86 protein-coding genes (1 of these 86 only partly in view) are annotated in these 106,105 nt (G+C 49.5%); 38 read left to right on the top strand and 48 right to left on the bottom strand.

The features are described from left to right. Positions 1-174: 174 nt before the first annotated feature. From EKO24_RS22235 to EKO24_RS22175, 12 genes are all read right to left on the bottom strand, one after another. Positions 175-1,344: a nickel-dependent hydrogenase large subunit gene (locus EKO24_RS22235; protein ID WP_127026639.1), complete on the bottom strand. Its 1,170-nt coding sequence runs from the start codon at positions 1,342-1,344 to the stop codon at positions 175-177. Further along, complete coding sequence (gene hybE / locus EKO24_RS22230) at positions 1,345-1,806, bottom strand: [NiFe]-hydrogenase assembly chaperone HybE (protein WP_127026640.1); 462 nt, start codon at positions 1,804-1,806, stop codon at positions 1,345-1,347. A gap of 230 nt (positions 1,807-2,036) precedes the next feature. Next, positions 2,037-2,258: a rubredoxin gene (locus EKO24_RS22220; RefSeq protein ID WP_127026641.1), complete on the bottom strand. Its 222-nt coding sequence runs from the start codon at positions 2,256-2,258 to the stop codon at positions 2,037-2,039. Continuing rightward, complete coding sequence (locus EKO24_RS22215) at positions 2,255-3,103, bottom strand: hydrogenase expression/formation protein (RefSeq protein ID WP_127026642.1); 849 nt, start codon at positions 3,101-3,103, stop codon at positions 2,255-2,257. The genes EKO24_RS22220 and EKO24_RS22215 overlap by 4 nt, the downstream gene beginning before the upstream one ends. Positions 3,104-3,189: 86 nt before the next feature. Continuing rightward, complete coding sequence (locus EKO24_RS22210; RefSeq protein WP_127026643.1) at positions 3,190-3,609, bottom strand: thioredoxin domain-containing protein; 420 nt, start codon at positions 3,607-3,609, stop codon at positions 3,190-3,192. Further along, positions 3,606-3,902, bottom strand: coding sequence for a HypC/HybG/HupF family hydrogenase formation chaperone (locus EKO24_RS22205; RefSeq protein WP_127026644.1), 297 nt, complete (start codon positions 3,900-3,902; stop codon positions 3,606-3,608). The genes EKO24_RS22210 and EKO24_RS22205 overlap by 4 nt, the downstream gene beginning before the upstream one ends. Beyond that, positions 3,902-4,573, bottom strand: coding sequence for a HyaD/HybD family hydrogenase maturation endopeptidase (locus EKO24_RS22200; RefSeq protein WP_127026645.1), 672 nt, complete (start codon positions 4,571-4,573; stop codon positions 3,902-3,904). The genes EKO24_RS22205 and EKO24_RS22200 overlap by 1 nt, the downstream gene beginning before the upstream one ends. A 317-nt stretch (positions 4,574-4,890) precedes the next feature. Beyond that, positions 4,891-5,589: a Ni/Fe-hydrogenase, b-type cytochrome subunit gene (cybH, locus tag EKO24_RS22195; protein ID WP_127026646.1), complete on the bottom strand. Its 699-nt coding sequence runs from the start codon at positions 5,587-5,589 to the stop codon at positions 4,891-4,893. Between the two features lie 9 nt (positions 5,590-5,598). Next, positions 5,599-6,288: a HupE/UreJ family protein gene (locus tag EKO24_RS22190; RefSeq protein ID WP_127026647.1), complete on the bottom strand. Its 690-nt coding sequence runs from the start codon at positions 6,286-6,288 to the stop codon at positions 5,599-5,601. Positions 6,289-6,299: 11 nt separating this feature from the next. Further along, positions 6,300-8,096: a nickel-dependent hydrogenase large subunit gene (locus EKO24_RS22185; RefSeq protein WP_127026648.1), complete on the bottom strand. Its 1,797-nt coding sequence runs from the start codon at positions 8,094-8,096 to the stop codon at positions 6,300-6,302. Further along, on the bottom strand, positions 8,093-9,187 hold the full coding sequence (locus EKO24_RS22180; protein ID WP_127026649.1) for a hydrogenase small subunit: 1,095 nt from the start codon (positions 9,185-9,187) through the stop codon (positions 8,093-8,095). The genes EKO24_RS22185 and EKO24_RS22180 overlap by 4 nt, the downstream gene beginning before the upstream one ends. Before the next feature lie 312 nt (positions 9,188-9,499). After that, entirely contained in the window at positions 9,500-9,799 is a 300-nt protein-coding gene (locus EKO24_RS22175) for a hypothetical protein (RefSeq protein ID WP_127026650.1), read from the bottom strand. A 462-nt stretch (positions 9,800-10,261) separates the two neighbouring features. Between EKO24_RS22175 and EKO24_RS22170 the strand changes: the two genes are divergently transcribed. Then, positions 10,262-11,419, top strand: a complete 1,158-nt coding sequence (locus tag EKO24_RS22170; RefSeq protein WP_127026651.1) for a J domain-containing protein — start codon at positions 10,262-10,264, stop codon at positions 11,417-11,419. Between the two features lie 102 nt (positions 11,420-11,521). Here the strand turns inward: EKO24_RS22170 and EKO24_RS22165 are convergent, their stop codons facing one another. Next, positions 11,522-12,697 carry a hypothetical protein gene (locus tag EKO24_RS22165; RefSeq protein ID WP_127026652.1) on the bottom strand — a complete coding sequence of 392 codons (1,176 nt, stop codon included), beginning with the start codon at positions 12,695-12,697 and terminating at the stop codon, positions 11,522-11,524. Positions 12,698-12,788: 91 nt separating this feature from the next. Beyond that, positions 12,789-14,696 carry a sensor histidine kinase gene (locus tag EKO24_RS22160; RefSeq protein ID WP_136949080.1) on the bottom strand — a complete coding sequence of 636 codons (1,908 nt, stop codon included), beginning with the start codon at positions 14,694-14,696 and terminating at the stop codon, positions 12,789-12,791. Positions 14,697-14,722: 26 nt separating this feature from the next. Here EKO24_RS22160 and EKO24_RS22155 point away from each other — a divergent pair, with 26 nt between their 5' ends. From EKO24_RS22155 to EKO24_RS22130, 5 genes are all read left to right on the top strand, one after another. After that, entirely contained in the window at positions 14,723-15,337 is a 615-nt protein-coding gene (locus EKO24_RS22155; protein ID WP_127026654.1) for a LuxR C-terminal-related transcriptional regulator, read from the top strand. Positions 15,338-15,771: 434 nt separating this feature from the next. Further along, positions 15,772-16,674 carry a GNAT family N-acetyltransferase gene (locus EKO24_RS22145; RefSeq protein WP_127026655.1) on the top strand — a complete coding sequence of 301 codons (903 nt, stop codon included), beginning with the start codon at positions 15,772-15,774 and terminating at the stop codon, positions 16,672-16,674. Positions 16,675-16,682: 8 nt separating this feature from the next. After that, positions 16,683-17,528, top strand: a complete 846-nt coding sequence (locus EKO24_RS22140) for a lysophospholipid acyltransferase family protein (RefSeq protein WP_127026656.1) — start codon at positions 16,683-16,685, stop codon at positions 17,526-17,528. Between the two features lie 180 nt (positions 17,529-17,708). After that, a complete protein-coding gene (locus tag EKO24_RS22135) occupies positions 17,709-18,725 on the top strand; it encodes a M14 family zinc carboxypeptidase (RefSeq protein WP_127026657.1) in 1,017 nt (338 codons plus the stop codon). Further along, positions 18,718-19,485, top strand: coding sequence for an alpha/beta fold hydrolase (locus EKO24_RS22130; RefSeq protein WP_127026658.1), 768 nt, complete (start codon positions 18,718-18,720; stop codon positions 19,483-19,485). The genes EKO24_RS22135 and EKO24_RS22130 overlap by 8 nt, the downstream gene beginning before the upstream one ends. Positions 19,486-19,613: 128 nt before the next feature. Here the strand turns inward: EKO24_RS22130 and EKO24_RS22125 are convergent, their stop codons facing one another. From EKO24_RS22125 to EKO24_RS22460, 4 genes are all read right to left on the bottom strand, one after another. Continuing rightward, positions 19,614-24,890 carry a DUF4011 domain-containing protein gene (locus EKO24_RS22125; protein ID WP_127026659.1) on the bottom strand — a complete coding sequence of 1,759 codons (5,277 nt, stop codon included), beginning with the start codon at positions 24,888-24,890 and terminating at the stop codon, positions 19,614-19,616. A 265-nt stretch (positions 24,891-25,155) separates the two neighbouring features. Beyond that, positions 25,156-26,130, bottom strand: coding sequence for a glucokinase (gene glk / locus EKO24_RS22120; protein WP_127026660.1), 975 nt, complete (start codon positions 26,128-26,130; stop codon positions 25,156-25,158). Beyond that, positions 26,127-29,345 (bottom strand): phosphorylase b kinase regulatory subunit alpha/beta, encoded by a 3,219-nt coding sequence (locus tag EKO24_RS22115; RefSeq protein WP_127026661.1) that lies wholly within the window; start codon positions 29,343-29,345, stop codon positions 26,127-26,129. The genes glk and EKO24_RS22115 overlap by 4 nt, the downstream gene beginning before the upstream one ends. A 769-nt stretch (positions 29,346-30,114) precedes the next feature. Next, positions 30,115-30,255, bottom strand: a complete 141-nt coding sequence (locus tag EKO24_RS22460; protein WP_154671607.1) for a hypothetical protein — start codon at positions 30,253-30,255, stop codon at positions 30,115-30,117. A 510-nt stretch (positions 30,256-30,765) separates the two neighbouring features. Here EKO24_RS22460 and EKO24_RS22110 point away from each other — a divergent pair. The 3 genes from EKO24_RS22110 (at position 30,766) to EKO24_RS22100 (ending at position 34,327) form a co-directional block, all read left to right on the top strand. Further along, positions 30,766-31,560: a UDP-2,3-diacylglucosamine diphosphatase gene (locus EKO24_RS22110; protein ID WP_127026662.1), complete on the top strand. Its 795-nt coding sequence runs from the start codon at positions 30,766-30,768 to the stop codon at positions 31,558-31,560. 341 nt (positions 31,561-31,901) lie between these two features. Next, positions 31,902-33,128 carry a lysophospholipid transporter LplT gene (lplT, locus tag EKO24_RS22105; protein ID WP_127026663.1) on the top strand — a complete coding sequence of 409 codons (1,227 nt, stop codon included), beginning with the start codon at positions 31,902-31,904 and terminating at the stop codon, positions 33,126-33,128. Between the two features lie 20 nt (positions 33,129-33,148). After that, complete coding sequence (locus tag EKO24_RS22100) at positions 33,149-34,327, top strand: MGDG synthase family glycosyltransferase (RefSeq protein ID WP_127026664.1); 1,179 nt, start codon at positions 33,149-33,151, stop codon at positions 34,325-34,327. Between the two features lie 107 nt (positions 34,328-34,434). On the opposite strand, the gene EKO24_RS22095 is transcribed toward EKO24_RS22100, so the two are convergent. The 9 genes from EKO24_RS22095 to EKO24_RS22055 all read right to left on the bottom strand — a co-directional run bounded on the left by EKO24_RS22095 (position 34,435) and on the right by EKO24_RS22055 (position 44,785). Continuing rightward, entirely contained in the window at positions 34,435-35,109 is a 675-nt protein-coding gene (locus EKO24_RS22095; protein WP_127026665.1) for a hypothetical protein, read from the bottom strand. Positions 35,110-35,133: 24 nt separating this feature from the next. Further along, a complete protein-coding gene (locus EKO24_RS22090; protein WP_136949081.1) occupies positions 35,134-35,655 on the bottom strand; it encodes a hypothetical protein in 522 nt (173 codons plus the stop codon). 262 nt (positions 35,656-35,917) lie between these two features. Next, positions 35,918-36,163, bottom strand: coding sequence for an ABC transporter permease (locus EKO24_RS22085; RefSeq protein ID WP_338324041.1), 246 nt, complete (start codon positions 36,161-36,163; stop codon positions 35,918-35,920). A 49-nt stretch (positions 36,164-36,212) separates the two neighbouring features. After that, entirely contained in the window at positions 36,213-39,599 is a 3,387-nt protein-coding gene (locus EKO24_RS22080) for an EAL domain-containing protein (protein ID WP_127026667.1), read from the bottom strand. 290 nt (positions 39,600-39,889) lie between these two features. Beyond that, complete coding sequence (locus EKO24_RS22075; RefSeq protein ID WP_127026668.1) at positions 39,890-41,083, bottom strand: ABC transporter permease; 1,194 nt, start codon at positions 41,081-41,083, stop codon at positions 39,890-39,892. 200 nt (positions 41,084-41,283) lie between these two features. Beyond that, complete coding sequence (locus EKO24_RS22070; RefSeq protein WP_127026669.1) at positions 41,284-42,489, bottom strand: ABC transporter permease; 1,206 nt, start codon at positions 42,487-42,489, stop codon at positions 41,284-41,286. A 41-nt stretch (positions 42,490-42,530) separates the two neighbouring features. Beyond that, on the bottom strand, positions 42,531-42,911 hold the full coding sequence (locus tag EKO24_RS22065; protein ID WP_127026670.1) for a GxxExxY protein: 381 nt from the start codon (positions 42,909-42,911) through the stop codon (positions 42,531-42,533). A gap of 72 nt (positions 42,912-42,983) precedes the next feature. Then, positions 42,984-43,643, bottom strand: a complete 660-nt coding sequence (locus tag EKO24_RS22060) for an ABC transporter ATP-binding protein (RefSeq protein ID WP_127026671.1) — start codon at positions 43,641-43,643, stop codon at positions 42,984-42,986. Beyond that, positions 43,640-44,785: an efflux RND transporter periplasmic adaptor subunit gene (locus tag EKO24_RS22055; RefSeq protein ID WP_127026672.1), complete on the bottom strand. Its 1,146-nt coding sequence runs from the start codon at positions 44,783-44,785 to the stop codon at positions 43,640-43,642. The genes EKO24_RS22060 and EKO24_RS22055 overlap by 4 nt, the downstream gene beginning before the upstream one ends. Positions 44,786-45,355: 570 nt before the next feature. On the opposite strand from EKO24_RS22055, the gene EKO24_RS22050 reads away from it, so the two are divergent. Then, positions 45,356-46,144, top strand: coding sequence for a hypothetical protein (locus tag EKO24_RS22050; RefSeq protein ID WP_127026673.1), 789 nt, complete (start codon positions 45,356-45,358; stop codon positions 46,142-46,144). 168 nt (positions 46,145-46,312) lie between these two features. Next, positions 46,313-46,654, top strand: a complete 342-nt coding sequence (locus EKO24_RS22045) for a zinc ribbon domain-containing protein YjdM (protein ID WP_127026674.1) — start codon at positions 46,313-46,315, stop codon at positions 46,652-46,654. Between the two features lie 83 nt (positions 46,655-46,737). Here the strand turns inward: EKO24_RS22045 and moeA are convergent, their stop codons facing one another. Both moeA and mobB read right to left on the bottom strand, forming a co-directional pair. Further along, positions 46,738-47,982 carry a molybdopterin molybdotransferase MoeA gene (gene moeA / locus EKO24_RS22040; protein ID WP_127026675.1) on the bottom strand — a complete coding sequence of 415 codons (1,245 nt, stop codon included), beginning with the start codon at positions 47,980-47,982 and terminating at the stop codon, positions 46,738-46,740. Further along, positions 47,975-48,502, bottom strand: coding sequence for a molybdopterin-guanine dinucleotide biosynthesis protein B (gene mobB / locus EKO24_RS22035; protein ID WP_127026676.1), 528 nt, complete (start codon positions 48,500-48,502; stop codon positions 47,975-47,977). Before mobB ends, moeA begins: the two co-directional genes overlap by 8 nt. A 387-nt stretch (positions 48,503-48,889) precedes the next feature. Between mobB and EKO24_RS22030 the strand changes: the two genes are divergently transcribed. Genes EKO24_RS22030 through rpoS form a run of 3 tightly spaced genes read left to right on the top strand, consistent with a single transcriptional unit; the run spans position 48,890 to position 51,291 of the window. After that, on the top strand, positions 48,890-49,354 hold the full coding sequence (locus EKO24_RS22030; protein ID WP_127026677.1) for a DnaJ domain-containing protein: 465 nt from the start codon (positions 48,890-48,892) through the stop codon (positions 49,352-49,354). Positions 49,355-49,402: 48 nt separating this feature from the next. Continuing rightward, positions 49,403-50,266 carry a peptidoglycan DD-metalloendopeptidase family protein gene (locus EKO24_RS22025; protein WP_161990645.1) on the top strand — a complete coding sequence of 288 codons (864 nt, stop codon included), beginning with the start codon at positions 49,403-49,405 and terminating at the stop codon, positions 50,264-50,266. A 41-nt stretch (positions 50,267-50,307) separates the two neighbouring features. Next, positions 50,308-51,291 carry an RNA polymerase sigma factor RpoS gene (gene rpoS, locus EKO24_RS22020; protein ID WP_127026679.1) on the top strand — a complete coding sequence of 328 codons (984 nt, stop codon included), beginning with the start codon at positions 50,308-50,310 and terminating at the stop codon, positions 51,289-51,291. A 165-nt stretch (positions 51,292-51,456) separates the two neighbouring features. Here the strand turns inward: rpoS and EKO24_RS22015 are convergent, their stop codons facing one another. Next, positions 51,457-52,329, bottom strand: a complete 873-nt coding sequence (locus EKO24_RS22015; RefSeq protein ID WP_127026680.1) for a carbon-nitrogen hydrolase family protein — start codon at positions 52,327-52,329, stop codon at positions 51,457-51,459. Beyond that, positions 52,319-52,918: a GNAT family N-acetyltransferase gene (locus EKO24_RS22010; RefSeq protein ID WP_127026681.1), complete on the bottom strand. Its 600-nt coding sequence runs from the start codon at positions 52,916-52,918 to the stop codon at positions 52,319-52,321. Before EKO24_RS22010 ends, EKO24_RS22015 begins: the two co-directional genes overlap by 11 nt. Positions 52,919-53,130: 212 nt before the next feature. Between EKO24_RS22010 and EKO24_RS22005 the strand changes: the two genes are divergently transcribed. The 3 genes from EKO24_RS22005 (at position 53,131) to EKO24_RS21995 (ending at position 57,958) form a co-directional block, all read left to right on the top strand. After that, entirely contained in the window at positions 53,131-54,825 is a 1,695-nt protein-coding gene (locus tag EKO24_RS22005) for a glycoside hydrolase family 17 protein (RefSeq protein WP_127026682.1), read from the top strand. A 173-nt stretch (positions 54,826-54,998) separates the two neighbouring features. Further along, positions 54,999-55,769 (top strand): oxygen-binding di-iron domain-containing protein, encoded by a 771-nt coding sequence (locus tag EKO24_RS22000; RefSeq protein WP_127026683.1) that lies wholly within the window; start codon positions 54,999-55,001, stop codon positions 55,767-55,769. 2 nt (positions 55,770-55,771) lie between these two features. Next, complete coding sequence (locus EKO24_RS21995) at positions 55,772-57,958, top strand: putative bifunctional diguanylate cyclase/phosphodiesterase (RefSeq protein ID WP_127026684.1); 2,187 nt, start codon at positions 55,772-55,774, stop codon at positions 57,956-57,958. A gap of 64 nt (positions 57,959-58,022) precedes the next feature. Here EKO24_RS21995 and EKO24_RS21990 read toward each other — a convergent pair whose 3' ends face one another. The 4 genes from EKO24_RS21990 to rapA all read right to left on the bottom strand — a co-directional run bounded on the left by EKO24_RS21990 (position 58,023) and on the right by rapA (position 63,979). Continuing rightward, on the bottom strand, positions 58,023-59,129 hold the full coding sequence (locus EKO24_RS21990) for a J domain-containing protein (RefSeq protein WP_143733404.1): 1,107 nt from the start codon (positions 59,127-59,129) through the stop codon (positions 58,023-58,025). 152 nt (positions 59,130-59,281) lie between these two features. Next, positions 59,282-59,968, bottom strand: a complete 687-nt coding sequence (locus EKO24_RS21985; protein ID WP_127026685.1) for a hypothetical protein — start codon at positions 59,966-59,968, stop codon at positions 59,282-59,284. A gap of 193 nt (positions 59,969-60,161) precedes the next feature. Beyond that, positions 60,162-61,007, bottom strand: a complete 846-nt coding sequence (locus EKO24_RS21980; protein WP_127026686.1) for a CvfB family protein — start codon at positions 61,005-61,007, stop codon at positions 60,162-60,164. A gap of 158 nt (positions 61,008-61,165) precedes the next feature. After that, complete coding sequence (gene rapA, locus EKO24_RS21975; protein ID WP_127026687.1) at positions 61,166-63,979, bottom strand: RNA polymerase-associated protein RapA; 2,814 nt, start codon at positions 63,977-63,979, stop codon at positions 61,166-61,168. Between the two features lie 325 nt (positions 63,980-64,304). Here rapA and EKO24_RS21970 point away from each other — a divergent pair, with 325 nt between their 5' ends. From EKO24_RS21970 to nosR, 6 genes are all read left to right on the top strand, one after another. Beyond that, positions 64,305-64,619 carry a glycine zipper 2TM domain-containing protein gene (locus EKO24_RS21970; protein ID WP_127026688.1) on the top strand — a complete coding sequence of 105 codons (315 nt, stop codon included), beginning with the start codon at positions 64,305-64,307 and terminating at the stop codon, positions 64,617-64,619. A 146-nt stretch (positions 64,620-64,765) separates the two neighbouring features. Next, complete coding sequence (locus tag EKO24_RS21965; RefSeq protein WP_127026689.1) at positions 64,766-65,167, top strand: glycine zipper 2TM domain-containing protein; 402 nt, start codon at positions 64,766-64,768, stop codon at positions 65,165-65,167. Between the two features lie 688 nt (positions 65,168-65,855). After that, entirely contained in the window at positions 65,856-66,704 is an 849-nt protein-coding gene (locus EKO24_RS21960; RefSeq protein WP_127026690.1) for a response regulator, read from the top strand. A 1-nt stretch (position 66,705) separates the two neighbouring features. Continuing rightward, positions 66,706-67,509 carry an HDOD domain-containing protein gene (locus tag EKO24_RS21955; RefSeq protein WP_127026691.1) on the top strand — a complete coding sequence of 268 codons (804 nt, stop codon included), beginning with the start codon at positions 66,706-66,708 and terminating at the stop codon, positions 67,507-67,509. Positions 67,510-67,582: 73 nt separating this feature from the next. Further along, positions 67,583-69,394 (top strand): bacteriohemerythrin, encoded by a 1,812-nt coding sequence (locus tag EKO24_RS21950; RefSeq protein WP_127026692.1) that lies wholly within the window; start codon positions 67,583-67,585, stop codon positions 69,392-69,394. An 18-nt stretch (positions 69,395-69,412) separates the two neighbouring features. Continuing rightward, positions 69,413-70,810, top strand: a complete 1,398-nt coding sequence (gene nosR / locus EKO24_RS21945) for a response regulator c-di-GMP phosphodiesterase, NosR family (RefSeq protein ID WP_127026693.1) — start codon at positions 69,413-69,415, stop codon at positions 70,808-70,810. Between the two features lie 41 nt (positions 70,811-70,851). Here the strand turns inward: nosR and EKO24_RS21940 are convergent, their stop codons facing one another. The 13 genes from EKO24_RS21940 to dapA form a co-directional block, all read right to left on the bottom strand. Next, complete coding sequence (locus EKO24_RS21940) at positions 70,852-71,778, bottom strand: GNAT family N-acetyltransferase (protein ID WP_127026694.1); 927 nt, start codon at positions 71,776-71,778, stop codon at positions 70,852-70,854. A 136-nt stretch (positions 71,779-71,914) separates the two neighbouring features. Beyond that, complete coding sequence (locus EKO24_RS21935) at positions 71,915-72,142, bottom strand: hypothetical protein (protein WP_127026695.1); 228 nt, start codon at positions 72,140-72,142, stop codon at positions 71,915-71,917. A 91-nt stretch (positions 72,143-72,233) separates the two neighbouring features. Continuing rightward, a complete protein-coding gene (locus EKO24_RS21930) occupies positions 72,234-72,851 on the bottom strand; it encodes a DUF1638 domain-containing protein (protein ID WP_127026696.1) in 618 nt (205 codons plus the stop codon). Then, entirely contained in the window at positions 72,848-73,513 is a 666-nt protein-coding gene (locus EKO24_RS21925; protein WP_127026697.1) for a cobalamin B12-binding domain-containing protein, read from the bottom strand. Before EKO24_RS21925 ends, EKO24_RS21930 begins: the two co-directional genes overlap by 4 nt. Before the next feature lie 44 nt (positions 73,514-73,557). Continuing rightward, complete coding sequence (locus EKO24_RS21920) at positions 73,558-75,177, bottom strand: ASKHA domain-containing protein (protein ID WP_127026698.1); 1,620 nt, start codon at positions 75,175-75,177, stop codon at positions 73,558-73,560. A gap of 41 nt (positions 75,178-75,218) precedes the next feature. After that, the gene (locus EKO24_RS21915) at positions 75,219-78,185 is read right to left on the bottom strand and encodes an ATP-binding protein (protein ID WP_127026699.1); all 2,967 of its coding nucleotides are present in this window, start codon (positions 78,183-78,185) and stop codon (positions 75,219-75,221) included. Then, positions 78,182-79,405 carry an urea ABC transporter substrate-binding protein gene (locus tag EKO24_RS21910; protein ID WP_127026700.1) on the bottom strand — a complete coding sequence of 408 codons (1,224 nt, stop codon included), beginning with the start codon at positions 79,403-79,405 and terminating at the stop codon, positions 78,182-78,184. Before EKO24_RS21910 ends, EKO24_RS21915 begins: the two co-directional genes overlap by 4 nt. A 29-nt stretch (positions 79,406-79,434) precedes the next feature. Then, complete coding sequence (locus EKO24_RS21905) at positions 79,435-83,259, bottom strand: PAS domain S-box protein (protein WP_143733402.1); 3,825 nt, start codon at positions 83,257-83,259, stop codon at positions 79,435-79,437. Positions 83,260-83,350: 91 nt separating this feature from the next. Then, positions 83,351-84,415 carry an HD domain-containing phosphohydrolase gene (locus tag EKO24_RS21900; protein WP_143733401.1) on the bottom strand — a complete coding sequence of 355 codons (1,065 nt, stop codon included), beginning with the start codon at positions 84,413-84,415 and terminating at the stop codon, positions 83,351-83,353. Between the two features lie 122 nt (positions 84,416-84,537). Beyond that, on the bottom strand, positions 84,538-85,398 hold the full coding sequence (locus EKO24_RS21895) for a PilZ domain-containing protein (protein ID WP_241674779.1): 861 nt from the start codon (positions 85,396-85,398) through the stop codon (positions 84,538-84,540). Between the two features lie 141 nt (positions 85,399-85,539). After that, entirely contained in the window at positions 85,540-89,406 is a 3,867-nt protein-coding gene (gene purL / locus EKO24_RS21890; RefSeq protein WP_143733398.1) for a phosphoribosylformylglycinamidine synthase, read from the bottom strand. 96 nt (positions 89,407-89,502) lie between these two features. Then, entirely contained in the window at positions 89,503-90,165 is a 663-nt protein-coding gene (bamC, locus tag EKO24_RS21885) for an outer membrane protein assembly factor BamC (protein WP_143733397.1), read from the bottom strand. Between the two features lie 8 nt (positions 90,166-90,173). Continuing rightward, a complete protein-coding gene (gene dapA / locus EKO24_RS21880; protein ID WP_143733395.1) occupies positions 90,174-91,049 on the bottom strand; it encodes a 4-hydroxy-tetrahydrodipicolinate synthase in 876 nt (291 codons plus the stop codon). Between the two features lie 861 nt (positions 91,050-91,910). On the opposite strand from dapA, the gene EKO24_RS21875 reads away from it, so the two are divergent. From EKO24_RS21875 to EKO24_RS21805, 15 genes are all read left to right on the top strand, one after another. Then, positions 91,911-92,093 carry a Flp family type IVb pilin gene (locus EKO24_RS21875; RefSeq protein ID WP_143733393.1) on the top strand — a complete coding sequence of 61 codons (183 nt, stop codon included), beginning with the start codon at positions 91,911-91,913 and terminating at the stop codon, positions 92,091-92,093. Between the two features lie 281 nt (positions 92,094-92,374). Further along, a complete protein-coding gene (locus EKO24_RS21870; protein ID WP_143733391.1) occupies positions 92,375-92,557 on the top strand; it encodes a Flp family type IVb pilin in 183 nt (60 codons plus the stop codon). An 859-nt stretch (positions 92,558-93,416) separates the two neighbouring features. After that, positions 93,417-93,986 carry an A24 family peptidase gene (locus tag EKO24_RS21865; protein WP_143733389.1) on the top strand — a complete coding sequence of 190 codons (570 nt, stop codon included), beginning with the start codon at positions 93,417-93,419 and terminating at the stop codon, positions 93,984-93,986. Next, positions 93,979-95,364 (top strand): ATP-binding protein, encoded by a 1,386-nt coding sequence (locus EKO24_RS21860; protein ID WP_196240046.1) that lies wholly within the window; start codon positions 93,979-93,981, stop codon positions 95,362-95,364. The genes EKO24_RS21865 and EKO24_RS21860 overlap by 8 nt, the downstream gene beginning before the upstream one ends. After that, a complete protein-coding gene (gene cpaB / locus EKO24_RS21855; RefSeq protein ID WP_143733387.1) occupies positions 95,351-96,166 on the top strand; it encodes a Flp pilus assembly protein CpaB in 816 nt (271 codons plus the stop codon). Before EKO24_RS21860 ends, cpaB begins: the two co-directional genes overlap by 14 nt. Positions 96,167-96,418: 252 nt before the next feature. Beyond that, positions 96,419-97,972 (top strand): type II and III secretion system protein family protein, encoded by a 1,554-nt coding sequence (locus EKO24_RS21850; RefSeq protein ID WP_161990644.1) that lies wholly within the window; start codon positions 96,419-96,421, stop codon positions 97,970-97,972. 13 nt (positions 97,973-97,985) lie between these two features. Beyond that, positions 97,986-98,540, top strand: coding sequence for a lipoprotein (locus EKO24_RS21845; protein ID WP_143733383.1), 555 nt, complete (start codon positions 97,986-97,988; stop codon positions 98,538-98,540). 25 nt (positions 98,541-98,565) lie between these two features. Then, positions 98,566-99,807 carry a TadE/TadG family type IV pilus assembly protein gene (locus EKO24_RS21840; RefSeq protein WP_143733381.1) on the top strand — a complete coding sequence of 414 codons (1,242 nt, stop codon included), beginning with the start codon at positions 98,566-98,568 and terminating at the stop codon, positions 99,805-99,807. Next, on the top strand, positions 99,804-100,256 hold the full coding sequence (locus EKO24_RS21835; protein ID WP_143733380.1) for a TadE/TadG family type IV pilus assembly protein: 453 nt from the start codon (positions 99,804-99,806) through the stop codon (positions 100,254-100,256). Before EKO24_RS21840 ends, EKO24_RS21835 begins: the two co-directional genes overlap by 4 nt. Beyond that, positions 100,253-100,735: a TadE/TadG family type IV pilus assembly protein gene (locus EKO24_RS21830; RefSeq protein WP_143733378.1), complete on the top strand. Its 483-nt coding sequence runs from the start codon at positions 100,253-100,255 to the stop codon at positions 100,733-100,735. The genes EKO24_RS21835 and EKO24_RS21830 overlap by 4 nt, the downstream gene beginning before the upstream one ends. Before the next feature lie 619 nt (positions 100,736-101,354). Beyond that, the gene (locus EKO24_RS21825; RefSeq protein ID WP_143733376.1) at positions 101,355-102,545 is read left to right on the top strand and encodes a CpaE/TadZ family protein; all 1,191 of its coding nucleotides are present in this window, start codon (positions 101,355-101,357) and stop codon (positions 102,543-102,545) included. Positions 102,546-102,547: 2 nt separating this feature from the next. Then, positions 102,548-103,954, top strand: a complete 1,407-nt coding sequence (locus tag EKO24_RS21820; RefSeq protein ID WP_143733374.1) for a TadA family conjugal transfer-associated ATPase — start codon at positions 102,548-102,550, stop codon at positions 103,952-103,954. Positions 103,955-103,959: 5 nt separating this feature from the next. Continuing rightward, entirely contained in the window at positions 103,960-104,937 is a 978-nt protein-coding gene (locus tag EKO24_RS21815; RefSeq protein ID WP_143733372.1) for a type II secretion system F family protein, read from the top strand. Between the two features lie 6 nt (positions 104,938-104,943). After that, positions 104,944-105,909: a type II secretion system F family protein gene (locus EKO24_RS21810; RefSeq protein ID WP_143733370.1), complete on the top strand. Its 966-nt coding sequence runs from the start codon at positions 104,944-104,946 to the stop codon at positions 105,907-105,909. A 75-nt stretch (positions 105,910-105,984) separates the two neighbouring features. After that, positions 105,985-106,105, top strand: the beginning of a protein-coding gene (locus EKO24_RS21805; protein ID WP_143733368.1) for a methyltransferase family protein. 491 nt of this gene lie beyond the right edge of the window; 121 of the gene's 612 nt are visible here — the first part of the coding sequence; the start codon lies at positions 105,985-105,987; the stop codon falls past the right edge of the window.

Genomic DNA, 106,105 nt, shown 5'->3' with positions numbered 1-106,105 from the left:
GTGCAAATCCGCTCCCGACGGATTTGTCATGATGGCAATCCCTGCCATGCACCCTGCGGGCAAGTGCAAATCCGCTCCCGACGGATTTGTCGTGCATGGCTATCCCTGACATGCATCTTTCGACGAGAGCAAATTTGTTCCAAACAGATTTGTTATGCATGGATTTCTATCCCGTTATGGCTGTGGCCTTAAGTGTAACGCGTATTGCACGCAAGGGTCCACCGCGTTGATTAACAATTCCGCTTGCCGTTGCAGGTCGTTTGGGTTCCCGGCTTGCAATTGTTTCAAGCCTTGAACGACGACGCCTTCGGGATGGAAATTCCATTCGGTCGGCGCGACGATGCAGTAATCGCATACGCGTCCCTGGCGCAGTTCCAGACGATGAATCAACAGCCCTCTTGCCGCTTGGACTTGAGCCAAGCCGATGCCGTCGCTAGCTGTATTCATTTCCGGCAATTTCGTCTGCGTCAAAAGCTGTCTTAGCCGGGATGGGATTAAGGCGACTTCCAGCAAACGCGCCAGCATTCGGACAATCAGGCCGTTGCCGTAACAACCCTGCAAAGCGGCGATTAACGGCTGCGATAGCTGGCGATTTAACAGCGTTGCTTCAAAGCAGCGGCCTTGCCACTGCGGCATACGGCTGAAAGCGGCTAAATCTTGTCGCAGTTGCCGGTCCAACGTGTCGCCGTCAAGACCGGGCAGACAGGCAATATCGTTCTGCCCGATTGCAATCCAATTCAAATGATATAAATGCTTCAACATATTGGCGGCCAACGCATTATTCTGCGTTAGCCAATCCTTCAATTGCGCTTCATCGTTTAATAACCGGAAAGCGGCAAGCCGTCCGTTAAAAATCGAGACGTCGATTAGCGTTTCCAAGTCGTCGATTAGTTTTAATAGCTGTGCGACGTCGATGTCGAGGCAACTGTCGAATTTGAACGCCTCGCCGTGGCGGAATAAATTCCGCTTGAACAAGCCATCGAATTTCAGCAGCTCGGCCAGGCTTTTTTTATGCTGCGCAAGACCTATAAAAACCGGCCAATCCAGCAAAATACGCCAGGCATGTTCGCGCAAGGTTTCCAGTTGCACCAGCATGTCGCGGGCCGAATCAAGTTCCGGCTCGGCTGTCATGCCCAACGCCACGCGGCAGGCCTGCAAAGCGGCATAAGCCTGGGCATTGCCGCACAGAGAAAACAACAGAGGAACGGTATCGAGTACCTGTTCCGGGGTTTTGCCGGTCAATACTTGCGCTATCGTATCCGGGCGGCTGGAAGCGATATTTACCCCAGTTGCATTGCCGGAACAGTGATACAGATCGATAGTGATGAAACCGGCCGGCGTCATTTAACGTTTTCCGATAATGCCGAGCAATAAGTCGCGACGGCTGACGCCGCGCGGCTGAACTTCGGCCAACAAGCCTTGTAGCGCGGCTTCAGCAGCGGCAAGCGCGGCTGCTTGATTCTCGAACTGCAACATCGGCGAGAATAGCGAACAAAGCGCGTAAACGCCTATTCGGGCTTCACTGGCCAATGTGAATTCGAATACGCCGTACGGAAAGTGCTTGTCTATTTTCGTGCCGGGTTGTTGGTCGCGCCAAATGCTGTCAGGTCCCGGCAACAACAGCAGGTTCATGAACCAGGGAGTAATCAGCGCGCCGAGCCAGTCTTCGTCGAAACGGTTAAATCCGACTGCCTGCACCGAAAGCGCTGCGTTAATTATCGGCAACCCGCGCATGCGTTTAGCCGATATGTCATTGAATGTTGTTTCCAGCGTATCGCTGATTTGCTCGCTATTTTTCCAGATCATTACTCGTGTAGAGTGTAGAGACTTTCCAGGTTTTTACTGGAGCCGCTCCCGGCGGCTCCTGCACTTCTGACCTCCATGAACAGAGGAAATGCCGAGGACTGCCGGGAGCAGTTTCGGCCGCCATCCCTGGCAGTCGGTCGCATCGGTTCCCTACCGATTGCGACACTCCCGCCATCCCTGGCAGTCGTAAAACCCGGAAGGTCTTAGTTTTAGAACAAAAGCATTCATAATCAATCGTCCAACACCAAAAAATCCTGCTTTCTGCCGTCGCACTCGGGGCAACTCCAGTGATCCGGCAAATCGGAAAAAGCCGTACCAGGCGGCATTTGCCAAACTTCATCACCCACCGCCGGATCGTATACATACCAACAAATCTTGCATTCCAAGCGGGTTTGCGGCGGCAGCTTCGACATATCGCCGCCGAAGACTCCGGCAAAAAAAGAGCCGTTCATAGATACACCTTAAGTATCTCCTGCAAACGCTCGCAACTGTCGACAATGTCTTCCGGCGAGGCGCAGGCTACGCTGGGCACGTCGCTGACTTCCAGCGTATTGAGGATCAAACTGTCCTCCGAATTGAAATACTGTACCCACCAGACAAAATTAGTACCTGTGGCCGTAATCCGGCAGTTGCCGTAACCACGCGACAATATCGTCACCGAACCGCCGCCCAAACGTTGCGCCAAAAACTCCAGATCCTTCTCTGTCTGCGGCAACAGGCTCAAATTGATCGTGTGGGCTTCCGCACCCGGCCGGTATTCGGCGATTTTGGCGTTCAATTCGGTCAGCAGCGGCGGTGCATTCATGACTCCCGGCGGTACAGTCGTCCAGTAAGTAGCGATTTGTTCGGATGCGCCGTTAAAAGCCCATTCAAATAGCCGCTGAGGAATAATGCCGACTTCCAGCGTATCGTTGATGATTTGGCGCTGGGCGTTCAATGATTGTAAGCGCCAAACGCCGGCCAGCACCGACTCCTGGATGCGGATATTTTGCTTGCCGGAACAGATCGCGCTGACTTCGCCTTCGCCGAGCAGTTCGTCGATAAATCGCCGGTTGCCTGCATCCAATTGCGTCAATTCGATCGGCGCTGAAATCGCCGGAAACGCAGCCAGATTTTGCTGCAATTGCTGCAAGACGCTTTTTACTTGCGTCAACTGTTGCGTGTTTAAATCCGCAGAAACCCTCGGCATGGAATAGGTCGTCATTTCCTGCGGCATTTGCAGGTATTCCAATACGGCGCCGTCTTGTTCAGCCGGTTGACTGCCTTGTCCGAAAATGGGGAGTGAGATAGAGGTCATAATAATCGTGGATTATCCGCTAGGGCGCGCCGTGCGCGCCTTTTGCGAAGGTTAAAGGTTTCCGCGCACGGCGCGCCCTACTTTATTCAATGCGCACCGCCGCATACTTTATCCAAATCGAAGCCGGGCGGTTGGCTAGGGACAGCAGCCAAGATTGCGGCTGTTTCCTGTTTATACTCCTGCCAATTGCGAATGCCGGTGATAACGCCTAAATACTCGCCGTTACGCAAAAACACCAGCGACGGCCAGCCAGTGAAGCGAAACCTGGCCTGCAATTCGCGCTCGACAGACTTTGCGATAACCGCCGCTTGCAGCCGGCCGTTAAACGCTTTGACCAATTCCGGCAAGATCACCGCAACATCACTGCTTTCAGGAAACAGGACCGGATCGTTGCAGAAAAACAGCACGGCATTTTCATTGCCGTAAACGAAATGGTCGTAACTGTCCGCATCCAGCAATGGATAAGCGTATCGGGTTTGCAGTTGTTCTAGCAGCGGCGAGCTCATGATTTTAAAAACTCCGGCAATTGCGGTTCCCTGCCGACAAGGTCGGGAAATAAATGATCGATTCGATTATCGCCTTGCATCGCCAAGCGCATGGCTTCCAGCGCATCGGTAATTTGCAGGGCTTTTTGCTCGCTGAGCACTTCGCGGGCCGTATCCAGAAAAACCAGCAGCCAAGTACCGGCCGGCTGCGGGCCGACCAGCATCATATCGACTACGCTTTCCCGGCCCCGGTAGATGCAACGCGCCGACTCGCCGTGCTGTTCGACAACTTGCATCGGGATGCCGATGCACATCAGTATTTACCCCGGTAATCGACATCGACTTGCATTGTGTTTTCGCCGGCAGGTTGCGGCGGGCGCAACTGAAAACCTTCAAGCATCAAGACCCGGTCATCCCCGGTTCGGCAAGCTTCGGAAGCCGTTGGCCGTTCCTGTTCATAGCGCTGTATGTTCAACACCGGATCGGCCAAATCGCCATCGCTACTGACTGTTTCCGCTTCAATGCCGAAAGCTTGCAGATGAGTTAAGGCCATGTCTATCGCCGGTTGGATCTGCGCCCTGACTATTGGCCGCAAGCTACCGCCGTAGTCGTCCAGCTCCTCGGGTTGTACGCCGATCAACAACAAATGTTGCGGATAACAGCCCAGCATTTGCGCCATCGCCAACACTTCCTGGAACCCGGTTTGATGCAGGCTCATTTTTTTTGCGCCGAGAAAATTCGGCACGTCATCGTTTTCGATCCGTTTTAGTGTGCCGGGCCTTAGGCCGTAATCGACCGCATCGAATACGAGCAATACATCAGCCGTTTGGACATGTTCGACCAGATAAACGCCTTGGGTGCCGCCGTCCATAACCTTAACGTTATCCGGAAAACGGTAGCTTTTTTGCAGGCGTTCAATCACGCGAACGCCGAAACCTTCGTCGGCCCAAAGTACGTTGCCTATGCCCAGCAGTAAAATATTCATCGTTAATCCTGGATAAGTTATTTGTCCACGAAAGACACGAAAAGCACGAAAAATAGTGGACCGGCAGTATCGCCCCGTTTAAATAGGCTTGCTTCAACGGGAGTGCAGGCTTGCGCTTGCAGGCGAAGCCTGCACTCCGGCTATCAGTAATTTTATGCTGGTTCCCAAGCTGGAGCTTGGGAATGAGCGAAACGAGCGGACGTTTCAGACCGGGCAACATGCCCCATTCGACTTCTGCGAATATCCGTTTAAATCCGTCTAATCCGTGCCATTCGTTTTCTATTTTTTCGTGTCTTTCGTGCTTTTCGTGGATAAAATCAATGCATGTCATCCACCGGTTTATCGTCTTTAAACGTGCGCCAACCGGTTACTATCGTCGACAACATGCTCTGCCGCGATAATTTATCCTCCCGCACTGCGACATAAACATGGATCAGCACAAAGCAAACGATCAGCCACATGACCAGATGATGCCAGCTGTGCAGGTTTTGGCTGTCGCCGAAAATCGGCAACACCCAGGAGCTGAACAATAGATGCTGCCAACTGCCCTGCCCTGTGCCTTCTCCGTATAGCGCAAAACCGGTGACAATCATAAACAGCGTGCCCCAGACGAACACAAAATGCATGAACAGTATCGCCAGGGGATTATGGCCGACGTATTTTTTCGGCTCTTTGACCAGGAAGGCATACCACAATATTTCATGGAAGACGCCCTGCCAAAAATCGCGCGACAACAGCGGCGGCATGAAGATTTGCCGGGCGTGTTCATTGCCGGCATAAGCCCAATAGGCGCGAAAAATCAGACCTATCGCCAACAAATAACCGGCGGCGAAATGCAGGAACCGGATAGTGCCCATCACAAAATGGTCCGACGCTTCACCGTCGACCGTTGCAAGCGGCGAGGCGATTAAATAACCGGTTACTGTCAACGCGACAATAATCAAGGCATTCAAGCTGTGCCATAGCCGTACTGGTTTTTCGTAGACGTAAACAGATTGGGAGGTTGAATCAGTCATGGCCGTTCCTTATGCAAGCAACAACCAAGCACCGGTCAAGCCGGTCAGGGTTCCGTAAATATGAATCAAACCGGCTGCGTTGATGCGTTGCGCAGTCCAACCCAAAACCAGTCCGGAAACATGCAAAACCGCCGTAGCCGATACAAATCCACCGATATACGCGTATGCCGAAGCGTTAACCGGCATTTCACTGCCGTGCGCCAGTCCGTGCATTGATGCAAAGGCAGCAATCGATGTCAAAATAATCGCCTTGTCGTAAAAACTCACCTCGTTCCCACGCGCTGCGTGGGAATGCAGTATCGGCGCGCTGCGCCGCGAGTCACGACCAACGTCTTGCTGCGAATTCGGGACGCAGCGCGTGGGAACTATTAGAGTCGTGCCGAAACTAAGCGCTACGCCGACCAACAACAACGAAATCAATATAGCCGTTTCAACATAAGCAAAACCAAATCCGGCCAAGCCGAACAGCGCGCCGACCATCATGAACGACAAAAACGCGCCAATCGCCTGCCGGGCAAGCAATCGGCTTTGACTACTCGCCCATAGGCCCAAGCCCAGCATCGCCAAAAAATGATCCAGACCCAAAAACGGATGCTGGAAACCCTGGCTAAAACCGCCACCGCTAGGCAATAAGCCGGTATGCGCCAATGCCGCGTCGGAAAACGCGATAAGACCGGCCGCTGCTATAATTTTTTTCATAACCATGCTCCTCAGCGAACTTTGACTTGGGTTAATTCGGTGCCGTCCGGGCTGATGATATGCGTCGAACAAGCCAAACAAGGGTCGAAACTGTGCAACGTGCGCAGTATTTCGACCGGTTCATCCGGGCGTTCCACTTTGGTATTCATCAAGGCGGCCTCGAACGCGCCGATATTGCCTTGCTCGTCGCGCGGCGAGCCGTTCCAGGTGGTCGGCACCACGCATTGATAGTTGGCAATTTTGGTATTTTCTATTTTCAGCCAATGGCCCAATGCGCCGCGCGGCGCTTCGGTAAAGCCAACGCCTTTGACGCTGCTCGGCCAGGTTTCCGGGTCCCAAAGGGCAACGTTCGCGGTTGCCAAGTCGCCGGACTTGATATTGGCGACCATTTTGTCCATGAAATAGCGCATTTTGCCTGCCGCCCATTGCGCTTCGAGGCCGCGAGCAGCCGTCCTGCCCAGGGTCGAGAACAACGCGGTAACCGGTACATCCAGCGTCTTCAACACGAAATTGATTTGCTCGGTGATTTCCTTGTTACCTTGCGCGTAGCCGATCACGTAACGCGCCAACGGGCCGACTTCCATCGCATGGCCGCGCCAACGCGGGGCCTTGATCCATGAATATTTGGCCGCTTCGTCCAGCTCTTTGATATGCGTGCGGTCGCCTTTAGTGTTCGGCCCCAACTTATAGTTAGGTTCGGTAACGCCGTCCCAAGGATGCAAGCCCAATGAGTCGTCCGGGTATTTGTACCAGGAGTGCGGAATGAACTCCTTGATTTGCTCGGGATCGGTCAGATCGACTTCATGAACTTTGCTCAAATCGCCGTTGATGATTGCGCCGCGCGGCATCAACAGGTTGGCCGCCGAATAGTCGTTGGCTTTGTCCGGAATATCGCCGTATGACAACAGGCTTTGCCCGGAAATGCCGCCGCCGTACATCCAACCTTTGTAAAATCCGGCGATAGCCAGTAAATCGGGGATGTAGACTTGGTCGATAAAATCAATCGTGCGGTCGATAATCGACGACACCAGATTCAGCCGCTCCATGTTGATCGCGCCGTTAGCGCCGACGCCGTCGATATTGATCGCGCACGGTACGCCGCCGACCAGCCAGTTCGGATGAGGGTCTTTGCCGCCGAAAACGGTACGGATTTTCATGATGTCCTTTTGAAAATCCAGCGCTTCCAGATAATGCGTCACGGCCATTAAATCGGCTTCCGGCGGCAGTAAATAAGCCGGATTAGTCCAGTAGCCGTTCTTGAACGGGCCTAATTGGCCGGATTCGACAAACTTCAACAGACGGTTTTGCGTGTCGCGAAAATAGCCGGGCGACGATTTGGGATTATGCGGCGAAATCTTTTGCTGCAAGGCCGAAGTCGCTGCCGGATCGGCTTTCAGCGCATTGACCGGATTAACCCAGTCCAACGCATGCAGATGATAAAAATGCACCAGATGATCCTGCACCTGCAAGCTGAGTTGCATCAGGTTACGTATCGAATTGGCGTTTTCGGGAATCTTGATTTTTAACGCATCCTCAACCGCGCGTACCGAAGTCAACGCATGAGTACCGGTGCAGACGCCGCAGATGCGCTGTACAAAGGCCCAGGCGTCGCGCGGGTCGCGGCCTTTCAGAATCACTTCCAGGCCGCGCCACATCGTGCCGCTGGAAACCGCGTTGCGGATGATATTGTCGTCGTCGATGTTGACTTCGCAACGCATGTGGCCTTCGATACGGGTGACCGGGTCGACGATCACGCGGCGTCCGGCATCGTTCAAGTTAAAACCGTTGGGGGTGTGGGTGACTGTCATTGTTGCTCTGCTCCTGTTTGATTAGCGCCGGTTTTTCTGGAACGGTTCAGCGCGGTCAATCCGGCATGCACGGCAATACCGGCGCCAACGACAGCAGCGGCCGTGCCGCCGACCGCGTCGGCGTTGGCTTCGATACTAAAATCGTTAATATCGCTCAGGCGTTCGTAAAAGCCGCCTTTATCCCAGAAACCGTCCTCGGAGCAGCCGATACAGCCGTGACCGGCCTGGATCGGGAACGATACGCCTTCATTCCAACGTACTGTCGAGCAAGCGTTATAAGTGGTAGGTCCCTTGCAACCCATTTTGTACAAACAATGGCCCTGGCGCGCGGCCTCGTCGTCCCAATGCTCGACGAATTGCCCGGCATCGAAATGCGGACGCCGGTAACATTTATCGTGAATGCGTTGGCTGTAAAACATTTGCGGGCGGCCTTGCTTATCCAAGGCCGGCAGTTTTTCAAAGGTCAGCAAATAAGCGACCACGGCCGTCATCACTTCGGCAATCGGCGGGCAACCGGGCACTTTGATGATCGGCTTGTCGGCTAATCCTGGGATTTTATGCGTCGGCGTGGCGCGGGTCGGATTCGGTTTGGCGGCCTGAACGCAGCCCCAGGATGCGCAGGAACCCCAGGAAATAATCGCCTTGCAGCTTTCGGCCGCGTATTTAAGCTGCTCAACGAACGGCTTGCCGCCGATGATGCAATACATGCCGTCTTCGGCCAACGGCGCGTTGCCTTCGACGGCCAGGATGTAATTGCCTTTGTATTTTTCGACGATTTCATCGACGATGGCTTCGGCGTTGTGGCCTGCTGCTGCCATGATGGTGTCGTCGTAATCCAGCGACAGCATCGACAAGATCACGTCCTTGGCTAAAGGATGGCCTGAGCGGATAAAAGACTCGGAACAACACGTGCATTCCAGGCCATGCAACCACAGCACCGGAATACGCGGCTTGGTTTCCATCGCATGAGCGATTTTCGGAACGAAAGCGGGAGAAAGCCCTAACGAGGCAGCGGTCAGGCTGCAAAATTTCAGAAAACTGCGGCGGGTGATGCCTTGCCTGCGCATGACATCGTAAAAGGTCTCAATCATTCAGGAACTCCTGGCGTTATTGGCTACTTGAAGAATGCATCGGCAAACTTCAGTGCCGCGTTTCCTTGCTACCGCTTATAGGCTTGGAAGCGCATATTGTTATTATCTCTAACGCAGTGCCCCGCACTGTTCTTCATGCCGACGCTGCTCCGCATGTTTTGAGCAACATCTATGCCGGATTAGCGTCGGCCAAGAAACCTTTATAATTGTGGGAGAAATAATTACAAAAGGAGATCGCCAATGTCTGTTAAACAACAAATGCAACAAAATGAGGGGGATATTGCAGGAAAGCCGACATTGGCGATTAACCTGTTAAGAATCAGGCATTGCGGCCAGACGATTCTCCAATTCGGCATTCACCAAAGCATCGTAATGGCGCTGCAGAATAGAATCGGTAGGACGCGGAAAAAGAGCGGCTTCGATTTCGCTTTGAAGATGGGCCAGAAAAGTCTGCTTAGACGTCGCATCCTCTTGGACTTCCAATCCCGGAACGCAAGCTACATCGGTTTGTTGGGAAGACTTTCCGGAAAACAGTTTGCTGAAAACCGTTGGCAAAAAAGCAAACGCTGCAATTAAAAGCATGGTTAGTAACAATAAAGTAACTTCAAACATATCAATACCTCACTATTAATGAAAACAACAAGTACAGGCCGGATCGATGCCGTACTCTCAATTGCACTAGCAAGCAAATAAAATGCCACGCTGCTTTGATAGCCAATAAGTTGATTATTAATACTAATTTATGCTTTTAAGATTCCCGGCTTGATATTTTTGGAACAATTTGTCAGCAATACTGCAGCACGCTTGCTCGTTGACAAACAATTCATAGAGAGACCTGCGTTTAAATCAATTTATGGCGGCAGTCCTGATTGAAATTGTCATTACGACTTGTTTTTTCAACCGAACCTGCCCATAGACTTACCAATCTCCGGCACAATTTTGGTAGAATATTATTTGTGAATCCCCCTCTTTCGCCACTCCTCTGCTTTGCAGTTTTCCTAAGTACAGACGAGCATCCGAAGCTTTTTCACAAAGCATTCCTTTATTTGCCTGCTTAATTATGAGGTTAACGCTATGGCTCAATCCAACAGCAAAACAGTTCGCATTACTCCGAAAACGGCCGAAAAAAAACCTTTATCGACTGCCCAAAAACAATTCAATAGCCTGACTAAAAAAATCGATCTGCAAAAAAAGCTGCTGGTCGAGTGGAAAGAAACGATTCCTTTGTATCATCAACAAGTCGAGCAAGAATACGAACCGTTGCAAGACGCTTTAACCGAGCATAAATCGCAATGGACGCAGTTATTGGACCGGTTCTACGGCATGCCGCTGTTCAAAAAAACCGATAAGCAGAAGATCAAGCATCTTATTTGCGAAATATCCGGCGATTTAATTGCCGAGTTCAACAAGGAAGAACTGAAACCCTTGTTCAATAAATATAGCGATGAAGACTACGACACTATTGACCAGGAAACTAACGCCGCCGCCGGCGATATGATGAAAATGATCGCGGAAAATATGTTTAATGTGGATTTGGATGATGACGTTGATTTAAGTTCTCCCGAGAAACTCCATGCTCATTTACAGCAAAAACTGAGTGAGCAGCATGAAACTCAAGCGAAAGCGCCTGTCAAAGAGCGTAAAAAAACCAAGAAGCAACTGGAAAAAGAGGCCCGCCAGCAAGAAGAAGAGGCATTGGCGAGCAAATCCGTTCAAGAGGTTTACCGTAAATTAGTCGCCGTACTACATCCCGACCGCGAACCGGACGAACAACAGCGCGAACGCAAAACGGAGTTAATGCAACGCGTCAATACCGCTTACGGCAAAAAGGACTTATTGCAGCTTCTGGAATTGCAGTTGGAAATTGAGCAGATCGACCCGACGCATTTAAGCCAAATTGCCGACAGCCGACTGAAATATTTCAACAAGATACTCAAAGAACAACTCGCTGAATTGGAACAAGAAAATGATCAAATCGCGAGTGTGTTCAAGATGGATTTGAACATGCCCTTTTATATTCCTTTATCGCCCAAGCAATTAATGCTGATGCTGAAAAACGATATTCGGGCATTGCAGGAGAATATAAAGGCCGTTCAAAGCGAGCTGGAAGTATTTGAAAACCCGGCAGAATTTAAAGCTTGGCTGAAAAACTACAAAATCCCGAAAAGAACCGCTCGCGATGATTTGGATGATTTGCTCTTTGGCGGCATGATGCCGTTTGATTTCAGATAACTCGATGCAGGAATAACCTTACGAAACATTAAGAAAAGTACAATTTCCTTTCAATAGGACGCGATAAATTTGCAGAGTCAGTTCCCCTCGATTTGGAATGATTCAAGTGTTGACTCTAACCAACCTTGGCGATTTCGTAAGCTTTGCTTGTTCGCAATATTCCAGCGTGAATGAACTAACCGCTTTGTTAAAACAGACCGGCTTGGGGCTGGTGATTGAAACCGACGCAAAAGCATCGGCGATTAACGCGCGATTAGCCGGATTTACCTGAAACCAATCCTGATTCAGCAATACATGGTTATGTTCATGATAAATGGCGTGATACAAAGCCAACGATTCGGCGAAACAACCGAACGCCACATTCGGCAATAAATTCAACATGCCCGAGGAAATGCCGCCCAACACATAACTCAGGAACGGCGAGTAAGCATTACCGGCATCCTGGCGAATAACCCGATCCCGGCAAAGCCGATAGGATTGTTCATCCAGATTGGCCGGCTCGGCGACATCGATAACCAACAATTTGCGATTGTGTTTTCTTAAACGTTCAATGCTGTCGCTATTTAAGCGGGCATTGGCGTTATGAGTGCAGGTAATCGCCACATCGACTTTGCCAATATCGTCAATATCGGTCGCAATTGTCATTTTGTAATTTTCCGCCATTTGCGCGAGTGCTTTTTGATTCGCGCCAAAGCCTACTAACTCAAACTGCTTGGCTAATAAATGTTCTGTTACCGCAGTGCCTAAAATACCGTAAGGACCCAATACTAAAATTCTGGGATTGCCAAGACTCAAGCGGGTGTTCGCCAAGGCTCTGTCGATGTCTTCGCATAGCAGCGCCGCCGTGCCGTTATCGCCGATAGTAAACAACAGGTCCGGGAATAATTGTTTTAATTCGTGTCCGTCGCGGCCGAATAAACGCTTGGTTGATGCTGCCAGCAGTACGACTTTAGCACCGCGCTTTTGCGCCCAATGAACTGCGTCGATAAAGTGTTTTTTGGCGCGCACTCGGCCGCTTTTCGTCATCAGTTCTTCGGCGGTAATACAAATACCCCGAACTTGGCCCGATACGCCGTTCAGATAAATGCGCGCACCATTGGAATGCCCCGATTTCGGCCGTTTGTTGCCCCAAAATACGTTGCCTTCTGCTTCATCGCGAATGTTGGTAATAATCGCCACATCAATTCGCGGTCGGCCCGATAACCAGCGATACCAGCCGCGATAATCACACAGCACCATTGCTATACGCCATAAAGTTGCTAACCAGCTTGCTACCATCCTTAACCCCCATATTATTCAGAATCATCAGGGTTTCAGTGTAAAAGCCGGTACAGCGTGCAACAATAAGGTGATCTCCGTAATTTAGCGATTAGCCTTGCCGGGTAAGTTTTACTGGGATTCTAATCCCAAACACACTGCCTTTGCCCAATGTCGAAGCAACTTGCAACTGATACCCGCATTGATCGCATAAGGTTCTCACAATAAAAAGCCCCAGGCCGTAGCCGGTGCTGTCGCCGTGCCGGCCTTGCTGGAAAGGGATTGTTAACAGTCGGCAATCGTCTTCAAATAAACCGGCGCCGGTATCGAGCACTTGTATTTCGATATACTGCGAACGGCGTCGTACGCCGAATACGACGCGGCCTTTATGAGTGTAACGAATTGCATTGGTTAGTAAGTTGCTGAGTACCCGGTGCAACATTAAAGCAGAACCTTTTAATTCAATGTTGCTGTCGATATGGCTGAGCCTTAAGCCTTTTTTGGCAGCAGCCGCTTCAAACTCGCTTTGGAGTTGGTCAAACAGCTCAAACAATATAATGCTGTCGGATTGATTGCCTCCTTGCTGGCGAGCCTGACGAATTAAACCTTTAATTAAACTTTGCGCATAATCCAGTGTGGTATTGATATGTTGCGAGACGGGATTGTGCTCTTCCATAGCTTTTAACGCTTCGATTGCGAGACGGATAGAAGCCAACGGTTGCGATAAATCATGGCTTGCCGAAGCTAATAACAGTTGCTGGTTTTTGGCTTCTTCTATCGCCGCCAAACGGTCTTGCTCGGCTTTTATCAACAACTCGGTTTCGGCTTGCCGTTTAACGCGGAGTTCGGCTTTTTGTTCGTTCAAGCGCTTCAGTTGATTGACGACCGCGATAATGAAGAAGATAGATTCCAAAATATAAGCAATCTTTGGATAAGTAAAAATCGACAGTTCAGGGAAAGGATTGCGCCAGAAAATACTCAGCGACATTAAAACGATATTAAAAACGATCAAGGAAACGCCGCCCAGTAAATACAACAATGCCGCAGGTACTTGTTGGCGCAACGCAAAAACGCCTGCAATTAGCGCAAACACCGCATAGATGGCGGCAAGTATAAAGTTCCATTCGGTAAAATAAGAATAAGCGACAAACGGCAAGCTAAGAACAGCCAGCCATATGATGATGACGAAAATATAAAAAAACCGCCGAAACCGCTGCCGCATTTGTAAAAGGCTGATGCTGAACAGTCCATGAGTAATCAACAAACCGATGCTGATTATGTTGGGGGCGTGCATATTCCAAACCGCTTGTTCAGGCCATAAAAACTGGAAATTGTAGCCCTGCGTTTGACAGAGAAATAATAAGCAAAAAATGATTAACAGCGCGTAATTGCGGTTGTCGGCATGACGTATTCCTTGCGGATTAAAGAATACAATCACGGCTAAAATCATTAACATGCCAAAAATAGCGCCGTTAAGCACATCGTTTTGAGTATCCAGTTGCGCCAGTTCTTTTGCGGTTAACAGCCTGGGTTGTAGCGGCGTTTTGCCGTGTGTGCGGTAGTAAATATAAAAAGTCGTCGTACTTTTTGCGGCTAGCTGAACGTCGGCACATATGAAACGGTTAGGCACAGGGCGTTGCGTGAACGACGTCTGCCGGTCCAAGCTCAACAACGTTTCCAAGCGCTTATCCTGGGCTTTAAACAAATACAGAAAAAAGGCATCCGGAATACCCAAGGCCAATAAGCGGCTAACAGTAGTTTCGCCGGCATTATTGATTGAAATTTTTACCCACTGCCCCGCATTATCAGTCAGCGTAGCGATGTTGACTATGGAATCCGCTGGAGGCTGAACCAGTTCTTGCATGCAGCCGCGTAGAGCCAATTGTTCAGCTTGCAGCTGACAGACGCCGTCGTCATGAGCCATAATAGGCCGGCTGATAAGCAAGAATCCTATCAACAACACATTAACCGCAACTCTGAACACTGCTCCCGCTAGGCAGTTAAATGCATTATTTTTCAAACTATTCCTGATTTTAAGTAAGCTCAATGCGTATTATTTTGGCAGACGACCATGCTATTTTTCGTGAAGGTTTAAAACTGTTGTTACAGAGCCAACACGATAAAAACGTTATTGCTGAAGTTGAAAATTTAGAGAATCTCAAAGCCGAAATACATAAACAACAGGCAGATCTGCTGATATTAGACTATCACATGCCGGGCGGCGACGCGGTAGCTGTGCTCAGCTATTGTAAAAAACGTTATCCCGAACTCAAAATCATCGCTCTGACCGGGGCTCAATCCGGTCGAATACTAAAACAGCTGGTTGCAGCAAAAGCGGATGCGGTACTATTAAAAGATGGCGCCTCGGCTGAATTATTACTTGCCATTCAACAAGTCATGATAGGCAAAAGCTACTTTTCCGAGACGGTTAAAAATTATATTGCCGATGTAAATTTCGAATTAAGCGCGCGCGAATTACAAGTACTGAAACTGATTTTCTCAGGTTTGGTAAATAGAGAAATCGCCGATAAACTCGCTCTGTCGCCTAAAACCGTCGATAAACACCGGGAAAATATCATGCGTAAACTTCACGTTAATAATCTGGTCGAATTGATCAATAAAGTACATCAATTGAAATTGTTTAGTGAAGTTTACGATTAATCTTCGCTGAGTTTATAGCCTTCCTCTATCAAGACTCGCCTTACCATAGCACGCTCAAGCATCAACCGGTAATATCTTAAACAATTTTCCGGCAGCATAATTCCGGTCTTGCAGGCCCAAAACCCAACATAAAACAAAGCCGCATCGGAGATGCTGAAAGTGGCATAGCCTTCAGCCGGCAACCGTCATTAACGACAGCCAATCCGCGTTTAACGATGTCCATGCCCTGCCCCCTGACTGCACTCGGTAAAATAACGACGATTTGCCTCGATCTTCAAGCCATTTATCCCTGCAACGCAAAGGCAAGACCCGGTCATAATCCGTCTGTCATCAAAACTTAACGATTCTGTCATTCGATGTTCATCAACTCGACACGAAACTGACACCTGAATTCTTTAAGTTATCCGCAGTTCTATTTACCGATGTGGATAACGATGAAAAAATCAGACGCAGCAATACAGCTTAAACCCGCCAAACGTTTGGAAAGCTTTGTTATCGCCAGGGATGGTGTGTATGCCGGGAACCTGTCGGGAACAGGTTCGGCAGCAATCGCCAGGGATGATGTGTATGCCGCAGGCCAGCGGGTAACTGGTACAGCAGCAGAAGCGGAAGCCCTGATAAAGGAAGCCCAAGCCTTGCGTTTCCGCGTATTTGCGAAAGAGATGGGCGCCAAGCTTAAAACCGAATCGGAAGGCCTGGATTATGACGAGGTGGACAGCTATTGCGACCACTTGATTGTCTATGACAACGTCAATAAGAAAATAGTCGGTTACACGCGCTTGCTGAATCAGGATCAGGCTGAACGTCTCGGCCGCTTTTATTCTCAAAGCGAATTCAACCTGGACCAGGTGTTGACATTACCCGGCCGCTTCCTGGAAATAGGCCGGACTTGCGTTGACCCCGATTATCGCGGCAGCGCGGTACTGACAACGCTTTGGTCGGCACTGGTTCAATACGCGCTCGAAGGACAGTTTAACTATTTACTCGGTTGCGCCAGTATCACTCCCGGCCCCAGCGGTTTTGCGATCGATGCGGTTTACCGGAATATCGATGCCAAAAATATTGCGCCCTCCTCCATTCAAGTCAATCCCAGCATTCAAGTGCCCGCTGAACTAAGATGCGAACGGGACGAATCGGGTATTCCTCCTTTGCTTAAAGCTTATTTTCGTTTCGGCGCGATGGTGTGCGGCGAACCTTACTGGGATGAAGACTTTAACTGCATGGATTTATTCATGCTGTTACCGCTCGACCAATTGCAGGAGCGCTACAGCAAACACTATATGAGAGACTATTGCAAGGATCAAAAAGCCCCGTTATCAACCGTCGCAGCCCTGTAAGACCGGCGATGAAATCGAAAATACGCCTGTACTATAAACTCCTGCAAATCGTTATCCTGTTTATTCATGGACTGATACTCGCGGCAGGTGTTTTTCCGGCACTGAGTTTTTTATATTCGGCCCGCGATGCCAAAATCAAAAAGGACGCGATCAAAACGCGCTGGCTGCAAAGATTCGGCGCTATTGTTAACCTGCATGTCATCAAAGACGGTGAGTTGCCGGAGCGCCGGGCGATGCTGATCAGCAACCATATCTCCTGGCTCGACATCATCGTCATCGGCCAATATTTACCGGCTTATTTTGTCGCCAAGAGCGATATTTCAAGCTGGCCTGTGATCGGTTATCTAGCCAGACAAGGCGGCACTGTTTTTATCCGTCGCGGCGATAAACAGCATATCCGCGCTACGGCCGAAAAAATGGCATGGTTGTTAAAACAGAACGGCAACATTGTCGCTTTTCCTGAAGGAACCACGACTAAAGGCGACGAAGTTTTACACTTCCATTCCTCATTATTCCAGCCGGCCCTGTTAACCAAATCGGCCATTCAGCCTATCGTCCTTCAATATCGAGGTGCGGCCAAAGAAACTGCGCCTTTTGTCGGCGACGACGCTTTCGTTACGCATTTAATCAAAATACTGGCGATGGATAAAATCGAGGTACGGCTTAATTTTCTTCCGGCCATTAATAGTGCAGGAAAAAGCCGTCATGCAATCAGTGTCGAAACCAGGGATATGATATGGAAAAAATTGTCGGAAAATTTGCCGATGGATAAAGCTGAGTTAAGCAGCTTGCCTGCTCAAACCCTACTTATGCCCTTGGCTATAAGCCAGCTTCACGCACGTCCGAGACTGTGAAAGTATTATTCCAATCGACTTAAAAACCTATGCACCACGAAGAGCACAGAGAAAATAAATTCAATGCATTGAAAAACTTCGTGTCCTTCGTGGTGAAATCTTTCATTTTGTTCTAAATCGAATACTTTCACAGCCTCGTCCGCACACTGACGAAACTCCGGCTACAGCCTCTTCTCTTTTATGACTGGTATAAAATTCCCTGAACTCGAACAGCTTGAACGCATTATTGAACAATTAGGAGACCGGGCCCAAATCGAGGTCGTGGAACGGATTCAATACCAGGACCATGAATTCCCGATTCATTGCATCACGCTGGGCTCTGATCGCACCGACGTCCCCGTATTGGCTTTTTTCGGCGGCGTACATGGGCTGGAAAAGATCGGTTCCGAAGTCATCCTGTCTTATATGGAAACCATCAGCCAGTTGTTGGATTGGGATCGGGAATTCCTGGCCCGGCTGGAAAAATCCAAACTGGTCTTCATGCCTATCGTCAACCCGGTCGGCGTTTACATCGGTACACGCTGTAACGGCAACGGCGTCGACCTGATGCGCAATTCGCCGGTCGAAGGCGTTGGCGCAACCCGCATTTTCAGCGGCCACCGCATCACTCCTCGCCTGCCCTGGTATCGCGGCGACGAATCCAGAATGGAAAAAGAAGCGCAAGCTTTATGCAGCATTGTGCAACAACATCTATTTAATGCGCCGTTGTCGATCGCTCTGGATTTGCATTCGGGATTCGGCATTCAGGACCGCTTATGGTTTCCGTATGCGTCGCGCCTTACCCCGTTTGCTTTTCTTCCGGAAACCTTGGCTTTAAAAGAACTATTCGATCGCTGCTATCGACACCATATTTACCGGATTGAACCGACCTGTCAGGAATATATGATTAACGGCGACCTGTGGGATTATCTGCTCGACGATTTTGTGCAACGCTTTGAGGCCGAACATTTATTCCTGCCGCTGACGTTGGAGATGGGCTCATGGCTTTGGCTGCGTAAAAGTCCCATGCATTTATTCTCGCGGCACGGCTTGTTTCACCCGCTGTTGCCCCACCGCCAACAACGGATTTTCCGGCGGCATTTCATGCTGTTCGATTTTTTACACCGCAGCCTGTTGTATCCGCAAAAATGGACGCAGCTTAAGCCCAAGCAAAGAGCCGCTTATGAAAAAAAGGCTTTAGGTTTTTGGTATGAATAAAGCACTGGGAAAAAACTGGATTCTGCTTCGCGGCTTGGCGCGCGAATCGGGCCATTGGGGCGCTTTCGTGCCGCTGTTGCAAGCGGCATTCCCGGATGCGCAAATAACGCTGCTGGATTTGCCGGGCACCGGTTGTTTTCATCGGGAAACCACTCCAACCACGATCAACGCGATAACCGGCAGCGTACGCGACTGCGCAATGGACCAAGGCGCCTTACAACGGCCGGCAACGATACTGGCGCTTTCGCTGGGAGCGATGGTTGCCTGGGAATGGATGCGCAGCTATCCCGGAGACATTTGCGGCGCAGTGCTGATGAACACCAGCTTTGCCGACGTCAGCCCGTTTTACCGGCGGCTACGTTGGCAAAGTTATATAGATTTTATCGCACTGGCGACGATGCGCGATGTGCATGAGCGAGAATCGGGAATTCTGCGATTGACCAGCAATCGCCGGAGTCAGCGTAAACAGACCCTTCGCGCTTGGGAAAACATACAAAATAAACACCCGATAAGCCTTAAAAACAGCTTCCGCCAGATTATAGCGGCGGCAACTTATCGCCCCGGCAACATAAAACCCGAGCAACCGGTTTTATTATTGAACGGCTTAGGCGACCGCTTGGTAGCTCCGGCCTGCTCCGAGGCGATACATAAAAAATGGGACTTGGAACTTCGGAAGCATCTCTGGGCCGGCCACGACCTGACATTGGACGATGGGGCTTGGGTGGTGATGCAATTGAAGAATTGGTTAAATCAGGAATAACTGATTAGCGCTAGCTACCAGCCAAGCCCTCCAACGGCTAGTTCAAGGTATGGCGCTCGACGCGCCATACCTAAAGTAAATACAAAGCCAAGCGGCAAAATCTTCTCCGAATAGCTATACAATAAAGATCATCCAATCTCTGCTTGATTCGCTACGCATCCATTTAAGGCTGCCTCCAGCTTTTCAATTTCTCGCTGTGGATCAGTCCACCAGTCTGACGACCAAATACGATGCAACTTCCAGCCCAAGCCATTCAGAACCATCTCTCTCAACCTGTCTCTATCCCTCGCCGTGGGCAACGAATGATAAGTAGCACCATCGCATTCAATGCCAAGAATATATTTGCCGGAATTTTTCGGGTCGACGACAGCCATATCGATTCGATACCCGGAGCATCCCACCTGAGGATGAACGATCCAGCCTTTATTGCGTAAACTACGGATCACCTCAACCTCGAACGGGCTGTCCGGCTCTCGTCCGGTGGATACCGACTGCTCAGCCAGAGCACGCGGCCCTCTTTCTGCAAACTCCAGGTAATGTTTCAAATCGGTAACGCCGGCAGAGCGAGACCTGGACAGATCAATTTCATCAGGCCGGATCGAACTGTAAATAGTAACGCCCATCCGGGCGCGAGTAATCGCAACGTTTAGCCGCCGTTCTCCCCCTTCCTGATTGAGCGGCCCAAAATTCATCGGCATCCTGCCTGCGGCGTCCTTTCCATAAGTCACAGAGAACATGATGAAGTCCCGCTCGTCGCCTTGCACATTTTCCAAATTTTTAATGAAAAGACGTTCGGAGCCATGTTCCTGAATACGGCTTTCAAGCAGCGGTGCTTTACGCAGCTCTTCATCCAGCAGTTTTTCGATCAGGCGCTGCTGGGTTTGATTAAATGTGACCACGCCCAAGGTGAATCGGCACAATGCGTCATCGCTAAAGTGAGATACGATAGCGCCGACTATCGCCTCGGCTTCGGTCCGGTTGGTCCGGGTCGCGCCACGGTCGTAAATTCCTTGCACAACTTCAAGCTTCACCGCGACATCATCGGTAACCGGCGAAGGAAATGTGATCAGCCTGGAATCATAATACCGGTGATTCGAAAAATTAATGAGACTCTCGTGGCGGCTGCGGTAGTGCCATTCCAAGCGAAGCGTCGGCATTCCTGCCCCTAAACATTCGTCAAGAATACTTTCCAAATCTTTTACCGGCTGATTTTCGCTGTCGCCGTCTATCTCACTATCGTGATCGGAGCGCCCGAAGAAGTTAGTGGGCGGTAATTGTTTCGGATCGCCAACCACGATTAATTGACGACCGCGCGCTATAGCACCTACCGCATCCCATGTCGGAATCTGCGAGGCCTCGTCGAAAACCACAATATCGAAGTTTGCGTGAGATGCATCCAGGTATTGCGCCACGGAGAGCGGCGACATTAACAGGCAAGGCTTCAGTTTAGGAAGCAGCGTTGGCACGCCTTGTACGAGCTTCCGCACCGGAAGGTGGGCTTTTTGTTTGGCCAGTTCCCTGAGCAATAAGGCCATTTCGGCATCGGGTTTCCGCCCGTCTTGGTTACGTGGAATTTTCCCCGCCAGGACAGCGGTAATATATTGTTCGGTAAGATTCTGGAAGCGCTCGTCAAGCTGTTGGAACTCCTTGATTTTCCGTTCGTGATCGGCGCTTGAAAAGTTGCGGAGCAATGGCTCTCGATCAATAACGCCTTTTAGCCACCAATTCCGGTAGGAGTATTCGCTAAAATCTTCCAAGTCGGCCGCTTCGATGTCGCCGCTTTCCAAAGCTTCAATAACGCCTGCCAAACCCGATGCAATAGCTTGGTTACGTAGTGAACGCCAGCGACACCAACCTTGTAAGCGATGACGATGTGAACTCCAATCGAAGAGCGTGGCCAAAATCCGACTCGTCAATCCAGCAGCGCGGCTGTCACCGCCGGCCAACTGCTCGTTTGAGTCGGCAAGTTCGATAACGGATTCAAGTTGCTGTTGAAAATCTCTCCACGCATCTCTAAATGCGCTCAACTGAGCAGCCAATAGACTGGCTGAGCCGAGCAGCCCCCGCTGCTCACCGCCAAGCTTACAAAATCGTTCCCTCACCCCCTCATATTTTGCCGCATCGAGCATACCGGAAAACGATACCAGTGCCTGATTGGCGCTATCGCACCAAGATTCATGCTTACGAACATCCTCCCAATTTGTCTCGTGCGCCTTATACTCGACGTCCAGCAATTCGGTTGCGATAGGCTCGAGTTTTTCTAGCGCCTTATCTTCCTTATTTAATCTTCTCAGTGCCTCCAAAATAAAGGCTACATTCGTTTCTTTCGGCCGTTTACGATTCAGTGAATAAAAACGCAAACGGCTGCGAACGGAACGCTTGGCGAACCAGCGCTTTGGCCACCAGGCAAGTAAAGCCGACTGCCAATCTTCGGCCAGCCGTTCGCCGTCGGCCTTAGCTATGCCTGGATTGAATAACGAAGATAGTTTATCCCAATGCAACTGACGTTGTTCGCCATGTCTGCGTATTAACTGGAGCTGGGTCAGCGCCGTATTATCATTGCCGCGACGGGCCAAACCGGCCGGCACTTGCGGTACTTGCAACAGAACACCTGCCAGGCGGTCAATTGATCGGTATAAATCCGCCGATGCAGCCCCCAAATTCAGGCCGAAAATTTGTTCAATCGGAACTGCGCCATTTTGCAACGCCACCGTCCGTTTTTGGAGCTGCTGGCAGTGCTGAAACAACTTGTCTGCCCAAGCATTGGTCCAATCGCTGTAGCTGATCGCGGACAACGGATTGTCCCTCACTGAATCTAACTCGCCGGCAACCGCCTGCATTGAACGGGAAAGTTCTCTCAACTGCTCCAATTCGTCAATCGAGTGGATTTCCGGATCGGACCAAGGCATTGGCGCTGCGTTCCAGTGTTTAAACTCAATGGCGGTCCCGATGGCTGATTGTACCGTCAGCCCGTTGCGATGCTCTTTGTGCAGAACGCGAACAAAGTCATTAAGATTAGCCCTCAGCCCCGACAGGCGTTGAGCCTCGCGTTTCCAACCTTCTTCAGTAAATCGGTTGGAGACATCCAAAGATGCCCTTAACTGCTCCAACACCTCGGTTTTACGGGCTTTTGCCGAATGGAGTTGAAGACAAAACGGCCCAAGGCCTATCGACACCAAACGACGGTGCACAACATCGAGCGCAGCCATCTTCTCCGAAACAAACAGTACAGTTCTACCTGTACCTAAAAAATGGGCAATCAAATTTGTGATAGTTTGCGACTTGCCGGTACCGGGAGGTCCTTCAAGGGCAAAATCGAATCCTGAACAAGCCCGGCTAATCGCATTCAATTGCGATGAATCGGCCAGCATCGGCGTCAGTAAGCTTTCGGGCGGATGACGTTCATCCATATCGTGCCGTTCCAACAAAGAATCGCCCGTCCCCATCGATTCGCGCGGCCGCTCAATCAGGTGATTCACCACCTTGTTTCTTTTCAGTTGTTCGGAACGGTCTTGCAGATCCTTCCACATCAAATACTTGGTGAAGGAAAAAATTCCCAGATAGACTTGGTCTTCCAGGACCTCCCAACGAGGAATTTCTTTTACTGCCAATCGGAATATTTGCCAAATAGCCGCTACGTCCACGCCGCTGTTGTCGGTCGGCAAAGGCTCAAGTCCTTTTAAGGAAAGTTGAAAATTTTGACGCAACAATTCCATTAACGTGGGATTGACAATGGCTTCATCGTCGTGGCGTTTAATCGCATAACCTGAACGCACGGACTGACGCGTCAAGGTCACAGGAATCAATAGAATCGGCGCCATATGGGTTTTCTCCGAGCGCTCGTCCTCCGCCCAGCGAAGAAATCCCAAAGCCAGGTACAGGGTATTCGCTCCACCTTCTTCAAGCCCCAATCTAGTAGCGCTGTAAATTTCGTAAAGACGCCCATCGAGCGTTTTGGGATCGACATCGGCCAGTAATTCCATTTCACGCATAGCCTGAATAGCGGCGGCCCGGAGCGGATCTTCGCCCGTTCGTTGCCGTGCAAGCTCTGACACACGCGGGTCACTGCCCTGCATGATTTGCGGCAGGGCGTGGAATTTCCATTCTTGGCCGTCCGACAGCGCATCTTCGAGTTGACACGGGTCGGCCACCCGCAACGGCAGTGCAACTTTGGTAGGCTTAAAGTTGATGAGTCTATTGCGTAAGGTCAAATCAAGCAGCTTGGCTTTCCATCGCGCCAATCGGCCTTCGGGACTTTCCGGGATAATATCCTCATCCAGAAGAACGGTTTCACCGTCCAAAGATGGAAGAGCGGGCGGCGGTTCGATCTCAGGTTCTCCGCTAATCGGTTCCGGCGACGTATCAACCGGCAGTTGTCCTCGACTCGGTAACGGCAGCACTTGCTCGATTCGAGCGCGACGCACATCAATCGCAAACAGGAATTCAGACTCATCCTGAAGATGGTTCAACCCAATCTCGCATGCTCCACGCAATGATCCGGTAGGCCGATGAGTCAATATAGTAGTTTCGAAAGCAATCAGTTCTCCGCTGGTAATCCGTTTGCGGATAGCTTGGGCATCGTCAAATACAGGTGTCGGGAAACTGGTATTGATGAGCCAGCAGCCAACCCAAGCATGGCCGTTTTTTAATAATATGATGGGATTGAGGCCGGCTTGTTCCATACAGGACGCCAGCAACATCGCAATGTCCAGGCAAGTGGCCACTCCGCCCGACAGAATGCGATCCGGGGTCCGGATTTTTTGCCCGTCCGTACCGAACGATGCGGGAGGAGAAATGTAGTGAATATTAAGAGCACCGATAGAATTATAGATCGCTGAAACTTGAGCCCAACACGCTTCGCGATTTTTACTCTGGTAACCATTCATCGACGGCCCTTTTCCCGCCTTGGTCAATAACTCTCCAGCGCTATGGATTAAACGGTCCACTACCGGATTATTCGGCAATGAAAAAGCCGCCAGCAACTCCGGCAATGAACGGGTGCCGGCCCATTGATCGTATGCCAAAATTTCGACCGGTTGATCCGACTGAAAAATTTCGCTGTCCTCGGACAATACTTGCACGATCAAACGGCCATATTCCCGTTCCGTTAATTCAGCCAAGTAGGTGTGATTGAACTTCAGGTCCAGCGGGCTGATTTTGCGCGTTTCGCCGGCCCCCAACAACTCGAACCGGAAGCGAACAACATCGGCAAAAGACGGTTCCGTCCGAACAATAACCTCAATATTTCGGTAATCGTGGGAATTGCTGTCTTCGCCGTCATTAACAAGAGTCAGGCTGCGCAACAACGGAACATGATTTTGATAGGATGCATAGCTAACTGTTGGGGCAACGTTGATTTCGACAGTTAGACGTTGTTTGTTCATTTCTTCAGTGTGATTGGGCACAGCGCTATTCCTTCGGCTTTAAGATATAGAGATGTTTGAGTCTTAATAATTTCGAGTCAGGGAAGTAGTATAAACCGCACAATGTGACTACGCCCAATTATGAGTGGCTACAATAAAGTTTATTGAACCTTACAGGCAATACTACTCGGCTGTCGAAACCGGCAATCCAGCCTAATTTCAAAATACGTTCACAGCCTCGTACCTTTCAAAATAATCATTGCAATTAATCGAAAGGTACAGACAACCTGCCTGCAATTAACAATCTTCAAAGATCGAAATAATTAATCGCGCCAATCAACGGCGTACGCGGGTTTAACGACAATTTCACCGACACCTTATCGAGCAAAGGATCGAACCGGCCTTTAGCTTTAAATGCCCGGATAAAGTTGCCGTCCTGCATCGCCGGCAATATTTTTGGCGCTATGCCGCCACCGATAAATACGCCGCCGACAGCCAACGACTTTAACGCCAAGTTGCCTGCTTCGGCCCCGTAGAGCTCTACAAAAAGCCTGACGGCTTCGGCGCATAAAGGATCTTTGCCGGAAATGCCCAATTCCGAAATCACCGCATTCCTGTCAATATCGCTGTTTATATCCGGAATCTCGGGGCAAGACGGCGCAAAGCCCTGCTCACACAAAAAATCGTATAAATGGCTAAAACCGATGCCCGACAGCAGGCGTTCGTAACTGACATGCTCGGGATAGATTTTCCTAAGATAAGCCAGCAATCGGTCCTGCTGGGTATTTTGAGCCGCAAAGTCGCTGTGGCCGCCTTCGGTCGCCATCGGATAATGCTTGTTGCCGTCCCAATAGAGAATGGCTTCGCCCAAGCCTGTTCCGGCGGCAATAACGGCGATATTGCCCGCTTGCGTGCCGGCATTCGGATTCAACTCGACCAGATCCTGTTCGGGCAGGTACAACATGCCCAACGCCATCGCTTCCAGGTCGTTCAGGAGCCTTACTTTAAAAGTGCCCAGTTTTATTTTCAGCGCTTCCGCATCCAATATCCACGGCAAATTAGTCGTGTGGCAACGTTGGTTGACGACCGGTCCGGCAACGCCGAAACAGGCCGACGTGATCTCCGCGTCGGCGGGTAAGAAAGCTGACAAAATGTCGTCAAACTCAGGGAATCGCCGGCTTGAGTAGATTTCCTCCTTTAAACATGCCAGCGAACCGTTTGCGTCCCTGGTAAAAATCGATAATACCGTTTTCGTTCCGCCTATATCTCCGGCCAGTATCATAATGTTTCTCTCTCGTTATTCTTCAGCAGATGGATTAATGCATCGAGGATGCCGTTGGCGACTTTGTGCGGCGGTAAGCGATAGATCTCCTGCCATGCCGACGATACATATTCGTCGTAATTATCTTTATTTTCAGGGTGATCCTGCAGCCAGATGATTCTTACGGCGTGACCGATAATAATATCCGTTAACAAGGTATCGTCAATACGTAACGATGCGTTTTCGCGAAAAATGGCTGCGATGGCTTTTAACGCCTCAACGGTTAATTGCCGGTAAACAGGAGCTTGTATTTTATTCAGCAAATGGCTGACATGGTTCTTGAAACTTTGCTCTCCGGCTGTTGATTCCGACAAGATATTTTCGCTATCCAGGCGGTTTTTGCTGTTCAGTTTGTCGCCTATCGTCAAGCCTTTGCAATGATGCAGCGTCTCCCAGACACCGGCAAAAAAAGCATCGTTTTCGCGGCCGACGCTGCCTTGCTGCTCGCGCCATTGATACCAATCGACAGTTTCGCCCGGTTTTACCGGGTCCATGTTTGTAGGGAAACGCGCGCCGGTAAATTCATGGCGTTCACCTTCATAGTGCAGCGTTTCAGCCTGCCCCAGTTGATTTTCGGTATCGCCGTAATCCTGCAACGTTTCTTTTAATTTCCCGAATAATCGATAAGGCGATAAAGAAAGAAGCTCGTTAAAAGCCTGATCCAATGAACCGCAGCCTGACTCGCGCTTTTGCCGGGCGACCAGCAATTGCATGATATGCCCGACGCGCACAGTGTGCATATCGGTAAACCATTCAGGATTCGACTTGATCAGCATACCCAGATAAATAGTTAATTCCTGGATAATAATGGGCTCGCTCGCATCGCTATTATTGTAGGTACGGATAATGCCCAGGATGACCGACGAATCGGCCGGACGCGTCAACGTTGCCCTGCCGCTGTACGCACGGCCCAAAGTCAATGCATGTTGACGAACCAATATATCGGTGGCCGATTGTTCCAGGTTGATGTCGTATTTGCCCAGTAAGCCGGCACAACGCCTGACAATGTACCAGGCATGCAGGTCTCCTGCGCATTGATAAACGTCCTCCAGCAAGTCGCGTACGCAGCAGGCCACCTCATCGACCACCGGCAAACCGGTGTTGTAATCCAGGCCGTGGCGAAGACTCAGTAAACTTAAAAGTTCAAGTTGCGCGTAAAGATTGGTATTGGTTTTTAATTGCTCGATCAATATTTCATCGCCGCTGATTTCCCATTCCGTCACCGTGTAAGTGTCCAACGGCAATGAAGAATTTGTATCTATCGGCAACACCATGAAAAAAGGTCGGTAGGCTTCTTCCCAGGAGGCTTTGGAAAATTCAAAATCATGCAGATAATTAATCTTTTCATGGCTTGATGATTCCGCGAAATCGGCAAGCGTACCCAACTGCACCGGAATGCCAGACATGGAACCTTGCTGCAGTTCTTTGATAAATTCAATCAGCACTTCACGGTTATGGCTACCCAGCATATTCTGTTTTATCGATATAACCACCAACGGATTCCCTGCCCTGTCCCAATGGTTATGGATATAAGCCAGCTCCAGCCGCAGTCGTTGAATCAGCATGCGGTTGTCCATCGCCAGATAGAAGCCTTTTTGACTGAGACACTGCGGCAAGAACAGCAAACGCTCGCCGGCCAGGATATACATTTTGGACGTTGCCAAAGTCCGCAACTGCCGCAACGGCCTGCCGGTCAAGCCGATGCGGTCGTTTCTGCCGACATGCGTATAGGCGTCGGCAAGTTCGTTGGCTTCCCTGATCTGGATAGGCGCTATGGAGGCCAGTGTTTGAGTGCGAATGCCGTATTTTATTAAGCTGTTTTGTACGGATTCATCCTGGGCAAGTATCTGAATTTGCAGACTGCAATCCTGAATTTTTTTAACGGCTTTGTGACGCCCTAACGGATCGACATCCTCAATCTCAAGCAGACCATCCTGAATCAAGCTGCCGAGTATAAAAAGGCTTTGCGCCCAAACCAGCGGAATATTTTCATTCGGCAACCGTTGCTGGCTGTGTGCGTTAGCTTTTTCGGCTGCAATTAAGTCTTTCGGGACGATATAAAGTTCCGGCAATAATTGCCGGCCATCCTGTTCAACCAGCAGATTTTCCAATTTAGCGCGATAACGCAAAGCCGTGTCGTTATCGCCGCTAAACAACTTGTTGAGCAATAAATAAGTAAAAAACAACGGCCATTCGCATTCAATATCCATGAATTGTTTTAATTCGTGCGGATCGTAATGAAGACGCTGGCTGTCTTCTATGACGGTTTGATGGCCGTCCAATAAAAAGCGCTTGCAGCCGTATCGGCCTTCCAGTTTCTCGCAAATAATCGCTTCGGTTTTTGCCCGCAGAATTTGATTATCGACAGCGAATGCCGGAAATCCGGTAATGCTAAGCACGGCGGAATCCGTCTCTTTGGAAATCGATTCGCGGGGCAGCAGCGATTCCAGAGTAATCCTGGTGCGGGCGATGTCGTCGCTAATCACATGCACGACCGATGCTTGCCCGCCCTCCTTGCCGAACAGGTTAAAGCCGGACAATGCTTCCAGCGCCGCTTTGGCCATGCCGATTGAACTGGCGTTCAGCTCGGCAATGCCATGATTGGTTTTGTGGCCGCGCTCCCAGATACCGTAGTCAGGCGTCCGGTAAGTCCGGCTGACGTAGTGCACCAAGTTCTGCACAAAATTGACTTCATCGATTGTGAACACGATGCGCAAGCCGGACGCTGTCATTTGCGCAAGCATTAACAAAAATAAAGACGTAGCGTCCAGTTGCAAATGCCCCCATTCATGATCGCCGACTACGATGGTGCCGGATTTGGTATCGTATTTTGCGTGCAAGGCATCGAGCGGATTTTGGGTATGTTTGAATTTCTCGACTTTGGCCGCTTGCCGCATCATCGCGGTCAGCAGCCCGCGCATCAGCTTGACGACGCTTTGCTCCAGCAAATAAGCGCGTCCACTGTTTTTTTCAGCCCGCCGGTAAGCCAACGCCAGCCCCCACGCCGAAAGAATGCTGTAAACATTATCCCTGACCCAGGCGTCGGTATAATTGCCGTGCACATTGACCGCGGTGCTGGCCGGCAACAAACCGGTCACCCAATCCTGCCGGCTCAAAATAATGTCTTGTACTTGCCGGAAATAACTGTCTAGTTTGTCGTCTTGAGTCGGGTTCATATTTAATTAATCCATTATTTTAAAGATTGACGCTTAGGATAGCCGATCGGTCTCGCCGAGGCGCGGCTATAATCCTTTGGAAACCATAATAAACTGCAATTAACGCGCCATAACTGAACAGGCGGCAGACAGGATTATACCGGCCGACACGGCTTACGCCGCTGTTTAAAAGCAATAACGATCTAATACTGGGAGTTTGGAATGGATTTGCACCAATTTGAGATATAAACCGGTTTCGTGCACTAAAAAAGCCCAGAAATATTCGCGGTCGATTGATAACAAACTTGCTGTTCAAATAGCGAACCATACTAAACAGCACTTATCGCAAGCAGACTTTCCAGATTTTACGACTGCCAGGGATGGCGGAAGTGTCGCAATCGGTACGACTGCCAGAGACGCAGGAGGTAGGCAAAAAACCGCTCCTGCGTTTTCTGCATTCGCCACATCCCTGTGGTTTAGCAACGCAGGAGCAGTTGCCGAGGGAACCGATGCGGCCGACTGCCAGTCGTGCCTTTCGTGCTTTTCGTGGACGCTACATAACGCCGGATACTTAATATAAAGGCCTGAACGTCTATTCAAAGATAACGTAGTGATTGTTGCCGAGGGATAGGATGCCGCCGATGTTTCAGTTCGGCATGGGGGGGTAACGGTAGGAATATGCAGGTTAATTTACTGGGCAAGCCGCTTTAACTCGCTTGGCTTTGAACGGCTTGCGTTCAAGGCGGGATGCCCGGCACCGGATAATGCAACCGAACGCCCCACCTTGAACTTAACCTCGCCGGAAGATATGACGATTGTAATTGTGGTGAAAAAACAGACTGCTTGCCAATAAAACAAACAGCTGGAAAAAAGCGGTTCCCGCTATCGCGAAAAGAGCCGCCAACAAAACCAATACAGTGATAATTTTCATTGTCAGTTCTCCAATATTTGCTTAATTCGAGCGCAAATAATCCTCCGTTTATGTGAGTAAAACAAGCGATTTGATGTTTAATTGAGTCCGTGTTTCAGCCCCCTACCCCGCGTCCTGCCTGACAGTTGTTAATTTGCAACAGCCTATTGGGAACGGCCTTAGCCTTTAAAAAAAGAGTTTATTCATAACATCGGATACCGTTAAACAAAGCGCCCGCTGCTGACGGGCAGCTATGATTTTTTGTATAAAAGCAACAGAACAACAGCAGCTGTCCGGCAGAAATAATTGCTTTAATTCAGTCAAGGAAGCGCAACCGCTGCCAAGACTCCGGGGCTTGTAACATAACTTTCATATACGTTTGTTAACATTTGAATCCTGTCAATTTCTATTGGACGCTTTTCGGAATGAATGACCGATGCCGATGATCACGGAAAAACTAATCGCAAAAAACTCAACATATACCGTTCAAACGGTTATCGCCCTTCTTACTTTGCGAGCCAAAGTTTGATTATGAATCACACGACTTACCGAACCATCTGGATTTCCGACCTGCATCTTGGCTCTACTCAATGCCGGGCCGACGTTTTACTCGACTTTCTAAAGTACAACGACAGCGAAAAACTGTACCTGGTCGGCGACATTATCGATTTTTGGTCGCTTTCGAAAAAAATGTATTGGCCCAGAGACCACAACACAGTCATTCAAAAAGTCCTGCGTAAAGCCCGGCACGGCACACAGGTCATTTACGTACCCGGCAATCACGACGAAAACGTCAGGCATTACGACAGCTATGTCTTTGGCGACATTACGGTTAAAAACTCGGATGTGCATCTGACGTCGGCCGGGAAACAGTTCCTGGTTGTTCATGGCGACGAATACGACAGCATCGCCAAATGCCATAAGTGGCTCGCCAAAATCGGCAGCGACGGCTACGATTTTTTGATTGAAATTAACCGCTTGCTGCGCATCGTCAGGCGTTGGTTCGGTTTGCAGTCGAACTTCTCGCTGGCCGCCTTTGTTAAATTCAAGGTCAAAAACGTGGTCCAATTTATTTCCGATTATGAAGAAAGCATCGTCAGCACACTCAGGGATCAAAAGCTCGAAGGTGTTATTTGCGGACACATACACCACGCTGAAATCAAGGACATCGACGGCTTCTTATATATCAATACCGGCGACTTCGTGGAGAGTTGTACCGCAATAGTGGAACACTTCAACGGCACGTTGGAATTGATACGGTGGAATAAGGTTGAAGTCGCTATCGCCGATGATGAAAGAGATGAAAGACTCGAAGCCGAAATGTAATAGCCGGTCCCGAGTCAGCACTCTTGCTGCGCAACACGCTCTTCGGCATGACTCAGGACAAGCCTTGACTGCATTCCAGCAGGGCCCGCCCGTCGTAAAACACAAGTTTGTTCAAGACCGTCATTTAGGCATGAAGGTTGAAATCGCGGCCGACCTCTGTATTCTCACGGAACCCGTGAAAACGAGAGAAAAGTCCTTCTCACCTTAATCCACCTTAGACTAAGCAATTAAACCTAATCGCATATCCCGATTTGAGCTTGTAGCTGATAAAATAATCCAATTTAACCATCTTATAGTGCAAAGGTTCTGCTTTCCACAGAGTCGCACAGGGCAAATATTCTATGAATCGCGGTTTTAGCACCATTCTTGCAGCACAGTTCTTTTCATCACTGGGGGATAATGCTCTTCTTTTCGCAGCTATCGCTCTACTTAAAAGCATGGACGCTCCCTCCTGGCAAACGCCGGTATTACAGCAATTCTTTGTAATCGCCTTTATCGTACTCGCTCCGTTCGTCGGCGCATTTTCCGATGCGTTACCGAAAGGACGGGTCATGTTCATCAGCAACGGTGTGAAGATAGTCGGTTGCGCGACGATGTTATTAGGCATGCATCCGCTGCTCGCCTACGGTTTTGTCGGCATCGGCGCGGCTTTATATTCCCCGGCTAAATACGGCATTCTGACCGAATATCTTCCCAGCAGTAGATTGGTATGGGCGAACGGCTGGATGGAAGGCCTGACCGTTGCCTCGATTATTTTAGGCGCCGTATTCGGCGGCTTATTGATCGGTCATCGCGTTGAGGACCAAATCGTTCAGCAACTGGGAGCGCTTGAATTCAACGGCGGCATCGATACGGCTCCGGAATTCGCGATTCTCGTGATCCTCGGCCTTTATTTCATAGCGGCAATACTTAACTATTTCATTCCCAAGTTAGCCATTGAACACAGCCTGCCTAACCGCTCGCCGAAATTCCTGCTGCTGGACTTTTGGCATGGTTTTAAGCTGTTATGGAAAGACCCGTTGGGCCAAGTATCCCTGGCGGTAACCTCGCTGTTCTGGGGAATCGGAACCAGCCTGCGTCTAATCGTTCTCGCCTGGGCTGCGGTCGCATTAAAGCTCGATCTGGAGCAAGCCACGCAACTAACGGCCTTGGTTGCAATCGGCCTTGCGATCGGTTCTGTCGTGGCGTCTAAAACAGTGGAGCTGGAACATGCCGTGAAGGTATTACCGTTGGGCATAGTGATGGGCTTTGTGATTCTAAGCATGGCATTAGTAAGCGACGTGAAGCTTGCGGCGGTGATACTGGTAGTGATCGGCACCTTGGCCGGCAGTTTTGTAATCCCGATGAATGCCTTGTTACAGCACCGGGGCCATCAACTGATGGGTTCCGGGCATTCCATCGCCGTGCAAAACTTCAACGAAAACCTCAGCATTTTATTGATGCTTGGCGCTTATGCGTTAATGATCGATGCCGGGCTTTCAGCGCATACGGTTGTGGTCGTGTTCGGACTGTTTTTATCCGCGACAATGGGTTGGATATACAAAAAACATACTCACGATCAGGATTAATATTCATCGCTGACAGACCGATGAAAAAGCGGGTTTTAATTATGTCGGCCGGGGCCGGAACCGGCCACATTAAAGCCGCCGAAGCCTTGGAAAAGTCTTTTGCCGCCGACGGCAGGGTTGCCGAAGTCGTCAATAACGACGCGCTGCAATACACCAACAAACTGTTCCGGGATTTTTATTCCAGCTTTTATACCTCGCTGGTGCGCTCCGCGCCGAACTTTCTCGGCTGGTGGTACAAAACCACCGACGAACCCTGGCATACCGACCGGATGCGGCACATGATAGACCGGCTGAACACCAAGCCGCTGGTTCGCTTCATCCGCGACTTCGCCCCGGACATCACCGTCTGCACGCACTTCATGCCCGCCGGCATCATCTCCCACCTGATTGCGACCCAACAATTGCAAGCGCGTTTATCGATTGTAGTGACGGATTTGGATTTTCATGCGATGTGGCTGTCGCGTTCGTTTCATCGCTATTTTGTCGCTATCGACGAAACCAAGGCGCATCTGCAAATGCTCGGCATTCCGAGCGACAGAATCACCGTGTCCGGCATACCGATCGATCCGGTATTTCAACAACCCGTCAACCGCATCGAAGAACGGATTCAACGCGGATTGAATCCCGAAAAGCCGGTCCTGCTGCTGTCGGCCGGCGCTTTAGGCGTAGGCCCGACCGAGTACATGGTCGAACGCTTGCTGAGCCTGAACAGCGACGCGCAAACGATAGTCGTCTGCGGACGCAACCACGAACTGCAACAACGCATTGTGCGGTTAACCGAGAAACGAAACGATAAATTTAAGGTGCTGGGTTACACCGACGAAATGCACAAACTGATGAAAACCGCCGATATTTTTATCGGCAAACCCGGCGGCATAACAACCGCCGAAGCCGTCGCCTGCGGACTGCCGATGTGCGTGGTATCGCCGATTCCCGGCCAGGAGGAAAGAAACAGCGATCATCTGTTGGAAGAAGGTATTGCAGTCAAATGCAACGACTTGACCACCCTGCCGTTTAAGCTGGAGCGCTTGCTGGAAGATCCGGACAGGTTGGCCCGGATGAGGTTCAACGCCTTGCGTTTCGCCAAACCCAATGCCTCGGCGACCATTGTCGATACCTTGCTTGAAGATCGGCTTCCGCCGTTATCGTTTAATAAAAATCAGCGGGAGGCGATGGTGTTGGCGGCTGGGATGGAGTGAGGGTTAGTGAAAACAAACGTGCTTAATGGTGGGCATGGTATTGATGCAAGGAACCTGCTGGCGCTGCTTACAGATGGCCCAGTTGACTGAAAGATTAGCCATTGTTATCAGTTGCGGAGTAGATTTCTGAGAATCTCATATCCTTCCATAATCAGCTCTGGATGGTCTCTTTCAAGAGCAAATTCTGCGTAACTTCCATCACTCAATGGAATCTGAAAAGCTAGGAAGTGTGTCAAGTGAGTTGCCGTTTCAATATTGTCGATACTCAGACTAGGACGCGGAACCCATAATGTTCTGCTGTGCCTCTCAAATGCTAGGGCCTGAAATTCCTGGAGGTAGGACGAATCCTCTTTTTTCGGGGAATCAATGGAACGATGGGCGGTGTGTTTCATGCGAAAAGGAAGTATTTTGTCAATCCTTGGTGTTTGAATATTTGGCAAATGCTCATTGACAAACCTTGATTGAGAGAAGTAGTAGAACTGGCCGATCCGATTGACCCACGCGACTGCCTCATGCTGTAAATCTTCTATGCAACCCCGAGGTTGTGCGTTGTCGCTTTGAATCAATTTTACAAAGTTCCGGTAATGGTAGTCCATACCCGACAACATCACCACGGCCCCATTTAACTGGACGAAGTCGGATCGAACAAGATTCGAGGTAGACCTTACTAGCATTGCCTTAGCACGTAACGAAACAGTTTCAATATCAGAGAGGTCACAATCAGGAGCCGGATCATCCGAGCACCAACGGTCTCTGTCGTTATTTCTTGATTTAACATTCATGGGCAGTTGATTGCCATACGGACTTCACAAATAGAAGCAAGCAAACATTGCCGCCTCAACATCTGCCGCCAGCCATGATTGCGTTGTTCTTGCTGGATTAGCGATTTTTGCAGCATTTAGCAATCTTGCTATTTCTTGGCAATCAACAGAAAACTCAGAGTACCCTGTTGGGCTAAATGAGTAAGGGAGCTTATCGGTAAGGATACTGTCATAGACGGGGCAAATATCTGGATTTAGAAAACGAAGATGTTTAGATGCAAACGAAGGAGTACCAAGTCCATGAAGTTGATTTAAACTCGATAAAGCAGCGGATACATTTGGCGAACTGGTATTTAAATGTGCATAAGCATCAACAAAAGCGTTTTGTATTTGTTTTCTTGTATTATTTTTTATGACACGTCCACCGACGCCAGCAAAATTGCCCCAGCGGCAAACGGATCTGATGTAGTTTTCCATCTCAGGAAATGAAAATCCTTTAAGAATCAGAGCAGTTGCCATGTCTTCCAATTTAGAAACTCCCGGAAACTTTATGAGATGCTTATTCATCAAACTCGGAAAGTCTGTGAAAACGAATTTTGAGCCTATAGTTATTTCTGTGGATGCTTTATGTAGATACATGAAAATATCAAGTAGTTGTATGTTTTATTAAGAGGGGATAGCGCCGTAGGATTCGGTGAGGCACGCCGCATCCTACAGCAACATTAAACCAATTTGCGGTCATTAGGCTATTTTAGAGCGATAGTCGCTGATGAGTCGAATACAAACCTAAACTCTAGAAATATACCTCAGTATATTACGCCCCCTCCAATCACTCCGCCCTTAAAGCCTTCAGCGGCTCCAACCGCGCTGCCTTCATAGCCGGCGCCACGCCGGCGGCCATGCCGATCAGCAACGAAACGATAAACGCCGCAACGATATAATCCCAGGCCAGTTCAACCGGCAACGCAGGCAGCGCGGTATCCGGGATTTGGACTATCGCAATGCCCAACAACACGCCGCAAAGCCCGCCTGCCCCGCTTAACGCCAAGGTCAGAATATTCAGAATAGAATCCATGCGCTTTTGGAAATTTTAAAAATACCGGACAAGCCACACATTAAAATCTCTATGCCGTTTTCTCGCCTTTTTGCAAAGCATGTAAAGATTCTATCAATGTATCCTTCAGCCTATGAAGCTCCGCTAATTGTATATCTGGATTCCTGTCTTTCTTGGCATAACTTTCTAAAAAAACCTTGGCTAGCTCATGAATCCGATGATGAAGCAGTGTTATGCGTTGAAAGTTTGTCTCCTCGCCATAATTCGCTAATCCGGCGTTCTTTAACCAGCTTCCTAGCCGGCATTCGTCTTCGCTCAGCGTTGGCGGTATTTCGCAAAGACCGTTAACGTAATTTTCGATGCCTAGAATCCACGCTCGATGTTCGACTCTTGCGAAAATTAAAGGCAGATCTTCTCGGCTGACAGCAAAAACGTTTATCCAGGTTGGATCAATACGCCAGTTAGCAGACCAAGCAGGCATTGCATCGGCAGGCATTGGCCGGGCTATGCCATAACCCTGGGCTAGTTCACAACCTAACTCTAGCAACATTTGCCCATGCTTGGCTGTTTCGACGCCTTCCGCAATGACTTGGCGCCGGAAGGCGCAAGACATACCCAACACGCCTTCAAGAATTGCGAGATCATCGGGGTCATCCAGCATGTCCCGAACAAAACTCTGGTCTATCTTAAGCAAGGTAACAGGCAGTTTTTTAAGGTATGTCAAAGATGAATAGCCGGTACCGAAGTCGTCCAGTGCAAACGTCACCCCAAGCTCCCGGCAAGCCTCCATAATTTGGGTAATTTGGGCAATGTCCTCTAATGCGCTGGTTTCAAGTACTTCCAATTCCAGGCGGCTAGGGCTAATCCGGGGATGTTGCTCAAGTATTTCGCACAGGCGCTCAACAAAATTTGAATTTTGTAACTGATACGCGCCGACATTGACGCTTACCGGTATATCCAAGCCATCGAGACGCCAAAACTCCATTTGGGTCAGAGCTGCATCGATCACCCATTCGCCGATTTCGACGGCTAAAGGATGATCTTCGATTAACGGTAAAAAATCCGCTGGCGGCACAAGTCCTAGTTCCGGATGTTGCCAGCGGATCAGTGCTTCGGCTCCGATAATTTCACCTGTCCGCATGTTTACTTTGGGTTGGTAATACAATACGAATTCACGATTAATTAATGAGAGTCGAAGACGCTCAATTTTTTCATGATAGCCGCGAATATCGTTATCTTGTTCGGTATCAAAAACGTGGTAACGGTTCTTGCCTTTCAATTTAGCGTGATACATGGCCTGATCCGCTTGCCTCAATAGCAAATCCGCATCGACCTCATGAGATTGGGGATAAAAAGTAACCCCAAGGCTGCCGGAAACCTGGAGCTTAAGATTATTGACCGTCACCGGATGAGCGGCGGCTTCCAACAAGCGGTTGATGATCGGCAGGCAAACTTCTATGCAATCCAAGTCAAGCAGCACGGCAACGAATTCATCGCCGCCGAGACGGGCAAGAGTATCGCCTTCTCGTAGCGATTCTTTCATTTTTGCCGCCACGGAAATCAACAATTGATCCCCAACATCATGCCCGTGTTTATCGTTGATGAGTTTAAAACCGTCAAGATCAAGATAGATAACGGCTAAAGATTGTTCATGCCGAAGCGCATGATGCATGGATTGGAAAATGCGGTCTGCCAGTAGTACGCGATTAGGCAATTGCGTCAATGCGTCATAATGGGCGATATATTCAAGCTGTTTCTCGTGTTCTTTGAAATCCGTAATATCGGAAAATAATGCAACGTATTGTTGGGTAATGCCCTGATCGTCCTTAATGCTGTTGATTGTCAACATTTCAGCATAAATTTCGCCGTTTTTACGGCGATTCCATATTTCGCCGCCCCAACAACCTTGTTCGCGCAGAGCATGCCAAAAAACGGCATAGAACTCTTTTTCATGCCGGCCGGAACTTAGCATGCGTGGATTTTTCCCCAAAACCTCATCCCGGCTAAAACCGGTAATACGGCTAAAAGCATCGTTAACGTCAATAATTGTCCCTTCTGCTTCCGTAATCATAATACCTTCTCGGGCATGGGAAAAAACATTGGCGGCAAGCTGGAGTTTCTTTTCGGCACGCTTACGTTCGGAAATATTTTCCGAGATGATGGTTATTTTATCGGTAGCGGTGGCAAAAATATAAAAAGAGAACCATCGATCCAGTTCGGCTAAATAATGCTCCCATCTCGCCGGTTCGGCGGTTAAAGCAACACGACCGAAAACCTCAAGCGACTCCCGGTTATTCTCGCAATAGCCTGGTATCAACTCGCTGATCCGACGCTCCACGGGATTCTCACGAATGCCTGAGACTTCGGCAAAAGCCGGGTTAACGGAAATATACTCTAAGTCAACCGGTATATTTTGTTCAAAGATTACACGACAATGAGCAACACTATTCGTTATATTGTCGTATAGCGACCGATAAGTTGCCGCGGCTTGTTTCCGTTCGGTTATATCCCGATTAATACCAAACAGCCCGACTGCCTGGCCAGCCTGATTGAAGACAGGTCCCTTAATGACCGAGAAGTCGAATTCCTTGCCATCACAAGTGACAATATGCTCCTCATAGGATTGTTCAAAAGACCCAGACAATATCTCCAGGTCTCTAGCCATCAATTCTTTGGCGATCGCTTCCGGAAATAGAAAATAATCGTCACGCCCCAAGATGGATTCCGGAGTTTTGCCAACGATGGCAGCAGCCCCAGCATTGATAAGTTGATAGCGTCCCTGAATGTCCTTCACAAAAATGGCATCGGAAGTGCCGGACACAACCACATTCAGCAAGCGCTGATTGAACTCCGCCTTAGTCAGCGAGCGGCGCAAAACTTCACTCAACAAACTGACCGCTACGCCGTTGATTATCAGAAACAACCATTGAAGCAGGTCATGTTTAGCAGAGATAACGAAAGTATGGAGGGGGGGAATGGCAAAGTAATTAACGCCCCAAGCCGCGATAAAGGACGAAACCAGACCAGGTCCAAAACCACCTAGCAATGCGCTAAGAATAATTGGGAACATGAATAAAATCAGCAAAGACCTATTTTCGAATTGAACAGCGAGGCTTTCGCGCACGGCGAGCATGGCTACCGTGATGACAATAGCGAATAGATACATTAACCAGTGGGTTCGGCTTTCGGGAACTAGAGCATGGGTTACCGCATCCCAACAAGTGGATGAACTATTCTCTTGAGCGGGAGGAACTGCACGTAAAGCCAGAAAGAACATTGCCGCTGATGTGATGACGAAAAAAACCCCTTTTGCGGTCGATAACCAAAATAACGAGTCTATATCAACAAAGACCTTTAACAATTCATCCGTTAAAAAAATCCATGCCAGGGCCAGTATCGAATAGCTGGCTGTTGCCATCGCGATGAAACTACTACGTTTGTTGATCGTAAACTTCATTTAAAATTTTTCATTACAAGTTTTATTTGGTTTCTTCGACCGGCTTGTTTGGCAAAGAAGGCTAAAAGCGAAAAGCATCGCGTTTTATGAATTTCATCAGAAACGCTTTTATCAGGTTATCAGGGAAATTTTAACTATATTAATTTCTACTGGAAAGCATATAGCCTATTGCGTTAATAGTCAGCTATCTGGGAGGGCCTCAGATAATTGATTACATTTTCCCCAAGGATTGTTTAGCTAGGCTATTGCTCTCGCCTTTTGAAATATACTTCATCTATAAAAAAACCCAATCATTCCGTGCGTAAAGCCTCCAACGGCTCCAACCTCGCAGCCTTCATAGCCGGCGCTACGCCGGCGGCCATGCCTATCAGCAATGAGACGATGAACGCCGCAACGATATAGCCCCAAGCAAGTTCCACCGGCAACGCGGGTAGCGCGGCGTCCAGGATTCGGACTATCGCGATGCCCAACAACACGCCGCAAAGCCCGCCTGCCCCGCTTAACGCCAAGGCTTCACACAGGAACAGCTGGAAAATGGTTTGCCGTTCCGCGCCGACGGCCCGCAATAAACCGATTTCCGAAACCCGCTCCGAAACGGCAATCGTCATGATCGTCAAGATACCGACCGAGCCGACCAGCAGAGAAATGCTGCCCAAGGCCGCGACCGCCAGCGTCAGGATATTCAGGATGGAATCCATGCTTTTCAGCATCTGGTTCTGGGTGACGATGGTAAAGTCTTCGCTGCCGTGCCGGGCAATCAGGTTTCGCTTGATCGCCTTTTCCACTTCGGCAACTGCGGCGTTGCTGTTATAGAGCAGGTGAATCTCCATCAGGCTTTCCCGGTTAAACAGCTCCAGCGCCTTCGCGGCCGGGATATAGATCGTATCGTCCATGTCGAAGCCGACCACCTGGCCTTTCTTTTCCATCACGCCGATAACCCGGAAACGGTCGCTGCCGATCCTGATGCGCCGGCCTAGCGGGCTGGCCGTGCCGAACAATTCGGCCGCCAATTTATTGCCCAACACCGCGAAAGCGCGCGGATTGCTTTCTTCGGGAAGGAATCGCCCGCTACTGACTTTGATTTTCCAAATCTCCGGCACTGCGGAACCGACGCCCAATACATTCGTGCGCCGCTGCTTTTCGCCGGCTTCGATACGGGCGTTGCCTTGGACCGAAGGCGATGCGGCAATAATATTTTCCACTTTGCTCAAGCTAACCACGTCGGCCATGACCAATGGCCTGACCGTGCTGATCGTTGCGCCGGATACGCCAAAGGTCGTGGTTTTGCCGGGACGCACGCCGATCAGGTTGGTGCCGAACTGGGTAAATTCGGACAGCACAAAGGTATGAATGCCCCGCCCTATCGACGTTAATACGACCACTGCCGCAATGCCGATAATCAAGCCCAACGCGGTCAGCGCCGAGCGCAGTTTATGGCTGGTCACTGTCCGGTAAGATAATGAGATGAGATCGGAGTAGCGCATGAAAATATATAAATTCGTTTAGTCAAAACTAATGGAACACGGATGACACGGATTTGACAGATAAGCACGGATAAAAAGTAATGTAGAGTCCAGGGTCAGTAAAGCGACGTTTCCCCCCTCTGGAGAAGGCTTTCCATCACCGCACCAACCTCGGGTTCTATAAGAAAAAATCCGTCCAATCCGCGTCATCCGCGTTTCGTCTACCGCTTCGCCAGGGCCGCAACAGGATCGAGCTTGGCCGCTTTCCTGGCCGGCAAGACGCCGAACAACAAACCGGTCATCAACGCTACCGCCAATGCGGCAAGCAGGGCCCAAGGCGGCAATTGCAGCGGAAAATCCGGGTATAAAGCCTGCAACACGCCCAAGGTGATATAGCCCAACATCACGCCCAGCACCGCGCCGGCCAGCGACAACATCGCCGCTTCGGACAAAAACAGCCACAACAGCTGCCGCTTGGTCGCGCCCAATGCTTTCAGCAAGCCGATCTCGGCCGTGCGTTGCGTAACGCTGACCAGCATCACGTTCATCACCAACACGCCGGCCACCGACAAGCTGATTCCGGCGATGCCGGCCACGGTCAGCGTCAGCGCGGTCAATATCTTGTCGAACGTGCTGACCACGCTGTCCTGGGTAATCAGCGTAACGTCGTCTTCGCCTTCGTGGCGTGCCTTGACGATGGCCCTGATTTCATCGGCCGCTTTGTACATATCCGGCTTGGATTTGGTTTCAACCAATATCCTGAATAATGAGTAGGTATCGAACAAGGCCTGTGCGGACGCCACCGGAATAATCACGATCTCGTCAAAATCGATGCCGACCGATTGCCCTTCCGAGGCCAGTACGCCGATCACCCGGAAACGCCGGTCATTGATCCGCAGCCATTGTCCCAGCGCCGCTTGCTTCGCAAACAATTCGTTGCGTATGGTCTGGCCGATCACGCAAACCGGCAAGGCTTTATCAGCCTCGGTTTCGGGCAGGAAACTACCTTGCGCCACGGTTAAACGGCGCACTCGTCTCAAAGCGTGCGTCGAACCCACAACATTCGTTTCGCGCTCCAAACCGAGCGAAGAAACCGGCGCGGAACCGATAGTCAGCGGTGCGATGGCGGCAATATGACGGCTTCGAAACAGGGCCTGGGCATCGTCCAGCGTTAAATCGCGGGGCGTTTCGCCGAACAGCGGCGGCTGGCCGCCGGTGGTTTCGGTGCGGCCGGGCAGAACGATAACCAGGTTCGTGCCCAATGCTTCAAACTCATTAACCACATAGCGCCGGGCGCTGTCGCCCAAGGCCGTCAGCACCGAAACCGAAGCAATGCCGATGCTCATCGCCAGGATAATCAAGCCGGCGCGTAAACGCTGGGTGCCGATTGCGGCTAAGGATTGGGTTAGAGTGTCTTTGATGAGCATGATTTATTGTCCACGAAAAGCACGAAAGACACGAAAAACCTTCATAATACAATCCGCTCGACTGTTGCTTTCGGATGGCAACCAAAGTTAACCAACAACCCCAGACGCATCCCTGTTGCTTTCAAGTAATTGAGTACCTGCGCCTTATGAACTCCGGTTATGGTAGAAAGCGCTTTAATTTCAACAATAATAGAATCATGGCAAATAAAATCGGGGATATAAGTTTGTCGTAACATCTCACCTTTGTAGAAAAGTTTCAGCTCCTGATGTTCGATAAAGGGAATCTTGCGTTTTGATACTTCCTTTCCCAAGCATTCTTGATAGACAGCCTCAAGAAAGCCACAGCCCATTTCACGATACACGTCAAACACGGCGCCTTGTATCTGATAACACTCTTCTCTATAGCAAATATCCTCATCCATTTTCGTGCCTTTCGTGCTTTTCGTGGACAAAAATAAAACTATGCCCGTAGCGATTGTTCTGCTGCTTGCCCATCACCCTATCCGCCCATCGACAATACGGATTTTCCGGCTCGCCCTGTCGCCCAAATTCTGGTCGTGGGTAATAATCATCAGCGTCACGCCCTGCCGGTTAAGCCCTTCCAGTAACTCGATAATTTCCTTGCCGGATTTGCTGTCTAGGTTGCCGGTCGGCTCGTCGGCCAATAATATTTCCGGCCGCATGATCATCGCCCTCGCAATCGCGACGCGTTGCAGTTGGCCGCCGGAAAGCTGGTCAGGTTTGTGGTCGGCGCGGTCTTGCAGGCTGACCGAGGCCAACGCTTCTTGCACCCGTTGCTTACGCTCCTTCGCCGCCACGCCCGCCAGTATCATCGGCATTTCAATGTTTTCCGCCGCCGATAAACGCGGAATCAGGTGAAAAAACTGGAATACAAAACCGATGTTTTCACGGCGGATTTTAGCGAGCTCATCATCGTCGAGCTGCGTAACCGGCTGATCGTTTAACAAATACCGGCCCGAACTCGGCTGGTCAAGCAGGGCTATTACGTTTAATAACGTCGATTTGCCGGAACCCGACGGCCCCATCACCGACACGTATTCACCTTTTTCGATAGTGATGTTAATGTCGTTCAACGCATGAACGACCTGCTCGCCGACCTGGAAGTAGCGATGGATATGTTCCAGCCGTATCATTTTTTTACGCGGGCACGAGCGCCGGCAACGACGCCTTCCCGGCCGACCGACAGCACGACTTTATCGCCGGCATTCAGGCCCGACAGCACTTCGACGGTATTCCAGTTAACCAAGCCCGGCTTGAAGCTGCGCTCTTCCAACACGCCGTCCGGCCGCATGACCAAAACCCGGTTATTCTCCAATACCGCTTCGGCGGGCACCCTGAGCGCTTGGGGTTTGCTGGCCAGCAAGACTTCAATATCGGCGCTGTAGCCGGGCAGCAAACCGTTAAGATCTTTCGGATCGGTTAGTTTGACTTCCACTTCGACGGTGCGCGCCTGTTTTTCTTTTTCCAACACATACGGCGCGATACGGCTTACGGTGCCGGAACAGCGTTTGTCGGCAAAAGCATCCAGCGATACGCAGGCGCTCATACCGGTTTTGATCTGCGGCGCATCGACTTCGTCAATCGGCGCGGACACGTACAAGCAACTGACGCCCAGCAAGTCAATGGCGGGCAAGGTCGGAATGCCGGGCGGCGACGGCGTGATGAACTCGCCCAGCTCGGCGTTGATTTCGGCCACCGTACCGTCGAACGGCGCTACGACCAAGGTACGCTCAACGGCAGCTTGAGCCGCATCGCGACTGGCCTGGCTGACGGCAACGGCTTCAAGGGCCGCATTGCAGGATGCCCGCTTGGCGCGGGCGCCGGTCGCTTTAATATCGACCTGTTCTTCGGAAATAATATGATTGAATTTTTGCAGGCGTAACGCGCGGTCCGCCTCGCGCTCGGCGCCCGCGCCAAGCTGGCAGGCTTGTTCGGCGTTAGCCCGGTTGGCCTTGATTTGAGCGTCCTGCAACGCGACTTGCGCTTTCAGGTCCTTGTTCCAGATCTCCATCAATAGCTGGTTTTGCTTCACCTTGTCGCCTTCCTTGACATGCAACTCGGCCACCTGCCCGCCTGTTGCCGGAGCCAGGTAGGCGCGCCGGCAGGCTTTAACCGTACCAACGCGGGTATTCGACACTGTTGCCCTCACTTCGCCTTGCTCAAGAGTCACGACTTCAACATCGACCGGTTTCGGCTGCTTGGTAAACAAGTAAACGGCAATAATCAGCGCAATGCCGATCAGGATAATCAGTGTTTTTTTGCCCGCTGCAATCATAAGTAAGTTTGGGTCGTCGAAAATAGTGAGGTTGAAACGCTTATTTAATTTGGCCGCCAGGATTCAGAAAATTCACGAATCAACAGGACAAACACGCCTGTTCATTCTACCCAAATCCTGCTGTTTGTTATATTCCATCGCTAATGAATTTAAAGATGGAACACGGAAGACACGGATTTTTACGCGGCTAACTTCTTAAGCAATTTCGCTAAAGTTTTCCAGCATTTTGGAGTGCAAGCAGCTCTGCTTGCAAAGCAGGCAAAGCCTGCACTCCGACTTTGAACACGACTTGAAAACTGATACCCGGGTACTTGCCGTGTCAACCCGTAAAATCCGTGGCATCAGGACAGGAAATGATCCAGTCATTTCCCTGCATTCCCCGCATCCCTGTGGGGAATGCAGGAGCAATTGCCGACTTCTCTTTTTAGTTGCCTATCAATGTATCTTAACGAATTACAGCGACTGTAGTATTTGTATTAATGCTCTGGATAAGCATCTTAAAAAGAATTTCGGGTAGTCCTAATAACGTTATACCATAGCGATTAATGGTTACCGTACCGGAGCATCGCCTTGAACAAACTTTTCGCATTGATTTTACTCGCCCTGCTCGCCAGCCGTGCTGTTGCAGAAACGGTTATCGAAGTGGTCCCGTTAAATAATCGGCCCGCATTCGAGATAGTGCCCTTGCTCGCGCCGTTGCTTGGCAACACCGCTCAGCTTGTCGATAACGGTTCCAATCTACTGGTCAAGACGACGCCGGACAAGCTAGACGAAATCAAGGCCATCATCAGCCAGTTGGATGTACGCCAGAGCAATCTGCTGATCACCGTCATCCAAAGCAGGCAAACCACCGCCGATGAACTTAACGCGGTCGCCAGGGCTCAAATGAACGTCCGGACTAATGATTCGTCTGTATCCGTCGGCGGCAGGATGATCGGCCATTTGTATCAAACGCAAGATAAAGGCGATAATGAAAGCACTCAAACCGTTAGAACGATGGAAGGCGTCCCGGCCCAGATTAGAATCGGCAATATGTATCCGAGACAGAACTTTTCAGGCTACGGTTACCCTACGACAACGGAATATTCAGAAGCAACAACCGGTTTTACGGTCACGCCCAGATTGACAGGACAGCAAGTCATTCTTAGCGTTTCACCGTGGTCGGACAGAATGAACGGGCTCGGGCAAATCGAGACCCAGAATGCTCAATCGACAATCAGGATTAATTTGGGCGAATGGGTAGAACTCGGGGCAGCCGGCGAGAGCATTAACCACAACGCCAACGGTGCGTTGGTCAATACCCGCCAATCCGATAAAAGCCAGATGCATATTTCGGTTAAGGTAGACAAGGCGGATTAACCTTAAATATAAATTCATTTCCGGCTTTCGTTGCCGGTCAGCCATACACTGATGATTTATAAAGGATTTATTGGGCAAGATGGAAAAAAAAGCCAAAATCTGGCATTATGCCGATTTTAATCGACCTTGTGTTCATCAAGGTTGAAACAACTTTTATTAAGGAAAGCAATGACTAGTCTCCCCAAATGTCCCAAATGTAGCTCGGAATTCACTTACGAAGATAACGATATGTATATCTGCCCCGAGTGCGCACATGAATGGTCAAAAAATGCCCCATCCGAAGATACTTCCGATGTTCGTATCGTTAAAGATGCAAACGGCAATGTATTACAAGACGGCGATACCGTCACCGTCATCAAAGATCTGAAAGTTAAAGGATCGTCATCGGTTGTAAAAGTCGGCACCAAAGTCAAAATCCTCCGTCTGGTCGACGGCGATCACGACATCGATTGCAAAATCGACGGTATCGGCGCGATGAAGCTTAAATCAGAGTTTGTCAAGAAAGCTTAAATAGACAAAAAACGAGCTCATTCAGGAATTGGCGTTTTACGCCACCCGAATGAGCTCGTTTTTTTATTCAATATTCGAGTCCGTTATAGCAACAAGCTAAACGGTTCGACGGTTACCTTATCCCCCGCCTGAACGCCTTTAGATTCTTCCGGCAAAACGATATAACAATTGCTCCGGCTCATCGAGCTAAGAATATGCGAGCCTTGTTGCCCCGCTGAAGCGACGAAAAATTCGCCGTTTTTATCTTGGCTAAGAATGCCGCGCTGATACTCCTTCCTTCCGGCAGATTTTTTTAATGCCGAGGTACAAATCGCAGTCAGCCTTAAGGCTGTTAAACAAGCAACGCCGGAAAGCTGCCTTAACGCCGGAGCGACAACCTGTTGAAAGGTTACGGCCACGGCAACCGGATTACCGGGCAGTCCAAAAAAGCAACACTGCCCTATCCTGCCGAAAGCCAGCGGTTTACCGGGTTTTATCGCAATTTTCCAGAAATTGACTTCGCCGCAGCTTTGCAGGGTTTCCTTGACGTAATCGGCCTCGCCGACTGAAGCACCGCCGGTCGTGATGATCACATCGTAATCCTTTGAGGCTTTAATAAAACTATCTTCAAGCAACTGTCTATTGTCGGCAATAACGCCCAAATCGGTCAGGCTGTAGCTTTGGTCCGCCAATAACCCACCCAGCATGGCGCGATTGCTGTCGTAAATTTTTCCGGGCTCCAGCGGTTTGCCCAGTGCGGTCAATTCGTCGCCGGTGGAAAAATAGGCGATTTTCAAACGGCGCTTAACGATAACTTGCTCAACTCCGGCTGAAGCCAGTAACCCCAGATCGACCGCCGTCAGCTGTTTAGGCTCGGCTATTAAGCAGGCGCCTTGTTTTACGTCTTCGCCGATTTTCCTGACATTTTGCCGGACTTGCGTATTGGCTGGAAAATGTACCGCTTGCCCGTCAGCCTGAACGTGTTCCTGCATGATGACTGAATCGGCTTGCTCCGGCACCACCGCTCCGGTAAAAATCCTGACGCACTGGCCGGGTTGCAATCGCCCTGCAAACGGCCGGCCGGCCCAGGAAACGCCGGCCAAAGTCAGCGTAAATGCTTGTCCGTCAATTATGTCCCTGCTTGCAAATGCATAGCCGTCCATAGCCGCATTCCGGTCATGGGGAATATTGATCGGGGAAAGAACCGGCTCTGCCAGTATCCGTCCCAGGGCTTCGTTCAACATCACTTTTTCGGTACCGTCGACAGGTTTTATCGCGGCTTTAATTTTGTCCAGGGCGTCGTCAATAGACTGCAATGGCTTGAATTCCTGGCTGCATGCGTCAATCATGGCTTTTCATCAGATGGTTTCGAATAAAGTCGGCAATCATTTGCGGCCGGTTGAGTTCCAGTTGCACCAAATAGTCCGGCGTGTTGAGTTCGGCATCCGCCGCTATCGCGATAATGTCCGGATCGTTAGGGTAAAGCAAGGGCTTTTCAAGCGAGGAGCGATGCAATTCAATTTTAGGAAACTGCTCTGTCTTAAAACCTTCAACCAAAATCAGGTCCAGCTCGGATTGATCGAATTGTTTTAACTGATCGTCCAGTCGAGGCTCATTTTCCGGGCTGAACTCGGTAATCATCGCGCGCCGATACCGGGAAACCAGCATGACCGGCGAGGCGCCGGCCTTGCGCAAACGGTAACTGTCTTTTCCCGGTTGATCGATTTCAAAATCATGGTGGCTGTGCTTGATCAGGCCGATACGCAAGCCGTTTTGTTTCAAAATCGGGATCAATTCAGCCAGTAACGTCGTTTTGCCGGTTCCGCTTGCGGCAACAAAACCTAAAACCGGAATTTGTGCATTCTTCATTTCAACCAAATTATTAGATTGTTATCATAAGATGTCATATTCTAAGGTATTATTTATTCAAATACCATGAACACCGGAACGGGCGTAATACCACGGCTATTGCCGCTTTAACTATAATTTAAGCGTAAGAAAGAATGGTAGCTTTCAAAACGATCTTAAACAAATCGTAACTATTCAGCGTGTTCCCAATAGAACACGGATGAGACGGATAAAGCGGAATTGGGCAGCTTGCCTGCTCAAACGAAACTTATGCCCTTTGGGTATGGAGCGGATTTACACGGATTTTTAACCCAAGCCAAATTTAAACCCGTGATTATCCGTTTAATCCGTGTTCAATTTCTCTATATGTTGAATAGTTACAACAGCTCATAAGTCCAGGAGTAAACCTTGATTCGAATTTTTCTAATTTTGCTATTGATCGTCGGCGCATATTTTTGGATACGCACGCGCTTAAAAAAGTCGCCGGCAATATCGGCTCAGCAGATCAAAACACTTTCTCTAACTATTGCGGGATTGATCATCCTCTTTTTGGCTGCAAGCGGGCGCTTGAACTGGCTTTTAGTTGCCGTGTTGCCGATATTGTTACGTTACGCGCCTTATTTGCAGCGGCTATGGCTGGAATTCAAATTCAGAAAACAACGCTCATCGCAGCATCGGCATAAAACAAAGACTGAAGGCGAGATGTCGGTAGAAGAGGCCTATGAAGTGTTAGGTTTGAAAGCAGGCGCATCGGAATCGGAAATTATTGCCGCGCATCGTAAATTGATGCAAAAAATGCATCCCGATCGTGGCGGATCTCACTATTTAGCCAGCAAAATAAATTTAGCTAAAAAAATTCTGTTAAAGAAATAACCCACCATGACATCCGTTACATCAAAGCTGATTTTCCTTGCGTCATTGATGGCTTTATTGAATGGCTGCTCCTCTGTCGGTGGCAACTATGCGCCTGTCACCACAAATTCACCCAATATTTCTAAAGCGGTTAAAAAAGAGGAGACAAAATTTCATCAGGTAAAGAAAGGCGATACGCTGTATGCAATAAGCTTGATTTATGATCTCGATTACCGGCAACTAGCACAATGGAACCAAATTGCCCCGCCTTATAAGATAGAAATAGGCCAAAAAATAAGAGTGTCCGACCCGAATCCGGGAAGTTCTTCGCCGATGCTTGAGCAAACGGATTTGGAAGTACCGGCAAAGCCAAAACAAAACACCGTAACCGCAACGGCTACCAACAAAATCATTCCATCGAGAAAAACCTTTGTCTCACCCAATGCGACGCCAAACCTGGCCTATAGGCCGTCGTATAAAACCCAACCGTCTAACATCACTGCTGAAAAAAGCGGAAGTAGTGCGCAAAAAAAATCAATTATTTCAATTGATAATGGAAACATGTTAAAGTTAAACTTTCAATGGCCGCTAAAGGGAAAAATTTTAAAATCTTTCTCTGAAGTCGATAACAAAGGCATTGATATAGCTGGCGAAATGGGACAAGACGTAAGCGCTGCTGAAGCGGGCAAAGTCGTATACAGCGGACAAGGCCTGATCGGCTACGGAAATTTGCTTATCATCAAACATAACGATTTGTACTTAAGCGCTTACGCGAATAATAGCCAACTACTCGTCGCGGAAGGATATACCGTTGAAAAAGGTGACGTTATTGCAAAAGTCGGCCAAGCAGGATCAAACCTTACGTCACTGCATTTTGAAATAAGAAAAAACGGAAAACCGGTAAATCCAATTAACCTTTTACCGGAAAAATAATTAAATCATTTCGGTTTAGACCGAACACTGTAGAGGTTATTATGAAAGCAGAGTTAGTTGGGCTATTAGACGATGATGTTTGCGTGTTATTTGACGACGATTTGCCTTTTGACGATGAACTCCAAACAAGTTCCGCTATCAATGAAGCATTGGATATTGATGAAATAGTAACGATAGAAACGCATCAAGATAAGAGCATGGATGCGACACGGGTTTATCTGAATGAGCTGTCGCGCTCTCAATTACTAACCGCAGATCAGGAAAAAATCTATGGCTCAAGGGCTCTGATGGGCGATGAAGCTGCCCGCCGGATCATGATTGAAAGCAACTTGCGCTTGGTCGTTAAAATTTCCCGCCGTTATCTCAATAGAGGCCTGCCGTTACTGGACTTGATTGAAGAAGGTAATTTAGGACTGATGCGTGCCGTTGAAAAATTCGATCCTGAACGAGGTTTTAGATTTTCAACCTATGCAACGTGGTGGATCAGGCAAACTATTGAGAGGGCCATCATGAATCAGACGCGAACCATTCGCTTGCCGATTCATATCGTCAAAGAAATGAATACTTATCTTAAAGCCCAACGCCACTTGTCGCAATTACTCGACCATGAGCCTAATGCCGAAGATATTGCTGAGCATTTGGCTATACCGGTCAATAAAGTTGAAAGAATGCTCAAACTCAACGAGCGGGTTACCTCCATCGATATCCCGGGCGGCAAGGATTTCGACAAACCTTTAGTTGAGTCGATTTCCGATGGCGAAAGCTTATCGCCGGCTGAAACAATACAAGAAGACCGCATCAAGCAAAATATTGCCAAATGGATCTTTCAACTTCCCGAAAAACAACGCGAAGTTATATGCCGCCGTTACGGGCTTTGCGGTTACGAAGGCTCAACCCTTGAACAAGTAGCTCAAGAACTGGGCGTAACCAGGGAACGTGTCAGACAAATCCAAATGGATGCGTTAAAAAGAATGAAAGAAATTCTGGAATTTAACGGCTATTCTTTCGAAGCTATTTTTAATTGACGTTACATTTCATGAATAACTGCATGGACGGATATTTGCTCCTGTATTCCCCAAGTTTTACCCAAAGGGCATAAGTTTCGTTTGAGCAGACAGCGGCTCAACCCAGCCTTATACGGGGAAATACAGAAGCAAATGAACAGCGTCAGAACAACTTTATGTTTCCTGCTATCGGCATCCTGCAAATGCGGTCTGCAACGGCCAATCCCTATAATTAAAAACCTGGCCTTGCTCTCGAACTGTGGCGCAAGCACTCAGTGATACTTCTGCAAAAACCCACTGCACTTCATTAAGATTACCCTCCGCTAAGATACCGTTATCGGGAAATCCGCGATCCACTGGCGTATAGACAGCCGCCGCGCCGATATTGACATCTACGGCTTCAGACCACGGCGCATTGCCTACCAGGGCTGATTGAACGACATAACATTGATTTTCCAAGGCTCTTGCCTGACAACCTATTTTAACGCGATGATAACCGGCAAGCGTATCCGTGCAACTCGGCACTAAAATAAGATTCGCTCCTGCTTCAACCTGCTTTCTTGCCAGCATTGGAAATTCACTGTCGTAGCAAATATTGATGGCGATTCTTCCATAATCGGTATCGAAGTATCTTAATTCATCGCCTTTTTGTATCAGCCACTGCTCGTTTTCAAAACGGGTCATCATCAGTTTATCCTGATGATCGATTTGACCATCCGGCATAAATAGATAAGCCCTGTTTCGATACACGGCAGAATCCGTTTCCACCGGGAATGTACCGGCTTGAATAATGCACCGGTATTTTTTAGCCAAGCCCTGGAACAAGGACAAATAGTCATTATGCAGCGACTGCATGGCTGCCAATTGCTTGCTCAAGGATGAATAAACGTCTTCGCCGAATAGCGAGGCCAGCTCCATGCTGGCGTACTCGGGGAAAAGCAAAATCTTCGCATCCTGTTCCGACGCTTTTGCAACCCAGCGCTCAGCTTTACTTTGATACTGCTGCCAATTTTCCAAAAAGCCGATGTCGTATTGGGCCGTTGCAATTTTAACTTTCATGTTTTAACCAAAAAGTCATAGGTTTAGGGGTTTCGTTCGCATCATCCAGATCTTTCCAAACATAAGAGGTATGAAGTTCAGGATGTTTGACATAACCGCGCTTGTTCCAGAATTGGTCCAGCGGCACATAATCAGCCGGCCGTCTAGGATGATCGACCGGCCTTTCCACGCAACAAAAACAAATATGCTTGAATCCGCCTAAATTTTTGGCGTGAGCCTCCCTCTCTTCAAAGAAACGAACACCGATGCCTAGGCCGCGATAACTCTTATCCAACACCGACTCGCTACAATAAAAAACCTCGTCCAAATTGTAACCATGATCAAGAAACGGCTTTTTCAATTCATCGGTTTCATATTTCATCGGAATTGCTGTCGATGCACCGACCACTTTATCGCCGTCAAAAGCGATGACGATCACACTGTCAGGACAATCGATATAAGTCTGCAAATATTTTTTCTCATAATCGATATCTCCATCGTACAAATACGGAAAATCTCGAAACACTTCGATTCTAAGCCGCGCGAGTTCTGGAATAAACCGTTCCAGAGCAGGGCCGCTGCATCTTTCAATACGAATATCTTTAGCCATAACATTAAAAAAACAAAAAAGAAGCACATTTTAGCCGAACGCCGATAATTTGCGTAGTTCAAGCCGTGAAAAACGGTTTTCAACGCCCCCGGCTTCACAAAAAAGCTGCCCATATTCAAAAAGTGGCAATTATGAGATGATATTGATAACAACTTATTTGGCGTATTTCACACACCTGTCTTTAAAACTTTCGTGTTACTTCTCTTACATTTATGAAAATTGCTTCATTCGCTATATTAGTCGTTTTGCTTAACGGCTTGTTGGGCTGGTCAACTAACTTGCCTCAGAACGTCGGAGCGGACGTCCCATCCGGAAAACTCAATAGCCTATCTTTCGCGCCGTTTCGGGAGGGCCAAGGCCCATTGGATGAAAAATTTCCCACGCCCGAACAAATTGACGACGACTTGCGTTTAATGAGCGACAAAACTCATTCCATACGCACTTATGCCAGTGCCGAAGGCAATATGCCGCTCATTCCCGCGTTGGCGCGCAAACATGGCTTAAAGATGATTCAAGGCGCTTGGCTGGGATCTATAAAGGCTGACAATAAAGCTGAAGTCGCAGAGGTCATCCGTTCCGCCAATGCCAATCCCGACGTGGTCAAAAGGATTATTGTCGGTAACGAGGTGTTATTACGCGGCGACCTGGATATTAAAACGTTGATCGAATACATACGAGAGGTCAAACGCTCGGTTAAGCAGCCGGTCTCTTATGCGGATGTATGGTCGATATACATGAAATACCCAGAGTTAATTAAAGAAGTGGATTATATTACTATCCACATCCTGCCCTACTGGGAAGATGAGCCTATCACCGTAGATCAAGCCCCTGAGCATGTCGAACGTATTGTTAAGCAAGTTCAACATGAAGCTGATACGATTGCCCCCAACAAGCCGATACTGATCGGCGAATCGGGCTGGCCCGGCGAAGGCCGTCAACGCGGCTGGTCTGTGCCTAGCGTAGTCAACGAAGCCAAATTCATCCGCGCGTTGATCAAGGTCGCCAATCAAAACGGCTTTGATTACAACATCGTCGAAGCTTTTAATCAATCGTGGAAAAGCGAGCTTGAAGGCGTGGTCGGGGCAAACTGGGGACTTTACTCGGTCGATCGTAAAGAGGTTTTTCCTTTAACAGGTTTAGTGTACGAAAACCCCGATTGGCTCAACACTGTCATCCTTTCAACAATGCTTTTCCTAATCATCGTCGCTTACAGTTGGAAGCCGTTGAAATCATTATCTTCAATGCATCTTGCGATTTTCTTGCTGTTCTCGCAGATCCTTACCTTCTTACTGGTGAGCATGACTGGGGACTTGTGGTACACCAGTTACAGCAACTGGCAGCGTTTCCAGACACTATTAACCGTGGGCTTAAACGCCGTTTTAGCAGGATTGATATTGCAGCGCGGCTATAGCTTATTGACCAATCGAGCGGCTGATCCAAAATTTGGCGCCTGGATTTATACGCTCTACATATTGTTTGCCGGATTTGCCGTTTATAAAACTTTTGGTTTAGCAATAGACGGACGCTATATCAGCTTTCCGACCCCATCGTTTTATATCCCTGTTATGGGAATCTTCGGATTAATGATCATCAGCATTATTACCGAGTGTTCATGGTCGCTGCCGCTTATGGACATTAACAAATTGGCAGGCCACCAAAATGCCAAAGCGGATCAGGATAAGATAATAGGTTATGCCTTACTGGCTATGAGCTTGACCCTTACTATCTGGGAAACCAAAGCGTTCATAATAGGTAGGGACTTTATCCTTGCTTATCCGAACATCGCCGAAAGAATTGGCGTTGCCTTTATTTTTTCTGCAACCAACTATCAACTGGTGATCTGGCTAGCGTGCCTGGCCATTCTCACCTTACCGCTCCTAGTGAGTGGCAACAAAACCGGCAAATAGTAAATACCATACCTATTTGCCGTTCAATAACTGTTCTTTGCTTATAAATTTTTACTTCAATACAACATTTTTTAAACTGATTACGCATTAAAAAGATTCTATACTTTCTTAAATAACCTGAAGTAAACTAGGGAAAATATAAAGTTCTAACCCAGCAAAAAATTAAGGAAAATATGCGTAACATTAAATTGTTTGAATCCGCCAATCATCGCTTCATTTTACTTAATGAAAGTGAACCGGGCGAAGAAGACGGGGTACGTTCCAATCAATATTTGATCACGCATCATAATGACGGGGTATTGCTCGATCCAGGCGGTTTTGGAGTAATGCCCCGCGTTCTGGCGGAGATGCTGCGTTACGTAGGACCAGAACAAATCAAAGCTATTTTCCTGTCTCATCAAGACCCTGACATCGTTGGAGGCCTGTCGACTTGGTTGGAACTGTGCCACTCGCCAGTTTATGTGTCCAGCATTTGGATACGCTTTTTACCTCATTACGGCTTAAAGGATATGGCCCGGTTTATCGGCGTACCCAACGAAGGCATGGACTGTGAACCATCGCCCGATTTCAAACTAAAAATCGTACCTGCCCATTTTCTACACTCCGAAGGGCAAATTAATGTATATGATCCTATTTCTAAAATTCTATTCACTGGCGATATTGGCGCAGCAATGTTGCCTAGTGATAAAAACGAAGCTTTCGTAGACGACTTCTCTGCTCATATTCCCTATATCGACGGATTCCACCGGCGTTACATGTGCTCTAATAAAGCAATACGCTGTTGGCTAGATACTATTGCCGACTTGGATATCGCCATGATCGCTCCGCAGCATGGACCTGTTTACCGAGGTAATGCGGTACAAGATTTTCTAAGCTGGCTCAAAAACTTAAAATGCGGCATTGATTTAATGCAATCAGGTGGGCGCTTTTCAAAGGAAGATTAAGCATGAATAGTTTATCGCAACCAACTCATTTGGAGACTTTGCGCCTTAAGGTCATCAGCCAAATTGCCGGAATCTTAGAAAACCAGTCACGTGCCCAGCGCTATGCTACAAGTTTGTCCGAACTTAACCAGAACATGCGCCAAGAGGTTATCAGTAAATTGTTAACAACTATGTCGACCATGGCGGCAAACGACTCCGCAGCCATGATTGCCCTGATCCCAACAATTACCCACATTATCAATACCTGCACCCGATTGGATAAAAGCCTCGACTTATTATTTCCGCAATACAATGATCAATGGGCATCTACCAATCAACACATCCAAGATCTGATGATTGAATTTAATCAGACATTGCTTGAACTATCATCTGTTTTGATTGAAAAGGACTTGTTGGAGCGGCAAAGCCGGGTGTTAGAGCGCATTATCCTGTCGCACGAACATATCTCCCAGTGGAAAGAGTTTGTACAGGAAATTCTGGCGGATTTTTATTCCATTTTTCCGTTCAACTTTTTTTACATCGCGTTTGCGGAGGAAAATGGCTTATCGCTCTACTTGTACTATCTTGGCGCATGCTCGGATGAGATACGTTCGCAAGCCCGTGGCATATTAAGCAAACAAATGCTTCAAAGCATTGGCCTGCCTTCCGACGCGCCGCTGGATATTGAAGAGTTTCATATCCATTGCGGAGCCGAAATCAAGACCGCTTTAGATATCCGTATGATTAGCGTCCCCGTAGCCGATCATTCACCCAATTTAGCGGGTTTATTAGGCGTTGCTTACGCAGCAGAAAGCACACTATCCGCACAAGAAGCCAGCGTCATTCGCGCCATACTCGCAGTCATGGTCATGGTTGTAGGCTCCAGCAAGGTCCTATCGCGCACGCTTTTAGAACTGGAATACTATGCGGCGCATGACCCGCTGACCGGGCTGCATAACCGCCGGCAATTTAACGATCTTTTACATTATGAAATCGGGCGTTCCGAGCGTCATCATCATGAGTTTAGCGTACTCATGCTTGATCTGGACGACTTTAAAGACATTAACGATTCCTATGGCCATCCCACTGGCGATACGGCGCTGTGCGCCGTCGCCACCGTTTTACTTGAGCATACGCGTAAAGGCGATTTATGCGCTCGTGTCGGCGGAGACGAGTTTGCGATTATCCTGACCGAAACCGATCCCAACGGCGCGCGGATAGTGGCTGAAAATATAGGCCGTGCGCTAAGGGAAATGGCACTATCGTCAGCACAAGGCAATCAATTTCATTTGACCGTTTCGATAGGCGTGAGCAGTTATCCCATTAATGGAGTAACTATCGATAATTTGCTGGAAGGCGTCGATCTTGCCATGTATAAAGCTAAAGACATAGGCAAAAACAGTGTCTGTACCTTTAACTCAGCGGAGCAACGCGTCAGTATTCGTGAAACGCGGGATAATGCGGAAAATCTGCGCGAGGCATTAAAAGAAAAGCGTATTATTCCTTACTATCAATCGATTGTTAACTGTCAAACCGGCGAACTCTATGCCTTTGAAACGCTGGCCCGGCTTAAAGCACCGACAGGAGAGACAACTTCGGCGGCGACATTTATCGAAACGATTGAAAAATATGGCTTGGCGCGAGAGCTAGACCTCGCAATGATTAATAATTCTTTTGCTGCAAAACGCGCTTGTATCGATGCTAATCTTCCGGAATCGAATGCGAAGATCTTTATCAATTTATCGGTACAAGAAATTCAAGGGCGCGGTATTTTAGGCTATGCGGAAGATCTTTGTCAGGAACTGCAACTTCCTCCTGAAAGTATTGTATTTGAATTACTTGAACGTGATGCGATCGGCGATATGACCAATATGCGCCGTTTCCTGACCAATCTGCGCCGGAAAGGTTTTGCTTTCGCTTTGGACGATTTCGGCACCGGTTATAACTCGTTTCATTATTTGCGTGAATTACGCTTTGAATATGTCAAAATCGATGGCGCCTTTGTTCGCAATATTCTGACCTCTAAAGTGGATTACGCTTTGGTGCGTAATTTATCCCGGCTATGCCAGGATCTGGATATTCTTACTATCGCCGAATTTGTCGAGAATCAAGAAATTTGGGAGGCTCTTAAGGATATGGGCATCAATTTCGCCCAAGGCTATCACATCAGCATGCCGCTGCCTGAAATGCGGCTAGCTTTGAAGATTTGATTTAAATATTACGGTATCACTCACCGACTAAGCTCATGTAGTTTTCTTGCCAATAACGCAAAACTTATCGTTCCAACTGTCTCAAAACCGCGGCCGCTTCCTCCAAACCCTGCTTTGCAGCTTTACGGTACAGACTCAATGCTTGCATATTATCCTTTGCCACCCCTACGCCATTGGCATACATATCGCCCAAACTGTATTGAGCTCGAGCGTCTCCCTGTGCAGCGGCTTTGCTGAGCCAGGCAACGGCTAGACTGTTATCCTTCACCACGCCCTGTCCTTTTAAATACATCATGCCCAGATTATATTGGGCAATAACATCGCCCTGTTCAGCCGCCTTATAACACCAATAAACGGCCAGATTATAATTCTGCGCTACACCTTTTCCAGTCGCATACATAAAACCCAGCTTTGTTTGCGCTTCTCTGTGTCCTTGTTTAGCGGCCTTGTCAAACCACTCAAGCGCTTGTTCATCATCTTTGGCAATGCCTTGCCCATTCGCATATATCAAGCCGGCATTAAACTGTGCGTCTGCATTTCCCTGTTTCGCCAACTGCAAATAGAGCGATAGTGCTTTCTGCACTTGACCTTCTCTACCAAACTTCGCGGCCTTTTTCATAATCTCGGCAATATCTTGTTGATTAACAGGGGGAGCCATTACTGCCGTTGATTTGAACCCAGGCACGTAAAAGATGCTTACCACAAGCACGATACCGATAATGCTAGCAATCCAAAAAATTCGGTTTGGTTTTTTTAAGGTATGAATAATGAAAAGCTGTATCTTGTCCACAAGCGAGCAGATACTTTTCCAAAATTTATTGATTGTTGCCAAAAAGAGAGAGAAGGAACTTCTTTTAAGCGCTACCTCTGCCGCTGACGGTGTGGCATAACTTTTTGAGACAATTTGCATTATGCGCTGCGCTTCATTAAGCGCTTGCGCCCTTTCCTGCTTTTCTATCCATTGATCATGTTCGGATCTTTTGTTGGAATCCGATAAAACTGCGTAAGCGCTGTTGATAGTTTTCATTATCCGTAACGCTTCATCATGCCCGCCTGCGTATTTATCCGGATGATACTTTTGGGAAAGGGCTTTATAAGCGGCTTTGATAACGCTTACAGGTGCATTACGCGATACGTTTAAGCTGTCGTAATGTGTTTTGAATTTAGCCATATAGTTTCCAATTCCACGGATGGGCTTTCATGTCTTAGTATCTAATCCACACAATCACATAATACACCTACTTTAAATACTCGACCTCCATGTGAATGCTATGGGATGGCGGGAAATAGATAGAATGCCCACCAAACAATTTCAACAACTTGTTATTGGCAAGTTTCCAGCGTTGTTGCCGCAGTGCCTTTCCAAGGCATACCAAACATCACGGTTACAACATCCCAAGCAGTCCATGTAGCAGGGTCTGTAAAATCAACTGTAGCAGAGTCGGCCAAAATGCCGATCAATTGCCATGTGCCTGTATTTAGTCCGGTACCAACACCTCCTCCTGCGACATCCAAACGAATAGACGAACCAAATACAACTTCTGTAAATGAAGCCGTATTGAAATTATTAGCTCCAGCCAAATAGGGAATTAGTGTGCCTCCCGTCATAGCAGCTTGAATGGCGGCCGCATCAGCATAAGCTGTTACGGAAACCCCGGTCGTCGTTGCACCTATAAGCCCCTTGCTGATCGAATAAAATTTATTGGCTCCGTTAACGGCATCGGGATTATAAAAAAACAGGTGAAGATCCAAAGGAGATAGCGGTGCAGCCGTAGTAGAAGCAGGATTTGTTGCGTCATAGACTGCCGTAAATGTTACGGCATCGGTTTTTGTAATATCGTTGCAAGGTGAAATTTTGGTAGAAGTGGGCAATGTTTTTGCAATTTTTTCGCCCGCACTGCCTTTCGGAAAACTGACTGAGACTTTTATTGCGGCGGCCGTTGCCACATTGGTCATCAGACTAAAAGTTACCAGCGATAACGCAAGCAACCAAGATTTAAAAGTAGTCATGATTAATCTCCTGTTTTAATTATCACGATTTAACGTATTCAGTAGAGCCAAACGCAACAAGTTTATTGTTTAATGCTCGATACGAAGGCATAGTCAATGTTAAGTATTAGTCGGCTATTGCCCGCCAAACTTTAGTCTCAGGCAGTGAATATTCGGCAATGATGTCCGCAATTCTTACGTTCAAAGCCATCTTCTATTTGCGATCCAAGCTATTGGCCAGCTTTATTCCACTTTTATCAATTATGATTAATTGCTGTTTGTAGAGTGCGCCGATTGCCTGTTTAAATACTTTTTTACTAACCCCGAACGCGGCATAAATGTCTTCCGGCGGGCTTTTATCGCTTAGCATCAAGACCCCGTTATTGGCTTCCAGCTTAGCCAAAATTTTGTCGGTCAGCGAAACGACCTTGCCGTATCCCGGCTGATGTAAGCTAAGATCAATTTTACCGTCGTCCCGTATTTGCTTAATATAACCGTCCAGCTTCTGGCCTTTGCTGACCGGCTGGAACAATTCGTTCTGATACAACATACCCCAGTAGCTATTGTTGATGATAGCTTTAACGCCCAGGTCGGATTTGTCGGCAATAATCAATGAAACTTTTTGGCCGGCTTCAAAGTCACCGCCTTCGTCGCTGAGCAATTTATCTATTTTGGTGGTTGCCGCAATGCGGCTTTGATCGTCAAGAAACACCTTGACTAAGTAAGACCGCCCTACTTCCATCTCATGATGTTGTTCACTAAAAGGGACCAGCAAATCTTTAGGCAGGCCCCAATCCAGAAACGCGCCGACATAATTAAGCGACACTACCTTTAGCCAAGCTATATCATCCACCTGAGCCAATGGTTTCTTTGTAGTGGCCGCCAAATGGCCTTCTGAATCCACGTAAACAAATACATCGAGCGTATCGCCAACTTGGCAGTTTGCGGGCAACTTTCTGTCCGCCAACAGTACCTTTGCCGAAACTCCATCATCCAGATAAACATTAGCGCCTTGTTGTTTTACAACTTTCAGCTTATTTATTTTGCCGATTCTTATCATAAGTTATTTGATTTGGTTGATTTGCTATGGCTTGCGAACGGTCGTACTTAATTCAAGCGATAAAAGTAGTTTAAACTCACCACGAAGACTCGAAGAGCACGAAGAAAATACAGAACTTCGTGGTGAATATTTAATATCACTTGCGCTAATGCCCTGTATTAACTGGTAATCAAAAACCTGACTGCATCCAGCCTCAATTGCGCAGCCTGGATATTTTCATGCGCAAGCATGGTCATATCTTTTAACTGCTCGATTTCTTCAGTTCTGATTGTCGGATTTACTTTTTTCAATCTGACCAAGCGTTTTATCTCACTGCTTAGCGATTCCAACATGGCTTGGGTTGCTTGCTCAACCAATTGCTGCATATCGGCTTTGGCTTTTTGCTCGGCCACACTCACTAAATTGACAAGATGCGGTCTCTGGCTGCTCAAAAAAGCAATGATCTTATGTTTATCAAACTTGATACCCGCTTCAACCAAATCGCGGTGATCGATATCCGCGCTTAAATCCTTGGCGTTTTGATCAACCAACACCCGAATCGGCGTATGCGGCAGGAACCTCCCGATCTGTAACTCGGCAGGTGCGCTACATTCGGCAATAAACAAACACTCCAGCAAAAACTGCCCCGCTTTAAGATCGCTGTGTTTGATCACACTGATCGCGGCGTTGCCGGTTTCGCTGGACAACACCATGTCCATCGACGCCGTGACAATCGGATGTTCCCAAGTCATAAACTGCATATCTTCCCGCGCCAACGCAATATGCCGATCAACGGTAACGGTGATGCCATCCTCGGTTAGCCCGGGAAAATGCGACACGCGCAAATGGTCGCTGGGACGGACAATGAAGCAATCCGGCGAATGGAACTCGGTATCCACGCCGTAACATTCGAAAACATCCTCCATATAAGGCCACAGCACGCCTTCCTTCTCATAGGCATTCAACTGATCGATAAGCTGATCGGCCAACTCCTTGCGGCAAGAGTTCAATTCCAGCAATTGATCGCGGCCATTATGCATTTCCGCTTCAAGTTCAACGCTTAACGTCTTTGTTTTGACAATAAGACTGTCAATATCAGCTGGGGTTTTGCTCTCCAAAACCGCGCTCAGCTCATCGTGCAGAATATCCGCAACCCGCTGAGCCGATGAACTGTTACAAGCAAACGCATTCAGGCCCTCATCATACCAACGGTACAGCACTTCATTATCGGTATGCTCTAGATAAGGCACATGAATCTGAATAATGTGTTTTTGCCCTATACGGTCAAGACGGCCTATACGCTGTTGCAATAAATCGGGATTGGTCGGTAAATCCATTAATATCAAATGATGGACGAACTGGAAATTTCTACCTTCACTGCCGATTTCGGAACAAATCAACAGCCGTGCCGCACTTTCCGGATCGGCAAAAAAAGCGGCCGCCCGGTCGCGCTCGATAATGCTCATCCCTTCATGAAACACAGCCGATGCAATACCGGCGCGATTCTTCAGGGTTTGTTCCAAGTCAATTGCAGTTTGCGCCTGCTTACAGATAACCAAGGCTTTCTGTCCGGCCAATTCCTTAACTTTGTCTACGAGCCATAAATAACGCAAGTCTTGCTGCCAATCATCGGTATTCGGACGGCCGCTCAACGCGTATCCATAACGTTCCCGCTCAGGAAAGCCCTGTACCGTTTGCCGCGAATTCCGGAATAAAATCCGCCCGGTACCATGATGATCCAGCAATACTTTAATCAACGCATCGCGTGCTGCCGCCGATTTTTCCGGATCGTTCAGATTTTTTATCAAGCTATCAACATTGTCATCCTTAAGCAGCTCGACTAGATGCTGTTGCTCCTTTTCATCCAAGGTTTTGTCGGCAAGCAGGGACTTAGCCGCGTTGGCCACCGGTTCGAATAGGCGCTCTTCCTCGACAAAAGCAGCAAAGTTGTAAAAACGATCGGGATCGAGCAGCCTTAACCTTGCGAAATGACTTTCCTTACCCAGCTGTTCCGGCGTTGCGGTCAATAAGATCAAGCTCGGAGAAACCTGGGCCAATTGCTCGACAAACAGGTAATCGGCACTAGGAGCTTGCTCGCTCCATTCCAGATGGTGTGCCTCGTCGACGATTACCATATCCCAACCTGCGTCAATAGCCTGTTGTTGACGACGAGGATAATTGGAGAAAAAGCGCTGACTACATAAAATCAATTGTTCGCTTAAAAACGGATTCTCGTCATCATCCTTCGTTTCCTCTTCAGCGAGCATATCGTCTTCCGCATAAGTATTAAGACAACGAGCCTCGTCAAAGATACTAAAACGCAAATTAAAACGCCGGAGCATTTCGACCAGCCATTGATGCAACAACGTTTCCGGCACGATAATCAAGACCCGGTTACTCAAGCCGTTAATCAATCGATGGTGCAAAATCAGGCCGGCTTCGATAGTTTTACCCAAACCGACCTCATCGGCCAGCATGATTCGCGGTGCCGACCGGTTAGCCGACTCATGCGCAATAAATAACTGATGCGGAATAAGAGACGCGCGACCGCCCAGCAAGCCTTTAACCGGGGACTGCTGATGTTGCTGCAATCTGCGCCAAGTTTCATAGCGCAATAAAAACCAAGCACTGGGATCAACTTGGCCAAGAAACAAGCGATCCTGAGGCTTATTAAATTGAATATGATGATTCAGTTCCACTTCATCGAGCTGAACTTCCTGTCCATACTCGTTTTTTCCAATATACGTAATTAAGCCGCCCTGCTCGGTTAAACCGGTTACAGTTACTTTATCTTCATCAATCGACTCGATAATGTCGCCTACAGAAAACCGGACGCGCGTTAACGGCGCATTATCTTGCGCATACATACGTTTTTCGTCGCACGCTAAAAAAAGCACGGTGACCCGCTTGTGCGCCACATCGAGAATAAGACCTAAGCCGAGTTCAGACTCGGTGTTACTAATCCAGCGTTGACCGGGGATAAACTGTTCCATTTATTAAGATGCCATTAAGATTGGGTAAATATTGATTCGAGTAGGCTAACATTATAAGCGAGACAGCAGAATTATTCCGGCAATTAATCAGCTTCATGTAACAGCGCCGCGGTATAAAGCTGAGTTGAGCGGCTTGCCTGCTCAAACCCTGCTTATGCCCTTTGGATATAAGAATGGGCTTTAATGTTCCTCAAAAACCTCTGCATTCGTTAAGGGGCCATTAAGGTTAAGACGAATAATATGAATTCAAAGCTTATCACTGGTCAATCCGCCTTTGTCGGTCAACCCGGGTGCATACTAAATTAATTATTTAAGGAAGATAACCATGAAAAAATCGTTTTTTGTAAGTCCGCTGTTTATGTTGGCAATTATTTACTCGTCCTCATCATATGCGTCCGGAGGAGAAGGCCACGGTCATGGAAGAGGACACCATAAGCATTATTATCCGGAACAAGCGAGATACTATCCGGAACAGCCTAGGTATTCAAATTATCAAGACCCACGATCTCATCAAGGTTTAGCTGGGGGCGTTGTCGGTAGCGTTTTAGGCTACGAAATAGGCAATGGCGATCCTATTGCTACCGGATTGGGCGCAGCTGCCGGTTCTTTTCTGGGCAACGGAATCGCAGGCAGACGCTGATACGATTTAACCTTAAAGCTGAGTTGAGCGGCTTGTCCGCTCATACGAAACTTATGCCCTTTGGGTATAAATAACTCATCTATTTAACCGACAAATTTGATCTTAATTAACCTAACAACAAACCGAATAATTTCAGAGAGAAGACCATGAAAAAGTTACTTTTTTTAATTCAATTAACCACTGTCATTACGCTATTTTCATCTGCATCGTATGCCGATGATTGGGGGCATTGGAGGCACCACGGCGGTCACGGCTGGGAACATCACCATGGGCACCACCATCACGACTATTATCCGCAACCGCAAATAAACTATTATCCCCAACCACAAATCAATTATTACCCGGCACCGCAAATTAACTATTATCCGCAGCCCCAAGTTAACTATTATCAAAGACAAGCGCAATATTCAGGCGATCCACGTTCGCACCAAGGCTTAGCCGGCGGCGTAATAGGCAGTGTTTTTGGCTATGAACTGGGTAGCGGCGATCCTATTGCTACCGGATTGGGCGCAGCTGCCGGTTCTTTTCTAGGCAACGGAATGAGATAAATCTCAAAGCCATACAGATAGCTAACTAAAGATAAATAAGGGATTAAGCCTTTCCGGTTTAATCCCTTAGCGTCTCACTAACAGATATTACGCACAGAGTGAACATCTCCCGTTTGCCGCGCCGATCATAGCCTGTGGGGGGGCAAATTTGAATCGCCATCGACTGGGGGCCTGCTGGGTGAAAAGTATCGCACCTTCAGGTGCGAGAACCCGATTCAAATAAACTGTCGCGCTAGCGACGCCTTAAGTCTAAATTCAACTAAATGCGTAACATCAGTCATTAAGAAATTTTCCGTTAAACGCCCTCCCGTACATACCTGAAGTCGTTACCAACTGTAAATACAACGAAGATGCGCCGTTAAATAATAAAGCCAGAGGCGGTTCCTTTGCCGAAAAGAAAGGTGTTATACTCAAACTCTCGGAAGCAGGGGCCAATCATCAAAACAAGCAGCATGCAAACCGGTCAAAACCATAAATATAAATATCGGCTCTGCCAAGACACTAAGCTATACATCTGAATCTATAGAGTGCAAAGATCGGCAAGCTTGTATTAATTTTATGTTAAATACATTTTCACGTTCCACGGAACATTGTAATTCTCTACGCCATACTTGATTTTTGAAGCCCTCCTAAGCCGTTTTTTACCTTAACTGGAGAACCTCGAAATACAATTTTTAGGTATCCGTTCATGATTAAATTATCAAAAACTCCACGCACTATTTTGCTGGTAGATGATGAAGTCAACATCACCAATGCTCTTAAGCGTACCTTGCGAAACGATGGTTACACCATCCTGATAGCCAATAGCGGCGAAGAAGGACTTGCCTTATTGGCAGAGCATGAAGTGGGCGTTATCATTTCCGACCAACGCATGCCTCATATGACCGGCATAGAATTCCTGCGTAAAGTTAAATTGCTTTATCCCAAAACATTGCGCATTGTCTTGTCCGGTTATACTGAACTTGAATCGATTACCAACGCTATTAATGACGGTGCGATTTATAAGTTTTTAACCAAACCTTGGGATGACGATTTGCTCAAGAATAACATTCGCGAAGCATTTCAATATTATGAAATGGAGCGAGAGAATTTACGTCTGACTAAAGAGCTCCAAGCTGTCAATGACAAACTTTCCAGACTCAATCAAAATCTTGCGCAAAAAGTAGCGGATAAAACTTGCGAGATTATACACAGTATCAATTTGCTGCAAATTTCACAGGAGATTCTTGAATACTTACCCATAGGCATTATCGGTATTGACGAACAAAACATGATCGTGGTTTCCAACCGGCGTGCCGAAGAAATATTCTGTCAGCCTACCGGCATTTGCCTGCTCGGCCTTATGGCGGGCGATGTTTTACCGGAAGTGCTTTTAAAATTATTACAAGACCACTACCCTAGTAATCTTGTACAGTTTGATGCCGGAATTATAACGTTGAATAAGGGGGTTTCCGTACATGTCCATATGAACACTATGGGTGGTATTAGTCAGTCCAAAGGAATTGTTATTGCACTATCGCCATTAAAGGAGAATTGAAATGCCCGCCTTAAACGATAATTTTGCATGTTTAGCGAATTTGCCGTCGATGCCGGCATTGCTTATGGAAGCGTTAGAACAGATTAATAACAAACAACAAAACTTATCGGCGCTAGCCGATCAAATCAGCTCAGACCCCTCGATGGCGATACGTATACTACGCATCGTCAATTCGCCTTTTTACGGCATGTCCAGGGAAATTGGCTCTTTGCGAGAAGCCATTGTATTGCTAGGCATTAATCGGATAAGAGACATGTTAATTAGCATCTGCTTTTCGAAAATGCTGCCCGTACAACATACTGAGTTTAATTACAACCTATTCTGGCGCCATAGCATAGGCGTTGCCGAATGCACCCGACTCCTTGCAAATTGCACCTCTTCCAATCCTGATCTTGCGTTTACAGCGGGTTTACTGCATGACATCGGGGATATATTAATTGCGATACTCTTTCCGGACAAATTTAGCCAACTAATCACCGTATCCGCATCATTTGGAATAGAAGCGGAACAACAGATTTTAGGTTTTAATCATACGATTATAGGGGGAAAAGCCGCGCAATATTGGAATCTTCCAGTAGTTATCCAAGAAGCTATCGAACAACATGAAACACCGCCCATTTCCAATACCAGCAAGTCACTTGGGCTGCTAGTCTATACCGCCAATTTATTAATGCTTAAAACCGAACAACCCGATAAATCAGTTTTAGAGAAAGCACTTACAATACTTAACGTTTCAATCGATCAAGCCGCATATTGCGCCAATACCGCCCAACAATTTGCCGATCACGTTATTAGCCGGCACTGAACAACAAAAATATACACCTAGGGAATTATGCCATAATACCGGTATCACTCTTCTTTGGTTTCTTACAAACGACATGACTATCTTGAATTGGAACAGTCAACTGGAGCTAGGCATAGACTCCGTTGATAAGCAACATAAACATCTAATCGATTTGACTAACCAATTAGACGAAGCTGTTGCTATCGGCGCCGAACGCGACACCCTGATCAAAATTATCAATGACTTAATCAATTATACGGTGTACCACTTTCAGCATGAAGAACAACTGATGCTGGCTGCAGAATTCAACCCAACGCTGTATGTTATCCATGAAGCGGAACATAGAGAGTTTGTAGCCAAAATGCTAACGGTCCAGCGCGAAGTCGAGACCGATGTTAATACGCTTTCAGAAGACTTGATGGACTACTTGGTCAACTGGCTTTGTCACCACATCCTCAGTACCGACAAGCAAATGGCGCTCAGCCTTATTAAAGGCATTGATGCGGCGCAAATTCAAATTGATAAACAAGAACACCATGAAATCATGCAAAGCAATTTATATTCTGCTTTGCGCGAAAGTGAAAACCGCTTTAAGGAACTGGCCGAAAATATCTCGGCATTGATCTGGATTACCAACGCTAACCATGTGCCGATTTTTTGCAATCACTTCTGGTTTACCACTTTTAATTTACAAGCCGACACGCTCACACGCGAACAATGGTTAAACAGGATACATCCGGAAGACCGGGACAATGTCACCCAAACCTATATACGTGCGGCTAAAGAACTCAGTAAATTCAAAATCCAATACCGCGTACTCAATACCAACGGCAAAATCACCTGGATCTACGAAACAGCAGTACCTAGAGTACGTAAAAATAACAGCTTTGCCGGCTTGATGGGTTGCGGCATGGACATTACCTCGCAAAAACAAGCCGAAACAGTGCTGGCGCGCAGTAATGCACAATTAGAAGAGGAAGTTGAAAAACGCACTCAAGAACTTATCAAAATTAATAAAACACTGGAATTTGAAAAAAACCAACAACTGCTGTTGAACAAACAACTACAAGAAGCGCAAATGCACTTGTTACAGTCGGAAAAAATGGCATCTATCGGCCAATTAGCCGCCGGCGTGGCGCACGAAATCAACAATCCCATCGGCTATATCAATTCCAACCTGAGCTCGTTAAAAAACTATATCGATAATTTACTGGCACTGATTGCGATTTATGAAAAAGCTGAAACAATTACCGACGACACCGGCCAGCTCAAACAAATTAGAGCCTTTAAGCAAAAAATCGATCTTGAGTTTTTAAAAACCGACGTTCTCGATTTATTGGAAGAATCGCATGAAGGCGCAACACGGGTAAAAAAAATCATTCAAGATTTGAAAGACTTTTCTCGTCTCGGCGGCGATGACGATTGGCAATGGGCCGACTTGCACGTAGGTCTTGAAAGCACGCTTAATATTGTTAATAATGAAATCAAATACAAAGCGAAAGTAGTCAAAGAACTTGGTTGTCTACCTGAAGTAAAATGTTTGCCCCATCAGCTTAACCAGGTGTTTATGAATTTGCTGATCAATGCGGCACATGCCATTGAAGATAAAGGCATTATTACCTTGCGAACCGGAACAACAAACGATCGCGTGTGGGTAGAAATCAGCGATACCGGCAAAGGCATCGCTTCTGAACATCTGAGCAAAATTTTCGATCCTTTCTTTACTACCAAGCCGGTTGGTAAAGGAACCGGATTAGGCCTCTCCGTCTCTTACAGCATTATCCAAAGACATCAAGGAGAGATTCAACTGAGCAGTCAAGTAGGTCAAGGAACGAGCTTTCGAATTATCTTACCTATTAATGGCGTGTCTAATGAAAATGCGCCAGATGGCGGTCGTACGAATTGAAATAGAGCTGGAATTACTATGCTGACAGATCTGCCAACCGTTACTAATGACGAACCTGCCGCAATATTGTTTGTCGACGATGAAGCGAATGTGCTTAAGGCCTTGCGCCGCTTGTTTCATCATGAAGCGTGCTTAACCTACTTTGCCTCAAGCGGCGCCGAAGGCCTGGAAATCCTACAACAATACCCCGTCGACCTGGTTATTTCCGATATGCGCATGCCGGAAATGAACGGCGCGGAATTCTTAGCCCAAGTTTTCACGCAGTGGCCTGACACGATCCGCATCTTGCTGACCGGCTACGCCGATTTGCAATCGACCATTGACGCAGTCAATAAAGGGCGCATTTACAATTACTGCAATAAACCCTGGAATGACGAAGAACTTAAGCTGCTGGTCCGCAATGCCCTGGAACAAAAACGCCTGCGCGAAGAACGGGATCGTTTATCAGAGCTTGTCCATCAACAAAATAAAGAATTAAAAGAGCTCAACGAACACCTGGAAGAGAAAGTCGAGCAGCGTACCGAACAGCTCAAAAACACGATGCAGCATCTTGACCAAGCGAATAATAACTTAAAAAAACAATACATCGATTCTATTAAAGCATTCTCGCGCATCATAGAAATGCGTCCTGGCATTAAAAGCGGACAATCAAAATATATCGCGGAAAAATCCTTACTGGTTGCACGCAAACTGGGCATGAGCACGGAAGAAAAGCAGAATATTTTCTATGCCGGGTTACTGATACAAATCGGCAAAATGAGCTTGCAAGATAGTTTGCTCTCTGAGCCCTATTATTCGATACCGCTTGCCGACATACGCCGTTATTTAAATCATGCGGTAGAAGGCGAGACTTTATTAAAGGGGTTGACTCAGTTAAAAGGCGCATCTATTTTCATCCGTCATCAATACGAACGTTATGACGGCTCGGGCTTTCCCGACAGTCTCGCTAAGCAAAAGATTCCGTTAGGCTCCCGCATTCTGAGCGTAGTTGGCGACTATATCTCGTATCTCGAAGGTGCGATGACCGGCGAAGCGATGTCTGTCAGCGCCACAATCAATCAATTAATGAGCCGGAAAGAAAGCTATTATGATCCTGAGGTCATCGACGCTTTCATTCAAGTGCTTAGAGAGGACGCCGATGTTGAAGAGGACATTATTGTAGAGAAACCTAGTCTCGAAAAATCATGGCGAAACAGCAGGCTATTTGATGTTTCGAATACTACCGTAGAGCGGCCTGTAGTGGAAATTTCATGGATACAACTGAAACCGGGCATGGAAATAGAAAGCGTCTACTTTGAGGGTAAACCTTATATTAGAAATTGCGTCATTGATCACAAAACAATCAGTAATATCAATTCACTAAGAGAGAATACCGGCAAGAACCCCGTCATTAAAATTCGTGTGGGTAAAAAGTAATGGCCCACAAACCTGCCTTGCGTTGTTCGATGTAGCGAGACTCATCCTGTCTCCGGCAGAAAACTCGGTAAATTGACTCCGTTAAAAGCCTGAAACTTACCTCGTACTTGTAACAGATGTATTTCCACATTACGCGCGCCCCAAGCATAAAGCGTTTCAGCCAGCTCGCGTTTGTCCACCGGAACGATAAACAGCGGCGTTGCATTCTGAAAGCGCTCCGTCGCCTGCAGTAATAACGCCAATGCAATCTTCTCGCTACGTGCGACGCAAGGCCCAAGCATATGCAATGCAGGGTGTTTAATCGAAATCATAAAACCATCAACAACCCCGTCAGAATTTTCAAATACCAGGGCTTGTAATATAGCGTGCGGATTTTCGATGGCATAGCGATAATCGTTGATGCGACTGATACCGCTGACTTCCATTTCCAACGCCGCCATCGCACTAACGTCGGACGGAACCGCGTAGCGTACCCGGTCGCGTAGCGGGTAATGCACTTGAAGCCCGGCAATCGGCACCGGCAATACCATATCTTGATAGCTGGCCCTGGGAATGAAACCTGAGCGGTTATACAGGGAAAATGAATCCATATTCATAGCGCTGCTAACCAAACGTAGCGCCGCATAACGATGTGAATCGGCAAAACCGGTAATATAATCGACCAGCGCTCGCCCTATCCTGCGTTGAAAATAATCAGGATTGACCGACATGATGCCGAGACTGACATGATGCTCGCGCGGATGAAAAAAACAGGCTCCCATGAGTTTCCCGCTATTCGAATCAAATGCGGCAACACTGCTACCGGGACTGATAGCATTATAAACATCAAGAAAAATTCCCGTCTGCTCAGCCCCGTATTTAAAATAATCGGACGGCCAGCCATGTGCGCGATACCACGTATTGAATGAGCGGTGCAACATAACTGCATACTCATTTCGATCACCCTCATTAAGTGGACGTAGCAGCATATTGCTCTCCTTTTATTCAAATAATTAAAGCTTATCTTGTATACATGTCATGTCCGGCATTGCCACCATGCAATCGCAATAAAGCTTTCATAATTAAACAACACCCTTTAACTTATATTCAATAGATTGCTCATATTTAAATCTCTACATTTAGCGGCAGCCAATGTTGTATAGATGCCGACAATAAAGGAATCGACAACCGGCCTGCTATAAACGTCAACGTCCAAAACAAACGGAACAAACCCGTGGAATCCGATACCCCATCAATCGGCCCTGCTGACACCATCCTGTTAGGGACGACGATTTCACCAATCTCTCGATATTCGGGCAATGCCCGATACTGCTGAATATTAATGCCGGACATGGATGCTTAGGACCTGCAGCCCGCCTAAAAACCAATCCCGACACGCAAGCTATTCCGGTTATATTGGTTACGATAAGAAGAGGAAGCTCGCTCATTGCCTGTCTTCCAGACGTCGCTGAATCGCGTCTGCCAAAACCGACTCCAAATGTTCAAGACCGACATCCATCCATTGCAACGGTAAATCGACAAAGCGCGCGGCGGTTTTGGCCGCTTCGACAAAATCGCTGTTACACGGCGTTCTGAGAGCAAGAAGATATTTATGGCTGCTGTGAAATATCTCGCGAACCACCGTCATATTCATTCCAAAACAAGCGGTAATCATCGGCTCCCAGATCAGCGCCCAATCTTCCAATAAAAAATAAGCTCCCTTTTCCAGCTCCGTCATAAACAGCTCATAGCCTATCAGCATTACAATGCAATTCTGGCCGTGAGTGCGGCAGGTATGGTGTTTTTCCAGATAATTTTCCATCAACGGATGACAACCGCCATAAAACACTACAGTTTTCTCGCCGAGTTCTTCGCGTTCGTCCAGCGCCCTGTTCAATTCGACCGACAGCCGATTCAGGTAATTATGCAAAGCCGAATCCAGAAAATGGGTATGCACATTCCAGCCGTTCTTTTCGATCAAAAAATTCACTTCCTTGCGAAGAATGCCGCAACCGACCATCGCCAATGGCGGCTGATTTTCAAATACCTCAAGCAGCTTCATGGTTTCACCTCGCGAATCAACTGCACAATGACTTTGGCCGCCGTCACGCCGTCCGGCGCCCAGGCGTCGGCGCCGACTTTAATATAAAGTTCGGGATCGAAACGGTAAGGCGCTCCGCCTACCGCAATCTTGACCTTGTCTTCCAATCCTTGCTCCCGTAACAACGCGCGCACCTGCAGGCTGCCTTTCTCGCCTAGCGCGGTATGCGCCATCATCGCCGAAACCGCAATCACCTGCGCCTGCTCGTCAATCGCGGCAGCGACGAACTGCTCGGCGCTAATGTTGGCCCCCAAATCGATCACCTCGACCATCAATGCCTTCAAGCAGCCAGTCACGATGCGCTTGCCCAACGAGTGCAGATCGCCATGAGCCGCGCCGATAATCACCCGCCCGACCGCTTCCGGCGGTTGCGCGAACTTTTCCAGCATTTTTTCAGTAACATCGGCGGCAATCTGCGCTGTCATAAAATGCTGGGCCAGATTGGAGTCGGGATCTTTTTCGATGCGTCCCATCATCGTTTCAAGCGCCGGAATCACCAGTTTAAACACTACATCTTCAGGACTTAAGCCGTCGCTCAACGCTTTGTTGACCACATCCAGCGCCGCCTGTTTATCGGTATCGAAAACAGCTTCGTTGTAGGATTGAATATAGAAATCAAACATTGTCCGCGCTCCGTTGTTTAGACTTTTTCACATAAGGCTGTGGTTTAAACCGGTTTCAAGCGTAAATTATCGACAAACCGTTCTTCATACTCCGTCACGCCGCTCAAATTGACGACACGAGCCCGGCCGGTAATCGTATTTAATACAGCTTGGGCAACCGGATCCAGCAGCAGCTTTTCACAACCGGACAGACCGGCGTTGGCAAGCAGTTTTACCCGGTCTTGATCGACAGTCGGCAATAAACCGACGCGCATTGCGTTGTTTAAATCGAGATGCCGGCCGAAACTGCCGCAAATCCACAGCGTTTGCAAATCGTTAGCCGTCAAGCCTGCGTAAACAAGCAGTTGCAACATCGCCGCCGCCGTTGAGGCCTTGGCGCGCTGAAACATATCGATATCGGCCGGACAAATCCCCGTGCGGAAATTGCCCTGATCCAATACATATCCGCCGACCGGTTGCGGCTCGGCAAAACGTCCCGACGGTTTCAGCAGTTTTTCGTCCAACAGCAACGCAATCGCATCGATAAAGCCGCTGCCGCAATAACCGCGTGCCGGTGCGTCATCGAGTGTCTGCAACAGCCATTCGCCGTTGTGTTTCGAAACTTTGCAGACAGCTCCGGTTTCGGCGCTCAAACCGTTGCGCATGCCCACACCCTCAAATGCCGGTCCGCCCGGCACCGAGCTCGCCCACAAAGTCCGCCCGTCCCACAATGCAATTTCGGTATTGGTGCCGAAATCCGCCAGCAGCGCCGGTTGCGGCTGTTCGGTGATTGCAGTGGCAAGCAGGTCGGCCAACAGGTCGGAACCGATAAATCCGGCCAACGGCTGGACGATACCGATTTCGGCATGCGGAGTACGCCAAGCTTTGCGCCATGATTCAATATCTGCCGGCTGGCAAGTTATCGGCAATTGCCAATTTTCCGGTTCATAAAGACTGTCGTCGCGGCTACCGCAAATCAGCGTCAGCATCGCGGTGTTGCCGACGATCGTTATTTTGCCGATTTCAGCCAGTATCGGCGACACTTCGCCGATATCGCGGCTTAAAATATCGCGGATACCCTCGATAATGGCCTTGCGCGCCAGTTGGGTCAATACCTGGCTGTCGGCATTGCTGAGGCGGTCGGCATCCAGCCGGGTCAGCACATCGGCGCCGCATGCGACTTGCGGATTGATGCTGTAACGGCTGCCGATACGCCGCCCGGACTGGCGGTTCCAAAACGACAGACGGATATGGGTGGTGCCAAGGTCGATTGCCGCGCCATAAACATGCTCGGCGATAGCGGCATTACCGGCGGCTCGATAGAGTTCGGAAGCATCCAGGCTTTTCCATTGCGAATGCGGCGCAGGATACTGAAGATACAATTCGCCGTCGCTGACGGCCCGCAATTGGCAAGCCAGCCGCATGCCGTCCGCCAGCTCTTCGGGGCGGATTTTTTGCCGCTCCGCCAATGTCGGCGGATTGAAGTTGCCGTTAACGATTTGAATCAGACAAGCCCCGCACGTGCCCAACCCGCCGCAAGCCGCGCGCACCCTAAGCTCGGTCGCATCCAGCGCTTCGCGTACAGATGCGCCGTTCATCAGCGACAGCTGCAAAACCTGGTTATCGCTGCGCACCAGTAGCATGTTGGTGTTTACCGGCGGTTGCGGTGAATCGGGATCGGTCATGCTCATATCACCGTAATATATAACCAATCCGTGCCTATTATTCACGGAATAGTTTGAGTTGTCTCTGACTCCTGTATCGAGGCCAGTAGGGCTAAAAGCTTCGGAATATCCAGCGGCTTAGTCAAATAATCGCTAAAACCGGCGGCCGCGCCTTTTTTTATATCGCGCTCCATTGCATTGGCTGAAATAGCAACGACCGGAATATCGCGCGTATCCGGGTTGTCTTTTAAACGGCGCAAAGCATCAAAGCCATTCATGCCCGGCAGGTTGATGTCGAGCAAAATAAGATCGGGAGAATGTGCTGCCGCGATGTCCAAACCCTTCTCAGCGCTATGGGACTCAAGTAGCGACAGGCTGGTATGCGTGGAAATTACTTTTCGCAGCAAACGCAAATTAGCCGGGTTGTCTTCGATATAAAGCACGGTACGCTTGGCGGCATAGGTGTTTTGCGTCGCCGTACTGCCGGAATCCTCCGGTATATACTCTTCGGCTTGGGCGGCGGGCAGCTCAATCCAGAAAGTGCTGCCTTGATCGACAATACTTTCGACACCGATGCTACCCGACATCGCTTCGACCAATCGTTTGCACAGCGCCAATCCGATCCCGGTCCCTTCAATGCCGTCATAAGCCGATTCTATACGCTCGAACGGCTTGAACAAGCGCGGCAGTGCTTCAACTGTAATACCTCGTCCGCTGTCCTGCACGGCTATCCTGACTTTATGCCCTTCGGGCATAAGTAGGGTTTGAGCAGGCAAGCTGCTCAACTCAGCTTTATACCCAGAGGGCATAAGTTTCGTTTGAGCAGGCAAGCCGCTCAACTCAGCTTTATACCCAGAGGGCATAAGTTTCGTTTGAGCAGGCAAGCTGCTCAACTCAGCTTTATCCTCCGCCACCGATTCGCAGAAAATATGTACGCGGCCTTGGTCGCGATTGTATTTGACGGCATTCGACAACAGGTTAAGCAAAATCTGGCGCAACCGCAGCCGGTCGGCCTGCACCGTAACGGCCCTGTCCATATCCGCGGTCAATTCGATCCGGCGCTCCGACGCTAATGGCTGTAGCAACGCCATACATTCCCCGATTAGCAAACGCAATTCCACCGGTTCCAGCGATAATTCGATCCGGCCTGTTTCGATGCGCGCCAGGTCCAGCACTTCATTGATCAACTCCAGCAAATGCTTTCCGGCATGACGGATCTCGCGGACATTATCGGCCTGGTCGGGCGTGAGCGGGGTTTCCCGGTCGGTTTCCAATAACTGGGCAAAACCGATGATTGCATTCATCGGCGTGCGTAGCTCATGGCTCATGCGCGATAAAAACTCGGACTTGGCATTATTGGCCCTGTCGGCTTCTTCTTTTGCATGAAGCAATAAGTCGGTACGCTGTTGTACCCGCTGTTCGAGTTCTTCATTAAGCTGTTTAAGCGCCTGCTCCACCTGCTTTAACTCAGTTACGTCCTGCACGGTACCGACAGACCGGACCGGCTTGCCGTCGCTGTCAAAGTACGAAGCGCAACGTTCGGTCACGAATTTAACGCGCCCATCCGGCATTAACAATCGGTGGGTAATCTCATACGGTCTTTGGGTCTGCAAGGACCGGGTATAGGCCGCGTCAACTGCGTCGAGGTCTTCAGGATGTATCGCATGCAGAAAGGCTTCATAGGTCGCGCCGAATTTATCCTTGTCAATTTCGAATAGATGGAAAATTTCATCGGACCAAATCAGCGTATTATCGGTTAAATTCAGCTCCCAACTGCCTAATTGAGCAATATGCTGTGCATTGTTCAGCTGGTCCATAACAGAACGAATCTCGGCTGTACGCTGTTCGACCTGCCGTTCAAGATCCTCGTAATGAAACTGCAAATGCTCCGTCATCGTATTAAAAGAAGTTGCCAGTTGCCGGAACTCATCGCATCCATCCAATGGAGCGCGGCGATTCAAGTCCCCGCCGATAATCCGTTCCGTAGCCATTATCAATTGGCGAATAGGCGCAACCAGCGCGCGGCTTAACAACAGCGCTACAATACCGGCAATCAGCGACATAAAAATCAGTACAACGAGGCTGATTTTTTGTAAGTGGTAAAGCGGAGCGAAAGCCTCGGAGGCATCCATCTTCACGACCATGCCCCAACGCAAAGCAGGCAGGTAGCGCCATGCGCCAATAACTTCCACACCTGCGTAATCATGGATAATCCCCTTGTCATGACTGCCGGAAAGCGCTAATTGCATCGGGAGGGATAACTTATCCAGCGGAACGCGATAATGAAAAGCCGCATCGGGGATATGCTGTAGCCCGCCGACATAAAGCACCTCGTCACCGCCAAGTTGCGCTAAGACCGTTTCACCGGTTTTACCTAAACCGGTGGTATCGCTGCTGACGCCGGTGAGATTATCCAGGTCCATTTGCAGTGCGAGAGTACCGATTACCTTACCGGCTTTAAATAGCGGAGCAACGATGAAGATGGCCGTTTTTCCAGCGGACGGCGCATAGGAACCGGCCTGAGTAATCTGAATGTCGAGCAACGCGATAGCTTCGCGATGAGCCTTGGCCAGAGTGGAATCACGATAAGGGCCGGTGTTCAGATTACTGCCGAAATCGGACTCGTGCAGAATGGAAAACACCACATTACCGGCCGTATCGGTCAGCAACAGGTCATAGTAATGGCGATTCTCGAATAAGGTATGGAAAAAATCATGATAAACCTCTTCCGCTTGATAGCTTAGCGGACTCAGGTTTTGTTCGCCGCTTTGTAAAATGGACTGCGGTTGGCGGCTATCAAAAACAACAAACAGCTGCGCCAACAGCCGCGCATCCGCCATGCGCTCATTAATATAAGCATTAATCTGATCGGCTTTTTTGTCAGCGAGAGAAGAAAGATTTTCCAGCTCGGAATGTTGCAGGGTGTCTCGAAAAGCCTGAACGTAAAGATAGGCCAGCCCGGCCAGCGGTAGCGGCGATAGCAATAGAAAACCCAACATCAAGCGCGAAATAATCTTGCCTAAGATCATGGCCGGCCTCTCAACAGCAGCGCTTGCCATGAATCCCGACTACGGTAGTTCGGCCATGGGCTTGGCCGCAATGGCACGCTGGAAGCGAATACCTGCTCGAACTGCCCGTCGGCAGCGACCTTACCGACCCGCATCATCATCCATAAATGACGGCTATCCGCATCTACCGCAGCTATGCCGGAGGGGCTTTTGATGCTCTGACGCAACAAAGCCGGATTGACCCGGCCCGGCTCGCTGGAATTCACAGTCCGTACCGCTTGCGTCCACAAATTCACGCCGACGTAAGCGGCTTCTACCGGTGCACTGACAACACGGTCGGCACCAAAACGGGCTTTATAGGCACTAACGAATTGATGATTCCCTTCTCCCGGCAAGGATTGAAAATAATTCCAAACCCCGTAATGGCGAGTCAGCTGCCCGCCATTCCAGGCCCGCATTCCGCTTTCTTCGACGCTAAAAGAAACTAACGGCAAATCGCTCAGACCGGCCTTGACCAACGCGGCAAAAAACGCGGCATTGCTGTCGCCATTGAGCGTATTGAGCACGACATCGGGTTTTTCCCGAACAATGTCTTGAATGATCGCTTCGGTATCTGTTCCAGCCAACGGCAAATAACGCTCGCCGAGAATCGTTCCCCCGGAAGCTCTAATCAGGTCGCCGATGATAATATTGGCGGTGCGGGGAAAAATATAATCGGAACCGACCAGATAAACACGCAGCCCAAATGTCTGTGTTGCCCAGCGGGTGCCCGGTACAATCTGCTGATTAGGGGCTGAGCCGGTATACAAAATATTGTCGGACTGCTCCATGCCTTCATACTGCACCGGATAAAACAACAGATGCCGGTATTTTTCGACGACCGGTTTCACCGCTTTGCGGCAGGCTGATGTCCAACAGCCGAATAAGACCTTGACCTGCTCTTTCTGAATCAACCGTTCAGCTTCCGCGGCAAATACCTTCGGATCGGATTTGCCATCGGCCACTACCATTTCTACAGTTTGCCCGAGCAATCCTCCCTGGGCATTAATTTCTTCGGTAGCCAAGCGTACCGCATCGACCAGCGGCTTTTCACTGACGGCCATCGTGCCGGTCAGCGAATGCAATACGCCGACTTTGATAGGGCTCACCGGAGTTACATAATACCGCCCGATTGCAGACGCGGCGAGAATCAGTAACGCCAGTAGCACCAGAGCGGAAATAATTTTAAGACGTCTGTTCATAATTCAATCCATTTCCGCACAACCGGCGCTCATTCTTCCGCATTATCCGAAAGCAACCGGTTCACAGACTCAAGAAGCTGGCTGACATCGACAGGTTTAGTCATGTACTCGTCAAAACCCGCCGCCATAGCCCGCTCGACATCATGAGCTGTGGCGTTAGCGCTGATACCAATCACCGGGATCTTTTTCACCGGATTCAAGGAATGCAATACGCTTAGCACCTGATAGCCATCCATGCCCGGCAAGTTAATATCGAGCAAAATCAAATTAGGATGATACGCCGAAACCAACTCCAGCCCTAGCTCAGGAGTCGCCGCCGCCAACAGCCGAAACTGCGAATGTCTGCTAAAAATCTTCTCGATCAGCCTGAGATTAGCCGGATTATCTTCAATATAAAGGAGAGTATGGCGATATTCTCCTCCCGACACGGGCTCGGATACGATGGCCTGTTCTACGTCATTGTTGCGAATACCCGGTTCCGAAGCGGCTTTCGGCAGTTCAATCCAGAAAGTGCTGCCTTGGTCCTCCTCGCTCTCCATACCGATAGTTCCGCCCATCATTTTCATCAACCGGCTGCTGATAGTCAGTCCGATGCCGGTTCCCTCGATATCGGCATCTTCGGCGCCCAATCGCGAAAACGGCTGGAAAATTTCCCGCCACCGCGCTACCGGAATACCGTAACCGGTATCGGATACTTTCAAGCGTATACGATCGTCTTGTACGTCCGCCTGAATCAGCACTGTTCCCTGCGGACGGTTATATTTAACGGCGTTGGAAAGCAGGTTTATCAGCACCTGCTTTAGCCGGGTGCGATCGGCTCGAACCAAACAGTCGCCGACAACGTCATTGTTTATCGCAATGCCTCTGGCTTGGGCAAGAGGACCGATCAGCGTCAGGCACTCCGTAATCAATTCAAGGCAAGACAGCGGTTCCAGCGACAAATTGATATTGCCCGATTCAATCTTGGCTAAATCCAATACTTCATTAATAAGCTCAAGCAGATGGCGGCCGGCTTTCAATATCTCGCTGACGTAATCCGCCTGATCTTCATTAAGCCCAACATCTATTTCCAAAAGCTGCCCGAACCCCAGAATCGCATTCATCGGTGTGCGCAACTCATGGGACATACTGGATAGAAATTCGGATTTGGCGTTATTGGCTCTCTCTGCCTCATCCCTGGCCGCGATTATTTCCTGTTCATATTGTTTGCGCTCGCTAATATCGCGCAAGATAACGACAAAATGCTTGTCGTCGTCGATTTCCATTAACGAAATAGCCAGCTCCATCGGAAAAATCGCGCCATCCTTATGTTGTCCGGACAGCTCCAATTTTTTAACGATGATAGAGGCCGGCTGGCTGCCATTGTGCAAATTAAGATAGCGCGCGTATTCGCTTCGATAGGGCTCCGGCAATAGCAGGCTAACATTACGGTCAACAATCTCGGGCGCGCTGTAGCCGAACAGTTTCTCCGCCGCGGGATTAAAAAAACGAACAATGCCGGTCGGGTCGATAGTAATAACGCCATCCGCCACATTTTCGATAATGTGTTTAAAAATAACCAATCGGGCCTGTTGGTTCAAACTCTTGATTTCAACAAGCTTGCGTTCGGTAATGTCTTGCATCACGCCCAGCATATGCAGCGCAACACCGTTTTCATCGCGAGCGACATCGCCACGTTCCAATAACCAGCGCACAGTTCCGTCCGGCCATACGCAACGATGCTCGATATTGTATTCGACGCCCTGTTGCAGGCAGGCGTCGATCGCGTCAAGCACCCTTTTCCGGTCGTCCGGGTATACGCCATTTAAAAAGTGCTTAAAAGACGCCTTCCGCTTAACGTCAGGGTAACCGAACATTGATCCGATACGTTCAGAACAGATGATTTTGCCGGTCTGGATATTCCAATCCCAAGTGCCGATATTGGCGTAATGCTGACTGAGCCTTAGGCGCTCTTCGCTTTTTCTTAGTGCATTAGTCGCCTTGCGGCGCTCGGTTACGTCATCGGAAATCCCGATAAAATGGCTAAGCCGGCCCTGTTCGTCATGCACGGGCGCTATGCGCAAGTCATTCCAGAACGGCGTGCCGTCTTTTCGGTAGTTATGAACCCGGGCTTCCCCGGCCCGTCCCTCGCGCAAGGCCTTGCGGATCTCGTTCAGGCCAGGCTGGTCGACATCTTTTCCTTGCAACAAACGACAATTGCGCCCAAGCACTTCATCTCGATCATATCCGGTAATATGCTCAAAGGCGGGGTTGACGTAAATCAACGGCATGTCCGGCTTAGTCGCATCGGCCATGCTGATGCTACTGGTACTGGCTTCCACGGCCCGCTCCAGCAAGCGCAGGCGTAGCTCGGCTTCTTTGATATGGGTTATCTCGGTACGAATCGAAACGTATTGATAAGGCAGTCCGGTATTATCCAAAAAAGGCACGATACTGGTTTCCACCCAATACAAACTGCCGTTTTTACGCCGGTTGCAAACCTCCCCCCGCCAGATATTGCCGCCGGCAATGGTGCTCCACATATCGAGATAAAATTCGGGAGGATGTTCGCCCGACTTGATGATACGATGATTTCTACCCAACAGCTCATCCCGGCTGTAACCGCTGGTCAGGCAGAAGCGGTCATTCACATAAATAAGCGTACCGAACTTATCCGTCACGGTGACGATTGCATGCACATCAAGCGCCTGTTGTTGCCGTTCCCGCTCATACAACGTAGTGCGCATCGACTCCTTACGGACCTGCGTTTGGCGAAAACGCCGGGCGTGCGACGCTATAGCGGTAACAAGATAGCGCGGATTAACCGGTTTGGACAGGAAATGGTCGCCACTGCAATTCAGCGCCTGAAACTGTCCGGATATATGCGTTTCCGCCGCCAAATAAACGATCGGTATTTGGGCATAGCGCTCATCGTCGCGCAGAATAATCGCCAGTTCCGGGCCGGAACATTCCGGCATCAGCATATCCAAAACCAGCACCTCGGCCGCGAAACTTTCCAGTATTTCAGGGACTTGAAAAGGATCGCCGGTTGCCGTGACCGTCATGCCTGCTTGCCGCAACGTTAGGCCGTAAGCTGTATGTTGCTCATCGTCATTATCGACCAATAAAACGCGAAAAGGCTCTGCCGGCGTCTGCGTCACAGCGTCGGCCATGACACGCAGCAAAGCATCGCTATCCACCGGCTTGGTCAGATAATGCGTAGCTCCGGCTCGATAAGCCTCAAGCTTTGCAAGCATATCGGCCCGGCCTGAAACAAAAATAACCGGAAAATCGCTAAGGCTCTGCTTTTTCAGCTCCGCTATAACTTGTACGCCGGCGTCGAACATCGTGTTCACGAATATTGCAGACAACGGTTCGATGGTTGCGCCGGCGGCCGGAAAGGCTGCAAGCTCGTGAAATACATCCACCCGGTAACCTGCTTTTTCCAATATAGAGCATAATCGTTCGGATTGTTCTTCGTCATCGCCGGCTATTACAACGCGAGGAACATCCACATGCCGCGTTGATATTTGAGGAATGAAATCGCTACCCGGGCTAACCTTCTGAGCTTCCAAATTAGCCAACGCTGTACGGATGGCCTGCAAGCCATGCTGACCGGGCGCCCCGTCAATGGACACCGCCGTTACGATCAGTTCCAAATTGCGTGCGGCTGCAAAAATCGGCGTTAATTGATGAACGCCGGCCGAATCAGCCAAGCGGCGCACGGCACGATGCAAGCTTTCAAGCGCTTGCGCTCGATGCTGGCCGCTCTCAATATCGGCCACTAGCGTTTTGAGACTATTCAAGCGCTCAGGCAAACCGGCAATAAAACCTTTGCGCATTTGGAGAAGAGCAGCCTGAATGTCGTTTTCCATGATGAGTTTTTATTAAAATTGTCGATCAGAATCCGCATCCGGCGCCGGTAAGCGCATTACTGGGTTATTTAACCGACTAATCGCGTTTGTATTATGAGTTATTTTCCGGCTCGGAAAAGCGGTCGCAAATTTTCAGAATTTCCGGCAATTGTTCCAAAAACACCACCACCAGATCGGGGTCGAAATGCGTGCCGCTACTGTTCTTGATCAGATCGACGGCCGCTTCAACCGTCCAGGCCTTTTTGTAAGGGCGCACCGAAGTCAATGCATCGTATACATCCGCCAGCGCCGCAATGCGTCCGGCCAATGGAATCGCTTCGCCGGACAAACCGTTCGGATAGCCGCTACCGTCCCATCGCTCATGATGAGTCAATGCAATTTCGCCGGCGCACTTCATCAAATCGGAATCATCGCCCTCAAGAATGTTGGCGCCGATAATGACATGGGTTTTCATGATTTCCCATTCTTCGGGTTCGAATTTACCGGGCTTTAGCAGGATATGATCGGGAATGCCGATTTTGCCTATGTCGTGCATCGGACTGGCATGCAACATTAACTCGCAATCGGCCTCACTCCAACCGATGGATTTTGCCAACAAGGCCGAGATATGGCTCATGCGCAGGATATGGTTGCCGGTTTCGTTATCGCGATATTCGGCGGCGCGCCCGAGCTGTTGCACAACCTGTAAGCGGGTGCGGCGCAACTCGTTGGTACGAATCTGCACCATTTCGTCCAACACCGCTTTTTGATCGTAAAGCATGCGATGCATCAATTGGGCATCGAGCATGTTGCGTACCCGCGCCAGCAACTCATTACAATAGAAAGGTTTGGTGATGAAATCGCGAGCGCCTGCATTAAGGGCGCGCAATAGAAAATCCTGGCCATGCTGCGCGGTCAGGACTACGACAGGAGGAAATAAAGGATCGTCAAGCGATTTAAGCTGTTCCATGACCTCAAAACCATCCAGATGAGGCATATTAATGTCGAGTAAAATCAAGTCTGTGCGAGCTTGCCGGTAAACGTCGACTACCTGCCTGGAATCCTGTACCAACACCAGATTGGTATAGCCTTGAGCAGACAACATTTTATCGAGCAGCTTCAGGTTTACCGACTCGTCATCTACGACGAGAATGCGGGCGGCCTCCTTCTTGTACATGGCGTTTACCTTATATTTATTATCCGACCAATCTGCCGCGATTGTAGATCAACGTACCGGCTTTTCAAATTTTAATGCTCTTTTAAATGCGGTATGACTGTTGGACATGAGTTGTTCCCACATTACATACCGAAATAAAAGTAACCGATAATGACCGAAACTGCGATAACGACCAGCTTGCATTTATTGAGAGAAGATTGCTCGCGCCAATAAAAAAGTAAATTCGCTTTCTTTCGTGACCAGTAAACGATCAGTTTTCTCTTACACCACCGGTAAAAAATCGGCGTTGCTCGCCACAACAGGTAGAGTCCGTAAAAAACAAAAGGTAAGAGAATATAAAAAACAATAATCTGCGTTGCATGAACATCGGTTTCAAAAAGATGTTCGACGAGATGATCGAGGTTGGACTCGATAAACTCAAATGCGAGATGAAGAATATGGAGGAACACTTCGAACAGGAAATGAAACAATCCGGCCAGTAAGCCAAATATAACGTCGGGCAGTGTGATAACCGTAATCACGGCAGCCAAGATAAACGCGTTGATCCATTTACGCCGCAAGCGCTTTTTATCGACATGTACGGCCAGCAAATCCCTATCCTGCTCTTCCATATCGATAAAATGGGCGCCAACGAAATACGGGCACTCGCTATCGTTTAATTGGCTATTTTTACAATAAACAATCCTGCAGCGAGTTTGGATAGGCTTCATACCGGATGCCAGCAACACCTTGATTAACAGGCAATCGCCTTCTTTAAGCGAGTCTTCGCAGTTAAACGCTATGCCGCTGGCGCTGATGTTAACGTTGCAAGGCTCATTTTCCCTAAGTTGAAAATCCTGCGGTACATTTTTCGCATCTGTAGGCGATAATTCATTCGAAGCGGATTGCGGTTCAGTCAACGACTTTTCATCGATTTTCTTATAAAACAGATGAACTTCATCATAAATCCGGAAAAAACCTCTCCGATTTTTATTTCTTGTCATGTTGACCTTATCCATAATCTACAACCTCTAAATTTTCATAATCATTCAGCCACAGATCAACACCGATTAATCAGATTGCTGTTGCCGCTTACATCTAATTCATTGCAAATCTCATATAAGACATTAATAAAGAATATATCTTTATAGATTACCTACCCACGCTCTCGCATTCCTGAACAGACGCATCCAGGCGCCGTATTCATCCCAATCGTCAGGATGCCATGAGTTTTGCACGGTTCTGAAGCAGCGCTCAGGGTGCGGCATCATAATCGTAAATCGTCCGTCCGTCGTGGTCAGCCCGGTAATGCCGAACGGCGAACCGTTGGGGTTGGCAGGAAATTCGGTGGTCAACTCACCGTAATTATCGACATAACTCAAAGCCACAGCGCCCGCCTCAAGCGCAACGGCCGGGTCCACGGCGAACTCAGCCCGCCCTTCTCCGTGCGCAATCGCGACCGGCATTCTTGAGCCTTCCATGCCGGCAAACAGGATAGACGGCGATTTTTGCACTTCAACCAAGGCCACGCGCGCTTCGAATTGCTCCGAATTGTTACGCATGAAACGCGGCCAATGTTCCGCACCGGGAATGATGTCTTTCAATCCCGACATCATCTGGCAACCGTTGCAAACGCCCAAACCGAACGTATCCGGGCGCTGGAAAAATGCGGCAAATTCGTCGCGGCAACGCGGATTGAACAGGATGGATTTTGCCCAACCGCCGCCCGCGCCCAATACGTCGCCGTAAGAAAAACCGCCGCATGCCACCAGGCCGGTGAAATCCGCCAGGCTGACCCGGCCGTGGATAATGTCGCTCATATGCACGTCGATGCTGGTAAATCCGGCGCGATCGAACGCGGCCGCCATTTCGACATGGCCGTTAACGCCCTGTTCGCGCAGTATCGCGACCTTGGGCCTGGGTGCGTTTTTAAACGGCGCGGTCACGTCGTCGTTGACATCGAACGTCAGATCAACATTCAAGCCTGGATCCTCATCGTCGGCGATACGCTCAAACTGTTGCTGCGCGCATTCCGGGTTGTCGCGCAAAGCCTGCATTCTGTAGCTGAGCTCGGACCAATGGCTCTGCAACTCCGCCCGGCCGGCTGAATAAATAATTTCTCCGGCATGGCGAATGATCAGCTGCTGCTCGTCGTCTATAACCTTGCCGATCACATAAGTGCAGTCGATCAGTCCCGATTGCTTCAACTGTTCCATCACATCCTTGCAATCGCTCTGACGCACTTGCATCACAGCGCCTAACTCCTCGTTAAACAACGACGCCAGCACATCCTCGCCCAGACTGTCGAGATTCAAAGTCACGCCCAACCGACTCGCGAACATCATTTCCGCGACCGTAGCCAGCAAGCCGCCGTCGGAACGGTCATGGTAGCTCAGCAGTTTGCCTTGGCTGTTAAGTGCCTGTATTGTATCGAAGAAAGCTTTCAATAAGCTTGCATCGTCCAGGTCGGGACTTTCGTTACCGAGCTGGTTGTAAACTTGCGCCAGCACCGAGCCGCCCAAACGGTTTCTACCGGCACCCAAGTCGATCAGGATCAACGCGCTATCCTCGTCGGACACACGGCGCAATTGCGGAGTCAAGGTAAGGCCGATATCGGCAACCGGCGCAAACGCGGTAATGACCAGCGACAACGGCGCGGTCATGGTTTTATCGTCCCACACCGTAAGCATCGACAACGAATCCTTGCCGACCGGTATCGCGATGCCCAGCGCCGGGCATAATTCCATGCCTACTGCCTTAACGGTATCGAACAATGCCGCATCTTCGCCCTGATAACCGGCTGCGGCCATCCAGTTCGCGGATAATTTGACTTTCTTCAGTGAATCTATATGGGCGGCGGCAATATTGGTAATCGCCTCGCCTATCGCCATGCGCCCGGACGCCGGCGCGTCGATGACCGCAATCGGAGAACGCTCGCCCATCGCCATCGCTTCGCCGGCCACCGAATGAAAACCGACCGCGGTAACCGCAACGTCGGCCACCGGTACCTGCCAAGGCCCGACCATTTGGTCGCGGGCCACCAAACCGGTGACCGAGCGGTCGCCGATATGGATCAAAAAGCTTTTATCGGCAACGGCCGGGAACGCCAGCACGCGCTTAATCGCCTCACTCAGCGCGATGCCGCTAAAATCCAACTCCTGGGTATTGGCCGGCACATGCTCGACATTGCGGTGCAACTTAGGCGACTTACCGAACAACACCGACATCGGAATATCGACCGGCTTGTCGCCGAGCAACTCGTCGTTCAACAATAAATGTTCGTCTTCGGTCGCCTCGCCGATCACCGCAAACAGACAATGCTCGCGCTCGCAAAAAGACGTGAATAATTCCAGCGACTCCGGCTTAATCGCAACCACATAGCGTTCCTGCGCTTCATTGCACCAGATTTGCATCGGCGACATGCCGATGTCGGCATTTTGCACTTTGCGCAATTCGAAGCGGCCGCCGCGGTCGCAATCGTGAATAATTTCCGGCACCGCGTTGGATAAACCGCCCGCGCCGATATCGTGGATCGACACGATAGGCGTATCGCTGCCCATCGAATTACAGTGATTGATGACTTCCTGGCAACGGCGTTCCATTTCCGGATTTTCGCGTTGCACCGACGCAAAATCCAGGTCTTCCGAACCGGCGCCGGAAGCCTGCGATGAAGCCGCGCCGCCGCCAAGGCCGATCAACATCGCAGGCCCCCCCAGGATGATAATCAACGAACCGGCAGGAATCGTATTTTTCTTGACCAGCATCGGCCGGATATTGCCCAAGCCGCCTGCGATCATGATCGGTTTGTGATAACCCCGGAATTCGTTGTCCTTGCCCGGAACGGCTTGCTCAAAACTGCGAAAATAACCGGCCAAATTGGGCCTGCCGAACTCGTTGTTAAACGCCGCGCCGCCCAATGGGCCTTCGATCATAATGTCCAGCGCCGACGCGATACGTTCCGGCTTGCCGTTATCGGCCTCCCACGGTTGCTCGTAACCGGGAACTTTTAAATGCGATACCGAAAATCCGGTTAAACCGGCTTTAGGCGAAGAACCGCGGCCGGTCGCGCCTTCGTCGCGGATCTCGCCGCCGGAGCCGGTTGCGGCCCCCGGATACGGTGAAATCGCGGTAGGATGATTGTGGGTCTCGACTTTCATCAGCAAATGCGCTTCTTCTTCGACATAGCCGTATTCGCCGGTCTGCGCATTGCGTATGAAAACCTGCTCGGTTGAACCGGTCACGACCGAAGCGTTATCGCTGTAAGCCGTCAAAATATCTTCCGGGCTTTTTTCCGCGGTATTGCGGATCATCTTGAATAAAGTTTGCGCCTGTTCCACGCCGTCTATCGTCCAATCGGCATTGAAAATTTTATGCCGGCAATGCTCGGAATTGGCTTGCGCAAACATCATCAATTCGACATCGGTCGGGTTTCTGCCCAGGCTTTGGAAACTGTCAGTCAGGTAATCGATTTCATCGTCGGACAAAGCCAAGCCCAATTCCGTGTTGGCCGCAACCAGCGCATCGCGGCCCTGCTCGATTACTGCGACGCTCAGCAACGGCTTCGGCTGATGATGGGCGAATAAATCCGGTTCTACTTCGCCGTCCAAGACGGTTTGGGTCATGCGGTCATGCAATAACGCTTTTACCGAAGCAGGCAACGGCTGATCGGCGTCCAATCTGTACTCGATACCCCGCTCGATGCGGTTAACCGTCGATAATCCGCAACGCTGGGCAATTTCGGTCGCTTTGCTGGACCATGGCGAGATCGTGCCCGAGCGCGGTACGACCAACAATTTCCGCCCCTGAATATCGGCGCCCGGCAGTCTGGAACCGTAGGCCAGCAATTGCTTTAAAATCGCGAATTGGCTGTCATCCAGATCGTTTTCAATATCGACAAAGTGAATGAACCGGGCTGAGACGGCTTTGATAGCGGGTTCTATAGTCTGAAGTTCGGCCAGCAGTTTGTTAATGCGAAAGCCGGATAGCGCGGAAGTTCCAGGGATTTTTAACATGTGTAAAAAAGGTACAAGGTAAAAAGGTGCAAGGTTCAAGGAGCGTGATGCAGGTTTCGGCTTTTAGCTTTTTCCTTGCTCCTTTTACCTCATAAATTACTTAGCCAAATCAGCCTTAATAGTATCGTGCAAAAGCGTTAATAAATTTAAACTGGTGCTATCGGCGACCGGTTTTTGGTCTTGATCCATCACAACAACCTCGGTCTGACGATTGTTTTCCACCAGCTTGAGAATATATTCCCGTTCAGTGGTTTGCAGCCCTTCGAAAAAGAAATTGACCTCATCCCAAACAGACCCGTCTTCCACTGCCTGTTTATTCGCGTCATATTGAACACGGAACAGTCCCTCTTCCTGGTTACGGTTAGTGACTTCAATAGATTTTCTGCTTAACGCTTTGCCAACCATCCGCCACGCCATCGATAACGGCGCGTTGATACGCAGCCGCTTTGTGCCTTGATCGGCATCAACCAGCTCGACATGAATCGATTTTCGTTCGACGGACGGGGCTTCTTCGGTTGACGGAGCGGCGACAGCGGCCTCGGCTGTTTCAGCAACCGAAGATGGAGCAGGAGCCGGAGCCGGCGTGGGAAGCTTGGCCCCGGCATCGCCCGCAAGATCGGGAGGAATGGTCAACGGCGGAATTTCAGTCGTAAACTGATAATCTTTTTCTTTATCCGGAAATAGCGTTTTTATATAAGTGCAGGCCGATACATTGACCAAAACAGCAACAATAATGAACGGCCTGATTTTAGTTTTCATAATCGCTGTCAAATAACTTCAGCCTGACGCATTGCATCACGCACCGCATCAAAACAATCTTCCGTTAACCAGGTCAAAGGCAAGCGTATGCCCTTACCCATCAAGCCCATTTCGGCAACAGCCCATTTAACCGGAATAGGGTTTGACTGAATAAACAGGTTTTTATGCAGCGCGGCCAGTTTTTCGTCGATCGCTAAAGCGGCTTCAGCGTCGCCGGCTATCGCCAGCATGATCATTTGATGCACCAGTTTCGGCGCGACATTGCCGGTCACGGTAATCGTGCCGTTGCCGCCCAGCAGGCAGAACTCGCGGCTGGTCGCATCGTCGCCGGTATAGATTGCAAAATCGTCACCGGTCAAATCACGGATTTTTTTAACCCTGGACAAATCGCCCGTCGCTTCTTTAACGCCGACAATGTTTTGCAAATGAGACAAGCGGCCTACGGTTTCCGGCAGCATGTCGCAAGCGGTACGGCCCGGCACGTTATATAAAATCTGCGGAATATCGACAGCGTCGTTAATGGCTTTATGATGCAGGTACAAACCTTCCTGGGTCGGCTTGTTGTAATACGGGGTAACGATCAGGCAGGCATCGGCGCCGGCTTCTTTAGCCAAGCGGGTCAGGTTGATCGCTTCGGTCGTCGAGTTCGCGCCGGTTCCGGCAATAACCGGGATTCTGCCGCCGGCATAATCGACCGCGCATTTGATAACATCGCAATGCTCATGCTCATCCAGCGTCGCCGACTCGCCTGTAGTGCCAACGGCAACCAAGGCGTCGGTGCCTTCCGCTATGTGAAATTCCACCAGCTTTTTCAAGCTCTCCTTATCCACTGCACCGCTTGCATCCATCGGTGTTACTAAAGCTACGATACTACCTTGAATCATGAAATCTCTCGATCGGAATTAATACTGTTACAAAATTGAAACCATTATAACAAGCAAATAAGTAAAACTCAGCTTGATACGTAATTTTACCTATATTTAGCCGGGATGAGACTAACCTGCCCCAAGCTCCGCGCGCATTTGCGGGAAATGCTGTATCTTGCCTCCATGCACTACGCCCATATTCTTCATACACAACTATCTATCGATGCATACTTATTCCGGCAATCACTTTCCAGGTTTTTAAAACCCGGAAGGTCTACGACTCGCGCAACTTATCCTGCATAAAGAAGTTGATTAAATGTTATCGTCTTAAATTCGCCGGCTCTAGGTATTCTCACGAATGGAACCGATGATTTTTTTATATAAAATTGATCCCAACTTGAGGTCGTATTGAGACTGGGCTTTTTCAACTTACTGATAAAAAGCCCCGGCGTGAGTGCTTGAATATAAGTTTCCGGCTAAGGTTCAGAGCGGGAGTGCGTGCTTCACCTAAAGCGCCTACTTTGCAAGCGAAGCTTGCACTCCAAAATACCGGAAACTTTAGCTCGATTGCTTAAGCAGTGCTTTTAAAGCCGGCCTGAATTTACGGATTCTATGCTTTATTAGAATTGCGATGACTCTAAGCCTTTAATTCGCTGGTTTGTCAATTAAGCACCGAGCCATATAAATGCATTCGGCTAGTGAATGGCGCGGGATAGATTTGCTATTCCAAGCGTTAGGACTGAAAGAATTTAATCGGTTTTTGATCCGGTTGAAGTCATCGGAGAAGTCTATAAAGGGAATTAAACCTCGCGCACAACCAGGTCGTGTGTCAGTGGGGCAAACAATTTTCGACCTGCTTATTCATTTAGGAGAATTATCATGGAAAATTTAAACACAGCGTTGAAAGCTTTTTGGCAAGATGAAGCAGGCCTGACCATGGTTGAGTATGCGGTTGCGGGATCGTTGATAACCGCCGCAGCAGTTACCGCTTTCACGGGCCTTGGAACTGCCGTTACGACTAAAATTGATTCTATCACTACAGCTATAACGGCAGCAGCCTAATCCCAATGCGAGGTGATAGGGGGGCTTAGTTGTAGACAGCAAAAAGGCACTGGCTTGTTAAGCTCGAGCCGATCTAATCCACCAGACACAGAGATGACTGCTGTTGTTTCTATTGATTTTTCCAAAGCCAATCGATCTGTGCCCGTCTTGAACGAATCGAAAGGATCTGGAAGATACGTTAAACCAACCGGTATCGGTTAACTTAACGCCTCCAATGATACAGTCAGGTCGTGTATCAATTGGATAAACAATTTTGGCCTGCTTATTTTAGGAGAATCATCATGAAAAAATTAAACACAGCATTGAAAGCTTTTTGGCAAGAAGAAACCGGCCTGACCATGGTTGAGTACGCGGTAGCGGGATCGTTGATAACCGCAGCAGCAGTTACCGCTTTCACGGGCCTTGGAACTGCCGTTACGGCCAAAATCACCTCTATCACTACAGCTATAACGCCAGCAGCTTAACCACGAACCGCCGGAAACACATACTTAGCGCTACGCGCTCGAATGGCCTTATTCCGGTTTACTTAGCGAAGTTTTGGATCGGCCATATTTATACATTTCCGTCTAAGAAATGCGAAATGGCGAAACAGTTTTGCTGCGCCTGCTCAATAAAGGCTCACTTTTAACTCTAGATAAAACCCACCCCATCGCCAGCACAAGTTATCCTGGCGAACATTATCTTTATTGATTTTTCAGGGCGAACCGTTCTTCGTTCGCCCTTCTCACACACCGCCCGCAGGTACGGCAGCGCTTGTCCTTCTTGTCAAAAACTATCGCAAAATCTCTCTAAGCCAATATTTTTTTAAAAAATTATTTTGGTAAAAATCATCAATTCGTAAATATCGGTACGTATTACGCTGGTTCCCAAACACCTGCTTGGGAACCAGCAACACTGTTCAAATTATCTTGTTCCCACGCGCTACGTGGGAGCAAGATGGCGACATCGTCCCCTCCCTATATTTCCGATACCGACCACCTAATCATTAACCTCTAAACTCACCTTCCTTTAAATTCAAAAAGCTTCCATGCCTCTTATCGAAAACCACCGCAAAAAATCATCTAAACCACTATTTTTAAATAATTATTTTTATAAAAAAATCTTCAATCCGTAGGTAGTGGTACGTATTTTTTCAACACATCTTCTCTGTTAATTTAGCAACATCAATTTGAACTTAAAAAATCCTCAATTTTTCCTTATAAGGAAAAACGCTCCCCAGGAACAAGTTCATCTTTTGAGCCGCAAATCTAAAAAATTTAACGCGAACGCCTGAACAACGGCATCGTTCGCACCATAAAACAAGAATAAATAAAGAGTGTAAACATGACCTTGGATAACTTGCCAACCGCAGTTCTTCTCATCGCTTTGATAGCGGCTGCCGCTATCGACATAAAGCGCCACCGCCTGCCCAACGTCTTAACCGTGAGTACAGCCTTACTAGGCATCGTTTTTCAATGCTGGTTATACGGATGGAGCGGATTTCTAAACGGCCTAGGCGGATTCTGCATAGGGCTATTTTTACTTTTACCTTTTTATGCAATGCGCTGGATGGGCGCCGGCGACGTCAAGCTGATGGCGGCGGTGGGAATCTTTCTCGGATGGCCGTATAGCTTGCTCGCCGTGGCGTTGACGACCGGCGCAGGCGCCGTTGCGGCTTTAGGTTTGCTGGCCGCGAAAGGCGGACTGACAAACTACCTGCGCCGCTACGGGGCAATGGCGAAATGCCTGTTATTGACAGGCAGGGTTGCTTATGTGCCGCCCGAGCAGGAGGAATCCTCGACACTGCTTTTTCCTTATGCGCTGGCCATCGCCCTCGGAACCTTTGCAACACTGGCATGGGCCGGCCGGCTGGATACTTTTCTCGATCTTTTAATAGGAGGTGTTCATGTATAACGATACATTTGCGTTTGGCGATCAAGCGGTCCGGCAAATCGCCCCGAGGCCTCGAAACCTTGCCGAAACCGGGCTGGAACAAGATTTTCTCTGCGACCTGCTGGCCAAGCATTTCTACTGGGGCGGCATCCTTAACCAGCAACAACTGGTCGAACGCACCGCGTTGGCCTGGCTGGTTCTGGAATGCCTGCTGAATTTCATGCGCACGTCCGGCTATATCGAAATACTCAGCCCGCTCCCCAATTCCCCGCTGCTACGTTACGTTTTAACGGACCGGGGGCGCGCCGTTGCGTTGGATGCCCAGCAAAAAAGCGGTTACGTAGGCTGCGCGCCGGTACCGCTGGCACTGTATGAAAAAGTCGTGCAATCGCAATCGATACATCAAAACATCGTCACAAACGAAGACATGGCCCGGGTCTTTAACGGCATGGTCATCCGCGACTCGATACTTGCCCAATTAGGTCCGGCCATGCACTCGGGCCGCCCTATTTTCGTCTACGGCCCGCCGGGCACCGGCAAGACTTATATCGGCACGCATCTGCTCAATCTGATGACCGATTCAGTGCTGATTCCGCACGCGCTGGCGGTCGGCGATTATGTCGTGCAGTTCTTCGACCCGTCGATTCACCATCCTTTGGCTGTCGAGAATAAATCGGACAGGCTGATAATGGACAGCAGCCACGATCCGCGTTTTGTCCGCTGCCGCCGTCCGTCGGTGCTGACCGGCGGCGAGCTGACTTCGGACATGCTGGAACTGTCCCATGACGCAACAACTAAACAATATTTCGCGCCGTTGCAATTAAAAGCGAACAACGGCATTTACATGATCGACGACCTCGGCCGGCAACGCATCGAAACGACGGACTTGCTGAACCGCTGGATCGTCCCGCTAGAGCAAAAACGGGACTATTTGACCGTAGGAAGCGGAACCCGCTTTCCGGTGTCTTTCGACGTCGTGCTGATGTTCTCAACCAACCTGAATCCGCTCGAACTGGCCGACGAGGCTTTTTTGCGAAGGCTCGGTTACAAGGTTCGCTTCGAAGTGCTACGTCAGGACGAATACGAAGCCATCTGGCGGCAGGTCTGCGAGAAACACGCCATCGCCTTTGACGCGACGACTTTCCGTTACGTGCTGGAGCTTTACCGCCGGGAAGACAGGCCGCTGCTACCTTGCCAACCCAGGGACTTGTTGAGCCTGGTCATGGATCAATGCCGTTATGAAGGCGCCCCGGACCAAGTCACGATCAAACGTCTCGAACGCGCCTGGAACAGTTATTTTGTACGCCCGACCTCTGAACCGGCAGAGACTTTCAAACTGTCCGTCCCCAATAGCCAACCCCCATTAATGGAAAGGAGAACAAAATATGTTGAACAGTAGAACGCTGATGCTCTTTGTTATGGCGCTGGTCTTGGCCGTTGGCGCGGTTTTTGTCGCACAACGCTGGGTTAATTCCCTAGGCAGTAACACCGTTCAACCGCTGCAATACAGCAAGGTGATTGTTGCTTCAATGGATATTCCGCAATGGAAAGAAGTCGGCGAAAACGATGTAACTGAAAAAGATTGGCCGAAAGACACCGTCACCAAAGATATGTTTACCGACAAGTCCCAAGTGGTCGGCAAAGTCGCGATTAATAACGTGTTTACCGACGAACCGCTAAATACCCGCCGCGTCGTCGACCCGGAAGGCGGAAATATATTTTCGCTGGGCTTTCCCGAAAACAAGCGCGCCTTCACCGTCAGGGTCAACGACGTCAGCGGCGTCGGAGGATTTTTGTTGCCGGACAATCACGTCGATGTACTGGCTGCCAAGAAACTGCCGGGCATGAATGAAGAAGTTCGCGCGGAAACTATCGTCCAGGACGTCAAAGTCTTGGCCGTCGACCAGGAATCGACAAGCGAAAAGAACAAGCCGATTGTGGTCCGTTCCGTCACGCTGGAGATGGCGCCGCATCAAGCCGAAGACGTATTCAAAGCGCAGATGGACGGTTCGATTCAGCTCGCCCTGCGCAACCCGACCGACAGGACCGTATTGGACAAACCGGAGACAGTGACCGCGATAGCAGTGCTGCCGCTGCCGAAGACCGAAGCGCCTGCCGGCAAAACATTCACAGTCACTCGGGGAATGAGCCAAAGCAAAGTCCAATGCAAAGGCCAAGCCTGCTTGGAACAGCAGATTTAACTATGAATTTGATATTTCGTTCCCTCGCGCTACGCTCGTCGTTATACACGAATATCTCGCGGATGCTGTACCCCTTACCTGCGTTAGACCGGAAATATGACGGCATTTCCTCCGTCCATGGCGGTCAGAAGTGCTGGAGTCGCCGGGAGCGGCTCCAGTAAAAACCTGGAAGGTCTAACTCGCTCAACGCTCAAGCGTGGGAACGAGAGCGCAACACTAAACAACAATAAAAAACGATTCAGGGAGTCAATTATGACCAGTCCGATTAAACCCATTGCCTATTCAAAAGGCAGCATCCTGTTACGCCGCGCAGGACTATTCACCGCCTTGGCGTTGGCAGGCGTGCCATTCAATCTTTCTGCAAACGATTCCTCCAGGGTCACATTGGGTAAAGCCAGCTTCATGACTCTGCCTTCCGCTATCGACCATGTCACAGTCGGCAATCCGGACGTGGCCGACGTCAAAATCCTGGACCCGACTCACCTCTATATTCTTGGTAAAAAATTGGGAAGCACCAATGTCGTCCTGCTGTGCGGAAAAAGAAACGATCCCTGCGGCCGCAATCTCGACGTGGAAGTCACCCACGACCTGGACGGGCTTAAAGCCAAGCTGCACGAACTGTTCCCTAATGAATCTCCGAAGGTGCTGTCGTCGCAAGGCTCCATTGTTCTGAGCGGACAAGTATCCGGCCCGCAAAAAATGGACGCTATTTATAAAGTCGCAGAAACCTTTCTCTTACGGGGCGAGCAGCAACCTTCAGACTACAAATCCGGAACCTACGTTGAAAATTCCGGGGCAGGAGCTGGCAGCCGCCAGCCCGGCTCTTCACCGGAAGCTCCTCAAGGACAAGCGACCCAGGTCATCAACCTGATGCAGGTTGGCGGTCCGCAACAGGTCATGCTCGGCGTGACCGTAGCGGAAATCGACCGTCGTCTGGCACGCGATTTTAAAGTCGATTTCTCGGCCATCGGCGGCAGCGGCGACTTCAGTTCCGGCGCAATCAGCGGCGACGGTTTGGTCAGCGCCCTGTCCAATGCGGCAGCAGTCGGAGCCAGCACGATCAACCCCTACGGCATGTTTTTCCGTTTCATCGGTCATGATGTCGCCGTCAAGACCGTCATCAATGCGGCCAAGGAAAACGGTTTGGCGAAGATTCTTGCCGAACCGAACCTGACCGTCATTTCCGGCCAGGACGCGGATTTCCTGTCCGGCGGCGAGTTCCCTATTCCGGTGCCGCAAAACATGGGCGTTGGCGGCGCAAGTACCGTCACGATCCAGTTCAAGCCGTTCGGCGTGATGCTTAAATTTCTTCCGGTGGTACTCGATACCGGGCGAATCAGCATGAAGCTGAATATCGATGTCAGTGAAATATCCGCCGACAATGCCGTCGTGCTGCCGGCAGGCAACGGTAATTTCGTTATCCCGTCATTGACCAAGCGTAGCGCTAATTCCTCATTGGAGCTGAATGACGGACAGACTTTGGGCATCGCAGGCCTGATCAACGACAGCATGCGCGAAACAATCTCAAAATTTCCGGGCTTGGGCGACATACCGGTGCTCGGACAGCTGTTCACCAGCCAGAAATTCCTGAAGAACGAGACGGAATTGGTCATTTTCGTTACGCCGCATTTGGTCAAGCCGATCATACCCGGCAATATCCAACTTCCTACCGACAAATACATCGAGCCCAGCGATGTTGAGTATTACCTGATGGGGCGGACGGAAGGCCGCAAAACGCCAACCCGCGTCAACACCGGACAAACCTACACCGGCGGCTTACGCGGCCATTTCGGACAACAACCTTAAGGAGCGGACGACCATGAAAGACATAAAACACCATCAAGCGGACGATTATGAGGACAAAATCATTGCCCGGAAAAATACCAATTGCTTATCAAGCGTTCCGGCATTTCAACCTGGAGCCAACGTAGCGCCCGCTGGAGTGCAGGCTTCGCCTGCCGGCGCAAGCAAAGCTTGCACTCCTGTTGATGAATTCGTTTTACCAATGGCTCCCACGCTTCGGAAGATACGCCGGAGCAAGGAAACGATAAACATGAGGCGTAGCGTGCTATTGGCGGTCAGCCTGGCGGCCTTAAGCGGTTGCTCGGCGTGGAGCAGCAACCCGGTACGTACCCAGGCCAATTACGGTGCATCAGTGCGCAATATGGTCAGCAACCAAATCTATAACCCCGATAAAGCCCAAAATCCCGACGCCTTGCTGCCGGACGGCATGGACGGAGACAAAACCGATTCCGTGCTAAACAAGACTTATCGCGGACTCGTGTTCGTACCGAGAGAAGACCTTCGCCATACCACCACCTACGGCCAGCCGAATATTTCGATTCTTGGCGGTTCGGGAGGGGCGGCGCGTTAAGTGTCGCGGTATTGGGATTGCCATTATGAAAGTAAAAGACCGATTATTCATTCACTACGATTTACCCCACACCGGCTACCGGTTATTTAAAAGCCTTCCTCGTCGCATGGCAGTCGGCCAACAGGGTGCCATTTTACCGCTGGTCGCGATTGGGATGGGAGCCCTGCTGGCTATGACCGGACTTGCCTTGGATATGGGACATAGCTATCTGAATAAAACCCGGATGCAAAATGCGCTGGATGCAGCGGCACTCAGTGGCGCTAAAACACTGGATGAAACTGCCAGCACTGCAACGGCAACGATAGCAGCACAAAATGCGTTTACGATTAATGCGAATGACTCAGGCAATGCCGAACTACAGAATATCGCTATTGGCAATGTGACCGTCGAGTTTTCCGATACATTGAATCCTTTCGGAGGAGGTGTAAATCCCCGCTTCGTTCGCGTGGGCGTGAGCGCTTCCGATTTCGCTCAACCTACATGGATGCTCCAAGCCATTGGATTAACTAGTGTCCCAGTTGGCGCAAGAGCCGTGGCAGGACCGAGTCCCGGGCTGATCTGTCCAGAGATTTTACCTGTTGCACCCTGCGGCACAGGAGGACCGACGAACAACTATGGCTATACTGCTGGGCAGGAGGTACAACTGAAATTCGACGCGAAAAACAAAGGCCCGATCGGAAACGGCAATTTCGGGAATGTCGATGTCGGCTGCGGATCGGGCGCCAATTGCGTCCGTGACAGCATGGCTGGAGCTTATAAAGGCTGTGCGAAGCTAGGCGATACCATACCGACTAAACCGGGAAACAATGTAGGGCCGAATGCGCAGGGATTGAATACACGATTCAATTGCCCCCCTCCAGGTTGCGGCGGTATTGATACTTCCGTCTACAAACCTGACGTCATCATTGATGCGGGCGGTTCCGGTTACCCAGATACTTACAGTCAGTATATGACCGATAGAATTACACATAACTGGGATCTTCCAACTCCTACCGCCCAGTCTGACCCACCTCGTCGCTTAGTGGCTGTACCTGTGGTCGATTGTTCGACAGCTGTCAATGGGAGTGGTGATTTGCCTCTTCTGGGCCTTGCCTGCATGTTTCTGACACAGCCAGCTACGCATACAGGCAATACGCAGACAATATTCGCAGAGTTCCTTTCTTCAGGTTGCCTTGGTCAAGGCTCGACTCCAGGGCCCAATCCAGTCATCGGACCGGGACCCCATACCATCATTCTTTATAAAGATTTTGGAAAGGCAGACTCATGAACAGCAGAACGCAACTTAACAGTATTTGCCGTCAACGTGGGATAGCAATGATTGAGTTAGTAATCGTCGCCCCCGTCCTGCTGCTGATTCTGCTGGGGGTCAGTGAAATGGGACGTGCTTTATTTCAATACAACACTTTGTCCAAAGCTGTGCGCGACAGCGCGCGTTACTATTCCACACAAGTTTTCAACAGCAATGACATTACAGGAGCCAAAAATCTGGTCAAGTATGGACAGACCGGGACAGGAACACCTCTCCTACCCGGTTCCTATACTATCCCGGATCCCGTGACGGTGATTGGGGCGACAGGCACTTATGTGACGGTCACAGGCAGCTATACCTTTACTTTCTTACCGGGAAATCCTTTAGCCGGCATTCTCGGTTGGTTCGGCTCCGCGCTTCCTAATCCTTTTGTCTTAACTGCCACCAGCACCATGAGGGCGATATGAGAAACCAACAGAAAGGCTTGTACATTGTCGAATTCGCCTTGGTGGCCTCGTTGTTCTTCGTGCTGCTGTTCGGTGTTATCGAATTCGCCCGGGCTCTGTTTGTCTGGAACACGCTGACCGAAGCCACACGCCGCGGCGCACGCTTGGCCGTTGTTTGTCCGGTGGATCACGCGTCAATAGCCAACGTCACGGTATTCAACGCCCCTGGCTCAGCTGGAGCCAGTCCGATAGTGCCCGGGCTGAACAGCTCCAACGTTGTCACCGAGTATTTGGATCAGACCGGTGCGGTTACGGCCATTTTTAACGATATTCGCTATGCCCGCGTAAGGATTGTGGGATTTCAACACACACTGTTGATTCCGGCATTGCTCCCCGGCCTTCCTAGCATGCAGCTGACCGCCCCACAATTCGAAACAATACTGCCGCGCGAAAGCCTAGGTGCTGTACCGGATGGCGCAGGCAGTACGCAATGCCCATGAATAATACAGAACGGGGAAAGTTCGCTCTCGTTCCCACGGGCTCCGTGGGAATGCAGTCAAGGCGCGCTGCGCCGCGAATCATGATCAACGTCTGGCGTATACGGGACGCAGCGCGTCCTGCACTGCATTCCCACGCGGCGCGCTCGTCTTTATACACAAGTGTCGCAGACCTTCCAGGTTTTAAAAACCTGGAAGGTCTAACCGGCAACGTTCTGATAAGGCAAGACGTTGCAGGACGTAGGCCGGAATAAGCCGGTTCGAGCGATAGCGAGAATTGGTGTTTCCGGCATCCCGATTGCCGGAAAAGCTTCCGCTCCTGCTCACGCTCCTTACCTACATCCATGTAGGTAACGTCAACCCTTGCTGTCGCCGGGCGGGCTTATTCCGGCCTACGTCGAGATGTGTATAACGATGAGCGCGGCGCGTGGGAACGAGAAAACGCCTATCCTGCGTTTAACGCGCGGACAGGCTTATTCCCGACTACGTTGAGATGTGTATAACGATGTGCGCGGCGCGTGGAAACAAGAAAAACAGGAAAAATTTCGCTCTCGTTCCCACGGGCTCAGTGAGAACAAGAGAATTGCATTAACAACCTAAACCTAACCCATGGCTGAATCCTATGAATAGAACCAATCAAATACTATTGACCGGCCATAGCGAAGCTAACATCGCCATCCTTCAGGGCATGATCAGCCAGCTTCCCGGCGTCAAAGCACAGTCCCGGATTTTGAACGGCAATGCTCATGAATTTTTAAGCGGCGCCGATCTTGAAACCGATGTGTTAATCCATTTTCTGGGCCCTAAGGCAGAGATGGAACTGGAAGCCTTAGCCAAACAGAGCAAGCAGGCCTGCCCTGTCAGTCTGATTGTTTATGACCAGGGCACTGCATTCGATGCGCCCCGGCTGATGCGGATGGCTATGCAGGCAGGAGCCCGCGACTTCATCATGGGGCCGCAGCTTGTTAATGACACCCTGGCATCCGTACGCAAAATACTGAAAGAGGACGTCAACGATCATTCTTCGCTGACGGCAGTCGTCAATGCGAAAGGCGGGGCCGGCGCCTCGACTATCGCTTGTGCGCTGGCTTACTCGCTCGCCGCTCAAGAGGATATGAAAACGCTATTGCTGGACATGGACCTCCAGTTCGGCACGCAATGCCTGCGCTTGGGGCTTGATTCCCCGCAAAACCTTGTCGACGCGCTGGCTGCAATCGAGTCCCTCGATCAAACCGCGCTGCTCGGCTATATGGCTAAACATGACAGCGGTTTGCACGTTTTGAACAGGCCCGAGCGCGAGATCGTCCTGCCCGGGGAAATCGATGAAAAACGCCTTAAACGCCTGCTCGAACTGGCGCTGAGCTGCTACGAGCACTTGGTCGTCGACCTGCCGCGCCTGATCGATCCGGTCTTCAACCTGGTTCTGGAACAGGCCGATCATATCCTTGTCGTGATGCAACAGGAGCTTTTCAGCGTCAGGGACGCGCAACGCATGATCCAGATCATAACCCAGGACTTGGGACTGCCGCTGGAAAGAATCGTTCCGGTCTTGAACCGTTACGAGCGCCATAATAATTTCGGCATTAACGATGTGGAGCGCGTTTTAGCGTTGAGCTCATCGGTAGTGGTGGTGCCCAACGATTACAGAACCTTACACATGGCCTCCAACCTGGGTGTACCGATTGCCGAACATGCCCCCAACTCGGCAGTTACCAAGACAATACGGAAACTGGCCGGGACGCTTAGCGGTAAAAGGCATGAGGCCAATCAAGGCATGTTCAGGCAAGTCCTCAAACTATTCTCGGGAGCTTAATTATGGGCCTTAAAAACCGGATTATCGGACACTTCGCTACTGAAGAAATACCGCCGCTATCCGCTGCAAGCGGCAATGAAATAACCTCACCGCCGCCAGCCGAAAAAACCGTTCCGCCGTTGGCGGTCAGGGCGCTCAGCGAGCCGGAGCGCGACTGGTTGCAGAAAATTCATCAACGGCTGATGGAGATGATCGATCTGTCCCAAATCGGCCGCCTGGATAAAAACCAGGCGCGGAACAAGATTCGCGAACTGGCCGAACGGATCATGGACGAACTGGCGGTACCGCTGAACGTCTCGGCCCGTCAATTTCTCGCCAAATCGATAGAAGACGAAATTCTCGGGCTTGGCCCGATAGAACCGCTGCTGGTCGAACCGACCATAGCCGACATCCTGGTCAACGGCAGCGGCAAAATCTACGTGGAACGTTTCGGCAAGCTGGAACTGACGCCGTTGCGCTTCCAAAACGATGCGCATTTGCTGAACATCATCGACCGCATTGTCTCGTCGGTGGGCAGGCGCATCGACGAGTCTTCGCCGATGGTCGACGCCCGCCTTAAGGACGGCTCGCGCGTCAATGCGATCATTCCGCCGTTGGCGATTGACGGCCCTAGCTTATCGATCCGGCGCTTTACGCTGGACCGCCTGCGGATGGAGGATTTGATCGAATTGAACGCCTGTACCCAAAGCATGGCGGATATGTTGATCGGTATCGTCCAGGCGCAGTTGAATATCCTTATTTCGGGCGGCACGGGTTCGGGTAAAACGACGATGCTGAATGTATTGAGCAGTTATATTCCGGCGAACGAGCGCATCATTACCATTGAGGATTCGGCGGAACTGCAACTGCAACAACCGCATGTGATCAGGCTGGAAACGCGGCCGCCCAATATCGAAGGCAAAGGCGAAGTATCGATGCGCGACTTGGTCCGGAACAGCCTGCGTATGCGCCCGGACCGGATCATCATCGGCGAGGTGCGCAGCGACGAGGCCTTCGACATGCTTCAGGCGATGAATACCGGCCACGACGGCTCATTGGCAACCGTGCATGCCAATACGCCGCGCGATGCGTTGGGCCGTTTGGAAAACATGGTCGCAATGACCGGATTGGATTTACCGGCCCGGATGGTGCGAACGCAAATCGCCTCGGCCATCAATGTCGTGTTGCAATTGTCGCGGCTGGAAGACGGCAAGCGCAAACTGATCAGCATCCAGGAAATCCAGGGCATGGAAGGCGACGTGATTACGATGTCGGAAATTTTTAAATTCCAGCGTAAAGGCGTCGACGCGCACGGCAACATCTTGGGCTCGTTCAAAGCCACCGGCATCGTGCCGAAATTTCATGAAAGTCTCCAGAAACGCGGTATCGACCTTCCGTTCAATCTGTTTGACCCTGACCACGGCGGATAATATTCATGGACAAAGACACCTTATTGATTTTTCTAGGCCTGGTATTCGGCGCCGCATTCCTGCTGACCCAATCGATTGTCGTGCCGACTTTCGGGACCGGGCGGCAAGAAAGCAAGCGCTTGAAACAGCGGCTGGGCGTTCTTAGCGATGATCGGCAACCCGAACATCAAATATCGCTGGTCCGGGAGAAATATTTCAAGAAATTATCGCCGTTTGAAAGCTGGCTCGAATCGCTACCGGCCATGAAACGGCTGGAAACTTTCATCGAACGCTCCGGGCACGACTTCCCTGCCTACCGGCTGGTTCTGCTCAGCCTTTCGCTGGGCTTGATTGGCGCTTTGGTTACCTGGATGCTGAGTCACGACTGGCTGTTTGTCCCGGCAGGCATGTTGATTCTGGGCGTACTTCCTTTCATGAAATTGAAGATCGATCTTGGCAAACGCTTCGCTAAGTTCGAAGAGCAATTGCCGGAAGCGCTGGATGTAATCACGCGCGCGTTGCGGGCCGGTTATCCGTTCAATGAAACGCTGCAATTGGTCGCCGCGGAAATGGATGAGCCTATCGCCAAGGAATTTCGCATCGCTTTCGACGAAATCAATTTCGGCGTCGATACGCGCTGGGCGCTGCACAGCATGGTGGAACGCGTGCCCAGCATGTCGCTGATGGCGATTGTAACCACGGTTCTGGTGCAACGGGAAACCGGCGGCAACCTGGCGGAAACGTTCGAAAACATCAGCAAGTTGATCCGCGGCCGGTTCCGCTTCCAACGCCGCGTGTTAACGCTAACCGCCGAGGCGCGGATGTCGGCTTGGGTCTTGGCTATGGTTCCGTTCGCTTTATTTGCCGGGATTTCAATCATCAACCCTGATTATATGGCGACCTTGACGCAAGACCCGGCCGGACAAAAAGTAATTTTGTGGGGGCTTGTCTTACAAGTTGTCGGTAATTTTTGGATACGCAAGCTGATTGCGCTGGAGATTTGATTAGCCATGAACCCTACGATAGAAACCCTGTTGAATTTAATGAACAATGCCGACGTCGCCAGAAGCAGCGCCGCCTTGCTGCTGGCAGCCGCGATTTTTTCGCTCGGCATGGCCGGTCTATTGATATTGGCCCGGCGCCTGGACCCGGTGAAAAAACGCTTGGATACACTGGTCGTTCAAGAAACGGCGCCGCCATCCTCGCTGGAACTCTGGGCCGAAAAACTGGACCGTTTCGCGCATGTTGTGCTTCCGCATAACCGGGACCTGCAAAGAAGCACGATTGATCGCCTGATCCGCGCCGGCTACCGTTCCCGTAACAGCTTGGTCATTTATTATTTTATCCGGCTAGTATCGATGATCTCGCTACCCGTATTGGTCCTGCTCACGTACCCGTTATTTCCAAACATCGAACCGAAAAAAATTATTTGGGGCGCCGTTATGGCCGGCATGTTCGGCATGATTGTGCCCAGTTATTACCTGGATAAAAGAATTGCCAAGCAGCAGCGCGCACTCCGGAACGGCCTGCCCGATGCGATCGACTTGCTCGTGGTCTGTACGGAAGCGGGCTTGGGCCTTAACGCTGCGATACTCCGGGTAGCCCAGGTGATTGCCGATATTCACCCGGTTTTGGCTGAGGAATTACTGTTGGTCACCGCCGAAATGCGGGCCGGCGTGGACAGGACTCAAGCCATGGCGAACCTAGCCCGCAGAACCGGCCTGGAGGACATCAAAGGGCTGGTCACGGTTTTAGCCCAGAGCATGCGCTTCGGCACCAGTATTTCGCAAACGCTTCGGGTGTATTCCGAGGAGTTCCGGGATAAGCGTATGCAAAAAGCGGATGAAGAAGCCGCTAAGCTCGGCACCAAGATGATCTTTCCGCTGGTCTTTTGTGTAATGCCCGGTTTTTTTATTATTGCGATGGGCCCAGCCGTTATTAAAGCGATAGCAGTCTTTTCAGGCGGAGGACACTAACAACCTGCGGCCTACTTCCGATTGGCAGATGCCGGGGTTATAAAACACCTTACATCCAATTAACAGGAGACGTTCATGTTAAAAAAAATTTTGTATTCTCTCGGTAATCTACTTGGCATTGCGCTTTTCACCATTCTCTGTACTGCTACTATTAAAAATTATCAAGAAACCGGTTCCTTATTTTCATTCGGTATCG

This window comes from Candidatus Methylobacter oryzae (assembly GCF_003994235.2).
In the GTDB taxonomy this organism is placed as follows: Bacteria; Pseudomonadota; Gammaproteobacteria; order Methylococcales; family Methylomonadaceae; genus Methylobacter_A; species Methylobacter_A oryzae.
Note: the sequence above shows the minus strand (reverse complement) of the source record. Positions and strands in the feature narration are given on the sequence as shown.

Excerpts from the sequence above, each read along its gene's own strand:
- EKO24_RS22235 (WP_127026639.1), bottom strand. The coding sequence starts at position 1,344 with ATGACGCCGGCCGGTTTCATCACTATCGATCTGTATCACTGTTCCGGC.
- hybE (WP_127026640.1), bottom strand. The coding sequence starts at position 1,806 with ATGATCTGGAAAAATAGCGAGCAAATCAGCGATACGCTGGAAACAACA.
- EKO24_RS22220 (WP_127026641.1), bottom strand. The coding sequence starts at position 2,258 with ATGAACGGCTCTTTTTTTGCCGGAGTCTTCGGCGGCGATATGTCGAAG.
- EKO24_RS22215 (WP_127026642.1), bottom strand. The coding sequence starts at position 3,103 with ATGACCTCTATCTCACTCCCCATTTTCGGACAAGGCAGTCAACCGGCT.
- EKO24_RS22210 (WP_127026643.1), bottom strand. The coding sequence starts at position 3,609 with ATGAGCTCGCCGCTGCTAGAACAACTGCAAACCCGATACGCTTATCCA.
- EKO24_RS22205 (WP_127026644.1), bottom strand. The coding sequence starts at position 3,902 with ATGTGCATCGGCATCCCGATGCAAGTTGTCGAACAGCACGGCGAGTCG.
- EKO24_RS22200 (WP_127026645.1), bottom strand. The coding sequence starts at position 4,573 with ATGAATATTTTACTGCTGGGCATAGGCAACGTACTTTGGGCCGACGAA.
- cybH (WP_127026646.1), bottom strand. The coding sequence starts at position 5,589 with ATGACTGATTCAACCTCCCAATCTGTTTACGTCTACGAAAAACCAGTA.
- EKO24_RS22190 (WP_127026647.1), bottom strand. The coding sequence starts at position 6,288 with ATGAAAAAAATTATAGCAGCGGCCGGTCTTATCGCGTTTTCCGACGCG.
- EKO24_RS22185 (WP_127026648.1), bottom strand. The coding sequence starts at position 8,096 with ATGACAGTCACCCACACCCCCAACGGTTTTAACTTGAACGATGCCGGA.
- EKO24_RS22180 (WP_127026649.1), bottom strand. The coding sequence starts at position 9,187 with ATGATTGAGACCTTTTACGATGTCATGCGCAGGCAAGGCATCACCCGC.
- EKO24_RS22175 (WP_127026650.1), bottom strand. The coding sequence starts at position 9,799 with ATGTTTGAAGTTACTTTATTGTTACTAACCATGCTTTTAATTGCAGCG.
- EKO24_RS22170 (WP_127026651.1), top strand. The coding sequence starts at position 10,262 with ATGGCTCAATCCAACAGCAAAACAGTTCGCATTACTCCGAAAACGGCC.
- EKO24_RS22165 (WP_127026652.1), bottom strand. The coding sequence starts at position 12,697 with ATGGTAGCAAGCTGGTTAGCAACTTTATGGCGTATAGCAATGGTGCTG.
- EKO24_RS22155 (WP_127026654.1), top strand. The coding sequence starts at position 14,723 with ATGCGTATTATTTTGGCAGACGACCATGCTATTTTTCGTGAAGGTTTA.
- EKO24_RS22145 (WP_127026655.1), top strand. The coding sequence starts at position 15,772 with ATGAAAAAATCAGACGCAGCAATACAGCTTAAACCCGCCAAACGTTTG.
- EKO24_RS22140 (WP_127026656.1), top strand. The coding sequence starts at position 16,683 with ATGAAATCGAAAATACGCCTGTACTATAAACTCCTGCAAATCGTTATC.
- EKO24_RS22135 (WP_127026657.1), top strand. The coding sequence starts at position 17,709 with ATGACTGGTATAAAATTCCCTGAACTCGAACAGCTTGAACGCATTATT.
- EKO24_RS22130 (WP_127026658.1), top strand. The coding sequence starts at position 18,718 with ATGAATAAAGCACTGGGAAAAAACTGGATTCTGCTTCGCGGCTTGGCG.
- glk (WP_127026660.1), bottom strand. The coding sequence starts at position 26,130 with ATGATACTGGCCGGAGATATAGGCGGAACGAAAACGGTATTATCGATT.
- EKO24_RS22115 (WP_127026661.1), bottom strand. The coding sequence starts at position 29,345 with ATGAACCCGACTCAAGACGACAAACTAGACAGTTATTTCCGGCAAGTA.
- EKO24_RS22460 (WP_154671607.1), bottom strand. The coding sequence starts at position 30,255 with ATGAAAATTATCACTGTATTGGTTTTGTTGGCGGCTCTTTTCGCGATA.
- EKO24_RS22110 (WP_127026662.1), top strand. The coding sequence starts at position 30,766 with ATGAATCACACGACTTACCGAACCATCTGGATTTCCGACCTGCATCTT.
- lplT (WP_127026663.1), top strand. The coding sequence starts at position 31,902 with ATGAATCGCGGTTTTAGCACCATTCTTGCAGCACAGTTCTTTTCATCA.
- EKO24_RS22100 (WP_127026664.1), top strand. The coding sequence starts at position 33,149 with ATGAAAAAGCGGGTTTTAATTATGTCGGCCGGGGCCGGAACCGGCCAC.
- EKO24_RS22095 (WP_127026665.1), bottom strand. The coding sequence starts at position 35,109 with ATGAATGTTAAATCAAGAAATAACGACAGAGACCGTTGGTGCTCGGAT.
- EKO24_RS22090 (WP_136949081.1), bottom strand. The coding sequence starts at position 35,655 with ATGAATAAGCATCTCATAAAGTTTCCGGGAGTTTCTAAATTGGAAGAC.
- EKO24_RS22085 (WP_338324041.1), bottom strand. The coding sequence starts at position 36,163 with ATGGATTCTATTCTGAATATTCTGACCTTGGCGTTAAGCGGGGCAGGC.
- EKO24_RS22080 (WP_127026667.1), bottom strand. The coding sequence starts at position 39,599 with ATGAAGTTTACGATCAACAAACGTAGTAGTTTCATCGCGATGGCAACA.
- EKO24_RS22075 (WP_127026668.1), bottom strand. The coding sequence starts at position 41,083 with ATGCGCTACTCCGATCTCATCTCATTATCTTACCGGACAGTGACCAGC.
- EKO24_RS22070 (WP_127026669.1), bottom strand. The coding sequence starts at position 42,489 with ATGCTCATCAAAGACACTCTAACCCAATCCTTAGCCGCAATCGGCACC.
- EKO24_RS22065 (WP_127026670.1), bottom strand. The coding sequence starts at position 42,911 with ATGGATGAGGATATTTGCTATAGAGAAGAGTGTTATCAGATACAAGGC.
- EKO24_RS22060 (WP_127026671.1), bottom strand. The coding sequence starts at position 43,643 with ATGATACGGCTGGAACATATCCATCGCTACTTCCAGGTCGGCGAGCAG.
- EKO24_RS22055 (WP_127026672.1), bottom strand. The coding sequence starts at position 44,785 with ATGATTGCAGCGGGCAAAAAAACACTGATTATCCTGATCGGCATTGCG.
- EKO24_RS22045 (WP_127026674.1), top strand. The coding sequence starts at position 46,313 with ATGACTAGTCTCCCCAAATGTCCCAAATGTAGCTCGGAATTCACTTAC.
- moeA (WP_127026675.1), bottom strand. The coding sequence starts at position 47,982 with ATGATTGACGCATGCAGCCAGGAATTCAAGCCATTGCAGTCTATTGAC.
- mobB (WP_127026676.1), bottom strand. The coding sequence starts at position 48,502 with ATGAAGAATGCACAAATTCCGGTTTTAGGTTTTGTTGCCGCAAGCGGA.
- EKO24_RS22025 (WP_161990645.1), top strand. The coding sequence starts at position 49,403 with ATGGCTTTATTGAATGGCTGCTCCTCTGTCGGTGGCAACTATGCGCCT.
- rpoS (WP_127026679.1), top strand. The coding sequence starts at position 50,308 with ATGAAAGCAGAGTTAGTTGGGCTATTAGACGATGATGTTTGCGTGTTA.
- EKO24_RS22015 (WP_127026680.1), bottom strand. The coding sequence starts at position 52,329 with ATGAAAGTTAAAATTGCAACGGCCCAATACGACATCGGCTTTTTGGAA.
- EKO24_RS22010 (WP_127026681.1), bottom strand. The coding sequence starts at position 52,918 with ATGGCTAAAGATATTCGTATTGAAAGATGCAGCGGCCCTGCTCTGGAA.
- EKO24_RS22005 (WP_127026682.1), top strand. The coding sequence starts at position 53,131 with ATGAAAATTGCTTCATTCGCTATATTAGTCGTTTTGCTTAACGGCTTG.
- EKO24_RS22000 (WP_127026683.1), top strand. The coding sequence starts at position 54,999 with ATGCGTAACATTAAATTGTTTGAATCCGCCAATCATCGCTTCATTTTA.
- EKO24_RS21995 (WP_127026684.1), top strand. The coding sequence starts at position 55,772 with ATGAATAGTTTATCGCAACCAACTCATTTGGAGACTTTGCGCCTTAAG.
- EKO24_RS21990 (WP_143733404.1), bottom strand. The coding sequence starts at position 59,129 with ATGGCTAAATTCAAAACACATTACGACAGCTTAAACGTATCGCGTAAT.
- EKO24_RS21985 (WP_127026685.1), bottom strand. The coding sequence starts at position 59,968 with ATGACTACTTTTAAATCTTGGTTGCTTGCGTTATCGCTGGTAACTTTT.
- EKO24_RS21980 (WP_127026686.1), bottom strand. The coding sequence starts at position 61,007 with ATGATAAGAATCGGCAAAATAAATAAGCTGAAAGTTGTAAAACAACAA.
- rapA (WP_127026687.1), bottom strand. The coding sequence starts at position 63,979 with ATGGAACAGTTTATCCCCGGTCAACGCTGGATTAGTAACACCGAGTCT.
- EKO24_RS21970 (WP_127026688.1), top strand. The coding sequence starts at position 64,305 with ATGAAAAAATCGTTTTTTGTAAGTCCGCTGTTTATGTTGGCAATTATT.
- EKO24_RS21965 (WP_127026689.1), top strand. The coding sequence starts at position 64,766 with ATGAAAAAGTTACTTTTTTTAATTCAATTAACCACTGTCATTACGCTA.
- EKO24_RS21960 (WP_127026690.1), top strand. The coding sequence starts at position 65,856 with ATGATTAAATTATCAAAAACTCCACGCACTATTTTGCTGGTAGATGAT.
- EKO24_RS21955 (WP_127026691.1), top strand. The coding sequence starts at position 66,706 with ATGCCCGCCTTAAACGATAATTTTGCATGTTTAGCGAATTTGCCGTCG.
- EKO24_RS21950 (WP_127026692.1), top strand. The coding sequence starts at position 67,583 with ATGACTATCTTGAATTGGAACAGTCAACTGGAGCTAGGCATAGACTCC.
- nosR (WP_127026693.1), top strand. The coding sequence starts at position 69,413 with ATGCTGACAGATCTGCCAACCGTTACTAATGACGAACCTGCCGCAATA.
- EKO24_RS21940 (WP_127026694.1), bottom strand. The coding sequence starts at position 71,778 with ATGCTGCTACGTCCACTTAATGAGGGTGATCGAAATGAGTATGCAGTT.
- EKO24_RS21935 (WP_127026695.1), bottom strand. The coding sequence starts at position 72,142 with ATGTCCGGCATTAATATTCAGCAGTATCGGGCATTGCCCGAATATCGA.
- EKO24_RS21930 (WP_127026696.1), bottom strand. The coding sequence starts at position 72,851 with ATGAAGCTGCTTGAGGTATTTGAAAATCAGCCGCCATTGGCGATGGTC.
- EKO24_RS21925 (WP_127026697.1), bottom strand. The coding sequence starts at position 73,513 with ATGTTTGATTTCTATATTCAATCCTACAACGAAGCTGTTTTCGATACC.
- EKO24_RS21920 (WP_127026698.1), bottom strand. The coding sequence starts at position 75,177 with ATGACCGATCCCGATTCACCGCAACCGCCGGTAAACACCAACATGCTA.
- EKO24_RS21915 (WP_127026699.1), bottom strand. The coding sequence starts at position 78,185 with ATGATCTTAGGCAAGATTATTTCGCGCTTGATGTTGGGTTTTCTATTG.
- EKO24_RS21910 (WP_127026700.1), bottom strand. The coding sequence starts at position 79,405 with ATGAACAGACGTCTTAAAATTATTTCCGCTCTGGTGCTACTGGCGTTA.
- EKO24_RS21905 (WP_143733402.1), bottom strand. The coding sequence starts at position 83,259 with ATGGAAAACGACATTCAGGCTGCTCTTCTCCAAATGCGCAAAGGTTTT.
- EKO24_RS21900 (WP_143733401.1), bottom strand. The coding sequence starts at position 84,415 with ATGTACAAGAAGGAGGCCGCCCGCATTCTCGTCGTAGATGACGAGTCG.
- EKO24_RS21895 (WP_241674779.1), bottom strand. The coding sequence starts at position 85,398 with ATGACAAGAAATAAAAATCGGAGAGGTTTTTTCCGGATTTATGATGAA.
- purL (WP_143733398.1), bottom strand. The coding sequence starts at position 89,406 with ATGTTAAAAATCCCTGGAACTTCCGCGCTATCCGGCTTTCGCATTAAC.
- bamC (WP_143733397.1), bottom strand. The coding sequence starts at position 90,165 with ATGAAAACTAAAATCAGGCCGTTCATTATTGTTGCTGTTTTGGTCAAT.
- dapA (WP_143733395.1), bottom strand. The coding sequence starts at position 91,049 with ATGATTCAAGGTAGTATCGTAGCTTTAGTAACACCGATGGATGCAAGC.
- EKO24_RS21875 (WP_143733393.1), top strand. The coding sequence starts at position 91,911 with ATGGAAAATTTAAACACAGCGTTGAAAGCTTTTTGGCAAGATGAAGCA.
- EKO24_RS21870 (WP_143733391.1), top strand. The coding sequence starts at position 92,375 with ATGAAAAAATTAAACACAGCATTGAAAGCTTTTTGGCAAGAAGAAACC.
- EKO24_RS21865 (WP_143733389.1), top strand. The coding sequence starts at position 93,417 with ATGACCTTGGATAACTTGCCAACCGCAGTTCTTCTCATCGCTTTGATA.
- EKO24_RS21860 (WP_196240046.1), top strand. The coding sequence starts at position 93,979 with ATGTATAACGATACATTTGCGTTTGGCGATCAAGCGGTCCGGCAAATC.
- cpaB (WP_143733387.1), top strand. The coding sequence starts at position 95,351 with ATGTTGAACAGTAGAACGCTGATGCTCTTTGTTATGGCGCTGGTCTTG.
- EKO24_RS21850 (WP_161990644.1), top strand. The coding sequence starts at position 96,419 with ATGACCAGTCCGATTAAACCCATTGCCTATTCAAAAGGCAGCATCCTG.
- EKO24_RS21845 (WP_143733383.1), top strand. The coding sequence starts at position 97,986 with ATGAAAGACATAAAACACCATCAAGCGGACGATTATGAGGACAAAATC.
- EKO24_RS21840 (WP_143733381.1), top strand. The coding sequence starts at position 98,566 with ATGAAAGTAAAAGACCGATTATTCATTCACTACGATTTACCCCACACC.
- EKO24_RS21835 (WP_143733380.1), top strand. The coding sequence starts at position 99,804 with ATGAACAGCAGAACGCAACTTAACAGTATTTGCCGTCAACGTGGGATA.
- EKO24_RS21830 (WP_143733378.1), top strand. The coding sequence starts at position 100,253 with ATGAGAAACCAACAGAAAGGCTTGTACATTGTCGAATTCGCCTTGGTG.
- EKO24_RS21825 (WP_143733376.1), top strand. The coding sequence starts at position 101,355 with ATGAATAGAACCAATCAAATACTATTGACCGGCCATAGCGAAGCTAAC.
- EKO24_RS21820 (WP_143733374.1), top strand. The coding sequence starts at position 102,548 with ATGGGCCTTAAAAACCGGATTATCGGACACTTCGCTACTGAAGAAATA.
- EKO24_RS21815 (WP_143733372.1), top strand. The coding sequence starts at position 103,960 with ATGGACAAAGACACCTTATTGATTTTTCTAGGCCTGGTATTCGGCGCC.
- EKO24_RS21810 (WP_143733370.1), top strand. The coding sequence starts at position 104,944 with ATGAACCCTACGATAGAAACCCTGTTGAATTTAATGAACAATGCCGAC.